Source organism: Bartonella sp. W8167 (genome assembly GCF_016100335.1).
In the GTDB taxonomy this organism is placed as follows: domain Bacteria; phylum Pseudomonadota; class Alphaproteobacteria; order Rhizobiales; family Rhizobiaceae; genus Bartonella; species Bartonella apis.
The window spans coordinates 403,701-519,043 of record NZ_JACFSQ010000001.1 but is presented as its reverse complement, the minus strand read 5'-3'; the positions used below and the strand labels follow the sequence as shown (position 1 = coordinate 519,043).

Sequence of the window (115,343 nt, the reverse complement as noted above, 5' to 3'; positions counted from 1 at the left end):
GGGTCTGACGCTGATGGCGCTTGACCATATTGATACCGCGAACGATTGCAGTATTTTCCTCAGGATTAACCTTGATTACTTCACCGTTACGCCCTTTGTCCTTACCGGACAGGATGACGACTTTGTCGCCTTTACGAATTTTATTCATCGCAACGGCTCCCTATAGCACTTCTGGCGCGAGCGAAATAATCTTCATATGATTCTTACCGCGAAGTTCACGGGGAACCGGTCCGAAGATACGAGTACCGATCGGCTCTTTCTTATTATCAACCAAAACAGCAGCGTTCTTGTCGAAACGAATAACACTACCGTCAGCGCGACGAATATCCTTGGCAGTACGAACTACCACGGCTTTCATCACATCACCTTTTTTTACGCGGCCACGAGGAATAGCTTCTTTAACCGAGACAACAATAATGTCGCCAACGGAAGCATATTTCCGTTTCGAGCCGCCCAGCACCTTGATGCACATGACACGACGGGCGCCGGAATTATCCGCGACGTCGAGGTTTGTTTGCATCTGAATCATGACTGGCCGCCTTCTCTAAATGTTTACGTCCGGCAGTGCATTTGACACATTCGGACTTGCCTGTCAAATTATGATTAAGACTTTTTCAAAACAAAATGCTGGGCGCAACAGCACCCAACGTTCTGTATGTAAAAATCCGACTGATTAAGCAGCGCCGTTCTTTACAACGACCCAGCGTTTATCTTTCGAAATCGGCTTCGATTCTTGAATAAAAACCTCGTCACCAACTTTGAATTCGTTGTTTTCGTCATGCGCTTTGTACTTCTTCGACTGACTGACAGTCTTCTGTAGAAGCGGATGCGAATAGCGCCGCTCTACCTTGACTACAACAGTCTTATCGTTCTTGTCGCTGACGACAACGCCTTGCAGAATGCGTTTAGGCATGTCTTAACTTCCTTAAGCCTTGCTTTCGGCCGCCTTCTGGCGGGCGATTGTTTTTATGCGCGCGATATCACGGCGAACCTGCTTAACGCGTGCTGTTTTTTCCAACTGACCGGTTGCTTTCTGAAAACGCAGATTGAACTGCTCTTTCTTCAGCTTGGCCAACTCTTCATTCATCTGATCGAGCGTCTGAGCCCGTACTTCTGCGGCTTTCATCGCTTAGTCCCTTTATTCAGCTATACGCTGGACGAAACGTGTTTTAATTGGAAGCTTTGATGCACCCAACCGTAACGCTTCACGTGCCACATCTTCGGGTACGCCGTCAAGTTCAAACATAATACGTCCCGGTGCAACACGTGTTGCCCAAAATTCAACAGCGCCTTTACCTTTACCCATACGAACTTCGGTAGGCTTCGATGATACCGGAACATCCGGAAAAACGCGGATCCACACACGGCCGGCACGCTTCATCTGACGCGTGATAGCACGACGGGCCGCCTCAAGCTGACGTGCAGTAACACGTTCAGGCTCCATGGCCTTAAGACCATAGGCACCAAAATTAAGTTCCGTACCACCCTTCGAAACACCGTGAATACGGCCTTTGAACTGCTTGCGGAACTTTGTGCGTTTTGGCTGCAACATTGTTCTCTACTCCAAATCCTTCTTTGCCCGTCTAAAAAATCAGGCGTTTTCGCGACGGCGGTTCGTGTTTGAACCTTGATTATCGCCTTCAATAGCACGACGTTCGGAAGCCATCGGGTCATGTTCAAGAATCTCACCCTTGAATACCCAAACCTTCACGCCACAAATACCATAGGCGGTATTGGCTTCGGCCGTACCGTAATCAATATCTGCACGCAAGGTATGAAGAGGAACGCGTCCTTCGCGGTACCATTCCATACGGGCAATTTCAGCACCACCAAGACGACCGGCACAGTTGATACGGATACCTTCAGCACCAAGACGCATTGCTGACTGCACTGCACGCTTCATTGTGCGACGGAAAGCAACACGACGTTCTAACTGCTGCGCAATTGACTGTGCAATCAACTCGGCGTCAACTTCCGGCTTGCGGACCTCGACGATGTTCAAAGCTGTATCAGCATGTGTCATTTCAGACAGTTTGCGACGCAACTTCTCGATGTCGGCCCCCTTCTTACCAATGATAAGACCAGGACGAGCTGAATGAATCGTTACACGGCACTTCTTATGCGGACGTTCAATAACAACTTCCGAAATGGCTGCCTGTTTCAACTCATTCATGACATACTTGCGGATTTTTAAATCTTCATGCAACAACCGGCCATATTCACCGGTATCAGCATACCAACGAGAATCCCATGTACGATTGATACCGAGACGAAGCCCGATTGGATTGATCTTCTGACCCATTATGCGGCCTCCTCTTTATCGGACACTTCGCGAACAACAATTGTAAGATGAGAGAACGGACGCAAAATTCTGCTGGCGCGGCCACGACCACGCACATGAAACCGCTTCATAACAATCGATTTACCAACTGAAGCTTCCGCTACGATAAGCGAATCGACATCCAGATCGTGATTGTTTTCTGCATTGGCAATCGCAGATTCTAACGTCTTTTTCACCGTATCGGCAATGCGTTTACGAGAAAAAGTCAAATCTGCAAGAGCTGTATTAACTTTCTTACCGCGAATCATTGCCGCTACAAGATTAAGCTTCTGCGGGCTAACACGAATTGTGCGAGCTACAGCCTTTGCTTCATTATCTTTAAGCTGGCGCGGAGCCTTAGCTTTGCCCATTATTACTTCCTCTTCGCTTTCTTGTCCGCACCGTGACCATAATAGCTGCGGGTTGGAGCGAACTCACCGAACTTATGTCCGACCATTTCTTCCGAAACAGAAACAGGAACATGCTTGTTTCCGTTATAGACGCCAAAGGTCAAGCCAACAAATTGCGGCAAAATCGTGGAGCGGCGGCTCCACATTTTAATAACCTCGTTACGACCGCCGGCACGTACCTTCTCAGCTTTCTTGAGAAGATAGCCGTCAACAAACGGTCCTTTCCATACTGAACGAGCCACTTCAGACTACCTCTCTTATTTCTTGCGTTGATGACGTGAGCGCATGATGAATTTATCAGTCGCCTTGTTCGAACGTGTACGCTTACCCTTTGTAGGTTTACCCCACGGAGAAACCGGATGACGCCCGCCTGATGTACGGCCTTCACCACCACCATGTGGGTGATCGACCGGGTTCATTGCAACACCACGAACATGTGGCCGCTTACCACGCCAACGGGCGCGACCGGCTTTACCGTCATTTGTGTTACCATGATCGGAATTCGAAACGGCGCCAACAGTCGCATAGCAACCACTTGAAACCAGACGCTGTTCGCCCGAATTCAAACGGAGAATAGCCATACCCTGATCACGACCAACAAGCTGTGCATAAGTCCCGGCCGAACGGGCAATCTGCCCGCCTTTTCCCGGCTTCATCTCGACATTGTGAATGATCGTGCCAACCGGCATATTGCCCAAAGGCATCGAATTACCGGGCTTAACATCAACATTTACGCCGGCAACAACCGTATCTCCTACGCCCAACCGCTGCGGAGCAAGAATGTAGCTCAGATGACCGTCTTCATAACGGATAAGCGCAATGAATGCAGTCCGATTGGGATCATATTCCAAACGTTCGACCTTAGCGGGCATATCCCGCTTCAAACGCTTGAAGTCGACAAAGCGATATGTTCTTTTGTGACCACCACCCTGATAGCGGGCAGTTACACGGCCGTGATTATTACGACCGCCTTTCGACGACAAACCTTCGGTCAGCGCTTTCACAGGTTTGCCTTTGTAAAGACCGCTACGGTCTACAATGACAAGCTGACGCTGCCCTGGCGTGGTCGGATTAAAGTGCTTGAGTGCCATTATTCCTAACTCCGAGCCTCTTAAAGACCAGTCGAAACGTCGATTGACTGACCTTCAGCCAGCGTCACGATCGCTTTCTTGACATCACTCTGTCGACCGACAACGCCTTTAAAACGTTTCACCTTCCCCTTGCGGGTTGTTGTATTCACTGCTGTAACTTTGACACCGAATAAAGCCTCAACAGCTTCCTTGATTTCGGATTTGGTCGCCTTCGGCGTAACCTTGAAAACGACCTGATTGTTTTCCGACAGCATCGTCGACTTTTCGGTGATCACCGGACTTACGACGACATCATAGTGGCGAAGATCTGTCATTTGAACCGCTCCTCAAGGGCTTCGACAGCTGCCTTGGACAAAACAAGTTTGCCACGACGCAGAATGTCATAAACATTGATCCCCTGAACCGGCAAAACATCTACATTAGGAATGTTCGATGCGGCACGGGAAAATTTCAAATCAATTGCTTCACCGCCGATTAACAATGCGTCTGAAAAGCCGAGCTTAGCAAAGTCTTTGACAAGAACATTGGTCCTGGCTTCTTTGACATTCAATTCGTCAACAATAATCAAATCCTTGGACTTGGCTTTTGCCGACAAAGCATGACGCAATCCCAAAGCGCGAACTTTCTTCGGAAGTTCATGAGCGTGGCTGCGAACAACCGGCCCGTGAGCCTTACCGCCACCACGAAACTGTGGAACGCGAGCAGAAGAGTGACGAGCACGCCCCGTGCCCTTTTGCTTATACATCTTGGCACCCGAGCGGGACACGTCAGCGCGTGTCTGGCTTTGATGAGTACCTTGTTGGCGCCGAGCGAGCTGCCAGCGGACAACACGTTGCAGGATGTCTTCTCTGGGTTCCAAACCGAAGATATCTTCAGAAACCTTCAGCTTACCAGCATCCTTGCCGTCAAGAGTTGTTATGATGAGATCCATTATCAGGCTCCCTCAGCGACTGTGGCTTCCGCCTTGGGGGCAGCAGCATCTGTTTTTGCATTCTTTGGCTGACGCAAGGCGGCCGGTTTCGGTGCATTTTCAGGAATGCTCTTCTTGATTGCATCCCGCACCAATATCCAGGCACCTTTCGACCCCGGAACTGCGCCACGAACCAAAATCAACCCGCGATCAGCGTCGGTTGAAACAACTTCGATATTCAAAGTTGTAATTCGTGTCTGTCCCATATGGCCAGCCATTTTCTTACCTTTAAACACCTTACCCGGATCCTGACGTTGACCTGTCGAACCATGGGCACGGTGTGTAATGGAGTTACCGTGCGACGCACGATGTCCACCAAAGTTATGACGTTTCATAACGCCGGCGAAACCTTTACCAATTGACGTACCGGTGACGTCAACCAATTGACCGGGAACAAAATGCTCCGCAGTAATCTCGGCCCCGACTTCCAAAAGATTGTCGGGACTTACACGAAATTCGGCAATTTTAGCTTTCGGCTCAACCGAAGCTTTTGCAAAATGACCACGCAACGCTTGAGAAGTGTTTTTCACCTTTGCAAGCCCTACGCCTAACTGAACAGCTGTGTAGCCATTCTTCTCAACTGTACGCTGAGCAACAACCTGACAATTCTCCAAACGAAGAACCGTAACAGGTACATGTTCTCCGGCATCATTATAGACGCGGGTCATGCCCAGCTTTTGTGCTATTACACCTGAACGCATCGGGTTCGTTCCTTCCGTCCCCAAGCCTTAAAGCTTGATCTCGACATCAACACCAGCAGAAAGGTCGAGCTTCATAAGCGCGTCCACTGTCTGCGGCGTCGGATCAACAATATCAAGAAGACGCTTATGTGTACGCATTTCAAACTGCTCACGGCTCTTCTTGTCGATGTGCGGCCCACGATTAACCGTGAACTTCTCGATTCGCGTTGGAAGCGGAATCGGTCCACGGATATTGGCGCCAGTACGCTTGGCGGTCGACACAATCTCACGTGTCGATGCGTCAAGAATCCGGTGATCAAACGCTTTTAAGCGAATGCGGATGTTCTGACCGTTCATACTCTTTTTATCCCTGTCAACCGGAACGTCTTTTTGCAAAGACGCTCCTTAACAATTAAAATTAGATTATTCAATGATTTTAGAAACGATACCGGCACCAACAGTGTGGCCACCTTCACGGATAGCGAAGCGGAGCTTCTCTTCCATAGCAACCGGAACAATCAGTGTGACATCCATCGTTACGTTATCACCCGGCATAACCATCTCTGTACCTTCCGGCAATGTTACAATGCCGGTAACGTCTGTCGTACGGAAATAGAACTGAGGACGATAGTTGGTGAAAAATGGTGTGTGACGTCCACCCTCATCCTTTGTCAGAATGTAAGCTTCCGCCTTGAACTTGGTGTGCGGAGTAACTGTACCGGGCTTTGCCAATACCTGACCACGTTCAACACCTTCACGTTCAATACCACGAAGAAGTGCACCGATGTTGTCGCCTGCTTCACCTTCATCAAGAAGTTTGCGGAACATTTCAACGCCGGTAACTGTTGTCTTCGTCGTCGGACGAATACCAACGATTTCAACTTCGTCACCAACCTTGACAACACCACGTTCAACACGACCGGTAACAACTGTACCACGACCGGAAATCGAGAACACATCTTCAATCGGCATCAAGAAAGGCTGATCAATCGGACGCTTCGGAGTCGGGATATATTCATCAACTTCGTGCATCAACAAACGAACAGCATCTTCACCGATTTCCTTATTGGTGCCTTCAAGAGCTGCCAAAGCAGAACCCTTAACGATCGGAATCTCGTCACCGGGGAAATCGTATTTCGAAAGAAGTTCACGAACTTCGAGTTCAACGAGCTCGAGAAGCTCTTCGTCATCGACCTGATCAACTTTGTTCAGGAAAACAACAATTGCAGGAACACCAACCTGACGGGCAAGCAGAATGTGCTCGCGTGTTTGAGGCATCGGGCCATCAGCTGCCGAAACAACAAGAATAGCACCATCCATCTGCGCAGCACCGGTGATCATGTTCTTGACATAGTCAGCATGTCCCGGGCAATCAACGTGTGCGTAGTGACGCTTCTCTGTCTCGTATTCTACGTGTGCTGTAGAAATCGTAATACCACGAGCGCGTTCTTCCGGCGCAGCATCAATCTGGTCATATGCCTTGAACTCGCCAAAATACTTTGTAATCGCTGCTGTCAGCGTTGTTTTACCATGGTCAACGTGACCAATCGTGCCGATGTTTACATGCGGCTTCGTACGTTCATATTTGGACTTTGCCATCTGAGCTCTCTCCATTTCCTGCCCTATTCAGGGCTGAGTTGAAAGTTAATACGTAACCGCCTGATTACGCGAATTTTTTCTGAATTTCTTGAGCCACTGCCGTCGGCACTGGATCATAATGATCAAACTGCATTGTATATTGGGCACGCCCCTGGCTCATAGACCGCAAACTGTTGACATAGCCGAACATGTTTGCAAGCGGAACCATGGCATCAACCACAGTAGCAATACCTCTCGGTTCTGTACCGGAAATCTGCCCGCGACGGGAATTCAAATCACCAATAACATCACCGACATAATCTTCCGGTGTGACAACCTCGACTTTCATGATTGGTTCCAGAAGCTGGGCTCCAGCCTTCTGAGCTCCCTCACGGAAAGCAGCACGGGCTGCAATTTCGAAGGCCAATACGGAAGAGTCAACATCATGGTAGGCACCGTCAAGCAAGGTTGCTTTAACACCTTGCATCGGGAAGCCCGCAAGAGGACCTGACCCCATAACGCTCTCAAGCCCCTTCTGAACACCCGGAATGTATTCCTTCGGAACAGAACCACCAACAATCTTCGATTCAAACAACAAGCCTTCGCCGTCATAAGGTTCGAAAAGAATCTTGACACGAGCGAACTGACCCGAACCACCGGATTGCTTCTTATGTGTGTAATCAATTTCAGCCGGCTTCGTTATCGTCTCGCGATAAGCAACCTGCGGCTGTCCAACATTGGCTTCAACCTTGAATTCACGACGCATACGATCAACGATAATGTCCAGATGAAGCTCACCCATACCGGCAATGATTGTCTGACCGGATTCTTCATCCGATTTAACACGGAATGACGGATCTTCCGCTGCCAAACGATTAAGAGCAATACCCATCTTTTCCTGATCGGCCTTGGTTTTCGGCTCAATAGCAATTTCAATAACCGGATCAGGAAATTCCATACGTTCCAGAATGACCGGATGGAGCGGATCGCAAAGTGTGTCGCCAGTCGTGGTTTCTTTCAAACCTGCCAAGGCAACAATATCACCAGCAAAAGCTTCATCAATATCTGTACGTGCATTCGAATGCATCAGCAGCATACGACCGATACGTTCTTTCTTGCCTTTTACTGTGTTTTCAAGCGAAACACCTTTATGAAGCTCGCCTGAATAGATACGGCAGAAAGTCAACGAACCAACGAACGGGTCGTTCATAATCTTGAAGGCCAGCATCGAAAGCGGAGCTGCATCGGAAGATTCACGTGTCGTCTCTTCACCTGTCTTGACATCAACGCCCTGAATAGCAGGAACATCAACCGGAGAAGGAAGATAGGAAACAACAGCATCCAACAACGGCTGAACACCTTTGTTTTTAAAAGCCGAGCCGCAAAGAACAGGATGAAACAAAACCTCACAGGTACCCTTGCGGATAAGAGCGATAAGCTCGTCATTGGTAGGCATTTTGCCTTCAAGATAAGCTTCGGTAGCTGCTTCATCAACTTCAACAGCAGACTCAACCAGTTTCTCGCGATATTCTTCAGCTTTATCCTTCATATCGGCGGGAATTTCACTGGTCATTGTATGACCGCCAATCGAACCGTCCCAAGTAAGGGCCTTCATATCAATAAGATCAATAACGCCTTCGAAATCATTCTCCGCACCAATAGGCAACTGAAGAACAAGTGCTTTCGCTCCAAGACGTGAACCAACCATTTCAACGCTGCGATAAAAATCAGCGCCGATCTTGTCCATCTTGTTGACAAAAACCATCCTCGGTACGTGATATTTTTCTGCCTGACGCCAAACAGTCTCTGTTTGCGGCTCAACACCAGCATTAGCATCAAGAAGTGCAATAGCACCATCAAGAACGCGTAATGAACGTTCTACTTCAATTGTGAAATCGACGTGTCCTGGAGTGTCAATAATATTAAACCGGCATTTTTCGCCGTTACGACCTTTCCAGAAGGTGGTTGTTGCAGCGGAAGTAATGGTAATACCACGTTCCTGTTCCTGCTCCATCCAATCCATCGTAGAAGCGCCATCATGCGTTTCGCCGATTTTATGATTCTTACCGGTATAGTAAAGAATACGCTCGGTCATTGTGGTCTTACCGGCATCAATATGCGCCATAATACCAAAATTGCGATAATCTTCGATTTTATACTCGCGAGCCATATTTTTTGCTTTCGATTAAAAAGAGTTCTCTTACCAACGATAATGCGAGAAGGCGCGGTTGGCTTCAGCCATACGGTGCGTATCTTCGCGTTTCTTGACAGCCGAACCACGATTATTCGCAGCATCCATCAATTCACCCGACAAACGATCAACCATAGTTGTTTCGTTACGGTTACGTGCTGCAGCAATAAGCCAACGAATGGCCAATGCCTGACGACGATCTGGACGCACATCAACAGGAACCTGATAAGTTGCACCACCAACACGACGAGAACGAACCTCAACATGCGGAGCAACATTCTCTAGTGCTTGATGAAACAGAGCAACCGGTTCTGTTTTTGCTTTATCTCCAACTGCATCAAGCGCACCATAAACGATGCGTTCTGCAACTGACTTCTTACCATCAAACATGATGGCATTCATAAACTTTGTAATCACAAGATCGCCGAACTTAGGATCTGGATTAATCTCACGTTTTTCTGCTCTATGGCGACGGGACATTGGCTTCGTCTCTCAAACTTATTTAGGACGTTTGGCACCGTATTTTGAACGGCGCTGCTTACGATTCTTGACACCTTGTGTATCGAGCACACCACGAATGATGTGATAACGAACACCCGGCAAATCCTTAACACGTCCGCCACGAATCATGACAACGGAGTGTTCCTGAAGGTTATGACCTTCACCCGGAATATAACCAATAACTTCAAAACCATTGGTCAAACGAACCTTGGCAACCTTACGGAGAGCCGAATTAGGTTTCTTCGGTGTCGTTGTATAAACGCGCGTGCACACACCACGCTTTTGCGGGTTTGCCTGAAGGGCAGGAACCTTATTACGCTTGACCGGCGCTGTACGCGGCTTGCGGATCAACTGGTTTACGGTAGGCATTCAACCTTCCTCTTTTCAATCTCTTTTTGTCTCGCCCAATCTGGGCCGCTTCACTTTATTCAGCTACCAGTCACCTGGTAACAACAGTAAACACATGCACAAAAAACCGGGCTTCACCGCTATCGTGCAGATCACCCGACTATAAGCAGAGGAGACTTTTTCAGTCTCATGCATCCGGCATTTGCGTTTCAAAACCGTAAAACGAACCCTGTTTGAGGCGAACTCCAAAACGTGTCGTTTCGAAAATGTAGCTAACCTCACATCGGCTCCGATGGCGGTTTATTAACGATAAACTACCGTTGCGTCAAGCCCTATCGCCCAAGAAAAGCAATGAAATTGCGAAATTGGCGGCGATAAGGCAAACCGAACACAGTTTAGGATAAAAACATTCTATGCTCGAACCTATTTTATAAGGCCGGTTTTACCAGTAAGCTTCTCAAACGTTAAATTCTTGCACTTTTTGCGATTGATTTGGGACTTGATGGGCTTCGTTCAAGAATCAATCCAAGAAAAACAGAATCGTCTTGAGACAATGATCCAACAATTCACGAAAATCTGCTGAGGCTTTCACGCCCTCGCATGGTAGAGGAGCCTACACTATAATAGAGATCAAAGCGGTTTTAATAATAGAGATCAAAGTGGTTTTATTTGCAGCAGGTCAATATCCAGAATTCAAACTGTTAGTTATGTTATTCCATCATGAGATTAATAATGCCAATGAAACATTGAAGTGTCCCAAACAACGAGAAGCCAAGAACTCCCCACCTCTGCTGATCATGTGCGCCACACGAAACCGGAACATCCCTCTTAATGGTTTGACGAGATTCTAAACGGAAGGCAGTTAGCGGGTTTTGAACCATTCAAATAGTGCAGTTTAAAAAACGCATTCGACTAAAGAAAGCCCTATTCCGATTTCGCTGCGCTTAAGCTTTAAAAACAAGAAACACCGATCAATAACAAACAAATGCTTGAAGCTTTAAGCAAACATTGATTAAAGTACAATCCATGAAGATAGCAACATGGAATGTAGCAGGCATCAGGGCCAGACATGAAACGCTGATAAAGTGGCTGAAATGGTGTGAACCCGATATTGTCTGCTTACAAGAAACAAAAACGATTGACACAACCTTCCCGCATGCCGAGATTGAAGCGCTTGGCTACCATATTGACGCGCATGGTCAAAAAGGGTTCAACGGCGTTGCGCTACTTTCAAAAACCAATCCGGATGAAGTCATACGCGGTCTTCCCGGAGATGATAGCGACGAACAGGCGCGTTATATTGAAGCTGTTTATTCGACCAAGACAGGGGTCATCCGCGTTGCATCACTTTATATACCGAACGGCAATCCGGTTGATAGTGACAAATATCCTTATAAGCTTCGGTGGTATGAGCGTTTCTTTCAACATGCCTGTTCTCTTCTTGCCTTGGAAGAGCCGTTGATATTTGCCGGCGATTATAATGTCATTTCATCGGATTTCGACGCGAAAAATCCTGATGAATGGGTGGGAGATGCGCTTTATCTTCCCCAAACTCGACAAGCACTCTGGAAAATAAAAAATCTCGGGTTTTATGATGCTATCCGCACCACGTCCGATGAACCGAATTATAGCTTTTGGGACTTCAAGTCCGGAGCATGGCAGAAAAACGATGGCATAAGAATCGACCATTTTCTTATTTCACCCGAGGCAGCAGACAAGTTGGAAAACAGTTCTGTCCAAAGTGTTGTCCGTAGCTGGGAAAAACCGTCGGATCATGTGCCGGTTGTTATTAATTTGCGCTGATATTCATTCTGCGTTCGCTTTCAGCGAAGTGAAACTATAAAGAATCCGTTTAAAAACACAGAAAAATTATATTCATGAAAAAAAATGTGTTAAACTTATCGCTAACTGCAATTTTATTGCGGAATTAAATGAATAAGGAGAACATTCATGAAAAAGGCTCTCATGGCTTTTGCCGCTTTGGCAATCTTGGGATTGACCGGAACAGCAATGGGTCAGCAAAAAGACACTCTCGAAAAGATTAAAGACACCGGCTCTGTTACATTGGGTGTGCGTGAATCTTCAGGTTTGGCTTACGCTTTAGGAAATGGCAAATATGTCGGATTTCATACCGAAATGGCTGAACGCATTGTCGATGATATTTCCAAAAAAATCGGAAAACCGATAAAGATCAATTATTTGCCTATTACTTCGCAAAACCGCATCCCGCTTTTGCAAAATGGAACTTATGATTTTGAATGTGGTTCAACAACCAATAATGCTGCAAGAGGAAAAGAAGCGGCTTTTGCCTATACGACTTATGTCGAGGAAGTGCGCATTGCAACAAAGAAAAATTCAGGGATAAAGTCGATTGCCGATCTTAACGGCAAAACTGTTGCAACGACGACAGGAACGACGTCCGTTCAACTTATCAGGAAAAATAAACGTGCGCAGAACATTGATTTTAAAGAAGTAAATGGAAAAGACCATGGCGACAGCTTTCTTCTTCTTGAATCCGGAAGAGCCGACGCATTTGTTATGGATAGATCGATTCTTGCCGGAAATATTTCAAAATCGAAGAACCCGTCAGACTACGTAATTTTGAACGATGTTCTTTCCGTTGAACCGATAGCATGCATGTTACGTCTGGATGACAAAAATCTGGAGCAGGCCATCGACGACAGCATTGTCCGTCAGGTCAAGGATGGTTCACTTGAAGTGCTCTACAATAAGTGGTTCATGCAACCGGTACCTCCTTCAAATACAGTTGTCGGATTGCCACTTTCGGATACAACCAAATATGCATGGGAACACCCGAACAACAAACCGATGGAAGACTATCAGGAAAACAAATAATAAAATCATGCTGAAAGGCTGCTTGCATGGGAACTTGCAGGCAGCCATTTTGACAATTGGATATCATGGTTTTGTTCATCCAAATTTTTATGTATGAGTGCTTTGTGTAAGTTTTCGGGAATAGTCTACAATGGATTTTTCATTCCTCTGTATGGATGATATCGATCACACCCATGTTGCGGGGTGTTTTGGCAAAGCCGGTTTGAGCCACACCTATCTTGACACTTTGGTCAATGCATTTCTCAATACCGCGCTACTTTCCGTTTCAAGTTTGATTTTGGCCATCATTGTCGGCGTAATTATCGGCACAATGAGAACTTTGCCTAAAACCTCTATATTGAACCGGGTTTTACGAATAATTGCACGGATATGGGTGGAAATAACACGTAACATCCCGTTGTTGGTTCAAATATTTCTATGGTATTTTGTCGTACCGAAGATTTATCCTCCGGCAATGGGTTTCCCGCCAATGATTCTCATCATCTGTGCATTGGGATTTTTCACATCCGCTCGTATTGCCGAACAGGTTCGTTCGGGCATTGAATCGATTCCGACAGGGCAACGTTATGCCGCCATGGCGATGGGATTCAGCACGTCTCAAACTTACCGCTATGTCATCTTGCCGCGCGCGATGCGAACAATTCTGCCACCACTCATATCGGAATCGATGGGGATTGTAAAAAATTCGGCAGTCGCATTCGCTGTCTCGATTCATGAATTGATGCAATTCCAATTTCAGGCCATTGAAGAAGTAAGCCATGTTTATGAAAACTATATGGTCGTCACTGTCCTATATGTCATCATTTCTCTCGTTATCTTCATTGTCATGACAATCATTGAAAGAACGGTCAAGATTCCCGGTTTCCAGACGGAGGGGAGATAATTATGTCCCATCTCGGCTCCACCCTCTCCTATTACCTGACCTTCGATTTTTCGTGGATGGATTTTTCCTTCTTCACTTTCGATGTGTTCAAAACCTATATTTTGTCCGGTCTTATTTTTAGTGTTGTTCTCACTATTGTAGCAACGATACTAGGGCTGATTTTCGGAACACTATTGGCAATGATGCGCCTATCCTCAATAAAGCCGCTGTCATGGATTGCCACTTTTTACGTCACCGCAATGCGGGCAATCCCGCTCGTCATGGTGATTTTGTGGTTCTTCGTTTTGCTTCCCTTTGTAACCGGTCATTCAATAGGGGCGAACAATTCTGCATTCATTACATTTACCGCATTCGAGGCAGCCTATTTTGCGGAAATTATGCGCGCGGGAATTCGTTCAATTCCACAAGGTCAGAAGTTTGCAAGCGAGGCTCTCGGCATGACTTACTGGCAATCCATGCTGATTGTTATATTGCCGCAGGCATTGCGTAATATGCTTCCCGTACTTCTTACACAGGTTATCATTCTGTTTCAGGATACTTCGCTTGTCTATGCCATTAGCGGTAATGATCTCCTCAAAGGTTTTGACATTGTGGCTAATAACTTCGGTGTCAAACAAGAAGCATATATTCTTGCTGCTGTGTTCTATTTTGTTATCTGTTTTACTCTTTCTCAGGCCGTTATGTACCTGCAGAAGAAAGTTGCCATTATTCGCTGATAGGAAAGTTTCATGCCCGAACACATGATTGAAGTAAAAAACGTTTCAAAATGGTACGGAAAATTCAACGTTTTGAAAAATTGCTCTACCAATATTAGCAAGGGTGAGGTTGTCGTTGTTTGTGGCCCTTCCGGTTCGGGAAAATCGACCTTTATTAAAACAATCAACGCACTCGAACCATTTCAGGAAGGGCAAATCTGGGTTGATGGTGTTCCCGTTCATTCGCCTAAAACCAATTTGCCAAAACTGAGAAGCCGTGTCGGAATGGTTTTCCAACATTTCGAGCTTTTTCCGCATTTATCGGTGATGGAAAATTTGACGATTGCCCAAACCAAGGTTCTTCACCGCTCAAAAAAAGATGCCATTGAAAGCGGACTTAAATATCTCAAACGCGTTGGTCTGATCGACCATAAGGATAAATATCCGGGGCAACTTTCGGGTGGTCAACAACAGCGGGTTGCCATTGCGCGCGCTTTGACAATGGATCCGGTTGTTATGCTGTTCGACGAACCGACATCAGCCCTTGACCCTGAAATGGTCGGAGAAGTTCTTGATGTCATGGTGGGACTTGCGCAGGACGGTATGACCATGATCTGCGTAACCCATGAAATGGGATTTGCCCATAAAGTTTCCGATAGAGTCATTTTCATGGATGCCGGAACAATATTGGAAGATTGTACTTCCGAAGAGTTTTTTGCTTCTCCGGAATCAAGAACCCCACGCGCCCGCGATTTTTTATCGAAAATCCTGAGCCATTGATCGTTTTAACCAAATATAATTCTTAGAATGCCGGATAAGGTTTAAGCACCTGCTAAACCTTTCCGGCTTTAACAATTCTATATCGGGTTGTTTGCACATAAGTCGGGATTCCGTCTTTTATTGCGCTTTTTCAAGAACGTGTTTTTCACCTACATAGGATTGGCATTTTCAAAAGCCGAATTGTGGTCCTTTTAATGAGATAAGTTTCTAGCGCTTTGCTCCGACCACAGAGGCAACATCAATAGGATTGCCATTCCCTCTCAACTTCTAGAATTAGGCAAGTTAACCAGGTAAATTCCGATATCCGGTTTAAAGGACAGTTATTGAAACATCCGTCACGTTGTTTTCCTTTTCATGTCAGATTTTTAAGAACCGCAATAAACCAACGCTTTTTATCGAATGAAAAAGCGTTAAGAGGTCGTGCAATATAACACCAGCAAAAGAGATGTCGGGAGAACAATGAGTGCTATTAACACGGGGTTTAGCAAAACCGCCAGACTATCCGCGGAGTAAGTTCATCGGTATCAGGCAACTTTAAGGACGGAAATCGGAATTGGCAGGACTGCTTTAATTCGGATTTCTTGAGTTTATCCCGACGCCGGAAACCATACTTTTTAAACGAATTGGCTAATGGGAAATCGATAAAATTGAGAACAAATTTTTAATCAGAAACCGTTGTCATTTCTGACAATGTCGCTTGCAAGCGAAATAGCCGTGCGACGATCGGCTTCACCGGAAACAGCAAAAGCACGCTCTTGCAACTGTCTTATCCATATTTGATCATGTGGCCCGGCTTTTTCATACGCGGCGGTCATCATTGCAAGTCCACGCACCGTCTTGCCCGCTTGAAAAAGCATGTTTCCCAGCATTGCTTGTGCGGCCGGGTTACCTTTTCTCGCCGAAAGTTGGAACCAGCGTGCAGCTTGAACAGGATTCTTTTCACCGCCATCACCATTCAGCAGCATTTTACCCAACCGATATTGGGCTTCGGGGTTGCCGAAATTGGTTGCTGCCTGCAAATAAAGGCTACGCGCTTGAGGCATATCCTGTTTAACGGGCGAATTCGGAATTCCGGTTACGAGATAGTCGGCTATTTCAACAAGTGCATCCGAGAGATAGCTTTCATCTTCCGAACCGGGATCGGCACCTTCCTGAACAATGCGAACGTAAAACTTGTAAGCGGCGTAGTCGTTTTCTGCAACACCATCTCCATCCGCATACATACGGGCAAGCTTCCAATTGGCACCCGGATGCCCCATATCGGCGGCATATTTCAACGCCTTGACAGCCTGACCTTTATCGCCATTTTTATAGGCTGAAATGCCGCTTTTAAAAAACTCGAACGGACTGTCGGACTCGCTTTTTGTGTGGTTCACATCCAAAGCAGATGCTGTGGAAAGACAGATTCCCAATGTGAGCGCAGTCACACTGGCCAACCAACCTTCTTTGCACCTGTTCATATGAACTTTTCCTATCTCGCCCGTCTTCATACACGAATGCTATCAATGCTTGCTAAAATGCTCTTTCTTTGTGGTGGGAATGAGGCACCAACTTTGCTGGTATTATTAGCATATCAACTATCATAAAGGTGTTGCTTCAAAGCAACACGTAAAAATCACCTTGCTATGGTTAACTCGATGCAACGCATTATTTCATTTAAAATTGCATCAGGATCGCAATTATGTAGAATAAGTTATAAAGCCGTTAAAACTTGATAATTATAAAGCTTGATTGTTTTTTTGAACAAACATGGCCAACATGAAACTGATTTGCCAACTTCAACGTTATTTGCCAACTTGAAACTGATTTTCCAAATTGAAACTGATTTTCCAAATTGAAACTGATTTTAATGAGTCGAAACAATGATGAGTAAAACGAGTATTATAGTGTTCGCTCTTTGCGCGGCTATTGTATCGGGTTGTTCTGTTACGAAAAAGCCGGAAATCGCAGCAACGGATGAACATTCAGCTTCCACTGGTTACTGGTATCTTGGCGATAACGGAGAACGCCAATGGCGAACATTAAATCCTGCCGATATCCCCGAGCCAGCTCCTGCCATGCGAAAAAATTATGCTTCATCAACAGGCAATGGAAGCGGAAACGGTTAAAGGTAAAGAAAACCGCCCTTTAACGGATGTCAGGGCGGTTTTCGTTTTTTTAAAGTTGTTGTGAAATCAACCCAAGCGCTTCATGGCAACAACAAGTTTTTCCTTAGCTGCTTCAAGTTCGCTTAACCGTTCGCGTTCGGCTTCGACGATTTCCGGCTTGGCATTTTCTACAAACTTCGGATTATTGAGCTTCTTTTCAACCTTTTCGATATCAAGATCAATTTTACCCATCTCTTTTTCAAGCCTTGCGCGCTCGGCATCAAAATCGATCAATTTACCTAATGGCATGCAGAAGGTTGCCTCGCCAAGAATAATCTGGGCCGACGCTTCAGGAACCTTGTTAGCGAATTCAATGCTTTCAATACGGGCAAGGCGCTTAATTGCTGCCTCATGACGTTCGACGCGTTCTTTTGTTTGCTTGCCAGCCTCAACAATAACCAATGGTGCCATTGCTCCCGCCGGAACATTCATCTCTGCACGGGCAGAACGGATTCCGCTCACAACATCAATGAGCCAATTGATATCTTCGGCTGCCTTTTCATCACGGAAATTGATATCCGGCCAACTTGCCAGTGCCAACATAGTGTCTCTTTTATGCTGATCCGTTGCCGTCAATCTCCATAATTCCTCCGTCATATAAGGCATGAAGGGATGGAGAATTTTATAGACCTGTTCAAGAACCCAGGCGACGCAGGCCTGTGCTTCTTTCTTGTCACTTTCATCTTCGCCCTGAAAAATCGGCTTCAACAGTTCGAGATACCAGTCGCAAAGCGTATTCCAAATAAAACGATAGACAGCCGCCGCTGCTTCGTTGAACTTGTAAGTTTCGATTCCGGAGGTGACTGCTTCAACTGTTTTCGAAAGTTCAGTCAAAATCCAGCGGTTAAGCGAGAGTTTGACCGATTCCGGTTTGAATGACGGATCATAGGCAACGCCATTCATTTCAGCAAAACGCGTGGCATTCCATAGTTTCGTTCCGAAATTACGATATCCGGCAATACGCGCGGGATCGAGTTTTACATCGCGTCCCTGCGCCGCCATTATAGCCAGCGTAAAGCGCAAAGCATCTGCACCATATTCGTCCATGAGGTCGAGGGGATCAATCACATTGCCCTTCGATTTCGACATTTTAGCGCCGTGCTTATCACGAACCAGCGCATGCATATAAATGTTGTGGAACGGCACATCATGCATGAAGTGCAGCCCCATCATCATCATACGGGCAACCCAGAAAAATAGAATATCAAAACCTGTTACCACAACGCTGGTCGGGTAATAGATTTCCAGTTCTTTTGTCTTATCCGGCCAACCTAGCGTCGAGAATGGCCATAAGGCCGAAGAAAACCACGTGTCGAGCACATCCTCATCTCTCCGCAGTTCAACAGACTTTCCATAATGTGCGTCAGCAGCCTTCTGTGCTTCTTCCGCCGATTTTTCGACGAATACCTTGCCATCAGGCCCGTACCAGGCGGGAATTTGATGCCCCCACCATAATTGGCGGGAAATGCACCAAGGTTCGATATTTTCCATCCAGTTGAAATAGGTTTTTTCCCAGTTTTTGGGAATAATCGTCGTTTTGCCGTTTTTAACGGCATCAATGGCCGGTTTTGCTAGTTTTGCCGCGTTGACATACCATTGGTCGGTCAACAACGGTTCAATCGGTACACCACCACGGTCGCCATGAGGAACCATATGCGTATGATCTTCCACGCCAGCAAGATAGCCGCCCTCTTCCATCATCTCGACTATTTTTTCCCGTGCCGCAAAGCGATCCATCTGGTCGAATATTTCAACAAGTTTCTTGAGCTCGTCTGTCTGTTCCAGATCTTTTAAAAAATCCTCGTTGTCACGCAGAAAAATTTTCGCATTTTCTGTCATGATATTGATGATTCTCAGATTATGACGACGACCGACCTCGAAGTCGTTGAAGTCATGCGCCGGTGTGATTTTAACCGCACCTGTGCCTGCCTCGGGGTCAGCGTAATCGTCACCAACAATTTCAATTTTACGTCCGACAAACGGCAATATTGCATGGTGGCCGATGAGTGCCTGATATCTTTTGTCTTTCGGATTGACTGCAATACCGGTATCACCAAGCATAGTCTCGGGCCGTGTTGTTGCCACAACAATGAAGGTACTTGGGTCATCCGGATTGAAGACTTTGCCTTCCAAAGGATAGCGGAAATGCCAAAGATGCCCCTTTATTTCCTTCTGCTCGACCTCAAGATCGGAAATGGCTGTCAACAGTTTCGGATCCCAATTGACAAGGCGCTTATCTTTGTAAATCAACCCTTCTTTATATAGAGTAACAAAAACTTCAAGAACTGCGCGCGACAATCCTTCGTCCATAGTGAAGCGCTCGCGCGACCAGTCACAAGAGGCGCCCAGACGCCGCAATTGGTGAGCGATTTTGCCACCCGATTCTTCGCGCCATTGCCAAACACGTTCGACAAACTTTTCACGTCCCATTTCTTGGCGTGTCGGTTCTTTTCTTTGCGCGAGTTGCCGTTCGACAACCATTTGGGTGGCAATGCCGGCATGATCCATTCCCGGTTGCCATAAAACATTTTTGCCCCTCATACGCTCGAAGCGAACCATGATGTCCTGAATGGTATTATTAAGCGCATGCCCCATGTGTAACGAGCCGGTGACATTGGGCGGCGGAATGACAATGCTGAAAGCCTCGGCACCGGGCTTGGACCCTGCGCCAGCCTTGAAGACACCATTGTCTTCCCATTGCTTTTCTATACGGGGCTCGGTCGAGCCGGCATCATAAGTTTTGTCTAACATTCTCTTTTCCAATTTCCACCGGTAAACGGGCGATCTCGTTGCTGTTGTGCAAAAGATATCCGGCTTCCGTTTGAACACACATTTTCAACCGGTTTTAACCGACTTCGTAACAGGTTTCAAAAAATAATAGAATGAATCGATAAAATTTCTTGATTTAATATGGACTTTACGCATTTTCGACGATTTCAATTGCTTTGACCGTTAAGCGTTGACGCCCCCCTGCATCAAACGCATTTGAACGCAACCTCGTTAACCGGAAAACCGGTAAACCCGTAAATAGCAAAAGAGCGCCGATTATTCGTCACGAAGACTAATTCGCCGGTATATTATCCACGATCGGAGGGAAAATTCTTTTCAAACGCAGTGGTTATTTCTTCGCGCAAAATCTTTTCCACAAGAAAAGGCCAACGTTTTTGCAGCCATTTCACAAGTACCGGCCGCAATGCCTGTTCGGCCAAAGAGTCGACACTTTCCCAAAATTTCGGGCTGAACTGCATGTCGGCATAAATTTCTTCACCCTGAGTCACCGGTTGCGGTTCTCTTTCGGGGGCGTTTTCAACTTCCTCACGAGCAGAAAAGTCTCCACTTCCAGCCGGTTGATAGACGCCGGTCATAGACGAATCCCGAGGCGAAGCATCTTGAGACAAAGAATCCTGTGATAAAGTATTCGGAGACAACGTATTCTGGAACGTGCCTGTCGCCTCCTCTACCGGACGAGCTGTTTCGAACTCTACCCTCTCTTGTTGTCCGGCCGGAACGTCGGTCATAACCGGTTGCGTTGTGCTATCGGCAACGGCTTTCATATTGTTATTGACCGGCTGTCCCGCATTGCTATCGAACTCGTTCCGGTTAGCCTGCTCGCTCAAACCGATGCGGGCAGCCAAAGCTTTCATGGCATCATCAACGTTCAAAGAATCTGTATTCGCCTCCGGTCTCATTTGCGCTGTCGCGGGGGCGGAATCAATATGAGCTCCAGAGCGAATTTCACTTTGGTTTTTCGCGGCCACACGCGGAGTGACGTGTCCTGTATTTTCCTCGATGATCTCGCGTATTGATGCGAGTATCTCGTCTGTTGTCGGTTCCTTAGCCGCGTTTGAACTTTGTGCCATACTCTTAAACCTCATACTCCAACTAGCAACCAGAATCGTAGGCCAAACTTAGCAAATCATCCAGCTTGCTAAAATCATTGAGCAAAATTTCCGGTACACTACGCACAGCTTTCTCTTCTTTTTCAACCTACGCTAGGTTGATACCCTTGTTATACCCGCGATACGTTCATCCAGACAAGGCCGGTATCCTTCGGAAAACAAGTTATTAGGCAATTCAATGGGCAATTTGAAACATAGATGGAAAATTGCAGTACTCTATCTATCTCAATCGTTTAGCGATAAATTGTTCAGCCTTCTCAAACAGTTTTCATCGGATAGATAATTTGCTCTTTCCCGGATTAGCTGTTGCATCGGATAAATCACGTTCATTACTGTAAAATCCGGTTAGCTTTAATCAAGCTAATAAATGCCGAATAAATGACAATTTTAAAAATCGAACAATGACCGGAAATGTAAGTCAGTCATCGTGGGATTTTTACAGAATTGGCTACTTTGATTGTTGGTAATTCCGAAAACAGCATCAGTTGTCCGATACCGTGTCATGAAAATGAGAATTTCGGAAATGGAAGAAAAAAAACTTCAATAGCGTCCGATGACCTACTGATGAATGGTCTTCTATTGGTATTGCGAATTTAACTTTCCAAACATGTGTCCACGAATAACCAATGCTTTCCGTGATTTTTATTTTGCGAGCCATATGTTTTTATCATGATGGAACGAGTCGGCACGTTGTCGACAAAATGATGAATCCAGAGGATGTTATCCGTTTTTCTTCAACTGATAATGGCATTCGAACCATCAGTTCCGGCGCAGCAACTATAAAAACAAAAGGGCACATTTTAAAAAAAATGTGCCTTTTTATAATCAGTTGAAGAATTTTGTCGGGGTCGGATATCCCGTTGGTTATTCAACAAACTTTATTGGACCGGAAAATTCACCGACCATCCGGTGTACGTACGCCGATCCATTTATCCTTCACAGCTTTGTTGTGTTCTTCAGGATCATATTTGACAACACGGAGTCCCAATTGATCAGCTGTCATTTTGCCAATTGCCGATTGGACATTGTAGCTTGCGACAACTACGTTACGTTCTGCCGTTACCAAAGAAATCTGGGCATCAATGAGCTGCGTGCGCGAATTCAACACATCCAATGTAGTCGCTTGTCCAACGCGGTTTTCCTGAACACGACCATCAAGTGCAATTTCCGCAGCACGAACACTATCCCGATAGGCTATGACAGAAGCACGAGCCCCTTCCAATTGCGACCAGGATGACGACATATTTTCACGAACGCTATCTTGTGCCAAATCAAGCTGTATTCTTGCCTGACCGAGCTGTTCCTTTGACTGGCGTATTTGTGCCGACGTCCGTCCACCCTGATAGATAGGAACATTGATCGACACGCCAACGGAATTCGACCGACCACCGTCACCGGGACCATTATAAATCTGGTTATAAGATGTACTTGCGGACAAATCCACCTGAGGAAGCAAAGCGCCTTCTTTGGCTTTTACATTGTAGGAGCTCGCGTCAATCAGATATTTTGAATATAAAATTGCAGGGTGAGTCGCTGCACCGATTTTATATCCGGCATCCGGCGAACCCGGCAGTGCTTTAGAAACCGGCGGGCGTTCGAGTTTATCCGGATCAGCCCCGATAACCTGACGATATACAGCTTCTGCCGACTTCACATCGGCACGTGCAAGGCTGAGCTCGGAGACTGCAACTGAACGGGCTGCTTCGGATTGAGCCAAATCTGTACGTGTTCCTTCACCGACATCAAGTTTGGCCTTGTCAGCGCGAACCTGTTCTTCAAGCGCTGCAAGGTTCTGCCGACGCAATTCGGCAATTTGCCTGTATTGGAAAACATTTGCATAAGCGGTTGCAGCATTGACCAGCATATTCTGCTCGGTATTGCGCAAATATTCTCTCTGGGCCTGTGCTTTGACCTCTGCTGAAGCGACCGTGTTCTTGGTAACAAAGCCATCAAAGACTTTCTGGCTTAATTGTACCCCCAACGACCCGGTCGTTGTATAATAGGTCGTGGCAGCACTACGGCCGCGGGCATAAGAACCGAAACCCTCGATTTGCGGGCGGAAATTGGATTTTGCGATAGCTATATCCTCGTCAAGAATACGCGCGCTCGCTCTTTCACTGTTCAGATTACCATTATTTGTGTAAGCCTTGGCAAGAGCCCCCATTAGCGTTTCGGCATGCACAGGGTGCGACGCAAAAACAACGCCTGATAGCAACAAAGCCGATAACAGAGCTTTTTTTGTTTTCACCACAGCTACACCTCTATTCATATAAATTCACAATCATCCATCTTGCATGGACGAGTTGCTACTATTTACCTGACCGTCCAAAAAATGCAATGCGTCAGTTCATTAAAAATCTTAAACGTTGCACAAGCGCAACCCTTCAAAGATATCTCAGAAAACAAATTCCGGGTTTTTCTGAAAACCTTCCAGCGGATTGATTGCGAGGTTGAATATTCGACGTGCAGAAACGACTCCGTCTTCTTTCATATAGACCCGCGCAACAGCAGAATTTCCATGCCCTTCAGCAACCACGAGACGACCGCCTTCCCTCAATTGTGCAAATAGCGCCTCCGGAATAAAATCAACCGCCCCTTCAAGGAGGATTACATCAAACGGACCTTCTTCAGCATAGCCTTTGGTCAATTCGCCACTTACGACAACAACATTGTCATAGCCGCCTTTTTGCATATTTTCATTGGCAATTGCAGCAAGTTTTTCATCCTGCTCCAGTGCGATAACAGAGCTTGCCAATTTTGACAAAAGCGCGGCACTATAACCTGTACCTGCTCCAATATCGAGCACAATATCTTCGGATTTAATATCTGCTGCCTGCAGCAATTTAGCCAGAGCCGCCGGTTTCATCAAATAGCGTCCGCACCCGCCTGCACGAGGCGCTGCCAACGGAATTGTCTCGTCCGAATAACTGAGTTCTTCAAATTTCGCGGGGACAAATTTCTCGCGGGGAATAGACAAAAAAGCGGCGAGCACGGACAGTTTCGTCACATCAACTGTACGAATCTGCCCATCGACCATTCTCTGCCTTAGCATTGCAAAATCTGCTGCCATAACCGATTTTCCTTTTTATACCCACTACGCAACATTTTAACGGAAATATATATAACCCGACGAGATGTCGCAAAAAACATCGCTTCAGTCAATCACAACATTGGCAAACTCGTTGTTTCACTAGCGAAATCAAGTGGAATACGTCATCAGACCTTTGTGATCCAATTGTGCATAGCTATAACATAAATATATAAAATACGCATGAAAAAGTTCTGAGAAAATCTATCAAGTGATAAGCACGATAGAATTAAGTCAATTTTTTACTGACACTCATTCATGTTGCCGAGTTCGAGAATGTCCGACTTTACAAAAGCCTGAAAGCATAGAGTTATAAACCTAAATTCTTAAGACCGACAACAGCGGACAGCTCAACAAAAGTCGGTGTAACAAGCCAACATTTTTGCTTCCGATTGAATATTCCGAATGAAAATGAAATTGACGATTCGGTCGATTGGAAACAGCTATCATTTCACAATTTTTCTGAAATAAACATCTTCCGTCTGACAGACTTAAACTATAGTGCCGCATCACCGGATGTTGATGAAATTTAAGGAACTAAAAGCCGGTCAGGCAAATCGCATGTAGACATCGGCTACTTGTAGAAGAATCTGGCTGTTCAGAAAAACCGATCCAATGGGGGGAACTAAATGGAGGCCTCGCCCGGAGTCGAACCGGGTTACAAGGATTTGCAGTCCTCTGCGTAACCGTTCCGCCACGAGGCCTCATAAAATGCACGTAGGTCATTAAGTTAAGCAAACGCTTCCGTCAAGACACCCTATAACTGAATATGCGGATTTTCTGTTAAATCTTGCACATTATTGGAAGACAAATTCGACAGCGGACTCAAATCTGTTTTCGCTAATCGTTTGTGTCACATGCTTATCTTCCAAATTATTCTCTGACCTTTTATCCGATTGCATTTCCGATCAACATAACCCTAACGTTTAAAAAATTGTCTGTGCTGAAAAGTTCTTTTTGCAATCCGTGTTATCAATGCAATGATCAAATTTATTCATCCGGATAATGAGTTAATTTCGACAAACGAATAGTTCCCGCATGAGACTCGAATTGCTGTCCTCAAGCCGCCTTCTCTAAACGATGTTATATTCTCTGAATTTCGTTTATTTCTAATGACGAAATTTATCTCCCGTTATCTCTTAAAATACGGTTGGGACGTGCAACGGGGGTTCCTTATGGCTTCACCACCACTTCGGTGCATGAGCCTCGCCCTACTTCTTCCTTCGTCACGCTTTATTTGCTTCTTCGACATACAAGCAAGAATGGCGTTTTTCCCCCTGTGTGAGTGCTATAAATGCAGTATCCCGAACACTTATTCAGATTTTTTTTAAAAAATAGCATTTCCCTATTTGCAAAACATAAATTCATTTGCTATAGCCCTGCTGCATCACACAAATGAGCATCGTTCCCCGGTAGCTCAGTGGTAGAGCCACCGGCTGTTAACCGGTTGGTCGCTGGTTCGAATCCGGCCCGGGGAGCCATTTTTCTTCTTCCTGTTTATAAATTGTTGTTTTACCGTGAAATTTTTAAAGCGGAAATTGTTGGAAGAGATGCGAAAATAAAAAACCGTTGCAGTTTTCCCGAAGTTTTGTGATTGCTTCTTGTGCTAATCTTCCCGGTCATTATAGCTCTCTTCACTTCAGGTCATAGGCGGACATGGTTCATATTGAAAGCGGTTTGTTTTAGGCATGTGCATGGGCAGCATAACATGCGTCGTCAATTGCTGAACCGGTTATTTACCTTGAATGTTCTGAGTATTTGATTTGCTCGGCTTTTTTTAAAGCCCTAGCGTTTACAACCACAGGGCAGAAGCTATCCGGCTCTTTTCCGGTTTAGAATGTTCTATTATGTGATCCGTGCATTTTCATCGTTAAAACGGATCTAAATTGTCTCCACAGCAAGTATAGTTGCTTTTCAAGCTCTTCTGTAACCATTCGTCGAGTTAAGGCTACGCAGCAATTCTTCGAATTCAGGTTGCTGATCGGGTCGGTATTATTGCGGTATCGCACGGGCTTTAGACGCGTCTCTATACGGCGTTTCAAATGTCCCTGAGATCTTTAATGCGAATAGCGTATCGATCAAGTTGTTGCTCCTCCATCGGATCCGTCTCCTGCTCTTCCAATGCAAGCTGCAACCATTCCTGCATAGAAGAGAGTGCAATGAGTTGTTCTATATAGCCCATCGATTTCCTGCTTAATTTAAGGTTATAGTTTTTGATACGGAATGCCACCGGACAGAAAAACGCATCAACAGCAGTAAATCTGTCTCCGGCAAGGAACGGCCCATTGAATTTTTCTTGTGCGGATACAAAGAGTTCATCCACGCGACGAATATCATTTTCAAGTTCCGGGGTTAGTTTTTTCAGTTTCGCAATAACACCTACCGACATCGGGCATTGTGCCCTTAATGCCTGAAAAGACGAATGCATTTCAGCAGCGGCCGAACGCGCCCAAGCTCGCGCAACACGGTTTGTCGGCCACACATTGTCGTAACTTTCATACAAATATTCTGTTATTGCAAGACTACCCCAAACAGTGATCGTGCCATCAATGGAACTGGAACTCTTGCCGAAGGTGAAAAAACTTTAAATTGACTATAATTATCCTGCTTGAAATAATGTTTTATTTCTTCAAACTCTATCCCCAATGTTTTCATAAGAACCCACGGGCGGAGCGACCATGAGGAATAGTTTTTGTTTGCAATGTGAAGTTTGAACATTTTTTTAGAGCTCCGACATACAACCTAATGATACGGGATACATTGTACAGGTTTTAATAACTTCGATTACTGCCGGTCTCAATGCCGATGCCGGAATTTTAGCAGACCGGCATATTTCCGCATCATACATAACCCGGCAATATCACTTTCCTTATTTTCCCACTTTTTAAAAAATCTGTATAAAACGTTTTTTCCCAATTTATCGCTCAAAATTATCGCTCAAAAAAACATCCATAAAAAGATTAGAAATAAAATTATTTATTCTATATATAAAAATATATATTATATTTTTATATATATCTTTAAATAATTATAATATATCAAATTTTATATATTCGATATTATTTTTTCGATTAAATATACTTTTTGTAAATATTTATGAATACTTTTAATATACAAATATTATCAGGATTGGAAAAATTTCCAAATAGAATTTTTTGATTTTCGTGGAATCACAAATTTTCGTTTTAAAATTTCGACACTCCCTCCATTCATATCACTCGGTGAAAACAGGAAATAATCGAGCATAAACAACTATAAAAAAGAAAGCCTGCACTTTTTCCAAATGAAAAAGCACAGGCTTTCAATATTCAATTTTCCTGAAATTCCGGAAAATAGTTTATTAAAATCAAAATTGATGAAGGTTGATCAGAATTGGTATTTGATCTTGAGACCGCCACCGCCGCCTTCACGTCTGCCAATGAAGCCCTGACCGGTTACATCAACACTCAAAGCATCAATCGTGCTGACAGGCTTCATCGAAATACCTGCTTCAACAATGCCTGTGTCACCTTCAAGCGATGGCTTGTCCAGCTTCAATCCATAAGCACGGGCTGCAACTTCACCATCAAATTCATGATCGTAAGCAATACCGACATATGGCTTGAGCTGTTGGTTATAAATCATCGTATATCTGGTACCGATGCGTAAACGCGAACTATCTGCTTCATCGAAGTGCAAACGGTCACGACCGACATCAACGGTTTCGCTATCGACTTTTGTCCAGAAATAGCGGCCATAGACATCAACCGAATTACGTTCGTCAAAATTCATGACATAACCGACACCACCATGTAGGCCGTAATAGTCCGCCCCACTGTCGTAATCACTCCCCTCGCCGAATTCACCCAACAAGTCATCCGTGTCAAAATCGGTGTCAAGATGACCAGCACGGAACGATGCTTCCGCATAAAGCCCGTCCGCCTGACCCGCGTCAAGCTTGTTAACAAGACCTAAGCCTGTACCGGCAAAATCAATCCGGCCGAGAACACCGCCACCTGTATAGTGCGTGTCACCGTCACCATGAACCGATGCATAATTGGCAAAGCTGTTATAGGTGTCATATGTACCACGGCCATATTCAAAGAATGCACCGAGCGTTACCGGATGTTTGTCTGCAAGGTCAAAGCCGGTTGCCAATCCGACAGCCATATTGAAACCGTCAACATTTGCATGGCTTCCCGTTTCATAACGGTTCGAGCTACCGTCAATAACAAAGAACGGCATCAAATTCATCTGCCATGGATTATTGCCACCCTCTGCAACAGAACTTCTGGCTGCACGAATGCCGGCATTGGCTATCAAGTCTGCGCCCTGATTCAAGAAGCCCAGAGATGCTGCACGTCCTTCCGAAAATGCTTTCGTTTGTGGGTTAAGACGACCCGCAAGCTCGCGGTTGCCGCTTTCGCCCTGCTCACCATGTGCCGTATTTCCGGTGTTGTTATTACCACCGATATTAACATTAGGCAAATTGTCGGTATTAGAAGTGTTGCCGGAACCATTGCCATTGTTTTGATTGGCATTGGTCCCATTGTTAGCACCGGTATTGCCGCTGTTACCTACTGTATTATCTCCGCTGTTTGAACCTGCATTGTTGCTATTATTGCCGGTACCATTGGAATTGTTACTACCACTATTGTTGGACGTATTCTCTCCGCCGTTGTTTCCTGCATTGTTGCTATTGCCAGAGTTTTCCTCTTTAACAGCCTGACTATTTTGAGCGGTTAGAACATAACCATTACCGGATTGTTCTGCCTTCATGTCATAGATCAGGAAATTGCCTTGTTTGACTTCCATATTAGACGCCGACGCGTTGGCAACTTTATCAATAAGCGTAATTTTGTCGCCAACGGACAGGCGATTACCGTCGCTTTCAATTGCAACAGTATGCGTCGTATTGGCAAGATTAACGGGGTTGCCGCCGGTTATGTGAACCAGAGTCTCATTATTGACAACGTCCTTTGGCAGAACCCAGTTGTAATTTTGTACGTTTTCAATGCCCCCCAACTCGCCGCGGAAGTGAACGAGGTTCAATGTATTGCCGGTAAAGACATCTGCAGACGATCTGACCTCGCCGTCAAAAAAACCACCATAAACAGTGCCGCCGATTTTTACATTTCCACCTGTTAAAGTGATCAAATTATTCGTGGCATTACCATTTGACGTAACACCACCGTAAACATTGCCATCAATAGTCGCATCTTCGATCGACACGCTGTTATTTGTCGCATCACCAATAAGTGTTTTACCACCAACGCCATAATCAGCCAAATGTGCCCCCCCATTAATAGTGAGCGAATTTCCGCTCACATTACCATTTTCGGAAGCACCTGCCACGGCAAACGTATTGACTGTTGCATTCGAGGTCACCAACAAAGTATTGTTTGACGCCGAGCCATATTGTGTATAACCACTGGTAACCTGATTAACAGTCGCACTATCAGAAATCGTAAGCGAATTGCCTTCGGCGTTACCCGATACTTCGCCATTCTCCGACTTCTCAACGTAGCCGGAAGTTAGATTACCTGTAACAGTGACATTCTTGACCGTGACAACATTATTTGTGCTTGCACTGTCTGTTGAATATCCCCCTGTAATCTGCCCATTGATTGTCCCGCCAGAAACATGAATCTGATTTTTATCGGTACCCTTGTTACTTTCTCCGCCGACAATGTTGCGTCCGACAGACCCTCCGGTAACATTTATTATGTTACGATCGGCACGACCATTCATTGCTTGCCCCCCGTAAACGAAATTCTCGACCGAACCGCCATTTAAATTGACAGTGTTACCGGTTACATCGCCCAATTTACTAGCACCGGCAACGAGATTTCCCTTTACGTTTGTTCCCTCACCACTCATGGTAACGGCATTACCTGTCACATTACCCGCTGTGTCGGCTCCGCCGCCAATAACATCTTTCTTGACAGTTCCACCGGTAATGGTAACCTGATTATCTGACACGCTGATAGCATCCGGATCGGTGCCACTTTGCGAACGCCCGCCAATAATCTGGTTTTCTACTGTCCCCCCCGACATTTCAACCGTATTTTGTAACGCCGAACCGGTCTGTGAAAACCCGCCGTGGCCAAGTGTAACAGTTCCCCCATTGATGACGAGTTTGTTTCCTTGTGCTGCGCCATTTAGCGCATTACCACCCCCGGCTTCAACAACCTTTGCGTCGCCGGAAATCGTTGTCACATTATTTTTTGCTGAACCATTACCTACGTCAACCATTCCGCCATAAGCAGTTTCTGTTACTTCGCTGGTGCCGGAAATGGTTACGCTATTTCCAATAGCATCGCTTTTTTCAGCTTTGTCGAAAATAAATCCCCCTGCAATGCCTGATGCTCTTGCCGTTCCATCCATAATGACGTGATTATTGGAAACAGATGCATCCTTGGAAGATGTACCGCCTGCAACAAAAGCAGTAGTCTCACCACCACTCAGGGTTAATGTGTTGTTGTCAACTACGCCTTCAGCGTCCGTGTAACCGGCGTAAATATTCTTTCCGTAGCTGCCACTTTTGACCACAACCGAATTATTTTTAACATCTCCACTTGACGAAGCACCACCCAAAATAATTGCGGACGCTGTTCCTCCATCTAGTGTCACAGTGTTGCCAGATGAACCGGTCTTCCCAAATCCACCGTATATCATTCCGGTAACATTGCCTTTTGAGAACTCGACGCTGTTATTGTTGGCACTGCCGGCATTGGAAGTGCCGCCCATTACCCGGCCCCCAATTTGGCCGTCGGTTATGACAACCTTATTTTTCTCAGCAACACCGTCTCCGACGATTGCTCCATAAACATCCTCATTAACTTTCGCAGTTCCCTGGATATTAACGGTATTTCCTGAAGCATTAGTTGCCGATGCTCCTGCAACGGTATCAGGAGCTTTATAGTCATCTGTTAACTTACTCGGATTATCTACTGTAACTATATTGTTCACGTCACTCTCGTGAATTGTCACGTAGGTTCCGTTTTTTTCACTATGGTATGTGTCGTAATCGCCTTGAGTACCATTATAATTAATTGTTCCAGCCCACGCTGAAGTCGTATTCGACCCCGCAAATGCCAATGCCAATGTTAAAGCAGACACTGTTGTACTGAAATATTTTTTACTCATTGTAAAAATGCCCCGTTGAGAATTATTTGCTGATAACGACAGACCAGCTCCTTTTAAAATTCAGAAGCATAACACGCACATAAATTCAAGTGCAGAACAAGCAGAAAAAAATCGTTTTAGTTAATTTTATGCTGTTCTTTGGCTAATTTATCACAGTTTTTTTCATTTATAGTTGAAAAAATTCTTCTTCTTATAATCTAAATCTCTATAAAATAATGAAAAATCGTCATTTTTTGGTTTTTCTAGCATTCAAACAGATAAATCAACCTAGAGTGGATTATGTTTTTGATCGTCAATATTCAACATCAAAGCTTCGCGCCTTCATAGCGAATCTCTAATACTTTCAGACAATAACCAATTCGATTAAATCAGAAATCGCTTTCGCGACGCATCAAGAGCTGATCCAACGATTCAAAATGTTATTGATAACCGACCTGATGACCGTTATTGAACGCGTTTTCAGATACGTCCGATCTGTCGGCAGCAATGTTCAAGCTTGTTTTAACCGGACAAAAATCCGATTACTCGCCACCTGTTTTAAAACGAGCTGAATTTTTTAAAAAATCCCGATTGATTGAAGTTTATCACTCACCAATTGCTGGTGTCGAAAACCGGATGAAGATCAGATTAAACTATCGCTGTTGTGCCTCACAAAAGCGATTTGCAATGAAATAAGGTGTGACGCGTTCTGTGGGAACGAGGTTAAAAATTACACGTTTCGCAGACTCTATAAAGCCAACATGTGGAGGTGATGATAGAAATTGAAATAGACGGCGTTATAAATACCCAATCTACAAGCGTAGCCGATATAAAGGAGCCGACAAAAAGAGCCCATAAAAAACATATGGGTCATGAAAATTTCAGGCAAAACCTCCGGAAAGCATCCTGTCCGGCATTATCATTTATCAGGGTGAACAGGTTGAATAACGCCCCGAGAATTTGCGAGGTTTTGCAATTTGAAAAACCGAATAATAATATGAGAGGAATTTTTATAATTTTAAATTGATTACATATTAATATATTTTAATAATAAAAAATAATACTATCCAATTTAATCTGTTTTTCATAATATATATTAGATAATTTATTCACGTTTATTTACTTGAATTAATAGCCATTCACAATATTATATTTGTTTCTAAAAATATTTCATCTCTTCAAAAAATTGTTACAGGGCGGGAAAACAGATTTTCAAATCAAGCTTTATGTTATTATTAAACTCCATTTTTAAAGAGATGCAAAACGTCAATCGAAAAGCTCATCGTGTTCTAGATATTCCTAATTCCGGACACGTTTGATCTGCTTCAGTGTGTTTTCAGGTCGTTGAAAAAGGATTGCAGTATTTCTTCAATGCAATTTCGATATCAATTTTCGGGATATATTTTCGGGAGGAGAGTTTTTGTCAGCCATAGCCTATTCAAACTTGGGAAAAGCAGCCATTAAACGTGTAAATACATCCGATATTGCAAGGCTGGCAGGGATGAGCCGAAGCACGGTCGATCGTGTTTTGAACGAACGTGGAAGCGTATCGGAAGTAACCCGCAAAAAAATTATTGCTGCTGCACGGGAACTTGGCATAAAACGCGTTCTGCCGGATCTCTGGCATGGTACATACCGCATCGAACTTATTATTCCTAAAAACGGGCCCCACAACCATTCACCCTTGTGGGGTGAAATTGATTCATTTGCGCAAATTCACGCCCGCAATTTACCGTCATATATTTCATTGCACCGTACGCTCATTCCCGAAGGGGACCATGACGGTCTTTATAAAGCAATTCTGACGCCCCCTTTTCAACGCAATGCACTGATTATAGCAGCCGGATCGGATGAAGCTGCAATCCCTGCACTTCTTGAAGTAGCGAAACGTGGCGAGCAAATTGTTACTATTGTCAATGACGTACCGATTGATGTCGACCATCTTTATGGTGGCGTTGACAATTTTGTTCAGGGACAAACTGCCGGACAGTTGATGAATGGAATATTACGTGATGACGGAGAGATTCTTGTTATTCAAGGCTCTATGAAAAGGCGGGAACATCGCGATCGAGTTGTCGGCTTTCTGAAAATAATCGACCAGCGTTATCCGGTCATCATTCACGAAACCAATGAAGATGACGATATGACGAGTAGAATTGTGCTCGAGACATTCAAAAAGCATCATATCGTAGGAATATATTCAACAGTCCACTCACCGGACGCTATCGGCAATATTTTGAAAAAAATGCCGAACCGGCCAAAGTGGATCAGCCATGAGTTGAGTGATAAGCACAAGCTGCTCCTTCAACAAGACGTGATTGACTTCGTTCTTGATCAAGATGCCGACACACAAGTTGCATGGGCAATAGCCAATGCAGCAGCCCCGATTTTGGCGGGAAATCATGGCATGCATCTGAAGCAGCCCGAGTTCAAAATTTTTTGCAAAACAAATATCTGAAAAGGCAAGTTTTTAATTGCGGCAATTGCGTCATTTTAGTGAAACAGCACATCTTGCCGCTCTGCTATTGTCAGACTAGACAAAATTAGAGACAAAATGTCGCAGCTTAAATAGGGTCCAAGTATTTTCAGGCTGAGTGCATTTTGAAAGGTTTTAGACCTTTGTTTTCTCAATGTAATTGCTAGTCGGTTAAGCAAGCGGGCAAAATCTAGCGAAGCAATGCGCCGAAAATTTGTTCGTTACTTGATTAAACGCTGGGGTAATCCAATAAGATTGGGAGTATAAATGACGAATTGGAAAGTTTGGGCGCTTCGCGTCCTTGGTATTATTGCCCTACTTTTAGGGTTGGCGCTCACCTTTGGAGGTGTTTGGCTCATAGCATTGGGCGGTTCCTGGTTTTATGCCATTGCGGGTATAGCCATGATCGTCATCGGCTTTGATGTCTATAGACGCCGTTCAACGGCTTTATGGGTTGCCTACGGACTTCTCATAGTTGATCTTTTATGGGCATTCTGGGAAGTCGGCTTTGATTTTTGGCAACTTGTGCCAAGAATTATGGTATTTCTTGTTTTTGCTTTGGTCGTTTCCATTATTTCGCCGGCATTGCTCAAGAAAAATGGCGGAAAGTCATTTTCAGCAATGTTCGCAACGATCAGTTCTGTTGTACTCGCCATCGCTGTTATTGCGGTTCTCGCCAATATGCCGCGTCCGCATGCATTGGTAACAGCAAGTGGCGAAAAGTCACCGGTTGTCTATAGCGATGCCGGCAAGGACAGTGGAAATGATTGGCCTGCATGGGGGCGCAACACCAAAGGCAACCGTTATGCACAATTCGACCAGATCAACAAATCCAACGTCAAGGATTTGAAAGTTGCCTGGACTTATCATACAGGCGATCTTGCAATCGACGGAGCGGAATATCAGGTCACTCCGCTGAAAGTGGATGACACAGTTTACCTTTGCACGCCGCTCAACAAGATTATTGCACTTGATGCAACAACCGGAATTGAAAAATGGAAATATGATCCGAAGCCGAAAATCTTCCAGAGTACAAAAGGTTGGAAGAGATGCCGTGGCGTTGGCTATACGGACCTCACTGAGCAGTATGAACAAGCTGCTGCCAATCATTCAGCATCAAACGGTGATAATGAACACAGCAGCAATACTGAGGCTGCCCTTCCGACAGTTTGCCGCAAACGTATTGTTGTAACCACAATTGACGCACGTCTCTTCACACTTGATGCGGAAACCGGCAAGCTTTGTGACGGCTTCGGCGACAATGGTTTTGTTGACCTGACTGTAGGTCTTACAAAAGAGCCGCCGACAAGTGATCAGGGCTCGTACAATATCACGTCTGCTCCGCTTGTTGCCGATGGCGTGATTGTCGTTGGTGGACGGTTGAACGATAACCTGACAGTTGGCGAACCTTCCGGTGTTGTCCGTGGATTTGACGCCATTACCGGTAAAATTCTCTGGGCATGGGATGCAGCACGCGGTGCAAAAGACAGCACTCCGCTTCCCGCAGGTCAGACCTATGCGCCTGAAACACCGAATTTCTGGGGCACTGCCGCCTATGATCCGAAACTCCACCTTGTCTATTTCCCGACAGGTAACCAGACACCGGACTTCTGGACAGGTAATCGCCACCCTTATTCGGATGAATATAACGACTCTATCGTCGCGGTAGACATAAAAACAGGTAAAGAAGCCTGGCATTTTAGAACTGCCAATATCGACCAGTTCGACTATGATGTTTCTTCCCAGCCTATTCTTTATGACCTCCCAAGACCCGATGGTTCCGTTGTACCGGTTGTCATCCAGTTGACAAAACGTGGCGAGATTTTTGTACTTGACCGCCGCAATGGACAACCGGTCTATCCGGTCGAGCAACGCGCTGTCTCCACAGATGCGATGCCGGGCATGAATGTTGCACCGACACAACCTTTCTCGGCTCTTTCAATCGGTACAGAAAAACTTAAAGAATCCGATATGTGGGGTGCCACAATCTTCGATCAGCTCGTTTGCCGTATCGCATTTAAATCAATGCGTTGGGAAGGCGAATGGACACCATTATCGGATAAGAAACGTACTCTTATTTTCCCCGGCTATTATGGCGGCATGAACTGGGGTGGCGGCGCAATCGACGCTTCAACCGGTACGCTTATCGTCAATGATATCCGTATGGCACAATGGGGCCGTTTCATTAAACAGGATGTCGCCAAGAAAATCGGTTTGAAGCCGACAACTGAAGGCGAATATTCAACGCAAACCGGCACTCCTTGGGGTGTTGAACGCTCTATGTTTGTTTCGCCACTCGGTGTACCGTGCTTTAAACCACCATTCGGTTCATTGACGGCTATCGACCTTGTTACCGGAAAAACAAAATGGCAAGTACCGCTGGGTTCCATTCAGGATGCACCGGTTCATGGATTTGTTCCCGGTGTTTACATTCCGCTCGGGATGCCGACAATGGGCGGACCGCTTGTTACCGGCGGTGGATTGACCTTCTTCCACGGTTCGCTTGATTATTACATCCGTGCATTTGATAACGACACAGGAAAAGAACTCTGGCGCGGGCGTCTGCCCGTCGGTGGCCAAGGTGCACCAATGTCTTACATCGGCAAGGATGGCAAACAGTATATCGTTGCCGTTGTGGGCGGTGCCACACGGACAGGAACCAACAAAAACCGTTCCGATCTGGTCATCGCCTATAGTTTGCCGGATAATAAATAAAAGGGACATTCTGCCCTTTTTAAAACGCTTCTTCCGGTCTATCCGGCAGAAGCAATAAACCCGAATATTGAAGGAGAAAAACCGTGAAAAAAACATGGAAAAAACCGTCTATGTGTCAAGTCGCTGCAGGAATGGAAATTTCCCGTTACTTGCCGGCGGAAGTAAAGAACAAACGTTAATATGACCGCCACGCCTGCAGCCTTTTCTGCAGGCGTAGCACTTCATTCGGTTTTATGTCGGCTGATACAACATTTCGGCATCTAACCCGTAAAGTTTAAAATATGAATTGACCGGATATTCATCTTCAATATTTTTGCAGAATATTTCTAATGCCGGTTGTTTCAAAGTTTTGGCAATATCGCCAAGTCAAAAAAATGCCAAATCAGACAATTCATTATGTATATTAAAGTTTTAGGATCAGCAGCAGGCGGCGGCTTTCCGCAATGGAATTGCAATTATTATCTGAGCCGCAATGCGCGCAATCATCAACCGGGTTTTTTACCTCGCACGCAATCAAGCATCATTGCCTCGGCAGACAAAAAACATTGGATCCTCTTCAACGCCTCGCCCGATTTACGCCAGCAAATCAATTCGACTCCGGAACTTTTCCCCGACCCGAATGGACTGTTGCGTTCAACACCGATTTCAGCAGTCGTTCTCACCAATGCCGATATTGATCATATCGCCGGTCTTTTGACCATGCGGGAAAGACAACCATTTGTCATTTACGCAACAGAACGGGTTATCAATGTGCTCGACAATAATCCCGTTTTCAACATTCTGGATCCGGCAATAGTCAAGAAAATAATATTGCCGCTTAACAGGTTGACCAAGATTTCCGATGTAAATAATGAACCTACCGGCCTCGAGATCAGGGCTTTTCCTGTTCCGGGGAAAATTGCACTTTTTCTGGAAGACAAGAAGAAAAAAGATTTTGGTTCGGAAACTGAAGATACAATCGGCGTCAGGATCTTTGACAAGGAAAACAATCGCTCGGTTTCCTATATTCCCGGTTGTGCAAGGGTAAGTTCCTTGGTCAAAAATCAAACAGAAAATAGCGATTGCCTGTTTTTTGACGGCACGTTATTTCGCGATGACGAGATGATAAAAGCCGGCCTTGGCCCCAAAACCGGACAACGCATGGGCCATATGTCGATATCGGGCGCAGACGGCGCTATCGAAGCCTGGCGTAACGCAAAAGTTTCTAGAAAAATATTTATTCATATCAACAATAGTAATCCGGTCCTTGATGATCATTCGGCTGAACGTCATGAAGTCGAACAATCCGGCTGGGAAGTTGCATTTGACGGAATGGAGATAAATTTTGACTGATTATCATAATATCGCCCGCAATGGCTTGACACCTGATGAGCTTGAAAAAATACTACGTCAGATCGGGAAAGAACGTTACCATATCAACCACCCCCATCATAAAATGATGATGGCTGGCAAAATGACGAAATTGCAACTTCAAGCCTGGGCATTGAACCGCTATTGTTATCAGGCAGCCATTCCACGAAAAGATGCGGCAATTCTGATGAATTCCAAAGATCCGGTTTTCCGTGCCGAATGGCGTCGCAGGATTAGCGATCATGATGGCACAAACGGACTGGATGGCGGTGTTGCGCGCTGGTTGAAACTTGCTACCGGTTTGGGACTTGATGAAGAGATGGTCAAAAGCGAAAGACAGGCTCTTTGGTCAACGCGTTTTGCTGTCGAAGCTTATGTTAACTTCTGTCGCCAAAGGCCGCTTCTCGAAGGTGTTGCTTCGTCATTGACGGAATTGTTTTCACCGACAATCATCGCCGAACGTGTTCCGGGTATTTTGGCAAAATATCCTTATGTGAGCGAAGAGACATTGGCCTATTTCAAACCGAGATTGACGCAGGCACCGAAGGATTCAAGTTTTTCATTGGCCTATGTGCGCGAACATGCCGACACGCCCGAAAAACAGCAGGCCGTCATAGATGCTTTGATATTCAAAACCGGTGTGCTCTGGTCAATGCTTGATGCGCTGGATTATGCTTACGGAGAAGCCGGACGTATTCCCCCTGGCGCTTTTCGTGGTACCTCGAACGAATGATGGCAGACCGTTTGACAAAACAAAGAAAAATTCTGAGCGACGAAAGTCGCCCGGAATTATTTCATCACGTCAGAATCCAATACGAACCGGTGAGAAAAGCTTATGCACTTCTTTCACCGGAAAAAGTATTTTGGCCGAATGAAATCGGACTTGATATATTACGGCTTTGTGATGGAAAGAGAACCGCACGCGAGATTGCTCTTTCTTTATCCGAAACCTATGACGCTCCGGTTCACGAAATCATTGACGATGTTTACTCCTTTTTACAAGATTGGGCCGACCAACTTGTCGTAAAAATATGACTGTAGAAATTTTCCCTCCCATCAGTATGCTGGCGGAACTCAATTATCGATGCCCGCTTCAATGTCCCTATTGTTCCAACCCTCTGGAACTCATGAAAGCCGATCAGGAACAGGATAAAAACTTTTGGGAAAAGCTTTTCAAAGAAGCAGCAAAGCTCGGCGTGTTACAAGCGCATTTGTCCGGTGGCGAACCGACATTGCGAAAAGATCTTGTAGAGATCGTTGCAGCCGTTCACGATAACGGCATTTACTCGAACCTTATTACCGCCGGCGTTGCTTTGCCCGAAGCAACATTGGAAGCTTTGAAAGAAGCAGGCCTTGATCACGTGCAACTATCACTACAGGGTACAACGCCGCAAACAACAGAATTGATAGGCCATTATAAAGGCGCATTCGAGAAGAAAATCGCTACAGCAAAACTTGTCCGTAAACTGGGGCTGCCCCTTACATTGAATGCTCCGATCCATCGTTACAACATTGACGAACTTGACGCCTATTTCGATCTTGCTCTCGAGCTTGACGCCGAACGCATAGAAATCGCCAATGTTCAATATTCCGGCTGGGCATTACTCAATCGCAACGCTTTGATGCCCAAGCGTGAAGACTTTGAAAAACAAATGGACAAGGTTGAAAAATATCGCGAACAGCTACGGGGTGTTATCAATATCGACTATGTCATTCCCGACTATTTTGCCGATTACCCCAAGCCATGCATGGGCGGCTGGGCGCGTGATGCTTTTGTCGTCATCCCTGACGGCACAGTTCTACCCTGTCATGCGGCAAGAACCATTAAAACCTTACAGTTTGATAAATTCGGAGAAAAAACACTTTCCGAAATCTGGCATAATTCAAGTGCGTTCAATGCCTTCCGTGGTTTTGACTGGATGCCTGAGCCATGCCGTTCCTGCAAAAGACGTAATATAGATTTTGGTGGCTGTCGTTGTCAGGCACTGGCATTGGCAGGCGATGCTTCAGCAACCGATCCCGCCTGCATCAAATCGCCATTTCACAAGAAAATCAAACAGTTGGGAGAGCAAGCAAGTCATGCCAATGCGCCGCTTCAATACCGACGCATAGGCCTCTTTCAATAATCATAACCAGTATTAGCCGAATTTACCAAATTCCATTGCGACAGGTTTCCGACACAGCATTCCATTCCTTTCGTTGTTGACGAAAAACTATTTGAAAACAGGATAGTTACAGTTTTTTCTTGACCCCGTATCAAGGATGAAAATTGTTTGCTTCGCTACGGATATCATTCATCACAAATTCAAGAGCCGGTGAAATATTGCTTTCCGTTCGCAATGTCATTCCTACCGGGCCCAAAGTTTCGGACGTATCAAACGGCAAGGCCACTAAAGAACCAGCACGAATATCTTCCAGAACTACCCCTTCGGAAATCACCCATATCGCATCACTCGAACGCGTATACGAACGGCCAAAAGCAGTCGAGACAGTTTCTGCAACAATATTGAGGCGAGGCATATCGGAAATCAGCAATAGTTTTTCTACTGCCGGACGAATAATCGATTGTTGGGTTGGCAGGATAAAATCATATTGTCCCATCGCTGCAAGATCGAAATTGGGTCGCTTCAAAAGCGGATGATCCGGACGTACTGCAAAACAGATTTTTTCCGAATAAAGATGCTCGAAACGCAATCCAATCATTTCTGACGGTTCGCCCATCCGGCCTATGACAATATCGACCCTGCCATCGCGTAACTGATTGATCAGATAATTATTCGGTCCCGTTACGATAACCGGCCTGCCTCCTATTTTACGAGCAATATAACGTTGTATAGCTTTTGGTAACAGACGCGCAGACACAGTTGGCAATGCACCAATATGGAGCGGCTTTGCTTCCGGCGAGTGCGTCTCTTCAATTTCTTCGACTCCCAAACGCAATGCCAGCATAGAATTTTCTATATGCGTCAAAAAGCGCTTGCCAACTGGTGTCAGACGGAGTGTTCTATGACTGCGGTCGAAAAGTTCTGTATCAAGAATGGTTTCCAATTCTCGAACGGTCTTGGAAACGCCGGGTTGTGTAATTGCCAATGCATCTGCAGCAGCACTTATACTTTTCTGCCTCGCAACTTCTTGAAACGTCTTCAAATGGCGAAGTCTGATCTGTTGGAAGGCTATCATTCTTATAACCCATTAATTATATTACAAGCATAATTTATCATTTTACATAATCACTTACTTTTTTTAAAGTAATAATCGGAGGGGATGATATGAAATTCTGTTTTGCAAATGACATAGCGGTAAATTATTCTATAAGCGGAGCTAACAAACGTCGTCACATCGTCTTTATCAATTCGCTAGGCACAGATTTACGCATTTGGGATGATGTCGTTACCGATCTTTCAAAGGATTACCGGTGCCTTTGTTACGACAAGCGGGGTCACGGACTATCCGGTGGTGAAGACGAAGCTTATTCGATTGATCTTCTGACCAAAGATTTGTTTGAACTCCTCAATGCTGTCTCATGGAAAGACGACATTACACTCGTGGGACTATCTGTCGGCGGGCTTATCGCACAAAATTTTGCTTATCATCATCCGGAAAAAGTTGCCGGACTTATATTGATGGATACGGCTGCCAAAATTGGCGACGATAAATCATGGAACGAGAGGATTGCTATTATTCGTGAAAGGGGAATTCCCGCTGTCGGCAAAAATATCATGACTCGCTGGCTAACGCACGATTTCAAGCAAAAAAGACCCGATGCTTATGCGTGTTACCGCAATATGTTGGAACGGACCAGTTCCAAAGCCTACTGCGCCACCTGTTTTGCATTGCGTGATAGTGATCTCACATCAAAGACTGCTGAATTGAAATTGCCAACACTGGTTATTGTCGGAGAAAACGACCTGTCGACACCACCGCAAGTGGTCAAACAAATGGCTGATCTCCTTGCCAATGCTGATTATCAAACCATAGCTGCTTGCGGACATCTACCATGTATAGAGCAGCCGGAGCTTACAATAAAGGCATTGAGAAGTTTTATTTCGGAGAAATTGCATGGCTGAAAATGGAAAAAACGAGCGTTATGAAAAAGGTATGCTTACGCGCCGGCAGGTGCTTGGGGATTCCTATGTTGACAGGGCTGTGGCCAATACAACGCCGTTTGATAGCGATTTCCAGACATTCATAACAGAGGGCGCATGGGGCAGTTTATGGTCCCGCCCACACTTCAGCAAACGGGAACGTTCGATTGTGACATTGGCTTTATTGGCAGCTTTGGGACACGAGGAAGAATTTGCCATGCACGTCAATGCCACGCAAAACACCGGTGCTACCGCTCAGGACATCGTTGAAACACTCATGCATGTAGCGGTTTATGCCGGCGTTCCAAGCGCCAATAGCGCAATCAAGATTGCCAAGAGAGAATTACACAAACTTGGTGTTCAGCAATAGTTGAATTGATAAGAGGAGGAAAAAATGAATGGACGTTTCATCCAGCGGGATAGAGATTGGCATCCACCAGCATATACACCTCAATACAAAACCAGTGTTTTGCGGTCACCTCGCAATGCTTTGCTTTCTTTAGGACCAACAATCTCGGAAATGACAGGTCCGGTTTTTGGCCACGATATACTTGGTGAACTGGATAATGATCTTATCCGCAATTATGCCAAGACAGGTTCGCCGATTGGCCAGCGCATTGTGGTTTACGGGCGTGTTCTTGACGAAAATGGCAACGGCGTTCCCGGTACTTTGATTGAATTCTGGCAAGCCAATGCCGGCGGCCGTTACAGGCACAAAAAAGAAACCTATCTTGCCGAGATTGACCCGAACTTTGGTGGATGCGGACGCACCATTACCGATGAAAACGGCTTCTACATGTTCCGTACAATAAAACCGGGTGCATATCCGTGGCCGAACGGTGTGAATGATTGGCGTCCGGCTCATATCCATTTTTCGATATTCGGTCATGCATTTGCCCAGCGTTTGATTACCCAAATGTATTTTGAAGGTGATCCGATGATCTGGCAGTGCCCGATTGTCAAAACAATTCCCGATCCGGAAGCCATCGGCCGCCTGATCGCAAAACTCGATCGCAATGCAACAATACCGATGGATGCTTTGGCTTATAAGTTTGACATTGTGCTTCGCGGGCGTCGTTCGACAATGTTTGAAAATCGTATGGAGGGCAATTAATATGGTTCAGGAACTTCATTATCTCAAAGAATCTCCCTCGCAAACCGTTGGCCCCTACATCCATATCGGTGCAACACCCAATTATGTCGGCATTCATGGTGTCTATCCCCATGATCTCGGTTCGACAATGTTGACAGATGAAACAAAAGGCGAGCGTATTATTCTCGAAGGACAAGTTTTTGACGGTGGTGGCGAGCCGATTAAAGACGCCTTGGTTGAAATCTGGCAAGCCGATGCCAACGGGCTTTATAATTCTGTCAACGAGACGCGGGGCAAAGCCGACCCGACTTTCACCGGATGGGGACGGCAGCCGGCATCAGCCGATAAAGCCTATTTCCGGTTTGAAACAATTCGGCCGGGTGTTACTCCCTACCCCGATGGACGCAAACAGGCACCGCATATAACGGTTTGGGTTGGCGCACGAGGTATCAATATCGGCCTTCATACGCGTGCGTATTTTTCCGATATGGAGGAGTTGAACAAAAAAGACCCCCTCCTCAACCGGATTGATTCTGAAAAACGTCGCAATACGTTGATCGCAAAAAAATCCGAACGCGATAATGTCACAGTCTTCACTTTCAATATTATCGTTCAAGGTGAAAATGAAACTGTCTTTCTGGATATTTAAGTTGGAAAAGCATGGACGCCAATGGAACGTTTTTTCATTCCATTGGCGTAACTTATCTCTGAAATCACGATCTCATGCCAATATGCCGCAAACAATTCGGTCAAAAACCGGAACGGATCAAGATAAAACTATATTTTTATAGATGACAAATTCTGTATGCGGAAATTTTTAAGCTGAACGAAACAGAGCATACAGGTTCGTTGGCCTAATTGGACGTAAAACGAATATAAAAAGGCTTTGCTACAAAGTTACAAACAATTTGAAGCCATCGGGAGTATGCAATTTTGGAAAAACTGATTGATTGTCTGGTTGAGGACCCCGAAATTTCAAAGCTGTTTTCGATCGACGCCGAATTGCAATCTATGATTGATGTCGAAGCTGCCTTGGCATTTGCGCAGAAAGAAACAGGATTTATTCCTGAAGCGCATGGAACCTATCTTGAAAAACTCTACGCCGGTTTCAAGCCCGATGTTGCAGCCATAAAACAAGCGATGCAACGTGACGGTGTTCCCGTTCCCGAACTCGTCAAACAGCTTCGCAAAAAAGCCGAAACGCCATTTGATACGTCAATCCACAAAGGTTCAACCAGTCAGGATATTGTCGACACTGCGCTTATGTTGAGGTTAAAACGTGTTTTTAAAAGATTGGAACAATCTTTAAGCATCATTCTTGAGCTACTTGAAGATTTGGTAAAGCGATATGGAACGCAAACTTACATCGCCCATACACGCATGCAAATTGCCCGTGCGATGACCGTTTCCGACAAGCTTTCGTCCTGGAAGAATGCACTTTTAGCCGATCAATCAAGGCTCTCCCACGCGCAATCGACTTTTTTTATTGTACAAACCGGCGGAGCAATCGGCAATAATTCAGATTTCGGCGTGAAAAATCGCGATATTGTCCGCTTGATGGCTAAAAAGCTTGATCTCAATTATGGAAATAGCTGGCAGACGGACCGTAGCCGGATTATCGACATTGCCGAAACATTCTGTCTCATTACGGGAACACTCGGAAAAATCGGTCAGGATATTGTTTTAATGGCGCAAAACGAAGTACACGCAATCGCGCTGGCAAAGAGCGGAACATCTTCAGCAATGCCTCATAAAAACAATCCTGTTAAGGCTGAAATTCTCGTGTCTATTGCGCGGTTGCAAGCCGGACTTCTCGGCACAATTGCACAATCTCTCATCCATGAAAACGAAAGATCGGGCGCTGCATGGAGCTTGGAATGGCTGGTTTTGCCGCAAATGGCGGTGACATCGGGAGGAGCTTTGTTAGAGTTGCGGCAGCTAATGGAAACAATGTCATTTCAGGAGGTGAGAATCTAGTACTCATTATCGCGATGAGATTGCGGGAGAACTACGAAGGGCAATCAATCGAGTGAACGAACAGGCTTCTTTACGGCACACTGAGGAATAAAGAAATAGCAGCGGATATTGTCGGTTAACCCTCTGTTCGCCCCTGCTGTTTTTGTTGTGCATTAATATTTTTTATGAAGATGACGATCCAGTCATAAAATGGAGGAGGAAAAGGTGGAAAAAACACAAGTTGTCATTATCGGTGCAGGCCCTTCAGGTTTGTTGTTAGGGCAACTCCTGCACAATCAGGGCATTGAAACGATTATTCTCGAACGCAAAACTCCCGAATATGTTCTTGGCCGCATTCGTGCCGGTATTCTCGAAAATGGTGCACGCGAGCTCATCAATGAAGCTGGAGCAGGAAAGCGCATGGAAAGCGAAGGGCTTATTCATCACGGGGTTATGTTAGCCTATGACGGGCATAGTCACAGAATAGATTTCAAATCGCTGGTTTCAAGTTCGGTCATGGTTTACGGGCAAACCGAGGTGACCCGTGATCTTATGGACAAACGCAAAGCATCGGGCGCGCCCAGCGTCTATGAAGCGGAAGATGTCACGATCGACCAATATCAAGGCAATAAGGCTGTCGTCAGCTATCATAAGGGTGGAAAGAAACACATTATCGAATGTGATTTTATTGCCGGTTGCGACGGTTTCCATGGTGTAAGCCGGCGTACTGTTTCCGAATATGTTAAAGAATACGAGCGCGTTTACCCGTTCGGCTGGCTGGGACTTATGGTCGACCAACCGCCGGTTTACGACGAACTTATCTACTCGAATTCACCGCGTGGTTTCGCATTATGCTCACAACGTTCGTTGACACGAAGCCGTTATTATCTTCAGGTTCCTCTGACAGATCACGTCGAAGATTGGACAGATGAAGCCTTTTATGATGAATTGCGTCGCCGCATTCCCCAATCGCTTTCGGATAAATTGAAAACGGGGCCCAGTCTTGAAAAAAGCATCGCACCGCTTCGCTCGTTTGTAGCCGAACCGTTGCGCTTCGACCGTCTGTTTCTTGCTGGTGACGCCGGCCACATTGTGCCGCCAACCGGCGCCAAGGGGCTCAACCTTGCCGCAAGTGATGTGCGCTATCTTTCCCATGCATTGATCGAATTTTATACCGAAAATTCGACTGCCGGAATCGATCATTATTCACAAAAGGCTTTGGCTCGTATCTGGAAAGCCGAACGTTTTTCCTGGGCGACAACAATGATGTTGCACCGCTTTCCGGATTATAGTGCATTCGACCAGCGTATGCAGCGTACGGAATATGATTATCTTGTCTCTTCGCAATCAGCTCAAACAGTATTTGCAGAAAACTATACTGGTCTCGCATTTTAAAAATCTGACAATCAACGAGTGAATCATAATTTCGGGAGGTATTATGAATAAACTTATCGTCACATTTCTCATTCTTTTCGGATTTTTATCATCCGGTTCGGCAGCCGATACGATCAAAGTCGGCATTATTGGCCCCTTTTCCGGCCCTTATGCGTTGCAGGGGAAAAATTTTAAAGCCGGAATTGATACCTATGTCGCCGACCATGGTTCCAAAATTGGTGATCACGAAATCCAGTTTGTCTATCGCGATTTGCCGCTTACAGATCCGGCACAATCGAAATCTTTGGCACAGGAATTGATTGTCAAAGAAAAAGTTCAATATATTGGCGGCTTTTTCTTCACACCCAATGCTATGGCAGTGGCACCTTTATTGAAACAGGGCAATGTGCCTTTGGTCATCATGAACGCCGCCACCTCGACGATTATGACACATAGTCCCTATATTGTACGCACTTCCTTTACCCAATGGCAGGTCTCTTATCCCCTGGGACAGGTTGCCTTTGACAAAGGGGCGAAAAAAATAACTACAGTGGTGGCCGATTATGGTCCCGGTATCGACGCTGAAACCGCGTTTAAAGAGGCCTACGAAAAAGCCGGTGGAAAAATCGTTCAGTCGCTTCGTGTGCCTCTGACAACAAATGACTTCAGTCCGGTTATGCAACGTATAAAAGATTCAGGAGCAGAAGGTGTTTTTACTTTTTTACCGGCAGGCCCGACAACTTTGGGTTTTATGAAGTCGTATGTCGATAATGGCGTAAAGGCTGCAAATATCCAGTTTTTTGCACCCGGTGATCTCCTGCAGGATGCCGATTTACCGGCTTTAGGAGAAAACGCGCTCGGTACACTTACAACTTTCCATTACACAACATCGCATGATTCCGCAGAAAACCGGACCTTTGTCGAACACGCCAGAAAAGCAATTGGCAAACCCGAAGAACTGAATTTCACAGCGGTCGGCGCTTATGACGCGATACATGTCATTTACAAAATGATTGAAGCGACAAATGGTAAGAAAGACGCGGAAAAAGCTGTTGAAGCCATCAAAGGAATGAGTTGGATGAGCCCTCGCGGTCCGGTGACTATCGACCCGAAAACCCGCCACATGACACAAAACATCTATTTGCGTGAAGTAACGAAAGCGGAAGACGGAACCTATTATAATAAAGAAATCCGCACCTTTGAGCATCAAGGTGATCCGGGCTTGAAAAACGCCGATTAAACGCGTTTTTGCGGGAGGAACTTATGGAAACTTTAGCGAGCATTGCGATTGACGCTTTTGCCTATGGAACCATTCTTTTTATTATTTCCATCGGGCTTTCTGTCACGCTCGGACTCATGCGCGTGGTGAATCTCGCGCATGGTGCTTTTGCCATGATAGGGGGATACCTTGCCTCTTACGGCGTTATGGAGTTGAGGCTTCATTATTTTGTTGCAATGATCCTTGCAATTGTTCTGACTATTCTCATCGCAATTCCCGCCGAACGGTTTCTCTATCGCAAGATTTATGGCGCACCGGAACTCACACAGGTGTTAATGACAATCGGCATCACTTTTCTTGTCATCGGGGTCACAAATTATGTCGCAGGTCCGACGCTCAAGACCATTCCCTTACCCGATTTTCTAACCGGTTCGGTCGACATCGGTTTTCGCGCATTGCCAAAACAACGTCTGTTTCTGATCGTCATCGGCATGGTTGTTGCAGCCGGATTATGGTTTCTTATCGAGAAAACCAATTTCGGAATAAAATTACGCGCTGCTGTTGATAATGCCAATATGGCTCAAGCGCTGGGAATAAGAACACAGATCATTTATGCGGTAAGTTTCGCCATTGCTATCGGCCTTGCAGCAATGGGTGGAATCATCGGCTCCGAACTCCTGCCGCTCGATCCCTATTATGCACTGCGTTACATGGTTGTATTTCTGGTGGTTGTTTCCATCGGCGGTGCCGGTTCCATTCCCGGTGCACTTTTTTCCAGCCTGTTGCTGGGTGTCATTGACACAACAGGTCGATATATCGCGCCGGAATTCGGTGAATTCTTCTTTTATTTTGCTGTTATTTTCATTGTTACGCTGTTTCCTCGCGGACTGGCCGGGAGGATGAAATAAATGTCGAATATAAACGTTTTACAAGCAACCCCGAACCGCGACCGTTCTATACTTTCAGCTGTTGGTATTATTGCAATATTTACCGCCGCGGTTTATTTTTTCTTTCCTGATAATCTCGCAGTTTTCACACGGATTATCTCTATTGCTTTACTCGTCCTGTCATTGGATCTGGTAACCGGTTATTGTGGAATAGCCACACTTGGGCACGCCGCACTTTTTGGTGCCGGTGCATATGCTGCGGGAATCGCTTCGGTTCGCTTTTCTATAACGGATCCGATTTTAATGACAATCGTAGGCCTCTTTGCAGGTGCCATAGCAGGATTTTTTTCCGCATTGATTATCCTTCGGGCGAAAGGACTGGCGCAATTGGTTCTCTCTATTGCAGTGGTTCACCTCTTTCACGAATTTGCCAACAAAGCATCGTCATGGACCGGCGGCAGTGATGGTCTTTCGGGTATTACGGTGAGCCCCCTCTTTGGCATGTTCGAGTTCGATTTGTGGGGGGTCACAGCATTCTTCTATTCGGCCACTTTGCTGGTTGTGGTTCTCGTTTTGCTTAACCTCATTGTCCGGTCACCTTTCGGTATGTTGTGTCGCGGCATCAAAGAGGACCCTGTCCGCATCGAAGCAATGGGAGCCTCAGTCCGCTCAAATGAAATGGTGATGTTTATCATCTCCGGCGCCGTTGCCGGTATTGGCGGCGCGTTGAACGCAATTTCTACCGAGGTGGTCGGTTTGGACAGTCTGAGCTTCACAATGTCGGCAGAAGCATTGGTTATGCTTGTTATCGGAGGAACCGGAACACTTTATGGTGCGCTCATAGGTTCGGCTGCTTATCTCTGGTTTGAAAATATTATCTCCGCTATCAATCCGTTTTACTGGATGTCGATTGTCGGAATATTGCTGATTGTTGCCGTGCTTTTTGCACCAAAAGGCCTTTTCGGACTTTTTACCCTGTGGCGCAACCACATGAGGGGAAGAGAAAAATGAGCAAGATTTTCGAGGTCTCGAACCTGAAGAAGAGTTTTGGCGGTTTGACAGTAACGGATAATGTTTCAATCGGATTGGATAAAGGCGATCGCGTCGCATTGATTGGCCCCAATGGTGCAGGAAAAACAACTTTCGTCAATCTGGTAACCGGTCACCTCAGACCTGATAGTGGCGGCGTTTTTCTCGACAACGAAAATATCACGTCTGTAAATGCAATTTCACGCGTCAGGAAAGGGTTGGTACGAAGTTTCCAGATTACTCGCTTGTTCCGCGATATGACACCGGAAGAACATATAGCGCTTGCATTGTTACAAGTGGAAGGAAAAGCCCGCTATATATTTGGCAATTATCGTCGCATGTCCCATATTATGGACGAAATCTATGAAATCCTTTCTACGCTCGGCTTACAAACGCTCGCAAGGATAAAGGTTGCCAATCTGGCCTATGGCCAACAACGCTTGCTTGAAATCGCTTTGGCTTTGGCTTTGCGCCCCAAAGTTTTATTATTGGATGAACCGGCCGCCGGTGTACCACAGAGTGAAACCGGACGCATCGAAGATGCTCTCGCCCGTTTACCGAAAGATCTTTCTGTTCTCATGATCGAACATGACATGGATCTTGTGTTCAGATTTGCAAGCCGCGTCATAGTTCTTGCCGCCGGTGCAGTGATATTTGACGGTTCACCAAAAGATGTTGTCAACAATGCGCACGTGCGCGTTGCCTATTTGGGGAGTTATGCGCAATGACGGCATTGTCGTTGAAAATAGAGCAGCTCGAAGCCGGTTACGGGCAGACAAAAGTCATTGAGAACGTCAGCTTTACGGTGGATAAAGGCTCCCGTCTTGCCATTTTGGGAAGAAACGGAGTTGGTAAAACAACACTATTTGCATCAATCGCGGGTCTGACACGCTATCTCGGCGGGCGCATCGTGTTGGGCGACACCGATGTGACGCGCTTTTCGACCTCGGAAAGAGCTATGGCAGGTCTTGGATATGTCCCGCAGACGCGTGATATTTTTCCAACCCTCACGGTTGAAGAAAATCTCATGACCGGTTTAAAAAAACGCCCTGTATCGGCGATCGAGGAAGCCTATACCACGTTTCCGCGGCTGAAAGAAAGGCGAAAAAACCTCGGCGGGCAACTTTCCGGAGGAGAACAACAAATGCTTTCAACCGCCCGCACTATGTTGGGACAGCCGAAAGTTCTTCTCCTTGACGAGCCGTTGGAAGGTTTGGCACCCGTCATCTGCGAAGAATTGATGCACGCTTTTGCACAAATGGGAAAAACCCATGATATGACAGTGCTGTTGGTCGAACAGCGTATTGAACCGGCATTAGAGTTTGCCGAACATGCAATCATTCTTGAACGGGGAAGAATTGCATGGTCTGGCTCACCTGTTGAATTATCCGGTCAACATGACGTTATCGAACAATTGCTTGGTGTCGGAAGTTTGCACTAGCTCTGTCTGCCCCTACCGGTTTTGGAAAACAGAGATTATAAGTTTCGGAATACATACACGTTACGTAAGGGAAGTACGTTTCTCGCCGCAGTAAGAAAGAAGCCATTGCATCAAAAGCGTGGGATTGATGAAAAATATTTCCAAAAATCAATATTTCGGCAAAGTATCCACACTCTCACTATAATCATTCGATCAGTGAACGTTTACGATCCCGTTGTTAGGGCGCATATCAGGAAATAAGCAGGCTTACGTAAAATTATATTGCCAGAATGAATCCGGTTTGTCGTTTGCCTCACAAAATGGGGTTGTAACGGTATGATAACAATCGGACCATTTATCCGGACAATCAATCCCAACGCTCGATCATAACATCATTATAGCTCACCGGCGTGAAGCCGCATTTTTGATAAAGCTGCAAAGCTCGCGGGCTATCCAATGTGTTGGTTTGAATGATGACTTTATCCGGATTTGTTTCCCACACGGAATGCAAAATTTCATTAAAAAAGAAATAGGATAATCCCCTACCCTGATAATCCGGAACAAGACCAAAATAGACAATTTCGGTCGACTTCGGCAATTCTTTCAGATTTGTTTCTGCAAATCCCGCCGGACAACCATCGACATAAAGAATCTGTATAACGGTATTTTCCGACTGTATGAGGTCGCGCAACGCATCATCGGTCATCTTCCGGCGCACATTCCAGTGATGCGCCTTGCCAATCTGCTCATAGAGATAACGGTAAAAATGAACAGGCATATGATGGGCAGGCATTATCGCAATTTGCATATTGAGCGGCGACGGCACGGTTATGTTCGGTCGCTCGTACATTTCCAGATGTGTGACGCGCGCATTGAGAAAATGTGGCATATTATTTATCCCCATTATTGCCTGTAACAACCGGCGTATCTTTTTTAGACCCCCATTCACTCCATGACCCATCATAAAGCCTTACATTATGGTTACCCAGTGATTCAAGCGCCAAGGCAAGCACAGCTGCCGTAACGCCGGAACCGCACGTCGTTACAACCGGAGCCGCAACATTGATGCCTGCATCCTTGAAAATTGTTTTAATCTTACTCAAGTCTTTGAAGTTGCCACCTTCGGATAATGTCGCAAAAGGAATATTGTGCGCACCCGGCATATGACCCGAGCGCATTCCCGGCCGTGGTTCGGCTTCTTCACCCAAAAAACGTTTATGATTACGCGCATCGGCTATCTGCGTGGTTTTACCATCAACAAGCTCACGCATTTCGTCGATAAGTACAACTTTTTCAGCGTCAAAGTTGACTTTGAATAATGTTTTCCTGATTTTCGTCGGTTCGCCCGTAACCGGATAATGTTTTTCTTTCCAGCCTGCAAAACCGCCATCAAGAACATAGACGTTGTTTGCCCCCATGACACGAAACATCCACCATGCGCGTGGTGCCGAAAAAAAGCCGATACTATCATAAATCACAATCGTATCGTCTGCATTAACCCCCATATCACTTGCAAATTGTGCAAATTTGTCAGGGCTCGGAAGCGTATGAGGAAGACCCGAAGTCTCGTCACAAACCTTGTCATGATCGAAAAATACAGCGCCCGGGATATGCGCCTTTTCATATTCTTCACGTCCATTCCGTTTTGCCGCCGGCAAATACCATGAAGCATCAAGAATTGAAAGTTTGGAATCACCAAGACGCGCTTTCAACCAATCGTCCGAGACAATAAATTCACTCTGTTCTTTCATCACAAATCACGGCCCTCTTGTTATCCGGAACCTTATACCGATGTTGACCGGTTTCAAAAATTGTCAAAAAATATACTAGACAAGTTATGAAGCGATGCAAGGCCTATAGCGATCAAATTGGATAATATGAAGAACAATTGCTTCCGTTTTTTCCCCATGAGAGTTGGAACAAATCGCCCAAGCCGCGTTAAGAAAATTCAATGCCGTTTTCTAAAATTTTATTGGAAGAACGATATTTATTTTATCGTCGTCGCAAACAGTTTTCCTTACATGACGGCTGAAGACTTTACCCGCACGACTTTTCTTGTCTTAAAGAACTAAAAGCCCGAAAGACGCTATATTCTTTCGGGCTTAAATCATAATTTCAATTTTAAAACAAACGCATCAAAACCGGTTTTGTTGCCCTCCTATGGGAATACAGACCGATGCCAACCTTGAAAATTTAGGCTGCACGCCTTACAGATTTCCTTAATCTAACCGGTTTTTTACGGTTGTTCGGCCTTTTTCTTTTCGGGCTTACCGGTTTATCACTACGTGCATCAAGTTTTTCGCTATTTCTCCTGCGGCCGTTACCTTTCCGACTTTTATTGGAAATACGATAACCGTCTTCCTTTGTAGCGCTTTCGCTATGAGATGCATTATGCGGTGCATCCTTCCGTGAACCCTGTTTATGATCTGTGGCCTTTGAAAAAACACGTTTGCGGCGATGAGCCTTGTTCTTTTCCCGCCCACCGTTATGACTGTCGCCACCGGCTTGTTGTTCACTACCCTCACGATCACTATGCGGTTTTTCCGGCAAAGGACCGAACTGCGGCGGAACATCTTCGCGCGGCAATTTCATACGGATAACGCGTTCAACAGCTTTCAACCGCGCACTCTCGATACTTTCGTCATAAAGTGTAATGGCTTCACCATGAGCACCATTACGCCCCGTGCGCCCAATTCTGTGCACATAGCTTTCAGCTTCGTCAGGAAGCTCGTAATTGATAACGTGGCTTATACCTGGAACATCAATGCCTCGCGCTGCAATATCGGTAGCGACAAGAATGCGAACCGTTCCATCACGAAAGCCTTTTAACGCTTTTTGCCGCGCATTTTGTGATTTGTTGCCATGAATTGCTGCAACTGAATAGCCGGTTTTTGCAAGATTTCTCGTCACGGCATCAGCACCATGCTTTGTACGCGTGAAAACAATGACCGAACTTAATGCCGGATTGGTCAGAAGTTTGTTAAGAACATCTTTTTTGTCACGCCGGTCGACTTTATGCAGCACCTGATTGATTTCGGCAGCCGTCGTTCCTTGTTTGGCAACCTCAACATGAACGGGGTCACGAAGAAGCGTCTCGGCAAGCTTTTCAATCTCGTTCGGCATGGTAGCGGAAAACAGTGCTGTCTGGCGGTCTTTGGCAACAAGTTTTGCGATCTGGCGAACATCCTTGATAAATCCCATATCAAGCATACGGTCGGCTTCATCAAGAATAAGAAAGTCCGTCTTTGACAGATCAACACTCTTTTCATGGACCAAATCCATGAGCCTTCCGGGCGTTGCAATGAGAACGTCAACACCTTGCGCCATTCTTTTGATTTGTGAATTTCTGGAAACGCCACCAAGAATAAGAGCTGTCGAGAGATGAGTACCTTTCGAGACCATATGGATAGCCTCTTCAATCTGCACGGCGAGTTCGCGCGTAGGAGCCAGAATTAAAGCACGAGCCGTTCTCGGGCGGCGTTTGTCGCCCATTGAAAGGATTTTCGTCAAGACCGGAAGACCGAAAGCCAGTGTCTTGCCCGAGCCTGTCTGTGCAATGCCTAGCAGGTCACAATCTGCAAGCATGGAAGGAATAGCTTCTTCCTGTATCGGTTTCGGGTCAGTCATACCGGCTTTCAGCAAATTTTTAGCAAGAACCGGTGATACCCCCAATGCCTCGAAGGCATTCGAATTTTGTGTTTTCAAAATATAATCTTTCCCTGCCGCGTTTTCTTGGGCAGGCCATTTAGAATCCTTGCCTTCCGCGCAACCGGAAGTCAGGAACAGTCAAAAAATAAGGACGAAACGCTTGAGGATAAACCTTGAAGCGACTTGCGCGACCAATGAACACCTCAACCGAGGTGAATGATGCTACGAAGTCTCTTAAATAGAAAGTTGGCAATCCAACCCAAGCATCACAAGGCGTCTTATCGTTCAAACCGTACGAAAAAGCAACCGGTTTCATCAATAATAAATTTTTCCATAAAAAACGCGAGTTGGTTGACTTGAATTTCACACCACTCACGTTCCAATTTGGATCATTTACCCGCACACATGGGACTAGTCACATATGTGATCTTGATATTGGCGCTAGTAGTTATTCTCATGAACGATAAAATTGATTGTCGCGCGACCGCAGAGGAAGTCACACGTTCTTGTCACCAAAAAATTAAACACTTCCCGTCGTCAAATCTTCACACCGGAAGAAAACCGGTTAAACAATATCCGGAGAAAGCTGTTTTGTCGTTTTACCGATTTCAACGTCTGACAGAAAAAGGCCCCAAGAGGAAAAAACATTCACGCAACGTCACGAAAGCATTCAAGCGTCGTTTATCGACGAGCCTATTTCCGTGTAATTGTTTCCTGGGGGATATTCACATCCTGAAAATCCGGATAAATCTCCAGAAATACAGGATTTTGAACTGTTCTCTGCCCGCCATAAATCAGGTGCCATTTGGTGTTATCAAGAATTGCCAATGTCGGATATTGAGCAATTGTTTCCTTCGTCTCGATCCGCGTTGGAACGAGTGCATAAGGAACCCCCTTTGAAGTTTGGCAATATTCTATCTTATCGCCATCAAGGTGATAGGCGTTAGCAGGAAGACTTGCGAACTGACTATCCAGTTGTTTTACGAAACTCTGCTTCAGCGTTGCTTCATCAGTCTTCAGCCTGAGCGCCATTTCTTTGAAAAGGCGCTCGGGCATATTGTTTGCAATGAAGGTCACATCTTTTCTTTGTGCTGCATTATTAATTTCCGCAACAAGGCCGTTAAGTTCCGCCTTCTGGATAGAATCCGGTTCGGCAGCACTTGCTGATGCCGCGCCTGATAAGAAAATTGTCAGGCCGAAAATAAGTGACGAAAGAAACTTCATTGAAAACACCTTTTATTCAATATAACTGTTTGATCTTTTTAAATAATATAATCAAACAATACTCTGTCATTGGTGATATCGCGATAGGCCCAGCCAAGTTCTTTGAATTTGGTTTCAAGAACCGCGAAATTCTCGAACCGCTTTGTTTCGATAGCGATAAGAACGGAACCGAAGTTACGCGCCGATTTCTTCAAATACTCGAAGCGCGCAACATCATCATCCGGCCCTAATTGGTCGAGGAAGCCGCGCAATGCACCGGGGCGTTGCGGAAAACGGAAAATAAAATATTTTTTCAAGCCCTGATAGCGCAATGCGCGTTCTTTAACTTCCGGCAAACGTTCAAAATCGAAGTTGCCGCCAGAAATAATAAGAAGAACTTTTTTACCCTTCAAATCCTGAGGAGAAATGCTTTTCAATGCGTCAATCGAAAGGCCACCTGCCGGTTCAAGAACGATGCCTTCAACGTTCAGCATTTCAACCATTGTGGCGCTCAAACGATTTTCCGGAACAATCGAAACATCGAAAGGTGAAAAACCTTTCAGCATCTTGAAATTCAATTCACCAATCTGCGCAACGGCAGCGCCGTCAACAAATGTATCGACATCTTCCAGTTTGACGCGTTTACCTTCTTTCAGACTGGTATAGAGACTGGCGGCACCTTCCGGTTCGGCAAAGTGGATGTGGGTTTTTGTCCAGCCGCTTTCACGAATAAAATGGCTGATGCCTGCAGCCAGCCCGCCGCCGCCAACCGGAATAATGACCAAATCCGGCTTTTCGTCGCCAACGAGTTCCTTCCACTGTTCAGCGGCTTCATACATAACGGTCGCTTGTCCGGTCACAATCCGCATATCGTCGAAAGGCGGTGCCATGACCCCGCCCCCATCGGCAACAAACGCTTTGGCAGCCGCATAACATTCGTCGAATGTGTCACCGATCATACGAATTTCAATATATTTGCCACCGAATGTACGTGTCTTGTCGATCTTTTGCTGCGGCGTTGTTACCGGCATAAAGATGACGCCCTTACGTTTAAAATGATGGCAAGCAAAAGCCAAACCTTGGGCGTGATTACCGGCTGAAGCACAAACAAAAGCAGCCTCTGGCGAAACCTTATCGAGCATCTGCGAAATGAAATTGAAAGCACCACGAATTTTATAGGAGCGAACCGGAGTCAGATCTTCACGCTTGAGGTAAATTTCTGCACCATACTTGTGACTTAGATATTCATTCCGCTGAAGCGGGGTCTCATCAAAAAGACTGCGCAAAGCTTTGGCAGCTTTTGCCACGTCTTGAACAAACTCACTCATGATATAAAATGCTTTCTATTTCATAAAATTCGAGATGGCCTTTTTCACAAAGCCGACTTTGGCAGATTAGAACAAACAGGATTATATTCAACAAAAATTCGCATTAAAAAGCATCAGAGGCACAAAAAATACTGCTTCCAAATCAATCGGGTTGAAGCCACTCTTCATGTTGATTGACAATAGAATTGCTCATAAATTGTGTTCGTACGAAAAAGAGAATTATTGACAACGATAGATCGAGAATTCGTCACCTGATTTTCTTATCAATGTCAATAAAATTTTTAAAAATTCAATGTCAATATAGGTCCTTCGATAGCATTAATATTATAAAAAAACGTGTATTATATCAAAGAGATATTTTACGTTTTACATATTCTGTCCAAAAATATAGCTCATACAAATTGAAATAATATTTCTTAAACACAGCTAAGCTTTTGTAGAATACGCCTTAATAGTATAAAAAAAATTGCAAAGTCCTTTAAACGAGCAATATACAGGCCTCTCAGGTGATGGAATTTCGGCGCCATCGAATTTTATCGGAAAATTCGGCAATATCATAACAGCGAGGTTATCTGGCTAGCGGTTGCCTTTTATTTTTTACAGATGTCGTGGCTTTTTACAAATGTTGTGGCTATCCGGAGCACGACGTTTTTAATCGAAATTTTGGCTTTTCTTTTTGTTCTTCGTTCCCTATAAGGACAGGTGCTGCGGACGTGGCGAAATTGGTATACGCTAGGGACTTAAAATCCCTCGATCTTTAGATCATGCGGGTTCAAGTCCCGCCGTCCGCACCACTTATTACTCCCTTTCACGCAGTTTCGGGTTATTGCATCAAGATGATGGTTCATCAGGCGTAACGTTCATATGCATTCTCGGAAATTTAAATTTTTCCGGTAGTGATTATCCATGAGCTTGATTTTGGAGATTTCATTTTAGTGGCTAATCAGCGAAAAATCGGGATCGGACCTTTTCTTAAAATCAGACCTTTCCCCAAAAAACGAAAGCATTTACCGCTTCAATAGAATTTAAAAACAAAATAGTTCCAGGCAACGCGCCTTTCATGCCAGACGATATATCTTTAAGGACTCTCTCATCAACACGTTTATCTTGACAGACAAGCGTGATACCACACTTGGCTGTGAGCCCTTTCCGTTCCGTTATGCATTGAACATGATCAAGTAAAACACGTCATGCAATAGAAAACAACCGGTTTTGGAGACAACGACTCTATCGTCTGCAAAAAACGCGTGACGTTCATCATGATATTGATATTGCCAATATAGCCGGCCGCTTATTTGAAGCTTGCCCGACTTCCGTTGATTTCAATCGTATCTGTCGCCTTGATCGCGAACCGGTCACCATTTGGAAAAGTCACAAAACATCCTTTGGGGCAGATATCGACTGTCTGATCGGCCTTCAAAGAAACGTCGCGGCGGGAACTGCCTTCGGCAACCACGAGAGACTGTGTCTTTTGATCGGTATTTTTTATCGTTGCGGCGAATCCTTCCTGAGAGCCAAGACATAGCAAAGCAACGATGACAAAAAACCATTTTTTCATATCAGGTAATTCCCTCGTCAGAGAAACGCTTGTAGGCCTGGAAGCGAACCTTGTTTGTAACGGCAATTGTTGATGTGATATCGGGCACGTAAATTGCCAGTGTAAAATTGAAATTGTTGCTGTCGAAACTTGAAAAGCTGACCCACGGGCTAGGATTTTTTAGAACGCCCTCAGTGTTATTAGCCGTTTCCATCAACACATCGACAATATGTTCAGGATCGGACATGGCCGGAACAGTAAAAGTGACATCGACACGACCGATTTTATTGCGGTGTGTCCAGTTGCCGACATTATTGTTGATGAGGCTCGAATTCGGCACGATGATTGTTTGCCGTTTCAACGTCTCGACTTCTGTTGCACGCACGCTGATACGTTTGACAATTCCGACAATTGTTCCTGTCTCGACATAATCGCCAACCTTGAACGGACGTTCAGCAAGCAGAATAAGACCGGAGACAAAATTCTGGACGATATTTTGAAGACCAAAGCCGATACCAAGTGAAAGGCCACCGGCAATCAGTGCCAGACTACTCAAATTGAAACCTGCCGCCGATAGCCCAATGAGCGCGGAAAGTGCAATGCCACCATAACCGACAACTGTGCGAATTGAATTCCTTACACCTGAATCTACTTTTCCGCGCGCGAGAACCGTTCCGTCAAGCCAGCCGATAAACCAGCGGATCAGGAACCAGCTGATCAGGAAAAATATAATGCCGATTGAAATACCAACGAGCGATATCGAAACATTCCCGATCTCGAAGCCGGTCATTATGTGAATAAAAGCGGAAAAAATATCGGCAGCCGAAAAGCCGAGCTGCATAATGATCGGAGGAACGCAAACAACAATCACAACGATGTTGAGAAGGATACCGGCAACCAGTCCAAGTTGATCCATTGTACTGTCATCAATATTGAACCGTTGTACCAGACGGCGCCCGATAAATGTTTTAGCAAATGCCCCTTCCGCCGCCGTTGCACGTGCTGTTTGAATGCCCAGATACATTAAAACGAGAAAAGCACCACTCACCACGATCTGTTGGGAGATGAACCGTGCCATACCGACGTAACCTGCAAGAGCCGTCAAAATAGGTAATAGCCCGACCACAATAAGCGGAATGCGGATGTAAAGCGGCCACGATGTAACCTTCTTGTCATCTTCGGTGCTGGTTCTTGCGCGCACAAACGAAATGGCAAGAATGATAATACCAACAAGGATAACGGAAATAAAACTCTTGGCAATTGCAAGCGAAAGAGGTGCCGATACCGCGCGATAGACAGCATTCAGGAAATAATCGAGGCCCATCACCAAAGCCAATAATGTCAATAGCACAATCAGCAAACGAGCAGGCCGCGGAGCAATTCTCATCAAACGCAATTCCGGCAGCTTTGGCGAGAGAATAACAAACGACATGCGGGCAATGAAAAATACCAGCATGACAACATCGGCAGCAGAGCGGAACACGAGATCAAGATTTGTCCAACTTATTCCAAGATAATTGAAAAATATCAGAACGAGGATCACAAAAACCGCGCATATCATCGTCGGGACAAGCGTCGCAACGAATGCAAACGACAAACGCTTCAAATAGGAAGCATCTTCATCTTCTTTCGTTGCCTCGTGTTTCACACGACCGATCAGTTTATGCGTTGAAATCGCCAGAATACACGCGACAAAAAACGGAATCAAAATGCTAGCACATAGAGCTAACAGCTTGAATTGATAGACAAATTGCCACCAAGAAAAAATTAAAGAGAAAAAGTCCGCGCCCGCATCTTTTGCAGATTGGGCAATTTGAGTACCCAAAGGTGACGAGAACTCGACCCTGTGGGTCAAAGTTCTTGCAAAGAGTTCACGTGACTGGGCAATTGTTCTTTCAACCAAACGATTGGAATCAATCGAACAGTCTTCCAATTGGCCAACCAGAGTATTGATTTTAACTTTGAGCTGGCGAAGATTGTTTCTTTCGTCGGTTACAGTTTTAGCTTCCTGCACGCCCTCTTGCGGTTCACCCAATTGGTCGAGACGCAGGTTAATGTCATTCAAGGGCGAGCGAAACAGAAGCGCTGTCCCTATAATCTTGCCATTTATATCCTGCGCTTTATTGCGGATATCGGTTAAAGCTGAATCGTCATCCTGTCCGGAATCGTAATTCTTCAAAAGCTCTTTCAGCTGGTCTTTATAACCATTCACAACCGCCTGTTGTTGTTTCACAAGATCAGCCGGACTTAAAACCGAATTATCGGCTGTAGCAGGTGTTTGCGCATCTGCCGCATCGCTCATAGCCGCAAAAACCGGCAATGCAGCCACCGACAAGCCACACACCAGAGCGTAGACAAAACAGCATTTGCGAATGAAATTTTTAAAGTTCAACGAACTGACCACTCTTATAAAGATTACGAATCGCGCATATAGATTTTAAAAACAACAAAGCAATTTGTAGAGAGACTGAGAAGGACTCAACTGCTATTTTTTCTTTTCCTACATGATTTTTGCAAAACTATGACAACTCATAAGTTTTGTTGCCAAGGTTCGTTAAATTTAGCCTTCCCAATTTGGATTTGCCAACAAAATTATTTACAGTTTCATCAATATCTACCAATCCCTCTTGCATTTAAAATTTACTGACGTTTTGGCAACATAGAAAAGTGAATTTCTTATTCTGAAAGCGGCTTCATTATAAAAATGCCACTTTATTCAAAAGCACTGCGATCGCATGTAGAATAGCTTTTACGCTTCAAATCCACGATCATCTTTGCCAAGGTTCAAAAACGCCGTCAAAATGCGGTCCATCACAAATAAAAATATTTAGTAAATTCAGTTCATTGAATGACAATCCGGAATCATTTTCTGAATTCTCGGATGAGTTTTGAGTGCATTTTTCACCCAAAATATTCTTTGGTCACAAATTCAAGCTTTAAATCCTGGTATAATTTCGAAAATAAACCGTTCCACCGGAAACAAAGTCATATTTTTTTCAATGGGTTATTTACGACGTTTGAATCAATAAACGAATGGAGCACAACTGAAAAAAATATCGATTTCACCTCATTATAGTTTTAGAGAGATATAAGCTGGCGCACAAGCTGCAACCTGAACGTGACGATATGCGTTTCCGGCCATATAGTGCTTTATCGCACTTAAGAAGAAGCTAAGCCATTTCGTTAAATCATATTTCAATTCCGAATTTCTGCAATGTCCATGCTTTCCCCAAATGACGCAACAAAAGCCCAATCATCAAGCTTTCTCTAAGCGCTTCATGCACGAAAATTTTGCTTGCCCCGTTTTATAAAAGCAAGCTGCATTTAGCCGATAAAACCATATCGTCCTGAAATAAATTATCGTAAATCCAACTATAAAATTATTTTAGAAAAACAAAACAGTTAAAGAACCGGTCGTCAATTCAAGTTCCAATTCAGTGAGCCACTGACATCAAAATGAGCAGTATTCGCCGAAATGAGACATCGGTGTCGGAAATTGATGGCAAATAAATGGTAGATAGAATTTTCCTTACACGATAATACGTGTTATCAGCCTCAATGTTAAAAAATTGAAAAAGATGGTTCTTCTCTGCACCAAATCGTAATATAGAACGTGTTTTTCAGGTGCCAATTATTGGATGGATTTTATGCGAACACCACGCTGGCTAACAACTTTATATTTTGTCATTCTTCTATTGGGGATTCTGGTTGCATTACCAAATCTGCTCACTGAAAAACAGCTTGAATATTTGCCATCATTCATGCGTCAGACAAAAGTTGTTCTGGGGCTTGATCTGAGAGGTGGTTCTTCCCTCGTTCTTGAAGTCGACGCAAAATCGCTCAAACGTGACCAATTGAGAACAGCTCTTGATAATGTTCGTGGCAAACTCCGTGAAAAGCAAATCCAATCGACAAGCGTGCGTATGATCGGTGATTCGATCGTAGCCGTTATTCCCGATGCAGGGCAGCGCCAAACCGCACTGACAGCCTTGAAAGAGTTGGCGACGCCAATTTCTGCCGGCGCTTTTCGTGCCTCCGATTCCGATATTGATGTTGCCGAGCAGAACGACGCTATCCGTGTTTTGCTCACCGATGCAGGCATCAAATATCGTGTCAACAACGCGGTTGACCAAAGTCTGGAAATCATCCGCCGGCGCGTGGATCAGGTAGGTGTTGCAGAGCCGAGTATTCAAAAAGTAGGTCTCGATCGTATCGAAGTTCAATTACCGGGGTTACAGGATCCGAAGCAATTGCGCGATCTTTTGGGAACGACCGCAAAAATGACATTTCACCTCGTTCCAACCAATATTGACATGAACAACCCGCCCGCCGGCGTTTCGATATTGCCAGGCTACACCGACGAAAACCAACGTTTTCCTATTTACGATCAGGTCTCGCTTGATGGCAGCGTGTTAACTGATGCATCGGCCGGTTTTGACCCGCAAATACCGGGAAAATCACTGATATCTTTCAAACTCAATACAATCGGTGCCAAGGCCTTTGCCGAAATTACACGCCAGAATATAGGAAAGCCGTTTGCTATCGTACTTGATAATAAAGTATTGACTGCCCCAACCATTCAAGGTGTCATTCCCGGTGGCAGCGGACAAATTACCGGTAACTTCACACCGAAAGAAGCTTCCACCCTTGCTGCCTTGTTACGTGCAGGTGCGTTGCCTGCACCTTTAACGGTGATTGAAGAGCGTACTGTCGGGCCTGATCTTGGAGCTGATGCCATCAGGATGGGGCTTTACACAGGTATTGCCGGATTTGTTCTCGTCGCGCTCTTTATCTTCCTCCTTTACGGCCTTTGGGGCATTATTGCCGACATAGCGCTTGCTCTTCATACTGTGCTGACATTTGCAGCGTTAAGCCTTATCGGTGCAACACTGACGTTACCCGGCATAGCCGGTATCATTCTCGGCATCGGCATTGCAGTTGATGCGAATATTCTTATCAATGAACGTATTCGCGAGGAAAGCGAAAAAGGCATGGGGGCAATGGCGGCACTTGACCGTGGCTTCAAACATGCTTTTTCCACCATTATCGATGCGAATGTGACAGCCGCCATTGCCACCGTCTTGCTATTGTGGTTCGGCACCGGCCAGATACGCGGTTTTGCGGTTACAATGCTTCTTGGTATTGTAATTTCGCTCTTTACCGACGTAACGATCGTTCGCATCATTATGTCGTGGGTGGTACGTGAATGGAAAATTACAAAATTGCACATCCATTCATTTTTCAAATTTATTCCGCAACACACCAATTTCCATTTTATGAATGCCCGCTTCATCGGCATCGGTGTTTCCATTTTCCTGTCAATCGCATCAATCGTTCTGTTCTTCAAGCCCGGCCTTAATTTCGGCATTGATTTTATGGGGGGCAGCCAGATGGCGATTACGACCAAAGCACCTGCCGATCTTGCAACATTGCGTTCCACACTCGGGCAATTGGGGCTTGGTGAAATTGCTTTGCAAAATGTTTCCAACCAGAACACCGTGCTCATCAGGGTTCAACAGCAGGATGGCGGTGAAGCCCAGCAAACCGCAGCCATTGAAAAGTTGAAGACCTCTGTCAAAATAATCTATCCGGATGTCACTTTCGACCAGATAGAAGTTGTCGGGCCGAAAGTCTCGGGTGAACTTGCAACAGCAGGTTTTACTGCTGTCGTTCTCGCAGCAATTGCCATGATGTTTTATATCTGGTGGCGGTTTGAATGGTTCTTTGCTGTTGGTGCGATTGTTACCATTGTCCTCGATACAACGAAAATGGTCGGCTTTTTCGCGCTGTTCCAGCTTGATTTCAATTTGACAGCGATTGCGGCGCTGCTCACAATTGTCGGCTACTCGGTCAATGATAAAGTCGTAGTTTACGACCGTATGCGTGAAAATATGCGACTTTATAAAAAGATGGCTTTGCGGCAATTGGTCGATATGTCGATCAATCAGGTGCTTATCCGTTGTATATTTACTTCGACAACAACTGTTCTGGCCATGTTGCCAATGGCGATCTGGGGCGGTAGCGCGGTTCACAATTTTGCGGTTCCGATGGTTGTCGGCGTTGTCATTGCAACATCGTCATCCATCTTCATTGCAGCACCGATCCTGCTTTTCTTGGGCAACTGGTGGCATCACCACCATGAAGGACGCGATCTTATCGAAGATAAGCCGCATGTAAATCCGGAGAAAGCATAATAAAAAATTGCGAAAAGCCGGTATGAACAGGTTTCTTCATACCGGCTTTTTTATAATCAAAATAATTCCCTTATGTCATAAGCTTAACACAAATCGTGTCTATAGCCACTACATATCAGAATAACAGAACTTGAAAGTCAGGGAGGGAATATCAGCCACAGATGATACAGGACACACCATTGGTGACAACAATTGTTGTGGGACTCTGTCTTGCATTCCTGTTTGGTGTTCTCGCCAATCGTTTACGAATCTCGCCACTGGTTGGCTATCTTCTGGCCGGTGTCATTGTCGGCCCTCACACCGGTGGCTTTCGTGTTGATTCACATTTGATCAATCAGCTTGCCGAAATCGGCATCATTCTGTTAATGTTCGGCGTCGGGCTACATTTTTCTGTCAAAGATCTTCTATCGGTCAAGGCAATAGCCATTCCCGGTGCCATTGTGCAAATGGCGGTTGCCACATTATTGGGTCTTTGCTTCGGTCTTTTCATGGGGTGGGGCTTTGGCGGTGGCGTCGTCTTCGGATTAGCGCTTTCTACAGCAAGTACCGTTGTGCTCTTACGCTCTCTTCAGGAGCGTAATCTGATTGAAACAGAACGCGGGCGTATTGCCGTCGGATGGCTTATTGTCGAGGATCTGGCAATGGTTCTCGCCTTGGTGCTTATCCCCGCCCTATCAACTTCGTTAGGTGGAAACGTTGCGGGCGAAGCCGACCCGCTGGCGCAATGGTTGCAATTGGGGCTCTTTGGAACAATTCTTTTGACAATTGCCAAAGTTGTTCTGTTTATCATTGTCACTTTTGTCATCGGGCGCCGTGTTATCCCGTGGTTTTTGAAAATCTCCGCGCAATCCGGCTCCAGAGAGCTTTTCCGCTTGAGCGTTCTGGCAATTGCCTTAGGCGTTGCGTTTTTTTCTGCGCATCTCTTCGGCGTTTCTATTGCTCTTGGTGCGTTTTTCGCCGGAATGATTATGAGCAGCTCCGAGCTTAGCCAGAGAGCAACAGAAGAAACCCTGCCCCTACGTGATGCTTTTGCAGTTCTATTTTTCGTTTCGGTCGGAATGCTTTTTGACCCGTCAAAATTGATTACTGCGTTTTTCCCCCTTCTGGTTACGCTCATCATCATTATCGGTGGCAAATCTCTTGCAGCTTATGCCATTGTCCGTCTTTTTCACCGGCCATATGCAACAGCGCTGACAATCGGAGCGGGTCTTGCGCAAATAGGTGAATTTTCCTTTATTCTTGCAGGTCTTGGAACTGCATTGGGAATTATCAATGACGAAGCACGTGACCTTATTGTTGGAGGCGCAATCCTATCCATTCTTTTAAACCCGCTCGTCTCTATCGTTGCCGATAAAATCCGCTCTCGTCTCGAGACAAAAAACGGCGAAAATACGGTTCTTGATATTGGCGGGGACGATGAAAACGGGTTGGTCAAAACGATAAAAACGAACCATATAATTCTTGTGGGCTTCGGCGATATCGGTGAAAGGATTGCCGTTTCTCTTCAAAATTTGGAAACGCCTTTCGTTATTATCGACAATAATGCCGAGGCCATAAAAAATGCCAAGGAACAGAAAAACGAAGCAATTCTCGGCAATGCCGCCAGTACGGAAGTGCTTGAAGCCGGCAATTTGAGCACGGCACGACAACTTGTCATTTCAACGAAAAGTGCAATTGATGCTGCAAAGATTGTTGCCGAAACTCGCAAATCAAATGCCAAAATAGACATCATCGCCCATGCTGTAACGGACATGGAAACGGCCTATTTAAAAGATATGGGTGCGAATACCATAGTGACGGATGACGAAGAAATCGCTAAAGGTATGTTAAAACATTTGCGCTATTGCGATGGGGACACAAATGTGCCTTCTAAAGACCGGACATCGCCAGATATGGTGAAAAAGCCGGAAAATACGAGTGGAAACGCATGAAACTGAAGAAATATATTTGGCCGCTTATCGGCGTCATCGCAATGGTGGTTTCCATCTATATTCTCTACCATAAATTATCAGCGATTTCCTTTGCCGATATCACGAACCGCCTTGGCGCACTCAGCCCGCATCACTGGGTTCTCGCCGGTTTTTTTGCGCTGCTCGCCTATGCGGCTCTTGCCGGCTACGACCGCATAGCATTGCAACATTTGGGAAAGAAAATACCGCTCCACTATATCGCCATTTGTTCATTCACCACTTACGCACTTTCCCATAATATCGGCGCATCGGTTTTTTCTGGCGCGGTTGTACGTTATCGCGCTTACAGCAAAAAAGGTCTGACGGGCGTTGAAATAGCCGTGCTCGTGGCTTTTTGTTCTTTCACTTTTGCTCTTGGGACAATTCTTCTTTCCGGCCTTGTACTGGTTATCCGCCCCGATCTGGTAACACTCGTCCATGAAGGAATTCCCTCATGGCTCGCCATTACAATCGGCGTAGGCATGCTGACATTTGTCGGGCTTTATATTTTAGGCAGCCTGTTGCAGTTGCGCCCTTTAAAAATTGGCAAATCGTTCCAGATTTCTTATCCCCATTTCAGCATTGTCGTTCAACAATTAATCATCGGACCACTCGAGTTGATCGGTGCTGCAGGCGTTATCTACGCGACTTTGCCCGATGTCGGAAACCCCGGTTTTATCGTCGTACTGGGCGTCTTTCTAGCATCCTTTACAGTCACACTTTTATCTAACGCACCCGCTGGCGGCGTCGGCGTATTGGAAGCCCTGTTTATGGCCGGCATGCCGAATATGAATCCGGCCGATGTTATTTCGGCTTTGATTGTATTCCGGCTGCTTTATCTCATCATTCCGCTTGTTATTTCGCTGTTCTTCGTTGCTGCATTCGAAATCAGTCAATATCGGCAGCGCAATTCCAATATCGAAAACAACTCGTCAAAAAGCTGAAAAGCTGAGCAGCAAAAAAGGCGAATTACATAGGCTGAAAAGAGGACAGTTCAGGCCTTCTTCCGATATCGCTCGATTTCCACGCCAACGGCAGCTGGGCCGAGTTCTAGCTTGTCTACACGCACAATCACCCTTTGAACCCTTGGATAAGCAAGAATGAGTGCGGCAATGCGTTCAGCCAATGTTTCAACCAGTTCGACATGTCCGAGGGAAACAAGATTCTTGATGCCATCAAGAATAAGATCATATGAAAAGATATGTCGCATATCTTCGGGATTTGAAGACAAGCGTTCAACATCGGCCTTGATGTTGAAACGGACTTTTTGTTTATGCCCATATTCGCGTTTATAGGCACCAATTTCCATCGGAAGGATAAAATCCTCAATGATAATACGGTCGGTTCCTAGTCCGGTATCGCCATTGCTTTGTTCCTGCCCGCTGTCAAATGGCAAAAGTGCGCGCATTAATGAATTGGTTTCATCATCACCAAATTGGCCGGACTTGATAGGATGCCTGACGACAAATCCCAACCAGTCGGGGGAATACGGCAAGAGACGCGGTATATCGGGCGCTTCGATCATTCCAAGAACGCCGGCTTCCAGATTGGACGCTCGTGATTTTTCCATGAACTGGCCGATATTTTCGATTTTCATCTGGCTTAAAATGGTCTGCTCCATATCTCGCGGCTGAAGCAAAATACCGGCAAACCCCAATGCGCTAATAATCGGAATCAATGAATTGTTTGGTGAATCTCCCGCTTCCATCGACGCTACCAGAGGAAAACCGCTACATTGAGTGACCAGTGTTTTATGAAATGCAGGAAGTTTGTCGGGAGAAGCTGAAACAACAATCCGGTTTGCTCCGCATTTTTCCATAACCTTGGCGGTCACCAGATGTGGATTTGAAGTTTTTACCCAGATTTGCGGAAAATAGTCGGGCATGTTCCTAAGGGTCGAACAAAGCTTTTGTATTTTTTGCAATGTGCCCGACAGCAAAACAATATCGGCGCGAACGCTATAAGCAATCCGCGCGTCATTCTGATCTTCAAGTGCGACTAAAAACTTAGTCATCACATTTTCCGATATTCATGTCCGATTAGAATTTGGGGCGGATGTTTTTCAAAGCATTATTCATTTTGAACAGCTCGTCCAACACTGCTTGCGCGCCGCCTTCTATCGCTGCATTCGGCAGGAAATAACCGTTTTCATCAAGATATTGGGTATATTGCGGAATTGGTAATGTTTCCAGAATTGGAACCATTCTTACGGCATTAACCATCAAACGGGCTGTTTCCACGGCTCTAAGCCCACCCGAAATACCACCATAGCTCAGAAACGAAACCGCTTTATAGCTCCATTCATTGGCAAGATAGGTGACCGCATTGACAAAAGATGAAGGCGGCAAATGATCATATTCAGGAATAACAAAAATATAGCAATCACCTTTTGCAATCAATTTGCTCCATTCTTTCGTATGGGCGTGTTCGTATTGATGGAGACGAGGATGTTTCGGTTCATCAAATAATGGCAGGTTGATTGTTGCCAGATCAATCAACTCGACATCAAAATTTGAATGACTTTCAGCGTATGAACAAAGCCAGTCTCCCAACTTCTTGCCTACGCGACCTGCGCGCGTCGATGTGACAATGATCTGCAAAAGTGGTTTCATTTTTTCTTTCCCTTCGATTGAGAAACTATTTTATACTTTAAAACTGTCTTTGTTCAATGACGCGTTTCTATCAAACACCGATTATTATCTAATAAAATTACTGGTCCTGTTTTTTAATTGGCAATATCAAAACTTTCGAAATATTGCGCCTGTCCATTTCAATCACCTTGAAATTGAACCCCTCGGCATCAAAATTTTCGCCTGTAGTGGGCAAATGTCCGAAATGCCATAACATAAAACCGGCGAGAGTGGTATAACGATCATTCTCGTCCACGAGATCTTTCTCGAGATATCCACTCAACCGGCGAATATCCGCATAACCTTCAACCATAAAGCTGCCATCTTTCAATTGTTCGGCTATAACCGGTTCGTCATCTTCGTCGGGAAAATCGCCAGCGATCGCTTCCAATATATCGGTTGGGGTTGCGACACCTTCAAAAGAGCCATGTTCATCGACAACAATGGCAAGTTGTATGGGCGAGCGGCGCAATTTTTCCATTAAACGCAAAACACTTGTGTTTTCGTGAACCACCAAAGGTTGGCGCATAGCCTTTTGCCAGTCAATGTTTTTGCCTTCAGCAAGATCAAGCAGCAAATCTTTTGTCAACGCCACACCGACGAATTCATCGACCTTTTCGCGGGCAAGCACGAGACGGCTATGTTTGAATTGCTCGAGCTCGTTACGCATTTCCTCTTCATTGGTATCCAGATCAAGCCACTCTATCTCGTTTCGAGGAGACATAATCGAACGGACAGGCCGGTCGGCAAGATCAAGCACCCCACGAATCATCTGCTTTTCTTCGGGTCTGAAAATTTGCGACGAGGCTGCTTGTTCTGCAATCAAATCAACAGTTTCACCAAGATTGCCTTCTTTTTTACCTCCGCCCAAAAGCCTTAGAACCGCCCCTGCTGTGCGTTCACGCAAATCATTTGTCGAAATCAGTTTTTCTCGGTTGTGACGGCCAATCTGGTTGAATGCTTCGATAAGAACGGAAAAACCGATTGCCGCGTAGAGGTATCCCTTCGGAATATGAAAACCGAATCCTTCCACGATCAGACTGAAGCCGATCATCATTAAAAAGCCGAGACAGAGAATGACAACAGTGGGATGGCGATTGACAAATTCCATCAACGGCCCCGACCCCCACATCATGGCAGCCATCGCGATGATAACCGCCAGATACATCACCATCATCTGGTCTTTCGGGATCATACCCGTTGCAGTGATAATGCTATCCAGAGAGAACACTGCGTCAAGAACAACAATCTGCACGATGACCTGCCAGAAGACAGCGTGAGCCACAGGAGCTCCGGTTTCCTCGACCTCGCCCTCCAGTCTTTCGTGGAGTTCAAGAGTTCCTTTGGCGAGAAGAAATGCGCCGCCAACAATGAGAATCAAACTGTGCCAACTGAACGAGAAATTGCCAACCGAAAACAAAGGCTGGTCAAGTGTCATCACCCAACCCATAGCGGTTAAAAGTATCAACCGCATGACCAGTGCACAGCTCAACCCCGTCAGGCGGGCACGGTTTCTTACTTTAGCAGGAAGTTTCGTTGCCAGAATTGCGATAAAGACAAGGTTGTCGATGCCCAGAACGATTTCCAAAAAGATAAGCGTTACAAGGCCCATCCACGCATGGGGATTTGCGATCCATTCAAACATTCATCAATTCCCGGAAAAAGGCCGAAGACAGGAGAGAGATTGAGGACAAACAATACCGATCATGTTATTCCTCAAAGCCGTAGCCGGAAAAACGACGGAGAACGTCCATCCTTTTAACGGGTGCAAAAAACGTTTTGTTGCGTCGGGCTGTTAATCTCAACGCACAAGAAAAATTGATAGATTGATAATAATAAATTTTCCCCCGGAACGGCCTGTACCGCTCGATACTACAAGAAGGGTCTTCTGAATTTTGGTCGGGCATTACGCTCGATCGTCCTCTCTCTACCGGTAACAACCTTTGTTACACGCAATGAATGAAAGCTATATAATGAGACGTTTTCAGGTGAAGATCAAGATATTTTCTCAATCGTCGGAATGGGCCATTCAACATAGAATAAAAAGGCAGAAAAAATAAAAATTTTCTATAGACATCATTCATGAGGAACGCTATAGAACCGCTATCCGTTGTTTGACAACGTCACTGTGGGTGATTAGCTCAGTTGGTAGAGCAGCTGACTCTTAATCAGCGGGTCACAGGTTCGATCCCTGTATCACCCACCAATCTTTTTTTCAAACAAAATCAAACAATTACTGAACACAGTATTCCGACAGAATATTCTTTATTCTTCTAAAAAGATTGGTTGGGGACACACTGGGGACAACATTACAAAATGTCAGAAAATGTTTAAAAATAGTTAAACGGATTTGACTTGTTTTTCTAAAATTAACGCAGCAGAACCAAAACACAAACTTAATCTGCAATGCATTTCAGACAAACTGTCTTTCTTTTGAATAGTGTTTGTTGATGCGTTCTGCAAAAAAACTCAATGTCATACAGAGCACAAAGTAAACAATCCCTACGAATAGATAGATTTCTGTTGAATAAGCGCCTGTCAAGCGACCATCAATTTGCCGCGCCAAGGTCAGGAATTCTTGTGTACCAATGATATAAGCCAACGACGTATCTTTCGTAAGCGAGATACATTGGTTGATAAATGATGGTGCCATACGTGGCAGTGCTTGTGGCAAAATCAAAAACCATAGAACTTTCCACCTATTAAATCCTAGTGCTAGTCCGGCTGCCCATTGATCGTCGCCAATGCTGCGCAGACCTGCTGCAACAGAATGACCAAGATAAGCCCCGCCAACCAGGGATAAGGCCAAAACAATAGTTTGTACTTTTGGCGCAGATATGCCAAGCGTCATGGGAAGCAAAAAATAGATCCAGAAAATTAACATCAAAATTGGGATGGCCCGGAAAAACCCAAGAATAGCAACCAGAACCAACTGCCATTTATGACCCGACATAACAAGCAGGATACCAAATAAAAGACCGAACAAAGCTGATAAGACAGCTGAAAAAACGCACAATAGCAATGTTAAAGCCAAGCCGCCTACTGGCCCATTTGGCCAAGCACCAATCATCAAATATTCCAAATTATCGAAAATGAACGAGAAGTTCATGCCTGAACCCTCCGACCGGTGCTTTTAAGCCGACGTGTTTCAATAATGCGTCCGATTATCTCGATAAGAGCAATGGTTATTAAATATAACACTGTCAAAATAAGATAGACAGGAAAAGCCAAAAGTGAACGCGTTTCAATTTGGCTTGCAACATAGAAAAGTTCGGCAACGCCTATCGAGGCTGTTAGAGAAGAGTTTTTTAAAGCCATCATATATTGGCCGAGCAGTGGTGAAAGCGCGTTGCGTACTGCTTGCGGTAAAATTATAAAACGGAATGCCTGACTTCGCGTGAAACCAAGGGCGTAGGCAGCAGATTCCTGATTTATCGGTACAGTTTTTATACCAGCCCGCAATTCTTCTGCGATATAGGCAGCTGTATAGAGTGCCAAACCAATAAATCCGTATATAAACTCATATGACGGCCAATCTAAAGTAAGTGGGCCGAAAACCCATTGATGTGCATCCAGTAACCAAAATCTGATGCTGTCCGGTACAAAACGGCTGACCCCGAAATACCAAAAGAAAAGTTGAACCAGCAATGGCGTATTTCGGAAAATCACTATGTAAGCTTTGGACAAAATATTGAAAGGCCAAAACGGGCTTATGCGCATGCTGCATAAGACGGCACCAAGTAATGAGGCGGCGATACATGAAAGAATAGTAAGGGCGATGGTTACCTGATAACCTTTCCATATCCAGCCTAAATACTCGTGTGACAGCATGTGCTCTACTCAAAAGTCTTGCATATAAATTTTTGTTCTTGGAACAGACAAAAGAGCCGATTGTGCCGGCTCTCTCGCACAAGTTTTATGTCTGATGAAGCGAATTATTGTTTATCGCCAATCTTGAACAATCTGGGGAGCGGAGTTTTGCTATCGGGGCCGAACCATTTATTATAAATTGTTTCCGCTTTTCCTGTCTTTTCCAAATCCAGCAGAGTTTCATTGACTACGGTCACAAGCGCAGTTTCACCCTTGGGTGCTGCTGCTGCCATGTAATCATTAGAAATGGTGAACGCCGGCACCTCATATTGATCTTTGTCCGGGACATTTGCCAATAAACCAACAAGCTTCGGACCATCTTGTGTGATGGCTTGCACATTTCCGTTTCGCAACGCAGCAAAAGCAAATGGCGTGTCATCGTAAGTAATAATTGTTGCTGTCGGATACAAATTTTTCAGATTGATTTCATTGGTTGTACCTTTATCTGCTCCTATGCGCAAATTTGCCAGTTGGTCAGCTGATTTTAAAAAACCTTTTTTGGCAATAAATTGTTGACCTGAAGCAAAATAGGGAATGGAAAAATCAACCTGCTCGGCGCGCTCTGGAGTGACCGTAAAATTCGCCACAACCAAATCCACCTGACCTGAAGTCAAAAGAGGTATGCGGTTTGCCGGATTGGTTGGATGAACTTCCAATTTGACGCCAATTTTGTCAGCAACAGCTTGAGCAAAATCAACATCGAGGCCGGTTATCTTTTTTGTTTTTTCATCAACAAAACCAAACGGTGGATTGCTATCAAAAGATGCAACTTTTAGAACGCCAGCTTTTTTTATGTCGTCAAGACGATCAGCATATGCGGCGCTAGTAAAAAGCACAAGAACTGCAGCCAATAATGTGGAAAAATAACGCTTCATGATGATCCTCTTCATCATAGTTGGAATGAGGTTTTCATTTTCTCCATTTTTAGCCGCAAGATAAGAAATATATTGCTAAACTCGCTGTTACAATTAGAAAAAAATTTTTAGAAAATGAACGTTTTAAGGTTACGCAAGCCTAACCGGATTGCTACTGTTATTTTTGCAAAATTATGCTGTTTGAAGTGACTCTGTTTGCCGAAACAATTTGACGCATTTTGTTTAATCTCCCATCGTCATTGGTGTCAGCGCTTTGCTGTGCAGTTAATCAACTATCATCCCGTTACGCAATGAATGTAGGGGGATGATCAATGCGCGCACTGGCCTCGGCGAAGTTCTTATTCACTCGGCAATATTCTTATAGACGTGGAGATAAACTATTTCAGGAGATAAACTATTTCATATGTGAGTACTCTAAAAAAACTGTTTGTTCAAGCGCCCTTGCTAGCTATCGCGATGGCAATTTTATTATTCTTCCGCATCTATGGGACGCCTATTGACAGGCGCCACAAATCTTGGCCGACATTGGTGGCATTGGATCTGTCGGGTGCTTTATATGAGGCCATTGGTCCTCTCTGGTTTCGATGCAGAAGGCGACTTCCATAGTGATTGCCCGCTGAGTGGAGCGACCTCTTGGATTAAATCTCTTGACTTAAATCTTTGCAGCAGGGGGGGGGGAAATTTCACATACCGCTGATCAGCTGCAATTCAACGAGGTTTACTTTTAGAGAAAAATACGCCGCTCGGCTTGGTTGACCGCATTGCCACCCATGCTGGCTGAAAGCAACTTGTGTTTTTTACCTTCCCTTCAAGCTCGAGTTGGAATGACGGTCTTTTCCATCCCTTGTTCATGATCAGTTTTTCAAGGTACTTATTAAGTTCTCAAGCATGCTTTTCTACAAATGTTGGCAGAACACGTCTCGAACTTTGCAAAGGTCAGAAAACATTGTTTCATCATTTCATGATTTTCGAGATAAATTTACAAGATAGTTCACCAACAGTGTGGTGTGACATGATATTTTTTTATGATCATTCTACCATCTTAACCAAAGCGGGATATTAAAACCATACATTGCAAATGATTTTTGGTAACTGAAAACAATGGCTATTGAAAACAGCTTTTCGAAAATCATAAAAGCTGAAAGCAATCTCAAGCAAAAGAAAGCTTTCCCAATCACTATCATCACAGCAGGAAAGCTGGGAAATGTTCAACAAAAAATACGCCCTTCTGAATATTTGACAGCTGTTCCGCCAATGCGCGCAGAAACCAGCTTGCCATTTTCTACATACCATTCGAGCCGAAGTTTCGAAGGACGCATCATTTCCATGCCCTGTTCTAGCCAGATATTTTTCTTTCCGTCCAGAGGATGGTCAAAATGCTGGACCACACCGCAAAATGCAGACGCAGCCGAACCTGTGGCTGCATCTTCAAACCCGTCCGGCCGGAACATACGCACATGGAATGCACTCTGAAACAGCTGCGTTTCCCGACTATACAAGTAAAATGACGGGGTTTTTACATTCAACTTGTCGAAATTCTCGGCAATATAAACCGGATCAGGCAAGGCACTGGCAATTGTTTTCAAATCACGAACAGGTACAAAGAAAAATGGCACGCCGGCGGTCCATAAAGCTGGCACATGATTTTCAAAACCGATATCCTTGCTTTCAAGTCCAAATGTCGCGGCAAAAATTTCTTTCGGCGTATCAAGCGGAAGTTGTTCAGGCAGTTTCGGAAGATCAAATTCGGCGAAAGCCACCTTTCCGGTCTGGTCTACAACAGCGCGAATAATACCGACTTCCTCTTCCAGAATAATGAGCGAATCGTTCCGGCAATCGTTTTTAAGTGCCAGAGACACAGCAGCACCTATTGTCGGATGGCCAGCAAATGCCATTTCTCCGTCCGGTTTAAAAATGCGCAAACGCGCCATATGTTTTTTGTCTTTTGGTGATTTCACAAAAACTGTTTCGGACAAATTGAATTCGCGTGCGATTGCCTGCATCTTCTGGTCTGTCAAACCATTGCAATCATGCACAATTGCCACAGGATTTCCTGAAAGAATCGTGTCACTGAATACGTCGAACACTTCGAAAAAACGACCTTTATGTGCCACAGTGACAAATCCCTCGTTGACTGGCCCCTCTTTGACTGGCCCCTCTTTGACTGGAGACCCGAATAGACGAACCTTCGCTTCTTTATGCTTATGATAAAACAGGCAGGACTGTAAAGTTTGAATATGCCCGAAAAGAAAGGATGCAGCCTTGAAGACTACATCCTTATTAGCGTTAAAATATCTCAAGTCAAAGACAAGCTGAAAATGGCCCTGCATAAAAAGGCGAGCGACTTGTCACCCGATTATTTGTTGTCGGCAGCCAATGTCAATTTGGAGACACCGATAGCAATGTTGGCGCCTTCATGAGCCTCGACACTCACCGGTTGCAAAGAAAATGCTTTATTATCGCCTACAAGGAGATTGGCACCACCACCGACACCGGCTGCAGCGTCCACACCAAGCCCCTCGTATTTGCCAACGAGAATTCCGGTTTTATAAGCATTTTTGCTGGCGGCCAAAACCATCCAGGACATTTGCCCGGCACCGGCTTTGCCAATGTCTATACCAAGTTGTTCAATCTTGCCAACATATTTATCGGTTTGTGCACCTTTGTCGTTAGGCTGAAGAACGCAGGTCAGCTTTTCGGTGGCTTTGAAAATGTGCCCCTCTGCCCCTTGTCCGGTACAAACGAGCATACCGATGGTGACTTTATCGTCGGCTAATGCGCCATTGACACTCAAAAAAGCGCTTCCTGCAGCAAGACCGGCAATAACAAAATTTCTTAAAAAATGTGACATGACTGTGGTTCCTTCTCTACTAACTCATCCCAATTTGGCGTATATTATTGAAAATACAAGTCGTCTTCTAATAAGTTTTACAAAGTAGAATTGAATTCTTATTACTGTCGAAACGAAACGTGATGGCTGTATCGGCTTTGGCCGAAGTTTTTTGAATTTGAATGAGGAAATCCATGTCTTGCCGGTTAGCAAGTATTTTTATTACAACACTTTTTGTGTCATTCGCCTGCACGGTGAATAGCAATGCGGTTGAACTTAACAGTCCACTGGCACCCATAGCCCGTCCGCAAAATGCACCGCTTCCTCACGCCCATTACGGGGTACCAAAGCCGAACCGCAATTATAAACCAGAACAGACAAATCCCGGTGGCCCGACATATAAATTGGATACCGGTCCGGATATCAACCACCAACAATGGTGTAGCGATCGTTATAGAAGTTATCGTTCGTCTGACGATACTTATATCGACCGTGGTGGTGTGCGTCAGACCTGTAAGTCACCATTTCCGAAATAAATATTGTCGTTATGACTCTATGAGGCGGGGAAATTGCCATGGGCTGCGGTTTGCGGCTTTCTTCCCTATTTGAAATAGAAATTTTCTATTTCAACAAATACCAGACTTTTTATGCCTGATAAATTTTCAAAATATTGAAAATTATTGTTACCTGTTCCTTCATTGAAGCCTGTTCCGACAGCCAATTGTCTTGTCTAACAAATGATGAAGGTGAATAAATTCCATCGTCTCAAGTGTCAAAGGATGACTTTCGTAAAATAACGCGTTAACCGAGAAAAAATCTACGCAAATTCTCTCGAACAATCACTCGACCAAAGAAAACGGTCCCTATCTCTTCCCTAAAGGTTGTCATGATCACGCCGGAAAGACCTGACGTAATTGCCACAAACAATTGAACCTGCAAATCGAGTTTTCGTAAAATTTTATAAGAAAAAAGAGCCGGTATAACCGGCTCTTTCGTTAAGATTTTATAAAAACAAACCGCTTTGCTTAGTTGCGTGTTTTATCGACCAATGCATTGGCTTTAATCCACGGCATCATCCCGCGCAATTTTGCACCGATTTGTTCAAGCTGATGGCCGTCATTAATCCGGCGGATAGCTTTGAAGCGAACAGCGCCGGACTTATATTCCTGCATCCAGTTGGAGCAGAAGGTACCGTCCTGAATGTCTTTCAGAACACGCTTCATATTCGCCTTGACTTCATCCGTAATAATGCGCGGACCACTAACATATTCACCCCATTCGGCGGTGTTGGAAATCGAGTAGTTCATGTTGGCGATGCCGCCTTCATAGATAAGATCAACAATGAGCTTCATTTCGTGGCAGCATTCGAAATAGGCCATTTCCGGAGCATAACCGGCTTCAACCAGAGTTTCGAAGCCTGAACGGATAAGATTGACAAGACCACCGCAAAGAACAACTTGCTCGCCGAAGAGATCGGTTTCGGTCTCTTCCTTGAATGTTGTTTCGATAACGCCTGAACGGCCTGCGCCAATTCCACAAGCATAAGAGAGAGCAAGATCATGCGCGTTGCCTGTTGCATCGTGACCAACGGCAATGAGGCAAGGAACGCCACCACCACGCTGGTATTCGCTGCGCACTGTATGACCTGGACCTTTAGGAGCAATCATAATGACATCCACAGTCTTTTTCGGTTCGATCAGACCGAAGTGGATGTTCAGACCATGAGCAAATGCAATTGCCGCGCCATCGCGCAAATTGTTAGCAATCTGTTCTTTAAAAATATCGGCCTGCAATTCATCAGGGGTAACCATCATAATGAGATCAGCCCATTTTGCAGCTTCGGCAACAGTCACAACCTCGAACCCGTCAGCCTGAGCTTTTTTCGCTGTCGCTGAACCCGGACGAAGAGCTACTTTAATCTCTTTCACACCGGAATCTTTCAGGTTCAAAGCATGGGCACGGCCTTGGGAACCATAGCCGATTACACCGACTTTTTTGGATTTTATCAAGTTAACATCTGCATCACGATCGTAATAAACACGCATGGAAAACTCCCTTAATTTTGTGTTTCATCTGTTTTTTTTCGCCCGTAAAGAGCAAAAAATTGTCTGGTCGCTGTGCGCACTTCACGGATGATTTCTTCATCGTCCATGTGAAACTCGTCGCCCAGCAATTTTCTTATTTGGACATCACGAACAACGAGGCCGAAAAATGTCCGGAATGCGTTGTCAAGATTGTCCATTTGTAAAAGTCCGCAATCGCGACCGATTTCCAAAATCGGTTTCAAGCGACGCGCCATTGCAAACGGTCCGCGATAAAGAACGACATTTCCGAGATTGGATTTGCCCGTCCCCGCCCGACTGACGGCAAGCCGGTTAAGCGCGATCGATGTCGGCGAGGTCAGAACCATCAACCAGTCGCGTGCAAAATGTTCCAGGCTGTTGAAAAGCGTTTGTTCATCAACTGCTTCGCGACTGATCGGTACCGCACGAACTTTTGAAGCCTGCCATTCGACCATGGCTTCAAGAAATGAATTGCGATCGCCGAACCACTTATAAAGTGTTTCCTTCGAGCAGCTTGCTGCTTTCGCAACTTTCGACATTGTCAACGCCAGATGGTCTTTGACGAGCACTTGCAGTGCTGCGTCAAGAACGTCCTTCTGACGATCTGTCAAATTATTGACCAGAGCATTTGTCGACTGTTGCATGTCTGCTGTTTTCATCTTTTTGCGTACCGTACCGTACGGTTCGTTACCATGCTACGAGAAATTGCCAATAGCAAGTAATATTTTCAGTAAAAATTTCTTTTTATTAGAAATCGAAATTTGTGGAACGGCTTTACCGGCTTTGTCACCTTTTTAGTTCATCAACAAAGCCGGCGGTTTGGACAGCAAGATTGCTTTTTTAAACAGTAACCTCGCTCAAACTGTAATCTGGGTGCCAATTTCCACAACACGGCCAGTTGGAATCTGGAAATATTCGGTTGCGTCGGCGGCGGTTCTGGCAAGGAAAATATAGAATTTATCCTGCCACATCGGCATATCGGATTTCGCTGCCGGTTTGATAGAACGACGGGACACAAAAAATGATGTGGTCATAATGTCGAATTTCCACCCCAATTTGCGACAAATTGCCAACGCCTTCGGAATATTCGGCTGTTCCATATAGCCGAATGTCAAAGTGACTTGCATAAAACGTTCATTAAACTGGGAAACCCGTGCACGATCAACCGAAGATACACGTGGTGTCGAGGCTGTATTCACCGTCAATATAACGTTGTTTTCATGCAAAACTTTATAATGTTTAAGGCTATGCATCAACGCACTGGGCGCGCTTTTCGGATCACTCGTTAAAAACACAGCCGTCCCCGGCACGATGATTGGCGGTTTTTCGGCCATTTTGGTGACGATAAGATCAAGCGGCACTTCGGCTTTGCGGGTTTTTTTGAACAAATGCCGGCTACCACGAACCCAGGTCCACATAATCAGCACCACGCTGCAGGCAAGCCCGACGGACACCCATCCGCCATCGTGGATTTTTATCAGATTGGCGCTGAAGAAAAGAAGATCAAGACACAGGAACGCAAGCGTAGGCAGAAGGCATAAAGCGAGCCGCCATTTCCAGATGCGCCTCATGACGATAAAAAGCAGCGATGTTGTGACGATCATATTGCCGGTAACTGAAATACCATATGCAGCTGCAAGGTTGGATGATTTTTCAAAACCTATCACTAGAAGAATAACGATAACCGCTAAAATAAGATTGATCCGCGGCATATAGATTTGGCCGAGATTTTTTTCCGACGTGTGCAATATCTCGAGCCGCGGCAAAATATTGAGTTGCACAGCCTGACGTGAAATGGAAAAAGCACCGGTTATCACCGCCTGAGCCGCGATCACTGTCGCCATCGTTGCCAGAATAATCATTGGTATAAGTGCCCATTCGGGCAGCATCTGATAGAACGGATTGATCGTATTGCGCCCGTGGGAAAGGATAAATGCACCCTGCCCCAAATAATTGAGCACAAGACAAGGAAACACAATCCACAGCCATGCTGCAACAATCGGACGACGGCCGAAATGACCAAGGTCTGCATAAAGCGCTTCAGCACCGGTCACCGCCAGAAACACTGCGCCGACGGCTGCAAATGAAGTTGCCGGATTGCTGACAACGTAGGAAATAGCATAGCCTGGAAACAATGATTTTAAAATCGTCAGATCATCAAAGATATGGAAGAGACCGAACCCGCCAAGAGCCAGAAACCAGACTAATGTTATCGGACCAAAAACAATTGCAACTTTTCCTGTTCCAAACTTTTGGACAGCAAAAAGTGCCACCAGAATGATGAGTGTCAGCGGCACAACAAAAGGCTCGAGGTCGGGCGCCACAACTTCCATACCTTCAACAGCCGAAAGCACCGAGACAGCCGGAGTAATGACGGCATCGCCAAAAAACAGCGATGCGCCGAGTATGCCTATCCCCAGAGCCCAGCCACCTTTCTTTCGGAAAGTCGAGCGTGCAAGCGCCATCAAAGATAAAATCCCGCCCTCGCCGTTATTGTCGGCACGCAAGACGAAAACAACATATTTGATTGTAACGATAAGCAGTAACGCCCAGAAGATAAGAGATATAACGCCATAGACATCGAATTTCAGAATATCATGGTTGCCTGCACCGGCGCGCAAGGCCTCGCGAAACGCGTAAATCGGACTTGTACCGATGTCACCATAGACAACACCTATGGCGCCGATCAACAGAAGCAAAAAGCTTTCTTTGGAATGGTCATTGCTTTCATCAGCTGGCGTAGAATCGTCGGTCGCAAGGTCGATATCTTGAGGGTCCGCCATGGCGCAATCCTTTCAGACGAAAGTATTCATTGTTGAAGAATTAGAAAAACGGAGGAAAAATTACCTGCCTTATATAGTCTTAAATCAGTGCCGCAACGGACGGTTAAACAGTTAACGCCCGTTTGAACCTTATAACGGTATTTCTCATACCGTGTTCCAAAGCATCTGCTATAAGCCCGTGACCGATCGAGACTTCATAAAGCCACGGCACACATTTTACAATGGGGGGAAGATTGGGCACTGTCAGATCATGTCCGGCATTGACAAGGAGCCCCAATTGTTTTGCCTTTTCGGCAACGATTGTAACCGCTTCAAGCGCTTGCAACTGCTTTTTGTCGCTGTCATAAGCGTCGCCATAGGGGCCGGTATAAATTTCAACACCATCAGCACCGAGCTTTTTTGCTTCTTCAAGCCCGTCAAGAACCGGACTTACAAACAGAATAACGCGGATGGAACGATCCTTCAGCCGTTTGATAATCGGAGCTAAAAAAGTGCTCTGTTGACTAAAATTCCACCCATGGTCCGACGTTGATTGCTTGGGAGAATCAGGAACCAATGTTATCTGGTTGGCATAAGTTTCTGCCATATCAAGAAATGTTGGGTCGGGGTAACCTTCAATATTGAATTCCCGGTTTGGAAATTCGTCGTCAATAAGGCGGCGGATGTCGGGAAGATCGCTAAATCTTATATGGCGCTGATCGGGCCGCGGGTGCACTGTAATACCGTCTGCCCCCGCATCAAGTGCAATGCGCCCCATGCCTACGACATTTGGCCAGGGCAAATTCCGACGATTGCGTAAAACCGCGATTGCGTTAAGATTAACCGATAGCTTTATTGTCATCGACCACACCTATAAATTCCGCTTCAAATCGTTCTTAAGACCATTTGAAACGCTACATTAATTTTCTACATATAACTTAATTGCGCTTCAAGGAAGGGGAAAAGCATGTTGCCTGAAGATACACTATCCGTTGTCTCCAAAATCAAAACAGATCGCGCCGGTGCTATTGCATTTTCGATCAATGGCGTGCTTGCGTCTTCGGATGTTGAAAATCTCTATGGCCTTTTCGAAGCAGAAGCGGAAGGGCAAGATCATATCAGTATGATCGTTATCTTCAAAGAATATGACGGTATCGATTGGGAAAGTCTGTTTAATGAGGATACAGCAAAAATCAGGGCCGAAGCTTTTAAAAAATTGAAACGTTATGCCATCGTCGGAGGGCCTGATTGGCTTAATCTTGCTGTCGAATTTTTCAGGCCTTTCGGGCGTGTCGAAACCAAATGGTTTTCTTTGAACGATATTGACGAAGGCTGGAAATATATCGGAGCGCGACCTGCCGAATAAAAATCACTGTTAAAATTATCGAAGACGTTGAAACTTCGCGTTTTCGGGAAAAAAATTCTTTTTGGATTTTCAGCTATATCCGTCTTCTACTTTCCGATATGCACTTCTTCATTTTATCAAAGCCGCAATGAGTGGCCTTATTGGAATAGTCCTAATTTCCGGAGTATTTGGAAAAACTTCCCGGGTTTGATAGCAATTTTATAAACAAAGCTGGCAGAATTTTAAACAAAGCAATCAAATCATCACTTGCCACCATTTATGAATAAAATGATGTCGACAGTTGTTTTTATTGCACAATCTCGTTTTTGTATGTTGAAACACCCAACCTTGAATATCAGGCCAAAAATCCGGCACCGTCCTCCCCTCCTCTTGTCTTCAGCTTTTTCGCGTCTTTAGCTTCTCTTCATCACCCTAACGGAAATGGCAAAAGAAGCGCTAAACTTCCGAGCCACAGTGGCGTTATGCGATTAGCCCCAGTTTATTATCAAACAGCAGTTTGCTTTTATTCTGAACAAAAGTTCGGATTAAGACAAGAAAGTTGACTGTTCGCCATTCTATTTTGAAATAAAACGGAATTCTCCCAATTGGTAAAAAACATTTGAATCAAAAATTGAGGATATCAGCCCAACCTATGGTGAATTCATGGTTTTTCCCCCGATTTTTATTTATTTTATTGACTGAAAATGCTGTTATTTGATGAAATAAACTTGCGAAGCAATGGCCACTTGGCATATGAATTGCAGGACTTTATGGAAAAGGTCGGTCGGGAGGTAGCCGAGGAGCTGCTGGAACCATTTTAAAAAAGTGGTGCGGTCGATCAGAGGGAGGCTTCATGGCTTACAAAATTGAACAAATGACAAAACCACATCCTCGTCGTGCGTTATACAAAGTACTTTATGTGCAGGTGATATTCGCGATTATCTGTGGTATTTTGCTCGGATATTTTTATCCTGATGTCGGTGCATCGTTGAAGCCGCTTGGTGATGCCTTCATCAAACTGGTTAAAATGATTATCGCACCGGTTATCTTTTTGACCATTGTAAGCGGTATTGCCGGTATGAGCGACTTGAAAAAAGTCGGTCGGGTTGCAGGCAAATGCATGCTTTATTTCATTACATTTTCAACGCTGGCGCTTATTATCGGCCTCATTATCGGAAATTTGCTGCAACCGGGGGCGGGAATGCATATTGACCCCGCTTCACTTGATGCTGCTTCGGTCAAAGTTTACGCCGAAAAAGCCCATGACGCATCAATCGTCAAATTCCTGATGAACATCATTCCTTCCACAGTAATTTCTGCTTTCGCCGAGGGCGATATCCTTCAGGTACTGTTCTTTTCCATATTGTTCGGTGTCGCTCTGGGATCCGTTGGCGAACGTGGCCGCCCCATTCTGGATTTCATCCATGCTCTTTCTACTCCGATTTTCAAATTGGTTGCCATTCTCATGAAAGCCGCCCCGATTGGTGCTTTTGGTGCAATGGCCTTCACAATCGGTAAATATGGTATCGGCTCCGTCATCAACCTGTTCTATCTGGTTGCAACATTCTACCTGACATCTATTCTGTTTGTCGTTGTCGTTCTTGGTGCTGTCTGCCGATATAACGGCGTGTCGATTTTCAGAGTTGTCCGCTACATCAAAGACGAGCTGCTGTTGGTTCTCGGCACATCATCTTCAGAAGCTGCTTTGCCGACATTAATGGAAAAAATGGAAAAGGCGGGCGCCAAGAAATCGGTTGTCGGGCTTGTTATTCCGACAGGCTATTCCTTCAACCTTGATGGAACCAATATTTACATGACATTGGCAACATTGTTTATCGCGCAAGCTTTGGACATCAACCTTACGCTTGAACACCAGTTGCTTATTCTGATCGTTGCAATGATTTCATCAAAGGGAGCAGCCGGTGTCACCGGAGCAGGCTTCATCACACTTGCCGCTACACTTGGTGCGGTTCCCGCTATTCCTGTTGCGGGCATGGCAATCATATTGGGTATTGACCGCTTCATGTCGGAATGCCGAGCATTGACCAATCTCGTCGGCAATGCGGTAGCCTGTATCGTCGTTGCCCGTTGGGAAAACGAGCTTGATACGGTTCAACTTCATAAAGTACTGGGTGGTCATGAACACCAACACGGGCATCACCACGTTGAAGAAGCAAAAAGTGAAGAAGCCCGGTAAAAGCACATCCTGCTGAATTAGGAAAAGCCCCTCTTTCGAGGGGCTTTTTTGTGACCTTATGAATCCCGATAGCTAAATTTTTTAGAATCAAATCGCCACAAAATCGGACTGAACGATGTTGTTCCAGACCACGGATTCGACCCGTCCAAGTTTTTATAAACAGGCTGCCACCTTCGCCTTTCCACCAAATCTCACAATCTTCTTGTTCCTCGCGCAAAGGAGGAATTAGACCCTCAGCGAGATTGGACGTGAAACCGGCCTTTGCCTTTGCCCGGGCAAACGGGTTTATCGGCAACAAAAAAGTATCATATCATCCGATTTTCATACGACTGTTTTTCAATGAAACGACAATTCATTAAAATTTCTTGACTGCTTGGTTGTTTTTGTCTCTTGCGCAAATTGTTCGAGGGCTCTTTTCTACACATTGCGGCACCATCGGTTATAGCCATTTCCGCGGCATCGCGTATTTGCAAGTTAAACGGCAATCTCTTGTCATACCGCTTGACTGCTACTTCATCCTCATTTGCATCATATATTTATTTGCCCCAAGTGGTTGAGCATGAAGCCGGTTTTCCTGCCATGAATGAGGAGCGACCTTTTAACATTTTTTATCTCCCGGCAAACAATGATCCTTCATTATTTTTCATCCGGAATAATGAAAATTCAAAAGCCCGACCAGCTAACCGAACGCCTGTATCGTTATTTGAAACGGGCTGCGAAAAAGTTGGACACCCCCCCTTTTCTATGAGAGCCATTTTACCTATATTGGCGGTGCTGGCTTGCCAGCTATGGTAATAAATGGACAGTGTAATAAACCCATTGGACCCGGGGGCGGTACCCGGCGCCTCCACCACAACCAAAACAGCTTTCATTATTCTGGTTGTTTTTGTTATGAAGGGGGCGAAATAGGATCGACAAGGGCGTAAAGATTGCTCTTTTACCCGGCATTGTACCACCGTTATCGGGCTACTTAAGTAGTTGCAAATGACAACTATGCGGAAGCTCGTCTCGCTGCTTAATTGCGGCGCGAACGCTTCAAATTAAGTCTTGGACCTTCGCCGGTCCAAGCGGGGTTCGGAGGCACCTGGCAACAGAAGCCTTCACTTCTTTTGTTCAGCAGCATTCTGTTTAAAAACTATCGACTCATTCAATTTTGAAAGTTCAAGTTTGAAACTTTGGCTTCAATTTGTCTTTGTTCCGAAAGCCATAGTGGTCATTTCATCAAGTTTGAGACCGAAGGTTGTGATCAATCGAAGGTCAAGAAAATTTTTGAGGAGATTTTGGTTGCCTCATTGCATTACAATTGGCTACATTGCATTAAGGATGTGTGCCAAGTTTGGTTAAAACACATCGCAGAAGGAACAGGTTTTCGATGGTTCATGATCAGATCCGTTATGACATTCTCGTTCAGGACGCTTTACGTAGTGTTATCCGTAAAGTTTTGTCCGAGGTAGCAAAAGCCGGCCTTCCGGGTGACCATCATTTTTTCATTACTTTTTTTACAAATGCACCGGGGGTAAAAATTTCATCACGCTTGAAAGAGCGATATCCGGAACAGATGACAATTGTTTTGCAGCATCAGTTCTGGGATTTGAATGTTTCAGATACCGGTTTTGAAGTAAGCCTCTCGTTTGGTGACGTTCCCGAACGTCTTGTCATTCCATTTTCTGCCGTTCAGGTTTTTTATGATCCGACGGCGGCATTCGAAGCTGCGTTCGATCTTGCATCCGATATGCCGAAAAGTGACAATGATAGCCCCGATGTGAAAACAATAACGGAAGAAAAAGAAGGTGGTGAACTTGCCATTCTTGCCGATAAAAAGGGCAAGAAAAAAACTTCCGGCAAAATAAAAGCACACGAAAAAGCCGTTGATGGCGATGATAAGTCGAGTGCAGAAGAAAAAAAGCCTTCCGCCGATGTTGTCTCTCTTGATGCCTTCCGGAAGAAATGAGGCGGTTTTAATGGCTGAAGTTGTCAATTTACGGCAGTTTCGCAAACAAAAGAAACGTCTGAACAACGAAAAGGAAGCAGAAGAGAAGCGGGTTTTATTCGGCCGTACAAAAATCGAGCGTGCATTTGATAAACGACAAAAACAAAAAACCGAAAGCTTTCTTGATATAAGGAAAATTCCTCACGACAAAGATCAAGGATAATCTGCCCTCGTCAATCGGAACCATTGACTGGCAGAAAGCGCAGGCAAAGAAAATTTCTGTTCGCATTGATGGTCATGCAACAAGTATATCACTTGAGCAGGCCTATATTGATATTCTGCTGCAAGAAGCCAACAAACTTGAACTTTCTTTTGCTAGCCTCGTAACTTTGATCGACGAGACACGACCTTGCGAAATCAATCTTTCAGCTGCGTTGCGCCTGCTTGCCCTGAAGCTTGCAAAAAATATTTGAAGCACCCCGCAAACAGGTTTTTTAAAATCAGTAATCCGGGTTCATTTTAAAATACTATCGTCTAACGCCGCTTAACGCGAAATTTCCGCCTGCATGCCTATTCTTTCATTTCTTGACGTAAGCTTGAAACTTGTAAGCCAATGCGCGCTTTCCGGACTTATGTTGGACCGCGCCTTAGAAAAGCACCAATTCTGAAGTTATGCCGAAGACATGTGCTATTTTTGTCCGAATTTGACAATAATGGTTACTTCCTGCTTTTTGTCGTTTATATTTTTAACCGATTTGAACAAACGGACTTGATAGAAGAGAGCCAACCGTCTAACTCAACGCTATGGAACATTTTGCCGATTCAGACAGCGCTTTGCCGCCTTTGAAAGACCCACAATTTTTAACCGAATTTGTGGCTTTGATGGTTTTAAAGCGCGATGTTTTTTCGGAAACGCGGGTCGGCTATTTTGCTGATGATCCGCATAAACGCGTTATCCGCCGCATTGTCACTGCTGCGCCAAAATGGTCTCGCCCGCTTGCCTGGATATTGGCAAGAAGAGAAATACGGGCATTGAAGAAAGTCCGCGGTCTTGAAGGCGTACCACAGCTTATTGCCGTTGATAAAGACGGGCTATATCGCTCGTGGAGTGAAGGAACACCACTACATCTGGCGCGCCCGAACAAACCCGAATTTTATTTGAGTGCATTTAAAATACTTCGCAATTTGCGCCGCATGGGCATTACCCATAACGACCTTGCAAAGCCGCAAAACTGGCTGATGACAAGCGACGGAAAAGCCTCGATTATCGATTTCCAGTTGGCAAGTGTGCATAAACACCGCGGTGCTCTCTATCGCTATTTTGCCTATGAGGATTTCCGTCATCTCATAAAACAAAAAAGAAGTTTTGCGCCGGAACTTATGACACCTACAGAAAAGCGGATATTGAAAAACCGCTCCTGGCCGTCGCGTCTTTGGTTGGCAACCGGAAAACGTGTCTATAATTTTATCACCAAAGACATGTTCAAATGGTCGGATGGCGATGGAACAGGTGACCGCGTCCAACATCAAGGGCCAGTCATTCGTAATCTTCTGAAAAATAATCCGGATATTGGCGATATCGCCATTGCAACCTACTCGCTTCCCGCAAAAGGTGTCGGGCTTTATGTTTTTGTTGAATCGGACAAGCTTGATGAAAAAGCCGTTCGCAATCTTCTGAAAGACCAGAAAATCGAGTCTCTTCAGGTTGTGCATCAATTGCCTAAGCGCGAAGATGGCTCAATTCGTGATGATATTATCAAACTCGTTGCCATGAACGAGCTCAACGATCTTGTCGCTTTGATCAAACGCGAACCGGACTTGAAACCCGTTGTTGCTCCAATCATAGACAACCGGAAGAATTTGACCGACCGGCGCGTCTATCAATATGAAGCCCAACGCAAAAAAAAGTGATTTTGCAATCGTTTTCGTGTAAAAGCTTATATTCTGGCCTAGCAGAAAATATCTCGAACCATTAGATTGGTGATGATGACCGATTTTCCTGACGATATACCGTTTTTTGATGACGAGCCGAAAAAGCCAACGCCGCAATCTTCTGTGCGCGATGAAGCTCATAATGGTGATGGCAGTTTGGCTGCACGCGCTATGGCTGCGCGTCGAAATGCCGATGCTGACGCCGACTATCTTAAAAAGCTCAATCCCGAGCAGCGCCTTGCCGTAACAACGACAGAAGGTCCGGTTCTGGTTCTGGCTGGTGCTGGCACCGGAAAGACGCGGGTTCTGACCACACGCATTGCCCATATTTTACGGCTTGGTCTTGCTTATCCAAGCCAGATTCTGGCGGTGACATTCACCAATAAAGCCGCACGTGAAATGAAAAACCGTATTGGAGAACTGGTTGGCGGAGCGGTTGAAGGTATGCCGTGGCTTGGCACGTTCCACTCGATCGGGGTAAAAATTCTTCGTCGTCACGCGGAGCTTGTCGGCCTCAACAGCAATTTCACCATTCTTGATACAGACGATGTGATAAGGCTTATCAAACAGCTCATTCAGGCTGAAGGGCTTGACGACAAAAGGTGGCCGGCTCGTACTTTTGCCAATATGATTGATGGTTGGAAAAACCATGGCCTTGCGCCTGACCAGATACCGGAAGGTGATGCCCGCTCATTCGGCAACGGCAAAGGACGCGAGCTTTACCGCGCCTATCAGGAACGTTTGCAAACGCTGAATGCGTGTGATTTCGGCGATTTGTTGATGCATCCCATCCATATTTTTCAGAAAAACGCTGATGTTTTGCGCGAATATCATAAAAAATTCCGCTATATTCTGGTCGACGAATATCAGGATACCAATACTGCACAATATTTATGGTTGAGACTATTGGCACAACGCCCTGTCGGACAAACCGTCAATCTTTGTTGTGTCGGAGATGACGACCAATCCATTTACGGTTGGCGCGGCGCAGAAATTGATAATATTTTGCGTTTTGAAAAAGATTTTCCCGGTGCAACTGTCATCCGTCTTGAACGCAATTACCGCTCGACTTCGCATATTCTGGGGGCTGCATCCTATCTCATTGCCCATAATGAAGGCCGGTTGGGAAAAACGCTTTTTACCGATAACAAAACGGAAAATGATCAGAAAGTCAAAGTCCATGCCGCGTGGGATTCGGAAGAAGAAGCGCGTGCTATTGGCGAGGAAATCGAACAATTACAACATCAAGGCCTTGCTTTGAATGACATTGCCATTCTTGTTCGCGCATCATTCCAGATGCGTGAGTTTGAAGACCGGTTTGTCACGTTAGGGCTTAATTACCGCGTCATCGGTGGCCCGCGTTTTTATGAGCGGCAGGAAATTCGCGATGCACTTGCCTATTTCCGTGTTGTTGCACAACCCTCGGATGATCTTGCATTCGAGCGTATTATCAACACGCCCAAACGCGGCCTTGGCGAAGCAACTGTTCGTCAAATCCATGATACAGCCAGAGCCCGCAACGAGCCTATGCTCAAAGCCTCTCAGGAAATGGTAGAAACCGATGAACTGAAACCGAAGCCCAGAAGCTCATTAAGAAAGCTTGTAGAAGATTTCCGCCGCTGGCAGAATATGCTTGATAATACCCCTCATACGGAGCTTGCGGAAACTATTCTGGATGAATCGGGCTATACTGCCATGTGGCAGGCCGATCGTTCTGCCGAAGCTCCGGGGCGCCTTGAAAACCTGAAAGAGCTTATCCATTCCATGGAAGATTTTGAAAGTTTGAGAAGTTTTCTCGAACATGTCTCTTTGGTCATGGATACAGAAAAGAACGAAGATATGGATGCGGTCAACATCATGACACTGCATTCGGCCAAAGGACTGGAATTCAACACCGTATTTTTGCCCGGCTGGGAAGAAGGACTGTTTCCCCATCAACGTTCACTTGATGAAGGCGGGCGCGCGGGGCTCGAAGAAGAGCGGCGCCTCGCTTATGTAGGCCTTACCCGTGCAAAGGAAAATCTGCATATCTGGTTTGTCTCGAACCGGCGCATTCACGGGTTATGGCAAACGACGATACCATCCCGTTTCCTTGACGAACTGCCCAATGAACATGTTGAAGTTGCAGAAGTTGAAACATCCTATGGCGGTTACGGGCAATCGCGCTTTGACCGTCATGAGCCGTTCCAGAACAATTATTCAACACCTGGCTGGCAAAGAGCCAAAAAGAATGCAACCGATGCTACCCGCACCAATTGGGGTAACCGTTCGGGCGCCAATGTTGAACGCATCGGTTATGGGGAAGTCGATTCCGGCTATGGTGCAGGACGGGCAGCACGTTCAAAGACTATCGAAGGCGAGCTTGTCGCCAAATCGGTTTCCGACAAACCGTCCGAATTCAGCGTGGGTGACAGGGTTTTTCATATCAAATTCGGAAATGGCAATGTCGCAGCGATTGACGGAAACAAACTCACCATCGCTTTTGACAAAGCAGGCGAAAAGCGCGTGCTCGACAGTTTTGTCAAAAAAGTCTGAGCATCTTTTGTCCACCGGCTATCATCCGGTTTTATCGCTGCTTCCCTAAAGTTTAAAAAAGGCAGAAAATAAATCAATTTTCTGCCTTTTATTTTATCAAATCGTTGAAGCGATTATTTGATGAAATTGTGAATAAGCAGATCGGTTACATCTTTCACACGTCCCTGCATAATCGCCTTGGTACCATAAAGTGCCATTCCGGAAACTTCACCGGCCGTTACTTTTGGTGGCATAACCAGTTCATATCCGCTGGTTTTGACATCAAGGAGTGCCGGACCTTTGGCACTCAAAAAGGCTTTGACAGCGCTTTCAAGTTCTTCCGGCTCATCAACTTTCCAGCCTTTTATGCCAATCGATTCGGCAAGTTTTGCAAAATCCGGATTTTGCAAATCGGTATAATGGTCGACCAGTCCTTCAACCTTTTGTTCAAGTTCAACAAAGTTGAGTGAAGAATTGTTGAAAACCACAATCTTGATGTCAACCTTTTCCTGAACAACGGTCAAAAGTTCGCCCATCAACATGGCAAGGCCACCATCGCCCGAAAGCGAGATAACTTGTCTATCTTTATAGGCTTTTTTGAAGCCGATAGCCTGCGGCAAAGCATTTGCCATAGTTCCATGGGAAAGACTGGCAAGGGTTCTTCTCTTGCCATTTGTTTTAAAATGGCGGAGCAACCAGACCATTGGCGAACCGCAGTCGCCTGTAACCAGCGCATCATCATCGGCATATTGATTGATAAGCGAAACGAGATATTGCGGATGAATGATCGATTTTGAAACAGAGGTTTCCTTCGCTTCGGCTTTTTCTGCCTCGGCTTTGGTTTTCAGACACTGGTCGAGAAAAGCGGTATCTGTCTTTTCGTCAACATATTTCAAAAGTGCTGCCGCTGTCGATTTGACATCCCCGATCAACCCCATATTGACGGGATGACGGCGCCCCAGATGGGTTCCATCCTCATCCACCTGAATAATCGTCGCTTTATCAGGATAAAATTGCGTATAAGCGAAATCGGTACCAAGCAAAAGTAGAGTATCGCAATGCTCAACCATGTCAAAACCGGGTTTTCCACCCAACATGCCATTCATTCCCATATTATACGGGTTGTCATATTCGATGAAATCTTTCGATTTTGATGAATGCCCAATTGGTGCTTTCAACTTTGCCGCAAGAGCGACCACCTCATCATGAGCACCTTTGACACCCGAACCGACATAGATTGCAACTTTTTTGCCCTTGTTCAAATGGGATGCAACTTGTTCAAGTTCGCTATCGCAAGGGCGAATAACCGGATTTGGCCGATGAACGCTATATTGCGTGATATGGCTTACCGTTTGCATGGAAACATTAACCGGCAGAACAATGACAGCAACACCCCTTTTCGTCAGCGCTGCCTGACAAGCTTCAACCGTTATGCGTTGGGCTTCCTCCGGATTTAAAATTTGCTCGCAAAATACCGAGCAATGTGAATAGAGTGCGGGAAAATCGACTTCCTGCGGCCATTCACTGCCGATAACTTCGGTCGAAAGCTGGCTTGCTATGGCCACAACCGGAGCGCGATTGCGATTTGATTCATAAATTCCGTTGATAAGATGCAAGCTCCCCGGCCCGCAAGAGCCTGCGCATGCACTCAATTCGCCAGTCAAATAAGCTTCTCCTCCTGCTGCCAAAGCAGCAGCTTCTTCGTGGCGTGTATGGACCCACTCGATTTTCGAGCGATATATCGCATCGGTGATATAGTTAAGTGTATCACCGACAATGCCGTAACAATGTTTCACACCGGCTTTTTGCAGTGTCTCTACGATAATCTCGCCAACACGTTTAGAAGACATTTTCAATTTCCTTTCAAAATTGAAGTACAAAATAACTATTGAAAGAAACAACGAGAAATTGAAAATAAAATTCGTGTTATCGCGTGTCTTTGATGATTTTTCTACTCTCAGACAAGCTTTTTCCACTTTGCGATAAATTCTTCAGCCGAGAGTTGTTGCATATCGGGTATTGCTTCATAAAGTGTGTTCAGCGGCCAATTCCACCAGCAAAGGTCAAGAAGCGCCTGAATAATGTAGTCGGGAAATCTCATTCTTATTCGCTTGGCCGGAACGCCGCCGACAATCTCGTAAGGAATGACATCTTTGGTTACAACAGCATTAGCACCAATCACCGCGCCATGACCGATGGTAATCCCCGGCATGACAACGGCTCCATGCCCGATCCAGACATCATGGCCCACGGTTACCCGTTTATTATGTCTCCGCTCGCGAAAAGCGCTGTCGAGTGTCATGAAACGAAAATATTCATTCGGCCGGTAAGTCATCTTATGCATGCTTACCCGCTCCATCGGATGTTCAAGGGCATTGAGCCGGACATTCGAAGCAATAGAACAAAAACGGCCGACATCGGTATATATTGCTTCACCATTGCGTTCGAAATAGCTGAAATCTCCAACCGTTACATCACGTAAGAGAACCCGTTCACCGATTTCAGAAAAACGTCCAAGTTTACAACCGTGGAGTTTGGCTGTTGAATGGATGCGCGGCGCACTATCCTGAAAGCGTTGGTCTGTTGGCGATATGCTCATGATAATCCGATATATTGAATGATGAATTACCATAAAACGCGGTTAGGAGAAGTGCAATCCCGACTATCTGACCGAAGCTTTCCGACAATTATAATTTAAATTCCGCTTTTCATTGCAGTATCGTTTTCATACCGATATATTTTAAAATATCATCCTCAGGGGTCACACCAGTGGCTTTTTTGGCGGTCCAATCAAATTCAAGGGATTTTCGCAATGACGAGTGAAGGTAAAAAGACTGTTTCAAGTGTTTTTTACATTGTTTTATTGGTTGCGGTTTTTATGGCATTCATATTTGGTTGGCAAACCTTCGTCAGTCCGCCACTCGGTGAGGATTTCAGCCTTACCGATTCCAATGGAAAAACCGTTACGCAGGTTGAACTTCGCGAAAAGCCGTCAGCGATATTTTTCGGTTACACAATGTGTCCGGATATTTGCCCGACAACGTTGATGAGTATGACCAACTGGATAAAAGAATTGGGACCGGACGCGGATAACATCAATATCTGGTTTATCACGGTGGATCCCGAGCGGGATACTCCGGAAGTTCTTCACGATTATTTATCGAATTTTACCGACAAAGTTGTTGGCATAAGTGGTGATCCCGCAAAAGTCCACGAACTGGTATCATCTTTCAATATTGCGGCTGAAAAAGTACCCGGTGAGAATGGCGATTATACCTACGACCACACAGCGGCAATTCTTCTCACCAAGAAAGGCGGCCAATTTGCCGGCGTAATCCCTTATAGCGTGGAAGAAAACAGAAATGAATTGAAAGACCAGATTGCTATAGAGCGTCTCAAGAGTCTGGCAAAACAATAAAAGACATAAGGACAAAAATTTTGGGACAGATCCGCCTACATTATAAATCGCCGAAACGCGAAGCCGAAAAACAATATGAACTTCTCGATCACGCCTTCGAGGATGATGCCTTTCCCCTTGCGATAACCGAAATAGACGAGGCCAATGGAATCTATGAAGTTTCGCTCTATGTGGATGAAGCTGAAAAGAATTCGGTACTTCCCCGCTTTGCGCAAGTTTTGGGCGTCAATGAAAACAAGATAGAAATAGAAATACTTCCGGATATTGACTGGGTAAGCCATAGTCTTGAAGGACTTAATCCTGTTCGCGCGGGACGTTTCTTCGTTCATGGCAGCCATGACCGAGACAAGGTGAAACCGGGTGATCTCGCAATCGAAATCGATGCCGGTCAGGCTTTTGGCACCGGCCACCATGGAACGACAGTCGGCTGCCTTGAACTTATCGCCGACGTTATGGAACATGAAAAACCGCAAAATGCACTTGATCTTGGAACGGGGAGCGGAATTCTGGCAATCGGTATTGCTTTGATCAAACCGATCAGAATTTTGGCAACCGATATTGACCCGATTGCGATCAAAGTTGCGAAAGAAAATTTTGCTTTAAACGGTGTCGCCAAAACAATAACAGCCATTACGGCTACCGGCCTTGATGATGAAGAGATTAAAAAGCGCTCACCCTTTGATCTCATTGTTGCAAATATTCTCGCCAATCCCCTGATTGAACTTGCGCCACAAATGGTTCCTGCGCTTAAAAAAGGTGGTTCCATTGTGCTTTCAGGCATTTTGGAAGAGCAGCATGACCGCGTGGTCAAGGCCTTCGAGGCGGAAGGCGCGAAATACATCAAAACCTTGCATCATGAAGGCTGGGTTGCCATTCATTTAAAATAGGTGACGATCAAAAAAAATTGGTGGCCAATAAACAATCGGACATTTGGCCATTTCACAAAAATAACAGGTGATCGAATTGCCCGATCATAGCGATCATAATTCTTTCACCGACTAGACAATCAGAGGCGATTTTATGTTTCAATCATTTGAAATTGCAACAAATCCCGATAACGCAAAGGCTCGTGTTGCGGCGTTACGCAAGGAAATGGAAAAACTCGGGCTTGATGGCTATCTGGTGCCAAGGGCGGACGAGCATCAGGGGGAATATGTGCCTCCCCACGCGCAGCGGCTGCAATGGCTCACAGGTTTTACCGGCTCGGCCGGCGTTGCACTGATTTTGAAAGATAAAGCAGTTATTTTCGTTGACGGGCGTTACACTTTGCAGGTGCGCAACCAGACAGACGGAAAAATATTCACTTATGCCGATCTCATTTCCTGCCCGCCTTCGCTTTGGCTTGAACAAAACACCAAAGGTTTGAATATCGGTTTTGATCCATGGCTTCATACTGTCGATGGCGTCAAGGCCCTGAAGCAAGCTGTCGAGGACAAAGCTCATGGCAAACTTGTCGGTACGGAAAAAAATCTCGTCGATCTCATCTGGCATGACCAACCGGAACCGCCGCTGACGCCGGTCACGATCCAGCCCCTCGACTATGCTGGTGTTCCTGCCGATAAAAAGCTTGAATTGATGGCAGAGAGCTTGAAAAAAGACGGGTGCGATCTCGTTCTATTGACAGACCCCTCGTCGATTGCATGGGTTTTCAATATTCGCGGCAATGACGTTTCCAATACACCTTTTTCCTTGTCTTTTGCTATTCTTCGGGCAAAAGGCCGGCCGTCATTATTTATCGACCAGCGCAAGCTTGGCGAAAATGAAAAGAAATATCTTGCCCATTATGTCGACATTTTCGAACCTTCCGCTTTGATACCGGAAGTTATCAAAGAGGCTGGCAAAAAATCCTGTTTTTCACTTGATGGGCAACTTTCGGCCGAGAAGTTGCGTCAGGTGATTGCCGATCATGGCGGTATAATTAAGGATTTGCGCGATCCGGCACGTTTGCCGCGCGCAATCAAGAACGAGGCGGAACTTAAAGGAAGCCGTCAGGCCCATGCGCGCGACGGTGTGGCACTCTGTCGCTTTTTCTCGTGGCTTTCACGGCAAAAACCCGCCACAGTGGACGAGATTTCGGCAGCCACGAAACTTGAGAGTTTTCGCGCAGACACCGCCTTGAAGATGGGGTCAAAACTTGAAGATCTGTCATTTGATACGATTTCGGGAAGTGGTAGCGATGGTGCTATTATCCATTATCGCGTTAACACAGCAACCAATCGGCCTCTTAACGAAGGCGAGCTTTATCTCGTTGATTCCGGTGCGCAATATCGTGATGGTACAACCGATGTCACCCGCACCGTTGCAATCGGCCACGTAAGTCACGAAGAAAAACAGTGTTTCACACTCGTTCTCAAAGGTATGATCGACCTTTCTTCGGCACGTTTTCCGAAAGGCACACGCGGGCAGGACCTTGATGTTCTGGCGCGCATCGCTTTGTGGAAAGCCGGACTGGATTTTGCCCATGGCACGGGTCACGGCGTCGGCTCCTATCTTGCTGTTCACGAGGGCCCGCAAACCATTTCAAAACGCGGTGGGCAAGAACTTTTACCTGGAATGATTGTTTCCAACGAACCGGGCTATTATCGCGAAGGTGCATTCGGCATCCGCATCGAAAACCTGCTTGTTGTCAAACCGGCCAAACCGGTCAAGGGTGGCGATATTGATATGCTCGGTTTCGAGACGCTCACTCTCTGCCCGATCGACCGTAACCTTATTGCCGTTGATATGCTGACGAATGAAGAACGCGAGTGGCTAAACGCCTATCATGCCCGTGTCATGAAAGAAAATGCACCGCATCTTGATGAGGTTGATCTCAAATGGCTTGAGTCAGCAACGCAGCCTCTTTGAATCTGAGACAAAACGCGAAAGAAAAATCTTTCGCGTTTTTCATTCCGCAAGTTTGGTCACTTGTCACTGCACGATAACCTTTCAGCAACTAACGCAGCCTTTGAAGACTAAAGGTCGTCTTCAGAGACGGGCTATGCTTACAAGACCAAAACGCAAGAACGAGTGAGGCAAAACGCTTGGCCTCCTCGCAAAAGCGGCGCCAACGAACGTAAATCTAAACCACATATCATAAATGATTTTGAGTACGGGTATAAATCGCTATATCCTTGCAAGAGAATTGAACGCTTTCACCAATCCGACGTGGCAAAGGCTCCAATGCGGCAGTCAGCAGAGCGCAGACGATAAAGGTGGAATATAGAGCGATGAATATCCCGAAATTGCGGCTCGTTTTTGCCTTATAGCCGCCAGTCCGGTTCATAATTCGACGCGAGGAGACAAGCTTTCGAGTGCATGAGGCTTCGTTAGCGCTACTTCACGACGATTTTTGCGGCCTTTACCTGTTCGCGGAAGAAGACAAACAAACCGCTTCCTACCACGAGAGCAGCACCAACAAGCGTAAGCAGGTCAGGCATATCACCAAAGACGATATAACCGATGATAACCGACCAGACGAGCTGCAAATAGTTGAATGGCTGAACCACAGTAAGAGGTACAAGGCTCAATGCTTTGATCATCAAAAAATGCCCTACAACAGAGGTAAAGCATAAAGCCACGAGTATCCATACATAGTGGCTATCCATATGAACCCAGAAAAACGGAAGTCCAAGATTCATAACCACAAGGCCGACAAGCCCGACATAGAAAAAAGAGGTTTGTGTCTTGTCAATACCGCCAACAAGGCGGGTCAAAGCCATGTAAAGGGCGAAAAATAATGCTGCAACGAGTGCCCAGATTGCGCCGACAGACAATACGCTGCTTCCCGGTCGCAGCATAATCAGGATACCGATAAAACCGATAACCAGCGCACTCACTCTTCTCCAGCCAACTTTTTCCTTCAATAGAAATACCGCTATGACCGTACCGAAAAGCGGATAGGACTGGAAAATGGATGTCGCTTCGGCAAGTCCCATGACACGAAAAGCCAAGGCAATGGCAATGAGTTCCAGAAGAAGCAACAAACCACGCAAACACTGGACAATCGGGCGCTTGCTTTTGATATTGGCGATAAGGCCGCCACTTGCCGTTTTGGCCATATAAACGCCGGCAAGGAAAAAGACCCAATAGCGAACCATAACAATAAAAGTCGCCGGATAGTTGTGAACCAGCGTTTTGGTCATGGCATCCTGACAGGCAAAAATAACCGTTGCAGCCAGTGCAAGGCAGATGCCTAAAATATAACGTGGCTCTGTCGATGGCGCGATTTTTGCGTGAAATTCTGGTGGTGCCGCTTTACGCATTTTCCTCACCAATCAGTTTGAACCACTGATCTTCATCAATAATTTGCACTCCCAACTCCTGTGCTTTCGTCAATTTTGAACCCGCTCCGGGGCCAGCCACTACAAGATCTGTTTTTTTCGAGACAGATGCTGCAGTTTTTGCCCCCAATCTTTCTGCCATTGCCTTTGCTTCGTCACGAGACATGCGCTCGAGCGAACCGGTAAACACAATTGTTTTTCCCTGTACGGGCGACCCATCGGTAACCGGCAAGACTTCATCCAAAGGTGTTACCTCGGCAAGTAAGGCTTGCAAAATATTGCGGTTATGTTCCTCACCATAAAAATCGACAACAGCTTCGGCAACAATAAAACCTATGCCTTCAATATTGGTGAGCTCGTTCCATGCATCATTTCCGCTTTCGCCGCTATTTTCTTCAGGATAACGTGCCGCCAAAGCAACCTTTTTGAAAGCATTATAGTTTTTGTACGCCCGCGCAAGTCTTCTTGCATTGACTTCGCCAACATGGCGAATGCCGAGCGCAAATAAAAACCGGCTTAACGGTATTTGCCTGCGTGCATTGATTGCATCATAAAGTTTATGAACCGATGTGCGCCCGAAGCCTTCAATATTTTCGAGCTTGCTCAAAGCTCCCTTCTGGCGTCTCTCGAGAGTAAATATGTCAACGGGGCTGCGGATTGCCAAATTCTCGTCTTTGGCATTGAAGAAAAATTCTACCTGTTTCTCACCAAGCCCTTCGATGTCAAAGGCATTGCGCGAAACAAAATGGCGGATACGTTCCATTGCTTGCGCCGGACAAATGAGGCCCCCCGTGCAGCGGCGAACCGCTTCCCCCTCTTCCCGCACTGCATGGCTTCCACAAGCCGGACAAATATGGGGAAAAACAAAAGGCTCGGCCGTCTTCGGGCGGCGCTCTTCGACAATGTCGACAATTTGCGGAATAACGTCACCGGCGCGTTGGACGACAACTGTATCACCAACGCGAATATCCTTGCCGTCACGAATGGTTTCCCCTTTATTGCCAATGCCTTTGATATAGTCTTCATTATGAAGTGTGGCATTGGTAATGACCACGCCACCAACCGTAATCGGTTCAAGACGGGCAACCGGTGTCAAGGCACCTGTGCGCCCCACCTGAATATCGATTGCTCTTAGAATAGTCATAGCACGTTCGGCCGGAAATTTATGGGCAATTGCCCATCGTGGAGAACGCGAGATAAAGCCGAGCCGCTGCTGGAGCGCAAGGTCATTGACCTTATAGACAACGCCATCAATATCATAATCAAGATCAGCGCGCTGTTCTTCAATTGCATGAAAATGTTTGAGCAATCCGTCGGCCGAATGAAAGAGCTTCGTTAAAGGATTAACTGTAAAGCCGTAAGAACGGAAAACATCCATCATACCCAATTGCGTATCGGCCGGCATGCGGCTGACCTCGCCCCAGGCATATGCGAAATATTTGAGTTTACGCCGCGCGGTAATGCTGGCATCAAGCTGGCGCAAGGAGCCTGCAGCAGCATTTCTGGGATTGGCAAAAACCTGCTTGTTTTCAGCGTCATGGCGCTCGTTCAAGGCCTGAAAATCGGCGTGCGCCATATAGCACTCGCCCCTCACTTCGATAAGTTCAGGATAATTTCCTTTCAAAACATGTGGAATATCGGAAATTGTCAGTGCATTTGCGGTGACATTTTCACCCACCGTTCCGTCACCGCGGGTAGCTGCTGTTACGAGTTTTCCATTTTCATATCGTAAAGACAGCGACAAGCCGTCAATCTTCGGCTCGGCGCTGATATCAAGCTCGTCATCATCTTTCAGCCGCAGAAAACGCCGGATGCGGTCAACAAAATCGTAAACATCCTGATCGGAAAACGCATTATCAAGCGAAAGCATCGGGATGCGATGACGCACTTTTTCAAATTTTTCGGAAACCTTTGCGCCAACTTTGCGGGAAGGCGAATCCGGCCTGATCAATTCCGGAAAACGCTGTTCAATGGCATTGTTTCGCCGGCGGAGCGCATCATATTCGCCATCCGATATTTCCGGCTGATCTTTCGTATTATAGAGATAGTCATGGTGGGCAATTTCTTTTGCCAGCCGTTCCAATTCCTGTTTTGCCTGTTCGGGCGTGAGATCATCAACTGAAATATCTTGCATCATCGGTTTCCAGAATTCTTAAAAATGAGCCTGACAATATGATCGTTATCCGTTTTTCATTCCATGAAAACAAACATTGAATATGGCTCATTTTTAACAAGTGACCATATGTTTAGCTGATAAAACACCAAAGAACCACTGCCAACCATTGGTGCCACACTTTTATCTTATCAATTTATTGACATTCCGCTGAAGCCAAGAACAACTTGACGGAAAAATCGAACTCGTTGCTTTCTGTCGGTTTGATGAGAAAATACATCGCATTTCTCGAAGACCATACCTCCAGCAAAATAACAGACACGTAAAACTTCGCAAAATCGACTTTCTGGAACTTTTTCCATAGATAAATCAAATCCTACCGACTTCGGCATAATGTCCGGACTTTTGATAAAAATAGAATTCCGTTGGAACAGAGGTCAGTCGTTGTTGTTTTTATTGCCGAATATTAAAAAGAATGATGAACACGGTGCCCAGAATATCCGACAAGGAAACAAAACTATCAGTCAAAAAAATATGCAGGTCGAGCTTTCCTTGTTTCTGATTGTTTCCGGATTCACTTGGCCGTATTATTGGCTTTAGTCAGCTATGTCTTCAAGATTTGCTGCGAGATTATGCGGCACTATTATAACACATTCCGGCTTTTCTGATGCGAATGATCCACCTTTTTTCAAAATCATATAGCCAGCCGCTTGATGAATTAGCCAGCCGCTTGACTTCGATTGATTAAACGAATTGCCGAACAACAGACTTTGAAATCGTTGAGCTTTTACGCCGCTACTTAAATTTGGTGTTTTCTATTTTGCATTAAGCAGTTTCAATGCCGCGGCGCGGGCTTCATCGGTAATATGTTCGCCTGCAAGCATGCGTGCAATTTCCTCGGCGCGTTCATCCATGTCGAGTTTATGGACACGCGTAATCAGGCGGTCACCATCCCCATGTTCGGATTTGGATATCAGGAAATGGCTGTCGGCACGGGCAGCCACTTGTGGCGCGTGAGTTACAGAAAGCACTTGTACACCTTTGGCAAGTCTGGACAGCCTCTGCCCGATAGCGTCGGCAACTGCACCGCCGACCCCGGTATCAATTTCATCAAAGACCAGTGTCGGAGCAGACCCCCGATCGGCAAGAGCCACTTTCAAAGCCAAAAGAAAACGCGACAATTCACCGCCCGAGGCCACCTTCATCATCGGACCTGCTCTTGTTCCGGGATTTGTGCGCACCCAATATTCAACCCTGTCTATTCCTTCGGGCGTACGTTCATCTGTGTTGCTCTCAATATTGACGATAAATTCCGCACGTTCAAGCTTGAGAGCCGGCAATTCGGCCATGACGGCTTTTGTCAATTCTTCTGCCCGTTCATGCCGTTTTTGCGAAAGCCGTCCGGCCGCCTTGTCATAATCGGCAAGGGCTGCAGCAACTTCTTTTTCAAGTTTTCCGACGGTTTCCTCGCTCTCATCAAGATCTTTCAAATCCTGATCCATCTTGTCGCGCAACTCCGACAGATTGTCGGCGGGAACATTATATTTACGTGCGGCGGCACGCAAAGCAAACAACCGTTCTTCGACATTGCTTAATTCTTGCGGGTCAAAATCGAGAGCGCTCATGGCTGCATCAACGCTATCCTGTGCAAGGCCCAAAGCTTCAAGCGCATTATCGATTGAATCCACGATTGGTTTGACAAGTTCCTCTGCTTCGGGAATTTTCCTTTCAAGCCGCCGAACGAGATTTGCCAAAACCGGAACTGGTGATTGCGCGCCGTTCAACATATCTCCGGCCTCATTGATGTCGCCTGCAATTTTTTCGGCTTTCATCATATCGGTACGCCGGATTGCCAAGCTTTCTTCTTCCCCGGCCTCGGGGGCAAGCTTATCCAGTTCTTCAACAGACGAGCGCAAATAGTCCGCCTCGCGCAAAGCTTCTGCGACTTTTTCGCGATGTTTCTTCAACGTTGTTTCGAGATCATGCCAATGGTGATAACGTTCTCTCACCGCTTTAAGGTCATCGTCTACACGTCCATAGGCATCAAGAAGATCGCGATGGGAGGCAATATCGACAAGCGCACGATCGGCATGCTGCCCATGGATTTCAACAAGCTCATGGCCAACGTCACGCATCAGAGCAACGCTTGCCGCCTGATCGTTAATGAACACACGCGAACGACCATCCGAAGACTGGATGCGGCGCAGGATAATATCACCTTCGTCATCAAGGCCATTTTCTTTGATAAGTTTTCTGGCAGGGTGGTCAATCGGCACATCAAAAACAGCCGTTACCTGCCCGCTTTCTGCACCATGGCGCACAAGGGAAGCATCACCCCGCCCCCCGAGTGCAAGAGAAAGCGAATCAAGCAGAATAGACTTGCCGGCACCGGTTTCACCAGTGAGTACCGACAGGCCCGTTTCAAAGTTGATATCGAGCCTTTCGATCAGAACGATGTCGCGGATCGAAAGCTGTACAAGCATCTAGGGTCAAGAGCCTTTTTTCAGACCGGTTTTATTCAAAGCGCGGGATATCCACGATCCTTTGTTTTCCTGAGGAGCGACACCACCCTTTTGCAGCAGGTTGAAGGCATCCTTATACCATTTGCTTTCCGGATAGTTTTGTCCAAGAACGGCAGCAGCCGTTTGCGCTTCCGATGTTAAACCCAAAGCATAGTTTGCTTCTGTCAAACGATAGAGCGCTTCCTCGATCTGGTTTGTATTCGAATATTCTTCGACAACGGTGCGGTAACGCTTGATAGCCGAAAGATATTGCTTACGCTCCTGATAATAGCGGCCAATCTGCATTTCTTTACCGGCAAGCTGTTCGCGGCCGAAACGTATCTTGGTCTTGGCATCATCGACATATTCCGAATTTGGATAGCGGTCGACAACTTCCTGCATAGCGGCAATTGCGCGCTTTGTGTCTTTCTGGTCGCGCGTAATATCGGGAATCTGTCTGAAATAGGAAAGGCCGATGATATAATAGGCATATGCGGCTTCTTCGGATGTCGGATAGAGGGCAATATAGCGCTTGGCCATATTGACCGCTTCATCATAGTTGCCTTTGCGGTAATTGGTGAAAGCACCCATGACCAGAGCTTTACGAGCCCATTCGGTATAAGGATGTTGGCGATCAACTGCATCGAATTTTTTTGCAGCTTCGCTCAAACGACCTGCATCAAGGTTGGCCAAAGCCTGATTGTAAAGAACATCCGGCGGATCGATCTTTTCAACATAGGATGTCAAATCGACATCTTTATCTTTCTTCGAACAACCGGCTGTCAGGCAAACGCTGCCAAGCATCAGCCCGATCAGGACTTTACGTACGATAGTGGATTTTTTGCTTTCAGCATCCATAATATACGAATTCAACTTCGTCATGCTCTCTCCGGCCTTCCGGCATTCCCTTGTTTATCAAAACCCAAAAGACAACACCGGGACCATGTCCTTGCCCGAATAGAAGTCATGGGAGGTTATAACCAGCTATTATCAACCTATAACATTAACATTGGATTAGCCGATTTTTACTCAATCGGTCAATCATTCGTTATAGACTGAATTATGGCAATTCCCTGAAAACTAAAGTATTGGAAGTCAATTTCCATCAAAATTCTTTGGTCTCGAATGCGGAAGGATCGTGAAGCAACGCTTTTACGAGCTTTGCATTCAACGAATGTCCGCCACGAAAAGAACGGAAAAGACCTATAAAAGGTGAACCTGTCAATGCTGTATCACCAATGGCATCCAACAATTTATGGCGAACAAATTCGTTTTCATAATAGGTTCCGCCGGGGTTTATTACCTTGTCATCTGCATCAATAACAATTGAATTTTCCAGGGATGAACCGAGCGCCATACCGGCAGCCCATAAAGTTTCCACATCTTTGAGAAAGCCGAATGTACGAGCTTTTGAAATCGCTTCCTTGAACTTTTCCGGCTCGCAATCAAAAACGAAGGTACTCTTTCCGATTATCGGCGTTGGAAATTCGATCGAAACATCAAAACGTCTACCTTCAAACGGCTCGATTTCGGCAAAACCGGTCGCTGATTCGACTCGTACAGGTTTTTTTATGACAATAAATTTGCGCTTGGCCTTCTGGTTGACGACGCCTGCCTTGTCAAAAGCTTCACAGTAACTCCATGATCCCCCGTCGAGAATGGGTAGTTCGTTCTGTGATACTTCAATATGAAGGTTATCAAGATTATAGGCGCTGATTGCAGCCATCAAATGTTCGATCGTTTCAACACGCACCGCGCCTGTTCCCAAGCTCGTGGAACGCTCGGTTGCTCCGGTTTCTGCCGAGATAGCACGGAAATTCTTTTTGTCACCTGTCGGGGTCGATCTTATAAACACGATCCCCTCGCCGACTTCTGCCGGATGGATTGTCACAGTCGAGGCAAGCCCGCTATGTACACCGTGTCCGCTTAACGTAACAGACTTCGCCAAAGTCGACTGGTAATGGGGATCAAGATGAGAATTCTTATGTTTGCCAACCATAGTTGAAAGATTTTCCCTTTGTGAGGCTTATCGAAACTTTCTTTCACATAGCACTATTGGCAACAATCTTCGACATTGAATTTCTTTTCTCTTCATTCAACGCAAAAACCGCCTTTCGATTTACCGGAATTTGTACATCGGATATCTTTTAACCTGTCTATTTTGAACCGCAGTTCCTTGCAGGTTCAAAATCCGAAAATCCACTTTCGCATCGGCGTGCATTTCACCAATTTGAAATGAGAAAAATTCCAACCTCTCTTTCTCGATTTGACTTCAAGTTAAACAAATTCTTTCTGCGTTTATTAATTAAAGGTAGTCACAACGCATGCGCGACTTTAGCCATTTCAAGCTTTCATTGTTATTTTATTGGAATGAGCGATTATGCAACGACAGAGCCTCTTTCCAAACTCTTCTATACATTCGGCAAGTTATCGAACCCGAAAATCGATAAAAAGCAAAAACGTGGCCACGCGATACAATGAATAGCTTCATGAATTAACCTCCCGAAGAGGTAATGCATTGACTGATGGTCGGTCGAATTTCCGCTGTCTCTATCACTATGTTTTCAAAAACCTGTTCCCGAGCGTGCTTGCCATAAAATCAGCAATCGTTCATGACAAGCCCATTTAAAACCCGAATTGCCAAAGAAAAATTAGGGAAAATTTATAAAACGCAAAAAAAACCGCTGTTTAAAAAAACAGCGGTAATTTTGAGAAGGTTATTGGGGCTTTTTATTATATCGGCTTTCCATTCCGGAAAGCCGAATTATTATTACCATTTATTCAGTTTGCCTGACGGCGCAGAAAAGCCGGAATTTCCAACTGTTCTTCTTCACTGACAGGTTGCCGTTGTTGCGTCTGAGGGCGCATCTGCGGTTCAGCCGCCTGCTGACGGCGCGGTGCATAAACTGCAGCGTCAGATGAAAGCTGACGGCGATTTTCCTGTGCGGGCAAGACCGGCTCACGATTTTGCTTGCGTTGAGGTTCCAACCGTGCAGTCGGTTCCTCGTCACGATGGATAAGGCTCTGTGTCAGTTTCTGCCAGAGGCTGCGTGGTCCCTGCTGGGCCGGTTGACGATGTGCTGCCGCATTGGCTTTTTCGCGGGCAACCGACGGAAAATCACGCAATTCCGGCATCCTGACAGGTGCAGGACGCGATTGCGGTGCCGGTTGTTTTTCACGCATTGACGGCACTTCCGTCATTTCGTCGAGTACGCGGGCTGTTGCTTCCATGTTAACCGGAGCAGCAGATGCTTGCGGCTGTGCCATGCGCGGAGCCTGCTGCATACGCGGTGTTTGCGGCATTTGCTGCGGTTGTGCATGCACTGTAGACGAAGCCTGGATTTGCGGGTTGGCGCGCTGCGGAATAGCATTGCCATTCGACATCGGCGTTTTGAAAATTTCGCTTTGCGGACGGAACGGTTCTTCAACCGGTCTATTCATTTCCAATTCGAGAGCTTCCATAACTTCGACCATCGGCTGGGCCTTGGCGCCAGACAACTGTGCCTTAGGACCATTTTGCGGAGCAGCCGAATTTTCGAGTTTACGAACCGGACTTGCAATTTGGCTTCCTTGTCCGTCGGTATCGGCGCCTTCTACGTTCGCGCGATCAATGCCGGTTGCAACAACCGAAACGCGGATGACACCTTCAAGCGACTCGTCGTCAATGGCACCAAAAATAACATTGGCATCAGCATCGACTTCTTCGCGGATGCGGTTTGCAGCCTGGTCAACCTCGAACAACGTAAGATCGCGACCACCTGTAATCGAAATCAACAAGCCGCGTGCACCTCGCATTGATGTTTCGTCAAGCAGCGGATTGGCAATGGCCGCTTCCGCAGCAGCAAGTGCACGATTTTCACCGGAAGCTTCACCGGTTCCCATCATTGCACGACCCATTTCATGCATGACCGAACGTACGTCGGCAAAATCAAGATTGATAAGGCCTTCTTTGATCATCAGATCGGTGATCGAAGCAACGCCCGAATAAAGCACCTGATCGGCCATCATGAACGCATCGGCAAAAGTTGTCTGTTCATTTGCAATGCGGAACAGGTTCTGGTTTGGAATAACAATCAATGTATCAACACATTTTTGCAATTCCTCAATGCCTGCTTCGGCAGTTTTCATGCGACGGGCACCTTCAAATTGGAAGGGCTTGGTCACGACACCAACTGTCAGAATGCCTTTTTCTCTTGCTGCACGGGCTACCACTGGTGCTGCACCGGTTCCGGTGCCACCCCCCATACCACAGGTGATGAAGACCATATGCGAATTACCAAGATGATCGACAATCTCGTCGAGACATTCTTCGGCAGCCGCCTGACCGACTTCCGGAAGTGCACCGGCGCCCAGACCTTCGGTGACCGCTGCACCAAGCTGGATCACACGATCAGCCTTTGACATGGTAAGCGCTTGCGCATCTGTGTTGGCGACAACAAAATCAACGCCTTGTAATCCGGCATTGATCATGTTGTTGACTGCATTACCGCCGCCACCACCGACGCCAAAAACAGTGATGCGTGGCTTCAATTCTGTAATATCTGGCCCGTGCAGATTGATTGTCATTGTCTTTTCCTTCTCAATAAGTACACCGCAAAGCCCTTAGCGGTAGAATTTTAAAAACATAACTCAACAACTCAAAAACTCTCGCGCAGCCATTGGCCTACGCGTTGAAACCGTCCCCCCGTACCAGTCTTGAGTTGACCGATCGTATGGACAATTTTTTCCTCGAAACTTGCTGTCTGCGGATAGATCATCAAACCGACGACTGCCGAGAAAGCAGATCCTTTTGCCAAAGTCGGCAGCCCCGATACTCCGAGTGGACGGCCGACCCGCACATTGCGTCCCAATATTTTTCTCGCCGTTTCCGGCAAACCAGTTAACTGGCTCCCGCCGCCAGTCAACACGATACGCTTTCCAATGACATGACCGAAGCCCGAGCGGTTCAAACGGTCACGCACCATTTCAAGAATTTCTTCAACCCGTGCCTGAATAATCCGGGTAAGCACAGCGCGCGGATATTGCATTTCACTACGCTCGTCGGCAATCGGCGAAATACTGATCATATGGCGGTCATCGACGCCTCCGGGAAGTGTCGACCCGTGCATAACCTTGAGCCTTTCGGCATCTTCAAGAGGCATTGAAAAACCGCGGGCAATATCAAGCGTTACATGATTGCCGCCAACAGGAATAGCATCGGCATGAACAAAACGATTATCCGAAAAAACAGAAAATGTTGTGGTGCCACCACCGATATCAATGCATGCAGCGCCCAAACGCGCTTCATCATCGACCAGAACTGCAAGGCCACTGGCAAATGGTGTTGCAACCATTGCTTCAACACTGATGTGGGCACGATTGATGCAGGCTTCCAGGTTTCGCAACGGTACAGTTTCTGCGGTTAGAACATGAACGTCTACGCCAAGCAAATTGCCGGTCATTCCGACAGGGTCGGAAATGCCTTTTTCACTATCCAGCGAATAATTAAGAGGTATTGAATGAACGATATGACGATCAAGCTCGAAAGCCTTTTGCGAGGCACTCGCCAAAACCGAGCGGACGTCACGCAAAGAAACTTCACGTCCGCTTACATCATATTCACCATGAACGATAACGCTTCTCAAGCGGGCAGACGAAAAATTGACGATCAGTGAATCAACAATGAGACCAGCCATTTTTTCGGCCGCATCAACTGCCAAGCGAACAGATTGTTCGGCTGCTGCCATATCCATGACGACGCCGGACTTTATTCCACGAGAGCGCTGCACGCCGAACCCCAATATTTCAATATGATGCGTGCGGCCAGGCAGATATTGCATATGATCGAACGGGCGCAAACGGGCAATGACACAAACAACCTTGCTTGAGCCCATATCAAGCACCGTCAACAGGCGTGCCTTGCGCAATCCGTTATGGCCTGAACCAAGCAAATTCATGCGTGACCTGCCTTCTGCGCCTTCAAGCGACGCTCTTCTTCCTTAACAACGTTATTGCGTCGTTCCACTGCCTCGTCCGACAGCGCAACGGTAATACGATCAGGAAGCCGTAAATCAACACTCAGCACATCACGTGAAAAAAGCCCTTGTTCCTTATCTGCTTTGACTGCATCGGCAAGTCTCGCCATAGCATTGGCTTCCGGCAATTTGATACGAACACCATTATCAAGAAGTACATCCCAACGCCGGTCGCCAACACGTATATAAGCCCGAACATGTTCCTGAATTTCAGGAAAAGCAGCCAATTCATGCACAAAGCCGGAAGCCTTTTTATCGGCACCGATACCGACAACAAGAGGTAAATCACCAGCAAGACCGGGCTTGAAAGGAACGATAACTCTGCCGTCATTATCGATAATGTCAAGGTCATCGCCATGTTGCCAGACCGCGTATGGCTGGCGTTCAACAAGCGAAACACGTACGCGATCGGGATATATTTTTTGCACATCAACCGATTGCACCCACGGCAATTCGCTTAAAACTTTACGCGCTTCGACAGCATCAAAACCTATCATCGACGTTTCGCCGTCAAGTCCAAGTGCCGAAAGAACGTCAAGTTCCGACATTCTGTTATTGCCGGCAATTTCCACATCTTCAACTGCAAAACCGAATGTCGAGGTAGTCGCTTTCACCACCTCATCGATGTGACCACCGGCTGAAATACCATAGAGAGCCGTTGCTCCTAAAAAAAGAACTGCTGCAAACGTGCCAAAATGGTGTGGCAGCTCGATATCGGCCAAAACGAGTTGCGAGACAGTACGCCGCAACCGCCTGTAGAGGCGGGGCAAATTCGACATGACAGGTGTCGAAAAACCATCTCCGTTCTGACTGTTCAACGCATACACGACGCGTCCTCCACCATCCATTTTACGAGGTCACCAAATGAAAGACCTGAAACTTTCGCCATATCGGGAACAAGTGATGTCGGTGTCATTCCGGGCTGCGTATTGATTTCCAACCAGACCAACTCACCCTTTTCCTCGTCATAACGAAAATCCGAACGGCTAACACCCTTGCACCCTAATGCTTGATGTGCCGCTACCGACATCCTTTGCACATTTTGGTAAATATTTGGTGAAAGTGATGCAGGACAAACGTGTTTTGACCCACCCGGTTTGTATTTTGATTGAAAATCATAGAACTGGAATTCTTTATCCGGCACAATTTCGCAGACATCCAGTGCTTTGTCACCCAAAACCGTGCATGTAAGCTCACGTCCGGCAACGTATTTTTCAACAATAACATCATCACCATAATGCCAGGATGAACCGGTTATTTCTGCGGGCGGTGTATTCTGACCGGCTTTGACAATAACAACGCCGAAGCTTGACCCTTCATAGACAGGCTTAATGACATAAGGTGGTTCGATCGGATGAGTTTTGCCAATTTCAAAACGGTTCATGACACGCGATGGTGCCACCGAGACACCATTTGCCGAGGCAACAATTTTTGCCCGCCCTTTATCCATAGCAAGAGCAGATGCCAGAACACCCGAATGGGTGTAGGGAATTTGCAAAAATTCCAATATGCCCTGAATGCGCCCATCTTCACCGAAAATTCCGTGCAAAGCATTGAACGCGACATCAGGTTTTATTTCGGCCAGTTTCGAAGCAACATCACGCCCGACATCCACTTTGGTGACTTTATAACCGACACTTTCGAGAGCTTCCGCACAGGCTGCGCCGGAGGACAAACTGATCGGCCTTTCAGAAGAAAAACCACCCATCAATACGGCAACGTGCTTGCTTGCCATGCTCAAAAGCTCCCTCAGCAACTACTATATTTAGTCCCCTTGCATCAAACCGATACAATTGATCGTTTTGAATTCCAAATCATCCTTGCGAATCAATGGACTAGCGTTAACCATAATGAATCAGAATCGGCCTTCCATGACAAGTCCCGCAAAGTGCAAGATGCTGATTCGTAAGGTGAAATTCCGTTCATCCCCTTGAAATGACTCATAGATTTTTTTCAGTTTTTTTCATGCTTGGCTTTTTCGAAGAAGCATAAAATTCGCATCTCTGAAAAACGTGAAAATTTCAAATTGAAACATTTATATTTTTAGAAAATTTTTCTATATTTATTGCTACCAACTGTTTGCCCGCTTTCTTCACCGAAATAGTTTCCGTTTTTTGATGCGTAATGGCAATAAAAAATCATAAATAACCAAGTTTTATCAGAAAGTTTTCGCCTAATGGTTTGCAAGGAAACACAACTATTCAAAAGCAGTTTCATTTTTTCCACGCTAATATTTAATAACACTTTAAATCGTATTCTGTATTTGCTTAATCAAAATAACAAACGCATAAATTGGTTTTATGCCAAACATTTCTTATTTTATAAGAAAATTCGCAATAACTTTTATTTATAAAAAACAGATTATATTTATTTTTAACTTATTAAAGCGTTTTGTGATGACTTGCGGCGCTTCAAAGGCAACAAGCATAGGAATGAACAAACATCGCAAGAATTGAAATAGCCGGAGGAGCAACCGTCCATTTCCCGAAAAATTATTCTCGTAGTTGCGATAATTTCCACTTCCAGTCATCTATGGTAACTGGACGAGCTATCGTAATAAGCTCATCCTTCCATTATTTATGCGTTATCTGAAGGAGACGGCACAAATGGCTTGACTTCTTTACCGGTCACAAATTGGCCTATACGTTTGATTTCCCAATGGAGGTTAATTCCGGTTTTTTCAAACACTCGTTTCCTTACTGTTTCGCCTAAAAGCTCGAGATCATAGGCAGTTGCATTGCCGGTGTTGATCATGAAGTTGCAGTGCATGGTGCTCATCTCGGCACCACCAATTGTCAAACCACGGCAACCTGCTTCATCAATGACTTTCCAAGCCGACGTGCCCTCCGGGTTACGGAAGGTTGAACCACCGGTTTTTTCGCGGATCGGTTGAACCTCTTCACGGTGACGAATGGCCTCGTCCATGGCTTTCTTGATATCTTCCTTATTACCTTTTTGGCCTTCAAGCAGTGCTCCAACAAAGATCAAACCATCGTCGACTTTTGATTGACGATAGGAATAGTGCATATCCGATAGATTGAGGATATGGCGTTTTCCTTCGCGGTCGAGTGCATAGACTTCAACAACATGTTGCGCTGTTTCACCGCCATTTGCACCGCCATTCATCTTCAATGCTCCACCGAGACCACCCGGTATGCCACAATAAAAATGAAAACCTGAAATTCCCGCCTCAAGGGCAACAGAAGCAAGCCTTTTATCGGTCGTTGCAGCACCGGCAAAAATACGCGTCTGCGAAACTTGCTGGGTTTCGCCGAAGCCTTTAGCCGAAAGGCGGATTGTTACGCCGGCAATGCCGCCATCACGTATCAACAAATTGGAACCGATGCCGACAATTGTTATCGGCACATCCCGCGGCAATTTTTTCAAAAAAACCGCTAGATCAGCTTCATCTGCCGGTTGATAGAAGACTTCGGCAAGGCCACCGGCTCGAAACCAGGTGACTTTGCTCATATCCACATTCGGGTGAATTCGCCCTCTTATACCTTCAAGAGAAGGTTGCAACCGCTTTAAAAGTGCTTCGCCATCTATCATCTGACTAAAACTTATTTTTTATCAAGATCTGCCAATTCATTGGGGAGAGCATAGGCCCATTGTGTAATATTGCCAGCCCCGAGGAACACAACATAATCACCGGGCTTTGCAATTTTTCTTACGATCGGAGCGATTTCTTTCGGGTCGGCAATATAACGAGCATCACGGTGGCCGGCAGTTTTGATCCGGTCAACCAGAGCTTTCGAGTTAACACCTTCAATCGGGTCTTCTCCGGCCGGATAAACCGGAGCGACGAGAATTGTGTCGGCATCATTGAAACAGGTGGCAAATTCGTCAAAAAGGTTATGAAGGCGTGTATAACGGTGCGGCTGCGCAATAGCAATCACACGACCTTTTACACTTTCACGCGCTGCTTTCAGCACAGCCTTTATTTCAACCGGATGGTGTCCATAGTCATCAAAAATTTCCACTCCGTTCCAGCTACCAGTATGGGTAAAGCGGCGTTTGACACCGCCAAAGCCCGCCAATCCTTTGATAATGGCGTCATCAGAAACGCCAAGTTCGTGGGCAACAGCAATGGCTGCCGTGGCATTAAGAACATTATGACGGCCAGGCATTGGCAAAACCAGATTTTTCATCTCGATAACCGCGCCGGTTTTACGCGAGCGGATGACGACGTCGAAATGCGATTTTGGCCCTTCCATGTAGTGGTTCAGAAAGCGCACATCTGCCTGCGGGTTGGAGCCATAAGTGATGACGCGACGGTCATCAATGCGGCTCACCAATGCTTGCACTTCCGGATGATCAAGACACATGACGCCAAAACCGTAAAAGGGGACATTCTCCACAAATTGCAAGTAAGCCTCACGTTCAGCCTCGAAAGTGCCGTAATGGTCGAGATGTTCAGGATCAATATTGGTAACAACCGCAACATCGGCCGGAAGTTTCAAAAATGTACCATCGCTTTCGTCGGCTTCGACCACCATCCAATCACCTTCCCCCATACGAGCATTGGTACCATAAGCGTTGACAATACCGCCATTGATCACAGTCGGGTCCATATTACCGGCTTCCAAAAGCGTGCCGATGAGTGACGTGGTTGTGGTTTTTCCGTGCGTACCGCCAATGGCAACAGCCTGTTTGAAACGCATCAATTCGGCAAGCATTTCAGCCCGACGGACAATTGGCAAATGCCGTTCTTTGGCTGCAATATATTCCGGATTATTTTTATGAATAGCCGTTGAAACAACGACAACTTCCGCCTGCCCAAGATTATCGGCACTGTGGCCGACATGAATTTTTATTCCATGGGCGCGCAAACGCTCGACATTGGCATTGTCCGCCTGATCGGAACCTTGAACTTTATAACCAAGATTATGGAGCACTTCGGCAATACCGCTCATGCCTATGCCCCCAATTCCTACAAAGTGGATAAGGCCAATACTCAAGGGCATTTTCATGAAGTTTCTCCTTCTTTATATTCTTTCACTGTTTTGCCCGCCACCAATGCTTCTGCAAGATCTGCCAATTTTTTTGTGGCATCTCTATGACCTGCAGTTTTGGCAGC

The 115,343-nt window shown here is 45.7% G+C and carries 94 protein-coding genes, 4 tRNA genes, 1 other RNA gene and 1 pseudogene (2 of these 100 cut by a window edge); 41 read left to right on the top strand and 59 right to left on the bottom strand.

The window, feature by feature from the left end; genetic code table 11:
- The 17 genes from rplX to rpsL all read right to left on the bottom strand — a co-directional run.
- Positions 1-148: the beginning of a 50S ribosomal protein L24 gene (gene rplX / locus H3V12_RS02005; RefSeq protein WP_077992523.1), read on the bottom strand. The gene continues 167 nt to the left of window position 1, outside the view; 148 of the gene's 315 nt are visible here — the first part of the coding sequence; its start codon is at positions 146-148; the stop codon falls past the left edge of the window.
- 12 nt (positions 149-160) lie between these two features.
- On the bottom strand, positions 161-529 hold the full coding sequence (gene rplN, locus H3V12_RS02000; RefSeq protein ID WP_008039971.1) for a 50S ribosomal protein L14: 369 nt from the start codon (positions 527-529) through the stop codon (positions 161-163).
- Between the two features lie 144 nt (positions 530-673).
- Positions 674-913 carry a 30S ribosomal protein S17 gene (gene rpsQ / locus H3V12_RS01995; RefSeq protein WP_075914587.1) on the bottom strand — a complete coding sequence of 80 codons (240 nt, stop codon included), beginning with the start codon at positions 911-913 and terminating at the stop codon, positions 674-676.
- Between the two features lie 12 nt (positions 914-925).
- Complete coding sequence (rpmC, locus tag H3V12_RS01990; RefSeq protein ID WP_075870486.1) at positions 926-1,126, bottom strand: 50S ribosomal protein L29; 201 nt, start codon at positions 1,124-1,126, stop codon at positions 926-928.
- A gap of 12 nt (positions 1,127-1,138) precedes the next feature.
- Complete coding sequence (gene rplP / locus H3V12_RS01985) at positions 1,139-1,552, bottom strand: 50S ribosomal protein L16 (protein WP_075870485.1); 414 nt, start codon at positions 1,550-1,552, stop codon at positions 1,139-1,141.
- A gap of 39 nt (positions 1,553-1,591) precedes the next feature.
- The gene (gene rpsC, locus H3V12_RS01980) at positions 1,592-2,302 is read right to left on the bottom strand and encodes a 30S ribosomal protein S3 (RefSeq protein ID WP_198212426.1); all 711 of its coding nucleotides are present in this window, start codon (positions 2,300-2,302) and stop codon (positions 1,592-1,594) included.
- Entirely contained in the window at positions 2,302-2,691 is a 390-nt protein-coding gene (rplV, locus tag H3V12_RS01975) for a 50S ribosomal protein L22 (protein ID WP_075870483.1), read from the bottom strand. Before rplV ends, rpsC begins: the two co-directional genes overlap by 1 nt.
- Before the next feature lie 2 nt (positions 2,692-2,693).
- Complete coding sequence (gene rpsS / locus H3V12_RS01970; protein WP_075870482.1) at positions 2,694-2,972, bottom strand: 30S ribosomal protein S19; 279 nt, start codon at positions 2,970-2,972, stop codon at positions 2,694-2,696.
- 15 nt (positions 2,973-2,987) lie between these two features.
- Entirely contained in the window at positions 2,988-3,821 is an 834-nt protein-coding gene (rplB, locus tag H3V12_RS01965) for a 50S ribosomal protein L2 (protein ID WP_075870481.1), read from the bottom strand.
- A gap of 20 nt (positions 3,822-3,841) precedes the next feature.
- Positions 3,842-4,135, bottom strand: a complete 294-nt coding sequence (locus H3V12_RS01960) for a 50S ribosomal protein L23 (protein WP_075870480.1) — start codon at positions 4,133-4,135, stop codon at positions 3,842-3,844.
- Complete coding sequence (gene rplD, locus H3V12_RS01955; protein ID WP_075870479.1) at positions 4,132-4,752, bottom strand: 50S ribosomal protein L4; 621 nt, start codon at positions 4,750-4,752, stop codon at positions 4,132-4,134. Before rplD ends, H3V12_RS01960 begins: the two co-directional genes overlap by 4 nt.
- Positions 4,753-4,754: 2 nt before the next feature.
- The gene (rplC, locus tag H3V12_RS01950; RefSeq protein WP_198212424.1) at positions 4,755-5,492 is read right to left on the bottom strand and encodes a 50S ribosomal protein L3; all 738 of its coding nucleotides are present in this window, start codon (positions 5,490-5,492) and stop codon (positions 4,755-4,757) included.
- Between the two features lie 27 nt (positions 5,493-5,519).
- Positions 5,520-5,828 (bottom strand): 30S ribosomal protein S10, encoded by a 309-nt coding sequence (gene rpsJ, locus H3V12_RS01945; protein WP_075870855.1) that lies wholly within the window; start codon positions 5,826-5,828, stop codon positions 5,520-5,522.
- A gap of 66 nt (positions 5,829-5,894) precedes the next feature.
- Positions 5,895-7,070, bottom strand: a complete 1,176-nt coding sequence (gene tuf / locus H3V12_RS01940; RefSeq protein ID WP_078040400.1) for an elongation factor Tu — start codon at positions 7,068-7,070, stop codon at positions 5,895-5,897.
- Between the two features lie 64 nt (positions 7,071-7,134).
- Positions 7,135-9,219 (bottom strand): elongation factor G, encoded by a 2,085-nt coding sequence (fusA, locus tag H3V12_RS01935; protein ID WP_198212422.1) that lies wholly within the window; start codon positions 9,217-9,219, stop codon positions 7,135-7,137.
- Between the two features lie 30 nt (positions 9,220-9,249).
- Positions 9,250-9,720 carry a 30S ribosomal protein S7 gene (gene rpsG / locus H3V12_RS01930; protein ID WP_075868529.1) on the bottom strand — a complete coding sequence of 157 codons (471 nt, stop codon included), beginning with the start codon at positions 9,718-9,720 and terminating at the stop codon, positions 9,250-9,252.
- An 18-nt stretch (positions 9,721-9,738) separates the two neighbouring features.
- Entirely contained in the window at positions 9,739-10,110 is a 372-nt protein-coding gene (gene rpsL, locus H3V12_RS01925; protein WP_002964366.1) for a 30S ribosomal protein S12, read from the bottom strand.
- A gap of 1,005 nt (positions 10,111-11,115) precedes the next feature.
- Between rpsL and xth the strand changes: the two genes are divergently transcribed.
- The 5 genes from xth to H3V12_RS01900 all read left to right on the top strand — a co-directional run bounded on the left by xth (position 11,116) and on the right by H3V12_RS01900 (position 15,303).
- The gene (gene xth / locus H3V12_RS01920) at positions 11,116-11,892 is read left to right on the top strand and encodes an exodeoxyribonuclease III (protein ID WP_198212420.1); all 777 of its coding nucleotides are present in this window, start codon (positions 11,116-11,118) and stop codon (positions 11,890-11,892) included.
- A 147-nt stretch (positions 11,893-12,039) separates the two neighbouring features.
- Positions 12,040-12,945 (top strand): transporter substrate-binding domain-containing protein, encoded by a 906-nt coding sequence (locus H3V12_RS01915; protein ID WP_075868533.1) that lies wholly within the window; start codon positions 12,040-12,042, stop codon positions 12,943-12,945.
- 130 nt (positions 12,946-13,075) lie between these two features.
- A complete protein-coding gene (locus tag H3V12_RS01910; protein WP_198212418.1) occupies positions 13,076-13,828 on the top strand; it encodes an amino acid ABC transporter permease in 753 nt (250 codons plus the stop codon).
- A gap of 2 nt (positions 13,829-13,830) precedes the next feature.
- Complete coding sequence (locus tag H3V12_RS01905) at positions 13,831-14,544, top strand: amino acid ABC transporter permease (protein ID WP_143238453.1); 714 nt, start codon at positions 13,831-13,833, stop codon at positions 14,542-14,544.
- A gap of 12 nt (positions 14,545-14,556) precedes the next feature.
- Positions 14,557-15,303 (top strand): amino acid ABC transporter ATP-binding protein, encoded by a 747-nt coding sequence (locus H3V12_RS01900; protein ID WP_083639705.1) that lies wholly within the window; start codon positions 14,557-14,559, stop codon positions 15,301-15,303.
- A gap of 665 nt (positions 15,304-15,968) precedes the next feature.
- On the opposite strand, the gene H3V12_RS01895 is transcribed toward H3V12_RS01900, so the two are convergent.
- Positions 15,969-16,763 (bottom strand): tetratricopeptide repeat protein, encoded by a 795-nt coding sequence (locus H3V12_RS01895; protein WP_075869813.1) that lies wholly within the window; start codon positions 16,761-16,763, stop codon positions 15,969-15,971.
- A gap of 402 nt (positions 16,764-17,165) precedes the next feature.
- Between H3V12_RS01895 and H3V12_RS01890 the strand changes: the two genes are divergently transcribed.
- The gene (locus tag H3V12_RS01890) at positions 17,166-17,411 is read left to right on the top strand and encodes a hypothetical protein (RefSeq protein ID WP_075868544.1); all 246 of its coding nucleotides are present in this window, start codon (positions 17,166-17,168) and stop codon (positions 17,409-17,411) included.
- A 66-nt stretch (positions 17,412-17,477) separates the two neighbouring features.
- Here the strand turns inward: H3V12_RS01890 and H3V12_RS01885 are convergent, their stop codons facing one another.
- The 5 genes from H3V12_RS01885 to H3V12_RS01865 form a co-directional block, all read right to left on the bottom strand.
- Positions 17,478-20,201 (bottom strand): valine--tRNA ligase, encoded by a 2,724-nt coding sequence (locus H3V12_RS01885; protein ID WP_198212416.1) that lies wholly within the window; start codon positions 20,199-20,201, stop codon positions 17,478-17,480.
- 326 nt (positions 20,202-20,527) lie between these two features.
- Entirely contained in the window at positions 20,528-21,310 is a 783-nt protein-coding gene (locus tag H3V12_RS01880; protein ID WP_198212408.1) for a DUF2497 domain-containing protein, read from the bottom strand.
- 934 nt (positions 21,311-22,244) lie between these two features.
- Positions 22,245-23,618, bottom strand: a complete 1,374-nt coding sequence (locus H3V12_RS01875; protein ID WP_178391748.1) for a TolC family outer membrane protein — start codon at positions 23,616-23,618, stop codon at positions 22,245-22,247.
- 126 nt (positions 23,619-23,744) lie between these two features.
- On the bottom strand, positions 23,745-24,419 hold the full coding sequence (locus H3V12_RS01870) for a protein-L-isoaspartate O-methyltransferase (protein WP_198212406.1): 675 nt from the start codon (positions 24,417-24,419) through the stop codon (positions 23,745-23,747).
- A gap of 648 nt (positions 24,420-25,067) precedes the next feature.
- A tRNA-Cys gene (locus tag H3V12_RS01865) sits at positions 25,068-25,141 on the bottom strand.
- A 702-nt stretch (positions 25,142-25,843) separates the two neighbouring features.
- Here H3V12_RS01865 and H3V12_RS01860 point away from each other — a divergent pair.
- A tRNA-Asn gene (locus H3V12_RS01860) sits at positions 25,844-25,918 on the top strand.
- A gap of 557 nt (positions 25,919-26,475) precedes the next feature.
- Here H3V12_RS01860 and H3V12_RS01855 read toward each other — a convergent pair.
- Positions 26,476-26,826: a hypothetical protein gene (locus H3V12_RS01855; protein ID WP_198212404.1), complete on the bottom strand. Its 351-nt coding sequence runs from the start codon at positions 26,824-26,826 to the stop codon at positions 26,476-26,478.
- Positions 26,827-27,803: 977 nt separating this feature from the next.
- A complete protein-coding gene (locus tag H3V12_RS01850) occupies positions 27,804-31,565 on the bottom strand; it encodes an autotransporter outer membrane beta-barrel domain-containing protein (protein ID WP_198212402.1) in 3,762 nt (1,253 codons plus the stop codon).
- 1,399 nt (positions 31,566-32,964) lie between these two features.
- Between H3V12_RS01850 and H3V12_RS01845 the strand changes: the two genes are divergently transcribed.
- From H3V12_RS01845 to pqqE, 6 genes are all read left to right on the top strand, one after another.
- Positions 32,965-34,002 carry a LacI family DNA-binding transcriptional regulator gene (locus tag H3V12_RS01845; protein WP_198212400.1) on the top strand — a complete coding sequence of 346 codons (1,038 nt, stop codon included), beginning with the start codon at positions 32,965-32,967 and terminating at the stop codon, positions 34,000-34,002.
- A 285-nt stretch (positions 34,003-34,287) separates the two neighbouring features.
- Positions 34,288-36,735, top strand: coding sequence for a membrane-bound PQQ-dependent dehydrogenase, glucose/quinate/shikimate family (locus tag H3V12_RS01840; RefSeq protein ID WP_198212398.1), 2,448 nt, complete (start codon positions 34,288-34,290; stop codon positions 36,733-36,735).
- Between the two features lie 396 nt (positions 36,736-37,131).
- Entirely contained in the window at positions 37,132-38,067 is a 936-nt protein-coding gene (pqqB, locus tag H3V12_RS01835; RefSeq protein ID WP_198212396.1) for a pyrroloquinoline quinone biosynthesis protein PqqB, read from the top strand.
- Positions 38,060-38,818, top strand: coding sequence for a pyrroloquinoline-quinone synthase PqqC (gene pqqC / locus H3V12_RS01830; RefSeq protein ID WP_198212394.1), 759 nt, complete (start codon positions 38,060-38,062; stop codon positions 38,816-38,818). The genes pqqB and pqqC overlap by 8 nt, the downstream gene beginning before the upstream one ends.
- Positions 38,815-39,120, top strand: coding sequence for a pyrroloquinoline quinone biosynthesis peptide chaperone PqqD (gene pqqD / locus H3V12_RS01825; RefSeq protein ID WP_198212391.1), 306 nt, complete (start codon positions 38,815-38,817; stop codon positions 39,118-39,120). The genes pqqC and pqqD overlap by 4 nt, the downstream gene beginning before the upstream one ends.
- A complete protein-coding gene (gene pqqE / locus H3V12_RS01820) occupies positions 39,117-40,211 on the top strand; it encodes a pyrroloquinoline quinone biosynthesis protein PqqE (RefSeq protein ID WP_198212390.1) in 1,095 nt (364 codons plus the stop codon). Before pqqD ends, pqqE begins: the two co-directional genes overlap by 4 nt.
- Positions 40,212-40,341: 130 nt before the next feature.
- Here pqqE and pcaQ read toward each other — a convergent pair whose 3' ends face one another.
- Positions 40,342-41,265 carry a pca operon transcription factor PcaQ gene (gene pcaQ / locus H3V12_RS01815; protein ID WP_198212387.1) on the bottom strand — a complete coding sequence of 308 codons (924 nt, stop codon included), beginning with the start codon at positions 41,263-41,265 and terminating at the stop codon, positions 40,342-40,344.
- A gap of 89 nt (positions 41,266-41,354) precedes the next feature.
- Between pcaQ and pcaD the strand changes: the two genes are divergently transcribed.
- The 11 genes from pcaD to H3V12_RS01760 all read left to right on the top strand — a co-directional run bounded on the left by pcaD (position 41,355) and on the right by H3V12_RS01760 (position 51,169).
- On the top strand, positions 41,355-42,152 hold the full coding sequence (pcaD, locus tag H3V12_RS01810; RefSeq protein WP_198212385.1) for a 3-oxoadipate enol-lactonase: 798 nt from the start codon (positions 41,355-41,357) through the stop codon (positions 42,150-42,152).
- Positions 42,145-42,540: a 4-carboxymuconolactone decarboxylase gene (gene pcaC, locus H3V12_RS01805; RefSeq protein ID WP_198212383.1), complete on the top strand. Its 396-nt coding sequence runs from the start codon at positions 42,145-42,147 to the stop codon at positions 42,538-42,540. Before pcaD ends, pcaC begins: the two co-directional genes overlap by 8 nt.
- Before the next feature lie 24 nt (positions 42,541-42,564).
- Complete coding sequence (pcaH, locus tag H3V12_RS01800) at positions 42,565-43,284, top strand: protocatechuate 3,4-dioxygenase subunit beta (RefSeq protein ID WP_198212381.1); 720 nt, start codon at positions 42,565-42,567, stop codon at positions 43,282-43,284.
- 1 nt (position 43,285) lies between these two features.
- Positions 43,286-43,912 (top strand): protocatechuate 3,4-dioxygenase subunit alpha, encoded by a 627-nt coding sequence (gene pcaG, locus H3V12_RS01795; protein WP_198212379.1) that lies wholly within the window; start codon positions 43,286-43,288, stop codon positions 43,910-43,912.
- 284 nt (positions 43,913-44,196) lie between these two features.
- Positions 44,197-45,240, top strand: a complete 1,044-nt coding sequence (locus tag H3V12_RS01790) for a 3-carboxy-cis,cis-muconate cycloisomerase (RefSeq protein ID WP_198212377.1) — start codon at positions 44,197-44,199, stop codon at positions 45,238-45,240.
- A 204-nt stretch (positions 45,241-45,444) separates the two neighbouring features.
- The gene (gene pobA, locus H3V12_RS01785; protein WP_343211696.1) at positions 45,445-46,614 is read left to right on the top strand and encodes a 4-hydroxybenzoate 3-monooxygenase; all 1,170 of its coding nucleotides are present in this window, start codon (positions 45,445-45,447) and stop codon (positions 46,612-46,614) included.
- A 43-nt stretch (positions 46,615-46,657) separates the two neighbouring features.
- Entirely contained in the window at positions 46,658-47,833 is a 1,176-nt protein-coding gene (locus H3V12_RS01780; RefSeq protein ID WP_198212373.1) for an ABC transporter substrate-binding protein, read from the top strand.
- Positions 47,834-47,856: 23 nt separating this feature from the next.
- Positions 47,857-48,720 carry a branched-chain amino acid ABC transporter permease gene (locus H3V12_RS01775; protein WP_198212372.1) on the top strand — a complete coding sequence of 288 codons (864 nt, stop codon included), beginning with the start codon at positions 47,857-47,859 and terminating at the stop codon, positions 48,718-48,720.
- Positions 48,721-49,710 carry a branched-chain amino acid ABC transporter permease gene (locus H3V12_RS01770; RefSeq protein WP_198212370.1) on the top strand — a complete coding sequence of 330 codons (990 nt, stop codon included), beginning with the start codon at positions 48,721-48,723 and terminating at the stop codon, positions 49,708-49,710.
- On the top strand, positions 49,707-50,456 hold the full coding sequence (locus H3V12_RS01765; RefSeq protein ID WP_198212368.1) for an ABC transporter ATP-binding protein: 750 nt from the start codon (positions 49,707-49,709) through the stop codon (positions 50,454-50,456). Before H3V12_RS01770 ends, H3V12_RS01765 begins: the two co-directional genes overlap by 4 nt.
- Positions 50,453-51,169 carry an ABC transporter ATP-binding protein gene (locus H3V12_RS01760; protein WP_198212366.1) on the top strand — a complete coding sequence of 239 codons (717 nt, stop codon included), beginning with the start codon at positions 50,453-50,455 and terminating at the stop codon, positions 51,167-51,169. Before H3V12_RS01765 ends, H3V12_RS01760 begins: the two co-directional genes overlap by 4 nt.
- A gap of 346 nt (positions 51,170-51,515) precedes the next feature.
- Here H3V12_RS01760 and H3V12_RS01755 read toward each other — a convergent pair whose 3' ends face one another.
- From H3V12_RS01755 to ilvA, 5 genes are all read right to left on the bottom strand, one after another.
- Positions 51,516-52,037 (bottom strand): GNAT family N-acetyltransferase, encoded by a 522-nt coding sequence (locus H3V12_RS01755; protein ID WP_198212364.1) that lies wholly within the window; start codon positions 52,035-52,037, stop codon positions 51,516-51,518.
- Position 52,038: 1 nt separating this feature from the next.
- Positions 52,039-52,899 carry a 3-mercaptopyruvate sulfurtransferase gene (gene sseA, locus H3V12_RS01750; protein ID WP_198212362.1) on the bottom strand — a complete coding sequence of 287 codons (861 nt, stop codon included), beginning with the start codon at positions 52,897-52,899 and terminating at the stop codon, positions 52,039-52,041.
- A gap of 442 nt (positions 52,900-53,341) precedes the next feature.
- Positions 53,342-54,853 (bottom strand): DEAD/DEAH box helicase, encoded by a 1,512-nt coding sequence (locus H3V12_RS01745; RefSeq protein ID WP_246787464.1) that lies wholly within the window; start codon positions 54,851-54,853, stop codon positions 53,342-53,344.
- 636 nt (positions 54,854-55,489) lie between these two features.
- Positions 55,490-56,020, bottom strand: coding sequence for a hypothetical protein (locus H3V12_RS01740; RefSeq protein ID WP_198212361.1), 531 nt, complete (start codon positions 56,018-56,020; stop codon positions 55,490-55,492).
- 38 nt (positions 56,021-56,058) lie between these two features.
- A complete protein-coding gene (ilvA, locus tag H3V12_RS01735) occupies positions 56,059-57,327 on the bottom strand; it encodes a threonine ammonia-lyase IlvA (RefSeq protein ID WP_075868601.1) in 1,269 nt (422 codons plus the stop codon).
- 707 nt (positions 57,328-58,034) lie between these two features.
- Here ilvA and H3V12_RS01730 point away from each other — a divergent pair.
- Positions 58,035-58,121 (top strand) — tRNA-Leu (locus tag H3V12_RS01730).
- A 497-nt stretch (positions 58,122-58,618) separates the two neighbouring features.
- Here the strand turns inward: H3V12_RS01730 and H3V12_RS01725 are convergent.
- Together H3V12_RS01725 and H3V12_RS01720 are read right to left on the bottom strand one after the other, a co-directional pair.
- Complete coding sequence (locus tag H3V12_RS01725) at positions 58,619-58,885, bottom strand: hypothetical protein (protein WP_075868605.1); 267 nt, start codon at positions 58,883-58,885, stop codon at positions 58,619-58,621.
- A gap of 1 nt (position 58,886) precedes the next feature.
- The gene (locus H3V12_RS01720; RefSeq protein WP_343211714.1) at positions 58,887-61,193 is read right to left on the bottom strand and encodes a mechanosensitive ion channel domain-containing protein; all 2,307 of its coding nucleotides are present in this window, start codon (positions 61,191-61,193) and stop codon (positions 58,887-58,889) included.
- 1,318 nt (positions 61,194-62,511) lie between these two features.
- On the opposite strand from H3V12_RS01720, the gene secD reads away from it, so the two are divergent.
- The 3 genes from secD (at position 62,512) to H3V12_RS01705 (ending at position 67,951) form a co-directional block, all read left to right on the top strand.
- Positions 62,512-65,058 carry a protein translocase subunit SecD gene (gene secD / locus H3V12_RS01715; RefSeq protein WP_198212359.1) on the top strand — a complete coding sequence of 849 codons (2,547 nt, stop codon included), beginning with the start codon at positions 62,512-62,514 and terminating at the stop codon, positions 65,056-65,058.
- A gap of 161 nt (positions 65,059-65,219) precedes the next feature.
- Positions 65,220-66,989: a YbaL family putative K(+) efflux transporter gene (gene ybaL / locus H3V12_RS01710; RefSeq protein WP_198212357.1), complete on the top strand. Its 1,770-nt coding sequence runs from the start codon at positions 65,220-65,222 to the stop codon at positions 66,987-66,989.
- Entirely contained in the window at positions 66,986-67,951 is a 966-nt protein-coding gene (locus H3V12_RS01705) for a YbhN family protein (RefSeq protein ID WP_198212355.1), read from the top strand. Before ybaL ends, H3V12_RS01705 begins: the two co-directional genes overlap by 4 nt.
- 50 nt (positions 67,952-68,001) lie before the next feature.
- Here H3V12_RS01705 and H3V12_RS01700 read toward each other — a convergent pair whose 3' ends face one another.
- The 3 genes from H3V12_RS01700 to H3V12_RS01690 all read right to left on the bottom strand — a co-directional run bounded on the left by H3V12_RS01700 (position 68,002) and on the right by H3V12_RS01690 (position 71,282).
- A complete protein-coding gene (locus tag H3V12_RS01700; RefSeq protein WP_198212354.1) occupies positions 68,002-69,021 on the bottom strand; it encodes a dihydroneopterin aldolase in 1,020 nt (339 codons plus the stop codon).
- A gap of 25 nt (positions 69,022-69,046) precedes the next feature.
- Positions 69,047-69,619 (bottom strand): NAD(P)H-dependent oxidoreductase, encoded by a 573-nt coding sequence (locus H3V12_RS01695; protein WP_075868620.1) that lies wholly within the window; start codon positions 69,617-69,619, stop codon positions 69,047-69,049.
- 97 nt (positions 69,620-69,716) lie between these two features.
- Entirely contained in the window at positions 69,717-71,282 is a 1,566-nt protein-coding gene (locus tag H3V12_RS01690) for a TerC family protein (protein ID WP_198212352.1), read from the bottom strand.
- A gap of 485 nt (positions 71,283-71,767) precedes the next feature.
- Here H3V12_RS01690 and H3V12_RS01685 point away from each other — a divergent pair.
- A tRNA-Lys gene (locus tag H3V12_RS01685) sits at positions 71,768-71,843 on the top strand.
- A gap of 207 nt (positions 71,844-72,050) precedes the next feature.
- Here H3V12_RS01685 and H3V12_RS01680 read toward each other — a convergent pair.
- The 5 genes from H3V12_RS01680 to H3V12_RS01660 all read right to left on the bottom strand — a co-directional run bounded on the left by H3V12_RS01680 (position 72,051) and on the right by H3V12_RS01660 (position 77,233).
- Positions 72,051-72,707 carry an amino acid ABC transporter permease gene (locus H3V12_RS01680; RefSeq protein ID WP_246787462.1) on the bottom strand — a complete coding sequence of 219 codons (657 nt, stop codon included), beginning with the start codon at positions 72,705-72,707 and terminating at the stop codon, positions 72,051-72,053.
- 35 nt (positions 72,708-72,742) lie between these two features.
- A complete protein-coding gene (locus H3V12_RS01675) occupies positions 72,743-73,468 on the bottom strand; it encodes an amino acid ABC transporter permease (protein WP_198212348.1) in 726 nt (241 codons plus the stop codon).
- 104 nt (positions 73,469-73,572) lie between these two features.
- Complete coding sequence (locus tag H3V12_RS01670) at positions 73,573-74,382, bottom strand: ABC transporter substrate-binding protein (RefSeq protein ID WP_198212346.1); 810 nt, start codon at positions 74,380-74,382, stop codon at positions 73,573-73,575.
- 1,208 nt (positions 74,383-75,590) lie between these two features.
- Positions 75,591-76,496: a PhzF family phenazine biosynthesis protein gene (locus tag H3V12_RS01665; RefSeq protein WP_343211697.1), complete on the bottom strand. Its 906-nt coding sequence runs from the start codon at positions 76,494-76,496 to the stop codon at positions 75,591-75,593.
- Positions 76,497-76,738: 242 nt separating this feature from the next.
- The gene (locus H3V12_RS01660) at positions 76,739-77,233 is read right to left on the bottom strand and encodes a DUF992 domain-containing protein (protein ID WP_198212342.1); all 495 of its coding nucleotides are present in this window, start codon (positions 77,231-77,233) and stop codon (positions 76,739-76,741) included.
- A gap of 404 nt (positions 77,234-77,637) precedes the next feature.
- On the opposite strand from H3V12_RS01660, the pseudogene H3V12_RS11155 reads away from it, so the two are divergent.
- Positions 77,638-77,748 (top strand): annotated as a pseudogene (locus tag H3V12_RS11155) (BA14K family protein); the annotation flags it as partial.
- A gap of 489 nt (positions 77,749-78,237) precedes the next feature.
- Here the strand turns inward: H3V12_RS11155 and ilvC are convergent.
- The 4 genes from ilvC to H3V12_RS01635 all read right to left on the bottom strand — a co-directional run bounded on the left by ilvC (position 78,238) and on the right by H3V12_RS01635 (position 82,899).
- The gene (ilvC, locus tag H3V12_RS01650) at positions 78,238-79,257 is read right to left on the bottom strand and encodes a ketol-acid reductoisomerase (RefSeq protein WP_075868645.1); all 1,020 of its coding nucleotides are present in this window, start codon (positions 79,255-79,257) and stop codon (positions 78,238-78,240) included.
- A gap of 11 nt (positions 79,258-79,268) precedes the next feature.
- A complete protein-coding gene (locus H3V12_RS01645; protein WP_246787505.1) occupies positions 79,269-79,919 on the bottom strand; it encodes a TetR/AcrR family transcriptional regulator C-terminal domain-containing protein in 651 nt (216 codons plus the stop codon).
- Between the two features lie 213 nt (positions 79,920-80,132).
- Positions 80,133-82,058: a potassium transporter Kup gene (locus H3V12_RS01640; RefSeq protein WP_198212336.1), complete on the bottom strand. Its 1,926-nt coding sequence runs from the start codon at positions 82,056-82,058 to the stop codon at positions 80,133-80,135.
- A gap of 103 nt (positions 82,059-82,161) precedes the next feature.
- Positions 82,162-82,899 (bottom strand): pyridoxine 5'-phosphate synthase, encoded by a 738-nt coding sequence (locus H3V12_RS01635; RefSeq protein ID WP_075914235.1) that lies wholly within the window; start codon positions 82,897-82,899, stop codon positions 82,162-82,164.
- A gap of 105 nt (positions 82,900-83,004) precedes the next feature.
- Between H3V12_RS01635 and H3V12_RS01630 the strand changes: the two genes are divergently transcribed.
- The 8 genes from H3V12_RS01630 (at position 83,005) to H3V12_RS01595 (ending at position 91,976) form a co-directional block, all read left to right on the top strand.
- Entirely contained in the window at positions 83,005-83,403 is a 399-nt protein-coding gene (locus H3V12_RS01630; RefSeq protein WP_198212334.1) for an STAS/SEC14 domain-containing protein, read from the top strand.
- A gap of 832 nt (positions 83,404-84,235) precedes the next feature.
- On the top strand, positions 84,236-85,579 hold the full coding sequence (locus H3V12_RS01625) for a dicarboxylate/amino acid:cation symporter (RefSeq protein WP_281432012.1): 1,344 nt from the start codon (positions 84,236-84,238) through the stop codon (positions 85,577-85,579).
- A gap of 734 nt (positions 85,580-86,313) precedes the next feature.
- Positions 86,314-86,684: a transfer-messenger RNA gene (ssrA, locus tag H3V12_RS01620) on the top strand.
- A gap of 267 nt (positions 86,685-86,951) precedes the next feature.
- Positions 86,952-87,530, top strand: a complete 579-nt coding sequence (locus tag H3V12_RS01615; protein WP_075868658.1) for a ClpXP protease specificity-enhancing factor SspB — start codon at positions 86,952-86,954, stop codon at positions 87,528-87,530.
- Positions 87,531-87,540: 10 nt separating this feature from the next.
- Positions 87,541-87,732 carry a DUF4169 family protein gene (locus tag H3V12_RS01610; protein WP_198212332.1) on the top strand — a complete coding sequence of 64 codons (192 nt, stop codon included), beginning with the start codon at positions 87,541-87,543 and terminating at the stop codon, positions 87,730-87,732.
- Entirely contained in the window at positions 87,722-87,982 is a 261-nt protein-coding gene (locus H3V12_RS01605) for a ribbon-helix-helix domain-containing protein (RefSeq protein WP_341464039.1), read from the top strand. Before H3V12_RS01610 ends, H3V12_RS01605 begins: the two co-directional genes overlap by 11 nt.
- A 331-nt stretch (positions 87,983-88,313) precedes the next feature.
- Positions 88,314-89,420: a serine/threonine protein kinase gene (locus H3V12_RS01600; RefSeq protein ID WP_198212329.1), complete on the top strand. Its 1,107-nt coding sequence runs from the start codon at positions 88,314-88,316 to the stop codon at positions 89,418-89,420.
- Positions 89,421-89,495: 75 nt separating this feature from the next.
- Complete coding sequence (locus tag H3V12_RS01595; RefSeq protein WP_198213728.1) at positions 89,496-91,976, top strand: UvrD-helicase domain-containing protein; 2,481 nt, start codon at positions 89,496-89,498, stop codon at positions 91,974-91,976.
- A 113-nt stretch (positions 91,977-92,089) separates the two neighbouring features.
- Here H3V12_RS01595 and H3V12_RS01590 read toward each other — a convergent pair whose 3' ends face one another.
- Both H3V12_RS01590 and H3V12_RS01585 read right to left on the bottom strand, forming a co-directional pair.
- Positions 92,090-93,805 carry a thiamine pyrophosphate-dependent enzyme gene (locus H3V12_RS01590; RefSeq protein ID WP_198212327.1) on the bottom strand — a complete coding sequence of 572 codons (1,716 nt, stop codon included), beginning with the start codon at positions 93,803-93,805 and terminating at the stop codon, positions 92,090-92,092.
- A 107-nt stretch (positions 93,806-93,912) separates the two neighbouring features.
- Entirely contained in the window at positions 93,913-94,554 is a 642-nt protein-coding gene (locus H3V12_RS01585; RefSeq protein ID WP_198212325.1) for a DapH/DapD/GlmU-related protein, read from the bottom strand.
- A 213-nt stretch (positions 94,555-94,767) separates the two neighbouring features.
- Between H3V12_RS01585 and H3V12_RS01580 the strand changes: the two genes are divergently transcribed.
- The 3 genes from H3V12_RS01580 to H3V12_RS01570 all read left to right on the top strand — a co-directional run bounded on the left by H3V12_RS01580 (position 94,768) and on the right by H3V12_RS01570 (position 98,220).
- Entirely contained in the window at positions 94,768-95,373 is a 606-nt protein-coding gene (locus tag H3V12_RS01580; protein WP_198212323.1) for an SCO family protein, read from the top strand.
- Between the two features lie 17 nt (positions 95,374-95,390).
- Complete coding sequence (locus H3V12_RS01575) at positions 95,391-96,260, top strand: 50S ribosomal protein L11 methyltransferase (RefSeq protein WP_198213726.1); 870 nt, start codon at positions 95,391-95,393, stop codon at positions 96,258-96,260.
- 133 nt (positions 96,261-96,393) lie between these two features.
- Positions 96,394-98,220 carry an aminopeptidase P family protein gene (locus tag H3V12_RS01570; RefSeq protein WP_198212321.1) on the top strand — a complete coding sequence of 609 codons (1,827 nt, stop codon included), beginning with the start codon at positions 96,394-96,396 and terminating at the stop codon, positions 98,218-98,220.
- A gap of 467 nt (positions 98,221-98,687) precedes the next feature.
- Here the strand turns inward: H3V12_RS01570 and H3V12_RS01565 are convergent, their stop codons facing one another.
- The 12 genes from H3V12_RS01565 to murG all read right to left on the bottom strand — a co-directional run.
- Positions 98,688-99,617: a DMT family transporter gene (locus H3V12_RS01565; RefSeq protein ID WP_198212319.1), complete on the bottom strand. Its 930-nt coding sequence runs from the start codon at positions 99,615-99,617 to the stop codon at positions 98,688-98,690.
- Positions 99,610-101,769, bottom strand: a complete 2,160-nt coding sequence (gene ligA / locus H3V12_RS01560) for an NAD-dependent DNA ligase LigA (protein WP_198213724.1) — start codon at positions 101,767-101,769, stop codon at positions 99,610-99,612. Before ligA ends, H3V12_RS01565 begins: the two co-directional genes overlap by 8 nt.
- A 794-nt stretch (positions 101,770-102,563) precedes the next feature.
- The gene (gene recN / locus H3V12_RS01555) at positions 102,564-104,231 is read right to left on the bottom strand and encodes a DNA repair protein RecN (protein WP_198212317.1); all 1,668 of its coding nucleotides are present in this window, start codon (positions 104,229-104,231) and stop codon (positions 102,564-102,566) included.
- Positions 104,232-104,237: 6 nt separating this feature from the next.
- Positions 104,238-105,107, bottom strand: coding sequence for an outer membrane protein assembly factor BamD (locus tag H3V12_RS01550; RefSeq protein WP_246785054.1), 870 nt, complete (start codon positions 105,105-105,107; stop codon positions 104,238-104,240).
- Positions 105,108-105,354: 247 nt separating this feature from the next.
- Entirely contained in the window at positions 105,355-106,248 is an 894-nt protein-coding gene (gene lpxC / locus H3V12_RS01545; RefSeq protein WP_198212313.1) for a UDP-3-O-acyl-N-acetylglucosamine deacetylase, read from the bottom strand.
- 782 nt (positions 106,249-107,030) lie between these two features.
- Positions 107,031-108,815 (bottom strand): cell division protein FtsZ, encoded by a 1,785-nt coding sequence (ftsZ, locus tag H3V12_RS01540; RefSeq protein ID WP_075868694.1) that lies wholly within the window; start codon positions 108,813-108,815, stop codon positions 107,031-107,033.
- 71 nt (positions 108,816-108,886) lie between these two features.
- Positions 108,887-110,185, bottom strand: coding sequence for a cell division protein FtsA (gene ftsA / locus H3V12_RS01535; protein WP_198212311.1), 1,299 nt, complete (start codon positions 110,183-110,185; stop codon positions 108,887-108,889).
- Complete coding sequence (locus tag H3V12_RS01530) at positions 110,182-111,111, bottom strand: cell division protein FtsQ/DivIB (RefSeq protein ID WP_198212309.1); 930 nt, start codon at positions 111,109-111,111, stop codon at positions 110,182-110,184. The genes ftsA and H3V12_RS01530 overlap by 4 nt, the downstream gene beginning before the upstream one ends.
- A complete protein-coding gene (locus H3V12_RS01525) occupies positions 111,078-111,998 on the bottom strand; it encodes a D-alanine--D-alanine ligase (protein ID WP_075914219.1) in 921 nt (306 codons plus the stop codon). The genes H3V12_RS01530 and H3V12_RS01525 overlap by 34 nt, the downstream gene beginning before the upstream one ends.
- 842 nt (positions 111,999-112,840) lie before the next feature.
- On the bottom strand, positions 112,841-113,815 hold the full coding sequence (gene murB, locus H3V12_RS01520) for a UDP-N-acetylmuramate dehydrogenase (protein ID WP_083639710.1): 975 nt from the start codon (positions 113,813-113,815) through the stop codon (positions 112,841-112,843).
- A gap of 11 nt (positions 113,816-113,826) precedes the next feature.
- Complete coding sequence (murC, locus tag H3V12_RS01515; RefSeq protein WP_198212307.1) at positions 113,827-115,236, bottom strand: UDP-N-acetylmuramate--L-alanine ligase; 1,410 nt, start codon at positions 115,234-115,236, stop codon at positions 113,827-113,829.
- Positions 115,233-115,343, bottom strand: partial view of an undecaprenyldiphospho-muramoylpentapeptide beta-N-acetylglucosaminyltransferase gene (murG, locus tag H3V12_RS01510; protein ID WP_198212305.1) — the end only. Its footprint extends 1,014 nt past the window's final position; the window shows 111 of its 1,125 coding nt (coding positions 1,015-1,125); its start codon lies off the right edge, out of view; its stop codon occupies positions 115,233-115,235. The genes murC and murG overlap by 4 nt, the downstream gene beginning before the upstream one ends.

Excerpts from the sequence above, each read along its gene's own strand:
- xth (WP_198212420.1), top strand. The coding sequence starts at position 11,116 with ATGAAGATAGCAACATGGAATGTAGCAGGCATCAGGGCCAGACATGAA.
- rpsQ (WP_075914587.1), bottom strand. The coding sequence starts at position 913 with ATGCCTAAACGCATTCTGCAAGGCGTTGTCGTCAGCGACAAGAACGAT.
- ybaL (WP_198212357.1), top strand. The coding sequence starts at position 65,220 with ATGATACAGGACACACCATTGGTGACAACAATTGTTGTGGGACTCTGT.
- pcaC (WP_198212383.1), top strand. The coding sequence starts at position 42,145 with ATGGCTGAAAATGGAAAAAACGAGCGTTATGAAAAAGGTATGCTTACG.
- pqqB (WP_198212396.1), top strand. The coding sequence starts at position 37,132 with ATGTATATTAAAGTTTTAGGATCAGCAGCAGGCGGCGGCTTTCCGCAA.
- H3V12_RS01900 (WP_083639705.1), top strand. The coding sequence starts at position 14,557 with ATGCCCGAACACATGATTGAAGTAAAAAACGTTTCAAAATGGTACGGA.
- H3V12_RS01700 (WP_198212354.1), bottom strand. The coding sequence starts at position 69,021 with ATGACTAAGTTTTTAGTCGCACTTGAAGATCAGAATGACGCGCGGATT.
- H3V12_RS01775 (WP_198212372.1), top strand. The coding sequence starts at position 47,857 with ATGGAAACTTTAGCGAGCATTGCGATTGACGCTTTTGCCTATGGAACC.
- H3V12_RS01875 (WP_178391748.1), bottom strand. The coding sequence starts at position 23,618 with ATGAATAGAGGTGTAGCTGTGGTGAAAACAAAAAAAGCTCTGTTATCG.
- H3V12_RS01855 (WP_198212404.1), bottom strand. The coding sequence starts at position 26,826 with ATGTCGGTAGGTGTTATTGCGAAACTGAAAAAACTAACCCCGGAACTT.
- H3V12_RS01600 (WP_198212329.1), top strand. The coding sequence starts at position 88,314 with ATGGAACATTTTGCCGATTCAGACAGCGCTTTGCCGCCTTTGAAAGAC.
- ilvA (WP_075868601.1), bottom strand. The coding sequence starts at position 57,327 with ATGAGTGAGTTTGTTCAAGACGTGGCAAAAGCTGCCAAAGCTTTGCGC.
- pcaD (WP_198212385.1), top strand. The coding sequence starts at position 41,355 with ATGAAATTCTGTTTTGCAAATGACATAGCGGTAAATTATTCTATAAGC.
- recN (WP_198212317.1), bottom strand. The coding sequence starts at position 104,231 with ATGCTTGTACAGCTTTCGATCCGCGACATCGTTCTGATCGAAAGGCTC.
- H3V12_RS01550 (WP_246785054.1), bottom strand. The coding sequence starts at position 105,107 with ATGGATGCTGAAAGCAAAAAATCCACTATCGTACGTAAAGTCCTGATC.
- H3V12_RS01680 (WP_246787462.1), bottom strand. The coding sequence starts at position 72,707 with ATGATTGGTGCTTGGCCAAATGGGCCAGTAGGCGGCTTGGCTTTAACA.
- sseA (WP_198212362.1), bottom strand. The coding sequence starts at position 52,899 with ATGAAAGAACAGAGTGAATTTATTGTCTCGGACGATTGGTTGAAAGCG.
- H3V12_RS01675 (WP_198212348.1), bottom strand. The coding sequence starts at position 73,468 with ATGCTGTCACACGAGTATTTAGGCTGGATATGGAAAGGTTATCAGGTA.
- H3V12_RS01725 (WP_075868605.1), bottom strand. The coding sequence starts at position 58,885 with ATGAAAAAATGGTTTTTTGTCATCGTTGCTTTGCTATGTCTTGGCTCT.
- H3V12_RS01905 (WP_143238453.1), top strand. The coding sequence starts at position 13,831 with ATGTCCCATCTCGGCTCCACCCTCTCCTATTACCTGACCTTCGATTTT.
- pcaG (WP_198212379.1), top strand. The coding sequence starts at position 43,286 with ATGGTTCAGGAACTTCATTATCTCAAAGAATCTCCCTCGCAAACCGTT.
- lpxC (WP_198212313.1), bottom strand. The coding sequence starts at position 106,248 with ATGGTTGGCAAACATAAGAATTCTCATCTTGATCCCCATTACCAGTCG.
- H3V12_RS01885 (WP_198212416.1), bottom strand. The coding sequence starts at position 20,201 with ATGTTAGACAAAACTTATGATGCCGGCTCGACCGAGCCCCGTATAGAA.
- ilvC (WP_075868645.1), bottom strand. The coding sequence starts at position 79,257 with ATGCGTGTTTATTACGATCGTGATGCAGATGTTAACTTGATAAAATCC.
- H3V12_RS01615 (WP_075868658.1), top strand. The coding sequence starts at position 86,952 with ATGGTTCATGATCAGATCCGTTATGACATTCTCGTTCAGGACGCTTTA.
- H3V12_RS01915 (WP_075868533.1), top strand. The coding sequence starts at position 12,040 with ATGAAAAAGGCTCTCATGGCTTTTGCCGCTTTGGCAATCTTGGGATTG.
- H3V12_RS01630 (WP_198212334.1), top strand. The coding sequence starts at position 83,005 with ATGTTGCCTGAAGATACACTATCCGTTGTCTCCAAAATCAAAACAGAT.
- H3V12_RS01695 (WP_075868620.1), bottom strand. The coding sequence starts at position 69,619 with ATGAAACCACTTTTGCAGATCATTGTCACATCGACGCGCGCAGGTCGC.
- rplC (WP_198212424.1), bottom strand. The coding sequence starts at position 5,492 with ATGCGTTCAGGTGTAATAGCACAAAAGCTGGGCATGACCCGCGTCTAT.
- ftsA (WP_198212311.1), bottom strand. The coding sequence starts at position 110,185 with ATGAATTTGCTTGGTTCAGGCCATAACGGATTGCGCAAGGCACGCCTG.
- H3V12_RS01595 (WP_198213728.1), top strand. The coding sequence starts at position 89,496 with ATGACCGATTTTCCTGACGATATACCGTTTTTTGATGACGAGCCGAAA.
- H3V12_RS01645 (WP_246787505.1), bottom strand. The coding sequence starts at position 79,919 with ATGCAACAGTCGACAAATGCTCTGGTCAATAATTTGACAGATCGTCAG.
- H3V12_RS01770 (WP_198212370.1), top strand. The coding sequence starts at position 48,721 with ATGTCGAATATAAACGTTTTACAAGCAACCCCGAACCGCGACCGTTCT.
- pcaQ (WP_198212387.1), bottom strand. The coding sequence starts at position 41,265 with ATGATAGCCTTCCAACAGATCAGACTTCGCCATTTGAAGACGTTTCAA.
- H3V12_RS01895 (WP_075869813.1), bottom strand. The coding sequence starts at position 16,763 with ATGAACAGGTGCAAAGAAGGTTGGTTGGCCAGTGTGACTGCGCTCACA.
- H3V12_RS01585 (WP_198212325.1), bottom strand. The coding sequence starts at position 94,554 with ATGAGCATATCGCCAACAGACCAACGCTTTCAGGATAGTGCGCCGCGC.
- rplD (WP_075870479.1), bottom strand. The coding sequence starts at position 4,752 with ATGGATCTCATCATAACAACTCTTGACGGCAAGGATGCTGGTAAGCTG.
- rpsL (WP_002964366.1), bottom strand. The coding sequence starts at position 10,110 with ATGCCTACCGTAAACCAGTTGATCCGCAAGCCGCGTACAGCGCCGGTC.
- H3V12_RS01960 (WP_075870480.1), bottom strand. The coding sequence starts at position 4,135 with ATGACAGATCTTCGCCACTATGATGTCGTCGTAAGTCCGGTGATCACC.
- secD (WP_198212359.1), top strand. The coding sequence starts at position 62,512 with ATGCGAACACCACGCTGGCTAACAACTTTATATTTTGTCATTCTTCTA.
- pqqD (WP_198212391.1), top strand. The coding sequence starts at position 38,815 with ATGATGGCAGACCGTTTGACAAAACAAAGAAAAATTCTGAGCGACGAA.
- rplN (WP_008039971.1), bottom strand. The coding sequence starts at position 529 with ATGATTCAGATGCAAACAAACCTCGACGTCGCGGATAATTCCGGCGCC.
- H3V12_RS01625 (WP_281432012.1), top strand. The coding sequence starts at position 84,236 with ATGGCTTACAAAATTGAACAAATGACAAAACCACATCCTCGTCGTGCG.
- rplP (WP_075870485.1), bottom strand. The coding sequence starts at position 1,552 with ATGTTGCAGCCAAAACGCACAAAGTTCCGCAAGCAGTTCAAAGGCCGT.
- tuf (WP_078040400.1), bottom strand. The coding sequence starts at position 7,070 with ATGGCAAAGTCCAAATATGAACGTACGAAGCCGCATGTAAACATCGGC.
- rpsJ (WP_075870855.1), bottom strand. The coding sequence starts at position 5,828 with ATGAACGGTCAGAACATCCGCATTCGCTTAAAAGCGTTTGATCACCGG.
- murC (WP_198212307.1), bottom strand. The coding sequence starts at position 115,236 with ATGAAAATGCCCTTGAGTATTGGCCTTATCCACTTTGTAGGAATTGGG.
- H3V12_RS01640 (WP_198212336.1), bottom strand. The coding sequence starts at position 82,058 with ATGGCGGACCCTCAAGATATCGACCTTGCGACCGACGATTCTACGCCA.
- H3V12_RS01760 (WP_198212366.1), top strand. The coding sequence starts at position 50,453 with ATGACGGCATTGTCGTTGAAAATAGAGCAGCTCGAAGCCGGTTACGGG.
- rplB (WP_075870481.1), bottom strand. The coding sequence starts at position 3,821 with ATGGCACTCAAGCACTTTAATCCGACCACGCCAGGGCAGCGTCAGCTT.
- fusA (WP_198212422.1), bottom strand. The coding sequence starts at position 9,219 with ATGGCTCGCGAGTATAAAATCGAAGATTATCGCAATTTTGGTATTATG.
- H3V12_RS01530 (WP_198212309.1), bottom strand. The coding sequence starts at position 111,111 with ATGGATGGTGGAGGACGCGTCGTGTATGCGTTGAACAGTCAGAACGGA.
- H3V12_RS01870 (WP_198212406.1), bottom strand. The coding sequence starts at position 24,419 with ATGGCAGCAGATTTTGCAATGCTAAGGCAGAGAATGGTCGATGGGCAG.
- H3V12_RS01880 (WP_198212408.1), bottom strand. The coding sequence starts at position 21,310 with ATGGCACAAAGTTCAAACGCGGCTAAGGAACCGACAACAGACGAGATA.
- H3V12_RS01780 (WP_198212373.1), top strand. The coding sequence starts at position 46,658 with ATGAATAAACTTATCGTCACATTTCTCATTCTTTTCGGATTTTTATCA.
- H3V12_RS01610 (WP_198212332.1), top strand. The coding sequence starts at position 87,541 with ATGGCTGAAGTTGTCAATTTACGGCAGTTTCGCAAACAAAAGAAACGT.
- rpsG (WP_075868529.1), bottom strand. The coding sequence starts at position 9,720 with ATGTCCCGTCGCCATAGAGCAGAAAAACGTGAGATTAATCCAGATCCT.
- H3V12_RS01570 (WP_198212321.1), top strand. The coding sequence starts at position 96,394 with ATGTTTCAATCATTTGAAATTGCAACAAATCCCGATAACGCAAAGGCT.
- rpmC (WP_075870486.1), bottom strand. The coding sequence starts at position 1,126 with ATGAAAGCCGCAGAAGTACGGGCTCAGACGCTCGATCAGATGAATGAA.
- pcaH (WP_198212381.1), top strand. The coding sequence starts at position 42,565 with ATGAATGGACGTTTCATCCAGCGGGATAGAGATTGGCATCCACCAGCA.
- H3V12_RS01660 (WP_198212342.1), bottom strand. The coding sequence starts at position 77,233 with ATGTCACATTTTTTAAGAAATTTTGTTATTGCCGGTCTTGCTGCAGGA.
- H3V12_RS01670 (WP_198212346.1), bottom strand. The coding sequence starts at position 74,382 with ATGAAGCGTTATTTTTCCACATTATTGGCTGCAGTTCTTGTGCTTTTT.
- H3V12_RS01755 (WP_198212364.1), bottom strand. The coding sequence starts at position 52,037 with ATGCCACATTTTCTCAATGCGCGCGTCACACATCTGGAAATGTACGAG.
- H3V12_RS01765 (WP_198212368.1), top strand. The coding sequence starts at position 49,707 with ATGAGCAAGATTTTCGAGGTCTCGAACCTGAAGAAGAGTTTTGGCGGT.
- H3V12_RS01525 (WP_075914219.1), bottom strand. The coding sequence starts at position 111,998 with ATGGCAAGCAAGCACGTTGCCGTATTGATGGGTGGTTTTTCTTCTGAA.
- ftsZ (WP_075868694.1), bottom strand. The coding sequence starts at position 108,815 with ATGACAATCAATCTGCACGGGCCAGATATTACAGAATTGAAGCCACGC.
- H3V12_RS01910 (WP_198212418.1), top strand. The coding sequence starts at position 13,076 with ATGGATTTTTCATTCCTCTGTATGGATGATATCGATCACACCCATGTT.
- H3V12_RS01890 (WP_075868544.1), top strand. The coding sequence starts at position 17,166 with ATGATGAGTAAAACGAGTATTATAGTGTTCGCTCTTTGCGCGGCTATT.
- H3V12_RS01840 (WP_198212398.1), top strand. The coding sequence starts at position 34,288 with ATGACGAATTGGAAAGTTTGGGCGCTTCGCGTCCTTGGTATTATTGCC.
- rplV (WP_075870483.1), bottom strand. The coding sequence starts at position 2,691 with ATGGGCAAAGCTAAGGCTCCGCGCCAGCTTAAAGATAATGAAGCAAAG.
- ligA (WP_198213724.1), bottom strand. The coding sequence starts at position 101,769 with ATGCAAGATATTTCAGTTGATGATCTCACGCCCGAACAGGCAAAACAG.
- H3V12_RS01635 (WP_075914235.1), bottom strand. The coding sequence starts at position 82,899 with ATGACAATAAAGCTATCGGTTAATCTTAACGCAATCGCGGTTTTACGC.
- murB (WP_083639710.1), bottom strand. The coding sequence starts at position 113,815 with ATGATAGATGGCGAAGCACTTTTAAAGCGGTTGCAACCTTCTCTTGAA.
- pqqE (WP_198212390.1), top strand. The coding sequence starts at position 39,117 with ATGACTGTAGAAATTTTCCCTCCCATCAGTATGCTGGCGGAACTCAAT.
- rpsC (WP_198212426.1), bottom strand. The coding sequence starts at position 2,302 with ATGGGTCAGAAGATCAATCCAATCGGGCTTCGTCTCGGTATCAATCGT.
- H3V12_RS01565 (WP_198212319.1), bottom strand. The coding sequence starts at position 99,617 with ATGCGTAAAGCGGCACCACCAGAATTTCACGCAAAAATCGCGCCATCG.
- H3V12_RS01580 (WP_198212323.1), top strand. The coding sequence starts at position 94,768 with ATGACGAGTGAAGGTAAAAAGACTGTTTCAAGTGTTTTTTACATTGTT.
- H3V12_RS01590 (WP_198212327.1), bottom strand. The coding sequence starts at position 93,805 with ATGTCTTCTAAACGTGTTGGCGAGATTATCGTAGAGACACTGCAAAAA.
- H3V12_RS01690 (WP_198212352.1), bottom strand. The coding sequence starts at position 71,282 with ATGTTTGAATGGATCGCAAATCCCCATGCGTGGATGGGCCTTGTAACG.
- H3V12_RS01850 (WP_198212402.1), bottom strand. The coding sequence starts at position 31,565 with ATGAGTAAAAAATATTTCAGTACAACAGTGTCTGCTTTAACATTGGCA.
- H3V12_RS01740 (WP_198212361.1), bottom strand. The coding sequence starts at position 56,020 with ATGAAGTTTCTTTCGTCACTTATTTTCGGCCTGACAATTTTCTTATCA.
- H3V12_RS01705 (WP_198212355.1), top strand. The coding sequence starts at position 66,986 with ATGAAACTGAAGAAATATATTTGGCCGCTTATCGGCGTCATCGCAATG.